Below are 115343 nucleotides of genomic sequence, written 5' to 3' on the forward strand. Positions count from 1 at the left end.
ATGCGCTTGAGCTCGATGAGCAATTCAACAATGTTGAAGCGATTCGTGCTCACTTGGTTGAAATTGGTGAAGGTACAGAAGGTAAGTGGGATCTCGCCCTTGAGCCTGGTAAATTGCTCGCTGCAGTAAACCAATCTATTGTCCCACTGGATACTGAAGTGAAAGAGGGTGATGAAGTTGCTTTCTTCCCTCCAGTGACAGGAGGTTAAGATGGATCCTCGTGTTTCTGTACAGGCTGAAGACTTTTCTGTTGATCAAGAATATCAGCGCTTGTCGGAAGGCACTGCGTCTGGAGCCGTTGTTACGTTTATCGGTAAGGTTCGTGATATGAATCTTGGTGATAATGTGATCGGTCTGCACTTAGAGCATTATCCTGGAATGACAGAAAAAAGCCTGATCGATATCTGTAATGAGGCGGAGTCACGTTGGCCATTACTTGGGGTCCGCGTGATACATCGTGTTGGTGACCTTGATACCGGCGATCAAATTGTGTTCGTAGGAGTTTCAAGCGCTCATCGAGGTGCGGCATTTGATGCTTGTGAATTCATTATGGATTACCTAAAGACTAAAGCGCCATTCTGGAAAAAAGAACGCACAACGAGCGATAACCGCTGGATTGAGTCACGAGATACTGACCATCAAGCTGCGCAGCGTTGGGAAAAGTAGAACCGTTTTTTATTCTGCGACCAAATCTACTAAAGCCAGATGTTTATCTCATCTGGCTTTTTCTTTTTTTACGATAAAAACGGAGTTTACTTCCTACTTTGACCTGCCGATAAATTCATCACCTTTCCTTCCTTTCACCTCTCGGTGACCTTGTTCACAATAAAAAATATCGAACAAGATATATGCAATTATTAATTAGACTCAATGTGTCACAAATGTTAATTTTTATACATATATCTAGCATAAGATGCTACCAAAGAGTTTGAATTTAGATTTATCGACAGTTTTGCCTGCCAAATGAACTCGCAAATCTGCATTTATCTACCCAATACAAACTATGTAGTATTTATTGCTAAATATGAGCACTAATTACAGAATTATTAGTTTTTTTGCTACATTTTTATGGCAAATTACTTCAATGATTGCTAATGTGTGCCGCAGTCTTTGTAAGGTTTTAGTGTTTTGTGCTCAGAAAGTGTACTAAAAAATTCTAAAATTCTGACCGTTCCAGTCCCTTGCAGAGAAGTCATGGATGCTAATGAAAAACTTGGAGTTTTACGCATGTATAAGAACAAAATCACCAAAGCCCTTCTTCTAGGTGCTGGTCTGGCAGTGGCTGCCTCTTCTTCTACCGCTTTCGCTGCTGACGTTCCAGCAGGCACTAAACTAGCAGATAAACAAGAACTCGTTCGTGGTAACGGTACTGAAGTTGCAACAATCGACCCGCACAAATCTCAAGGGGTTCCAGAGTCGCATGTGATTCGTGATCTTCTTGAAGGCTTAGTGAACCAAAATGCAGACGGCGACACTATCCCTGGTGTAGCTGAGAGCTGGGAAACCTCAGACAACAAAACTTTCACCTTCCATCTACGTAAAGACGCAAAATGGTCTAACGGCGATCCTGTAACAGCGCAAGATTTTGTATACAGCTGGCAGCGTGCGGTCGATCCTGCGACGGCTTCACCATATTCTTGGTACATGGAATACACCAAGATGAAGAATGCAAAAGACATCGTTGCGGGCAAAAAAGACAAGAGCGAGCTCGGTGTTAAAGCGACTGACGACCACACGCTAGTGGTTGAGCTAGATACCGCCGTTCCTTACTTTGTAATGATGGCTGGTCACACAACAATGAAACCAGTACATAAAGCGACAGTTGAGAAGTTTGGTGATCAGTGGACGAAACCAGAAAACTTCGTAGGTAACGGCGCTTATGTCGTAAACAACTGGGTTGTGAATGAGCGTCTAGAGCTTGTTCGTAACAACGAATACTGGGATAACGACAAAACGGTTATCAACAAAGTAACGTACCTTCCAATTGAGAACGGTGTTGCTGAAATGAACCGTTTCCTATCTGGTGAAATTGATTTCACGTCTAAACTGCCGACAGAGCACTTTAAGCGTCTGAAAAAAGAGCACCCAGAATCAGTATCGGTTGAAGGTAGCCTGTGTACTTACTACTACTCATTCAATACTAAGAAAGAACCATTCAACGACGTTCGCGTTCGTAAAGCGATTTCTTACGCTATCGACCGTAACATCGTAGCAAACGCAATTCTTGGTCAAGGTCAGAAGCCTGCTTACTTCCTAACGCCTGAAATTACAGCGCACTTCAACCCTGAGCTACCAGCTTACGGCAAGATGACGCAAAAAGAGCGTAATGCAGAAGCGGCACGCCTATTGGCTGAAGCGGGTTACGGCAAAGACAACCCACTTAAATTCTCTCTTCTATACAACACGGATGAGAACCACAAGAAACTAGCAGTAGCACTAGGTTCTATGTGGAAGAAAACTCTAGGTCTAGACGTAACGCTAGAAAACCAAGAGTGGAAAACTTACCTATCGACTAAAGACCAAGGTGATTTCGAAGTGGCACGCGCCGGTTGGTGTGGTGACTACAACGAAGCATCTTCATTCCTAACCCTAATGGTTAGCTCGAACACAACTGGTGGTCAGCACTGGGGTAATAAAGAGTACGATGCTCTGATTGATAAAGCGATCAAATCGACTTCTGAAGAAGAGCGTACCAAAATTTACCTAGAAGCTGAGCAACTGATGGCGAAAGATATGCCAATTGCGCCTATCTACCAGTATGTTCGTTCTCGTCTATTAAATCCGCACGTTGGTGGTTTCCCTGCAAACAACGCGGAAGAAAAGATCTACACCAAAGATCTTTACATCAAAGCTGACTAATTAAAGTCACTTCAAAACTATAAGAATAAGGCTCACACGCACCATTGAAGGAGCGTGTGCAGCCTATCATTTACATTTTAACTGTCACAGACTGAAAGAGTGAGTTTATGCTTAAATTCATCGCAAAAAGGATATTTGAGGCGATCCCAACCATGTTGGTTTTGATCACCGTATCTTTCTTTCTCATGCGTTTCGCACCGGGTAACCCATTCTCGAGCGAGCGCCCATTACCGCCAGAAGTTATGGCGAACATTGAAGCTAAATACGGTCTAGATAAGCCTGTATTTGAGCAATACACCACATATTTGACCAACGTTATCCAAGGTGATTTTGGTCCTTCATTCAAATACTTAGATTACACAGTAAATGAACTAATCTCTGTTGCGTTACCAGTATCAGCGAAGGTTGGTTTTATCGCCTTTATCTTCACTGTAATTTTGGGGGTGACGGTTGGAACCATAGCCGCACTCAAGCAGAATACTTGGGTGGACTACGCCATAATGTCAACGGCGATGCTCGGGGTAGTTATGCCGTCCTTCGTATTGGCTCCTGCTCTGATTTACTTGTTCTCTCTCCATTGGAATTTATTCCCCGCGGGTGGTTGGCATGACGGAGGGTGGCAATACATTGTGTTACCTGTGATCGGTATGTCATTGCTCTACGTGGCGACTTTCGCACGTATCACTCGTGGCTCGATGATCGAAACATTGAACAGTAACTTTATTCGTACCGCTCGCGCAAAAGGTCTAAGTTACCGTTACATCATCCTGAAACACGCACTAAAACCAGCTCTGCTTCCTGTTGTGTCATACATGGGACCAGCGTTTGTAGGTATCATCACAGGTTCGGTTGTTATCGAGACCATTTTTGGTCTGCCTGGTATCGGTAAGCTGTTTGTCAACGCTGCCTTCAACCGTGACTACTCGCTAGTAATGGGTGTGACCATTCTGATTGGTTTCCTATTCATTCTATTCAACGCTATCGTTGATATTCTGCTAGCAATGATTGACCCGAAAATTCGCTACTAACAGGGAAGTATGGTTATGTTAACGAAAAAAGAGAATCTTGAAGCGGTCGAGAAATTTGCAGAGAACCTGGAAGTTGAAGGCCGTAGTTTGTGGCAAGACGCCCGTATCCGCTTTATGCGTAACAAAGCGGCGATGGTGAGCTTGTTCATTCTTGCACTGATGACCCTAGCGGTAATCTTCTTACCGATGATTGCCCCTTACGCTTTTGATGATACTGACTGGTATGCAATGCACGTTGGTCCGAGTGCTGAGCACTGGTTTGGTACAGACAGCTTAGGTCGAGACCTTTACGTACGTACGCTGATTGGTGGTCGTATCTCTCTAATGGTTGGTGTTCTAGGTGCATTAGTTGCGGTTGTGATTGGTACACTTTACGGTGCGGCTTCTGGCTTCATTGGCGGTAAAGTTGACCGTATCATGATGCGTATTCTTGAGATCCTATATGCGGTACCGTTCATGTTCCTAGTTATCGTACTGGTAACATTCTTCGGTCGTAATATTGTTCTTATCTTCGTCGCTATCGGCGCTATCGCATGGCTAGATATGGCTCGTATCGTACGTGGTCAAACGCTAAGCCTGCGTAGTAAAGAGTTTATTGAAGCGGCACACGTTTGTGGTGTGAGCAACTGGAAGATCATCACTCGCCACATCGTTCCAAACGTATTGGGTATCGTAGCGGTTTACTCAACACTACTTATCCCAAGCATGATTCTAACGGAATCATTCCTTTCATTCCTTGGTCTTGGTGTACAGGAACCAATGACAAGTTGGGGCGCACTTCTACAAGAAGGCTCACAAACAATGGAAGTAGCAATCTGGCAGCTGGCATTCCCAGCAGCGTTTATGGTTGTGACTCTATTCTGCTTCAACTACGTTGGTGACGGTCTGCGCGATGCGCTGGATCCAAAAGACAGATAATTAAAAATAGAAAGAATAAAGGAAGCAATGATGAGTTTATTAGATGTCAAAGATCTGCGCGTCGAATTTACCACGCAAGATGGTATCGTAACCGCAGTAAACGATCTGAACTTCTCTCTGAATCAAGGCGAGACCCTAGGTATCGTAGGTGAGTCTGGTTCAGGTAAGTCACAAACTGTATTCGCAATCATGGGTCTACTGGCTAAGAACGGTATTATCTCTGGTAGCGCGAAATTTGAAGGTCGAGAAATCCTTAACCTTCCAGAAAAAGAGCTTAACAAGGTTCGAGCGGAACAGATCGCTATGATCTTCCAAGACCCGATGACCTCTCTTAACCCATACATGAAAGTCAGTGATCAGCTGATGGAAGTACTGATGCTGCACAAAGGTATGGGCAAAGCAGAAGCATTCGAAGAGTCTGTTCGTATGCTTGAAGCGGTAAAAATCCCAGAAGCTCGTAAACGTATCACTATGTACCCACACGAGTTCTCGGGCGGTATGCGTCAACGTGTAATGATCGCAATGGCGCTGTTGTGTCGTCCAAAACTGCTTATTGCGGATGAGCCAACAACGGCATTGGACGTTACGGTTCAAGCGCAGATCATGGATCTGCTGAACGAACTGAAATCTGAGTTCAACACTGCAATCATCATGATCACGCACGACCTTGGTGTTGTTGCAGGTTCATGTGACAAAGTACTGGTTATGTACGCGGGTCGTACCATGGAGTACGGCACAGTGAACGAAATCTTCTACAACCCAAGCCACCCATACGCAGAAGGTCTATTGAAGGCTATTCCTCGTCTAGATACAGAAGGCGAGATTCTGCCAACGATTCCTGGCAACCCGCCAAACTTGCTTCGTCTACCACCTGGCTGTCCTTACCAAGATCGCTGCCATCGCGTGATGGATCGTTGTAAGCGTGAAGCACCAATTCTGACGCCATTTGGTGATGGTCGTCAGCGTGCATGTTTTTCTGAATGGGAGGCTTGGAGCAAATGAGTACAGATAAAAAGCTAATTCTGGATGTATCTGATCTGAAAGTTCACTTCAGCATTGCATCAAAATCTGCGTGGCCTTGGTCAAAACCGTCAAGCCTAAAAGCGGTAGACGGCGTAAACGTTCGTTTATACGAAGGCGAGACCCTTGGTGTAGTAGGCGAGTCCGGTTGTGGTAAATCGACATTTGCTCGCGCCATCATTGGTCTGGTGGAAGCAACAGACGGTGAAGTGGTTTGGTTGGGTCAAGATCTGACAAAAATGAAAGACGTCCAACGTCGTGAAACGCGTAAAGAAATCCAAATGATTTTCCAAGATCCTCTGGCTTCTCTTAACCCACGTATGACGGTTGGTGACATCATCGCTGAACCATTAGAGACATTCTACCCAGAGCTGACTAAGCAAGAAGTGAAAGACCGCGTAAAAGAGATGATGGCGAAGGTAGGTCTTCTACCAAACGTTATCAACCGTTACCCACACGAATTCTCTGGTGGTCAGTGTCAGCGTATTGGTATCGCACGTGCTCTGATTTTAAAACCTAAGATGATTATCTGTGACGAGCCAGTATCAGCACTGGATGTATCGATTCAGGCTCAGGTAGTTAACCTATTGAAAGAGCTGCAAAAAGAGCTTGGTCTTTCATTGGTGTTCATTGCGCACGATTTATCAGTTGTGAAACACATTTCTGACCGCGTACTGGTTATGTACCTAGGTAATGCTGTGGAGCTGGGTGAAGCAGATGCGTTGTTTGCAGATCCAAAGCACCCATATACTCGTGCACTAATGTCTGCTGTGCCTATTCCAGATCCGGAAATTGAACGCAGTAAGAAGATCCAGATGTTAGAAGGTGATCTACCATCTCCGATCAGCCCACCATCGGGCTGTGTATTCCGTACTCGTTGCCCTCAAGCAACGGATGAGTGTGCAAAGACAAAGCCAAATATCCAAGGTTCTGATATTCATGCAGTTTCTTGTTTGCACGTAGCGGTGTAATTAAATTCGGCCTGTGACGGGCTTAAGCGCGGCTCCTTTTATAGGGTCGCGCTTTTTTTATGCCTACGATCTAGGCTTGATTTAGTTCATTCGAAATTCTTGAACAAGTTGAACTAAGCGGTTGGATTTTAAGCTTTGCATGATTCGCTAATATAGTGGAAAACAGAATCTGAGGAGAGCAGTCATGGGTAAGTTAGTTGAAGGTGTTTGGCACGATGTATGGTACGACACTAAATCAAGTGGCGGTAAATTCGTGCGAGAAGATGCAGGGTTTCGCAACTGGATTAAAAACAAACCGGATGCAACCTATCAACCAGAGTCTGGTCGCTATCACTTGTATGTTTCACTTGCTTGTCCTTGGGCGCACCGAACGTTGATTTTTCGCAGTCTCAAAGGGTTAGAAAAACACATCGATGTCACGGTGGTGTGTCCTGATATGCTAAACGAGGGCTGGCAGATGGGATTGCCTGAGCCATTATTTGGTCACTCCCGTATGCATCAAATTTATACTGAAGCTAAACCGGATTACACTGGTCGAGTTACAGTGCCAGTATTATGGGACAAGAAGACTAATACCATTGTGTCGAATGAATCGTCAGAAATCATCCGAATGTTTAACTCTGAGTTTAATGAGCTAACAGGCAATCATGATGATTATTACCCGGAGCAGCTTCAAAGTGTGATTGATGAATGGAATGATTACATCTATCCAAACGTGAATAACGGTGTTTATCGTTGCGGGTTTGCCACAACTCAAGAGGCGTATGAAGAAGCTTTTGATTCACTCTTTGATGCTTTGAATAAAATTGATGCCCATCTTGCGACGCATCGCTACTTAGCCGGTAATAAAATCACTGAAGCGGATTGGCGCTTGTTTACTACTCTTGTGCGTTTTGACGCGGTGTATGTTGGTCACTTCAAGTGTAATAAACAACGTATTGCTGATTACGCAAACATTCAAGGTTATTTGAAAGAGCTGTATCAAGTAGAGGGTGTGGCAGAAACCACGGACTTCTACCACATAAAGCGTCACTATTATTTTAGCCATACTGGCATCAACCCAACACAAGTGGTACCGAAAGGTCCTGAATTAGATTTGGATTCACCTCATGGTCGAGAATCTATCTAAGTTTAAAACCTCTAAGAAAAGCGCCATTTGATGTGGCGGTTTTCTTTTTTCTCAATATCTTCTTAGCATCACAGCTTCTTCCTACCAATCACATAAACTGATGATATAACAACCGATCTTTGACCGAGGTGGGGTATGGATATCAATGAGTTTGTCAGTGGCGAGCATCTAATTTGGAATCTGTTTGTTGCTCTGCTTTTAGGTGCGATTGTGGGAACACAACGTGGCTGGGTGATGCGTAATAGCGTCGAAGGCAGTCGCGTTGCAGGTATCCGCACCTTTTCTTTAGTCGGTTTGCTTGGTGGCTTGGTTGGGATTCTTGCCAATCTGTATACGCCTTTGTTACTTGGCTTTGCTCTTATTGCTTTGGTTATTCTTGCTTGCATTGCGTTTGTTATTCAGCAAAGAAAGAGTGAAGACATCAGCATTACTGGCGTCATCAGTTTAGTCATTACATTTGTTCTTGGTAGTTTGGCAGTATCCGGTGAGCCTGTTCTTGCTGCGGCAGCTGCCGTTATCACCGCAGTTGTTCTGGACAACAAGAGAGAACTTCATCAGGCGCTTCAACGCCTCCAAGAGTACGAGCTTGATGCCGCTTTGCGTCTGCTGCTCATTTCCATCGTCCTGTTGCCGCTCTTACCTAATCAAGCTTACGGTCCTTGGAATGCACTTAATCCTTATGAGATTTGGTGGATGGTGGTGTTGATTGCCAGTATTTCGTTTGTGGGCTACTTTGCGATTAAAATTGGTGGGGCGAAGCGAGGTATTTTGTTTACTTCTGTCTTCGCTGGCTTGAGCTCATCTACTGCGCTCACACTGCAGTTCTCCCATCTTTCACGCGAACAATCGAGTATCAGCCCTTTGCTAGCAAGTGGCATACTGTTGAGTTGCGGTACCATGTTTCCTAGGCTGCTAATTGTGCTGTCAGTGATTAACCCTCAGTTAGTGACATTGTTGTGGCCCATCGTCATGATTATGATGATTGCTCTTTACTTCCCTGCTTGGTGGATATGGCGTCGAAGTGAGGTAGGGAAGGTGGAACAATCAAATAAACAAACCAATCCTTTGGCATTGCAATCGGCGTTGTTCTTCGGTGTCGTATTGGCTGTGATTATGCTGTTATCGCATGCACTGTCTGATCTGTTTGGTAATGCTGGTGTTCTGATACTATCTGCGCTATCCGGCATTACAGATGTCGATGCTATTTCCCTTGCTCTTGGGCGACAAAGTACCCAAACCCTAAGTGTGGAAACCGCGGCACTGGGTATTCTGATCGCGGCATCAGTCAATACAGTGGTGAAAATGGGGATGGTTGTCGCAATAGGGGATAAGGCATTGTGGAGAAGAGTTGCGCCCGTCATGGTTGGATGCGTGCTTTCTGGCGCTATTTTGTTTTTGGCTTTGTATTGATTTATCCGAACATTAAATGAAAAAAACCTCGCCGTGGCGAGGTTTTATTATTTGGAAGAAGCGAAGTTATTAGTTAACTGCTTTTTCTTTTGCTTGGTCAGCTTGATCTGCCTGAATCGCAGTTAGAGCAACTGTGTACACGATATCGTCTACTAGTGCACCGCGAGATAGGTCGTTTACAGGCTTGCGCATACCTTGAAGCATTGGACCGATAGATACTAGGTCTGCTGAACGTTGTACCGCTTTGTAAGTCGTGTTACCAGTGTTTAGGTCTGGGAATACGAATACTGTCGCTTTACCTGCTACTGGAGAGTTAGGCGCTTTAGAAGCTGCCACGTTTTCCATGATTGCTGCGTCGTACTGTAGAGGACCGTCGATCACTAGATCTGGACGTTTCTCTTGAGCAATCTTAGTTGCTTCACGTACTTTATCTACGTCTGCACCCTTACCAGATTCACCAGTAGAGTAAGAGATCATAGCAACGCGAGGGTCGATACCGAATGCCGCTGCAGAATCAGCAGATTGGATAGCGATTTCAGCAAGCTGTTCAGCTGTTGGATCTGGGTTGATCGCACAGTCACCGTAAACCAATACTTGGTCAGGTAGCAGCATGAAGAATACAGAAGATACGATAGACGCATCAGGTGCAGTCTTGATGATTTGGAACGGAGGAACGATAGTGTTTGCTGTGGTGTGAACTGCACCAGAAACTAGACCGTCTACTTCGTCGTTCTCAAGCATCATTGTGCCTAGGAATACTGAATCTTGTAGCTTCTCACGAGCAACAACTTCAGTCATACCTTTCGCGCCACGTAGCTCAACTAGGCGAGCAACGTAGTTTTCACGAACTTCATCAGAGTTGATGATAGTTACGCCAGCACCTAGCTCAACGCCTTGTTGTGCAGCAACGCGACGGATTTCGTCTGGGTTACCTAGAAGCACACATTCAGCGATGCCGCGCTCAGCACAGATAGCCGCAGCTTTAACTGTACGTGGCTCGTCACCTTCAGGAAGAACGATACGCTTACCAGCTTTACGAGCGAACTCAGTTAGCTGGTAACGGAATGCTGGTGGGCTTAGACGACGAGACTTCTGAGTACCTTCAGTCATAGACTCGATCCAGTTACCGTCGATGTGACCAGCAACGTGCTCGTTGATGAACTCGATACGCTCTTTATCGTCTGCAGGTACTTCGATAGAGAAGCTCTGTAGGTTTAGAGAAGTCTGCCAAGTGTTACCTTGTGCTTTGAAGATCGGTAGACCAGTTTCGAACGCTGGCTTACAAAGACCAGTGATCTCTTCAGGGATGTCGTAACCACCAGTCAATAGAACTGCACCGATATCAACACCGTTCATTGCTGCAAGTGCTGCCGCAACGATTACGTCTGGACGGTCTGCAGAAGTAACAAGTAGAGAACCTGGTTTGAAGTGCTCAATCATGTTTGGCAGAGAACGTGCACAGAAAGTGATGCTCTTAATACGACGAGTCGCAATGTCACCTTCGTTAATGATGTCAGCATTTAGGTGCTGAGCCATATCGATAGCACGAGTAGCGATCAGATCGATGCTCCATGGCACGCAACCTAGTACACGAATTGGAGAAGTGTTGAAGATTTCCATCACTTTCATTTCGTTTTGCTTCGCGCTGTCTGCATCGTCAAAGATTTCAGATAGGTCAGGGCGAGTACGGCCAGCTTCGTCAACAGGTGCGTTTAGCTTGTTGATGATTACGCCTGAGATGTTCTTGTTCTTAGTACCACCGAAGTTAGAACATGCTACTTCGATGCGCTCTTTAAGTTGAGCTGGGTTATCTGTACCAGGAGTTGCAACAAGAACGATTTCCGCGCCTAGAGTCGCTGCGATTTCCGCGTTCACTTGGTTAGCGAATGGGTGCTTACGAGTTGGTACTAGACCTTCGATAAGCGTTACGTCTGCATCTTTGTTGATTTGGTTGTAACGCTCAACAACAGTTTCTAGCAGCTCGTCCATGTTGTCGTTACCGATTAGGCTTTCAGCAACAGACATCGCTAGTGGTTGACCGATCTTCATATCGCTGTTGTAACCAACGATAGTTGAAGTTAGATCAGGTTGATCACCGCCAGAACGTGGCTGTGAAATTGGTTTGTAGAAAGAAACCTTAACGCCTTTGCGCTCCATTGCGCGAAGAACACCCATGCTTACGCTAGTTAGACCAACACCAGCACTTGCAGGGATAAGCATAATAGTACGAGACATTCGTAGAGTACCTTTAGCTATTGGGGGATAAAAGCTCAACTCTTATTCCATGAATAATTCAGAGAATAGGAGTTAAGCCCCTAAGAAATTCTTTTGGAAGAAAAACTGGCTAGCCGAGTGGCTAGCCAGTTAAATCTATTAAAGACCTGCTAGGCGTGCAGTGTCTTCAGCAATTACTAGCTCTTCGTTAGTAGAGATAACCATTGCTGGGATACGGCTGTTAGCTGTAGTGATAGTACCTTCACCGCCGAAACGTGCTTTAAGGTTAGCTTCACCATCAACTTCGATACCGAAGATACCTAGACGGTTTAGAACCATTTCACGGATAGGACCAGAGTTTTCGCCGATACCGCCAGTGAACGTGATTGCGTCTAGACGACCTTCCATAGAAGCAGTGTAACCAGCTACGTACTTAGCTAGACGGTGACAGAACACGTCCATTGCACGAGTTGCTTCTTCTTTCTCACCGTAGTTGTCTTCAACGAAACGACAGTCAGAAGTCACTTCAGTTAGACCAGCAAGACCAGACTCTTTAGTTAGCATGTTGTTGATTTCTTCAACAGAGTAACCTAGAGCGTCGTGTAGGTGGAATACGATAGCTGGGTCGATATCACCACAACGAGTACCCATTACTAGACCTTCAAGAGGAGTAAGACCCATAGAAGTGTCTACAGATTGACCGTTCTTGATTGCACAAACAGAAGCACCGTTACCTAGGTGACAGTTGATGATGTTTACTTCTTCAACTGGCTTGTTTAGTAGGCCTGCAACTTCACGAGTGATGAATAGGTGTGAAGTACCGTGCATGCCGTAACGACGGATACCGTGCTCTTTGTATAGTTTGTATGGAAGAGCGTATAGGAAAGACTCTTCAGGCATAGTTTGGTGGAACGCAGTGTCGAATACAGCAACGTTTTGAAGCTCTGGGAAGTTGTGTTTAGCAGCTTCGATACCGATGATGTGCGCTGGGTTGTGAAGCGGTGCGAAAGTCGCAGCGTCTTGAATACCTTTTAGTACGTCATCAGTGATTAGTGCAGATTGAGTGAACTGCTCACCACCGTGTACGATACGGTGACCGATAGCGCCTAGGTTAGCTTTAAGCTCTGGCTTAGAAGCAAGAATAGTTTCAACCATGAACGCTAGTGCTTCTTCGTGTGCTGCACCGTTGCCTAGTTGAGCTTCGTGTTTACCGTCAAGTTTCCACTTGATACGTGCTTCAGGAAGGTGAAGACATTCAGCAAGACCTGATAGGTGCTCTGCACCTGTTTCTGCATCAACAACAGCAAATTTAAGAGAAGAACTACCGCAGTTTAAAACTAAAACTAGCTTAGACATGTGTGACTACCTGTTATTCGTCTGATCAAAATCAGTTAAAGGATGAAAAATTAATCACAAGAATAGACGATACCGCCAAGGGTGCGTACTAATCTTGGTCAAAAATTGTTCTAATTCCGTATAAATGAATAGTGATGAACCCATCCACCACTATGAAGCGATCCGTGCAGAATAAAATCTCGGAGTTGCTTAAATTGTAAATAACAGCAACAATGAGATTGAGGGTCTGCAAAGGATAGCGATAATAGGCAATGATAACAAAAAAATTTTGAAAGAATATTAACTTTCATCAATTTTTTGCGCCTTCAGTTGAAATGTTCAACTATTTTTTAGTGAGAGAGCGGTATGAGCAAACAAGTCGGATTGATCCATAGCCTGAAAGACGGCCAGAGTTACATGGAGATCTGGCCGGTTCGTAAAGAGCTGAACGCCATTTTTCCCGAACAACGCATTATTAAAGCAACACGCTTTGGCATTAAAGTGATGCCAGCGGTTGCAGCAATCAGTGTGCTCACTCAAATGGCTTTTAACAATTATGATGCGCTTCCTCAAGCCATTGTGGTTGCACTGTTCGCAATCAGCATGCCACTGCAAGGCATGTGGTGGTTGGGCAGCCGTTCCAATACTAAGTTGCCACCTGCCTTAGCATCGTGGTATCGAGAGCTGCACCAAAAAATTACCGAAACAGGATTTGCTTTAGAGCCTGCTAAAGCGCGTCCAAGATATAAAGAGCTCGCAGTAATTTTAAACCGAGCTTTTCGCCAACTGGATAAGACTTCATTAGAGCGTTGGTTCTAATCTTCTTGTTCGGTCATCAACTCATTGAAATGGAGTGTGCTTTTAGCCACTCCGTTTTTTATGCCCGCAACATGGTTTTTTACTCTTTGCTTATTTGTAATCACCGCCTCTCGTGCCGATTGTGAGATCACAAATGTTACTTTGTTGTTAAATCTTACTTTTCTTTCCTGAGACTTAGCGTTAATAATGATAATTAGATGCACAAAAAGTGCGCAGCTATAAACACAACATCCCATCTTCTACTTCAAAGACTCGTGAGTACGTCAGCAACATTGTGCTTGCAGTTCAAGGACGAAGAAACATCAAGGAGTCATGATGAAAACAAAACGTTTACTCGCCATTGCTATTCTTGCTACGATCACGGCTTTTTCTTCCACTAGCGTTCTGGCTAAAACCGCGACAGTCGCGGTATCACAGATTGTTGAACACCCTGCTTTGGATGCAACTCGTCAAGGGTTGTTAGACGGTCTGAAAGCCAAAGGGTATGAACAAGGGAAGAACTTAGAGTTTGACTACAAGACAGCGCAAGGTAATCCAGCAATCGCCGTTCAGATCGCACGCCAGTATGTAGGAGAAAGCCCAGACGTCCTCGTTGGTATAGCAACGCCATCAGCACAAGCTTTGGTCTCTGCGACTCGCTCTATTCCTGTTGTGTTTACTGCAGTGACGGACCCTGTTGGTGCCAAGTTGGTCAAATCGATGAGTCAACCAGGAAAGAATGTCACAGGACTCTCTGATTTATCTCCGGTCGCACAGCACGTTGCGTTGATTCAGGAAATCTTACCTTCGGTGAAATCCATTGGCGTGGTTTACAACCCAGGGGAAGCAAATGCCGTCACCTTGGTACAGTTATTGAAAGAGAGCGCTGAGTCAAAAGGATTAAAAGTTGTGGAAGCGACGGCACTGAAAAGCGCAGATGTACAATCTGCAACTCAAGCTATTGCAGCGAAATCGGACATCATTTACGCACCAACAGATAACACGGTTGCAAGCGCGATTGAAGGAATGATCGTTGCCGCAAACCAAGCGAAGAAACCGGTATTTGGAGGCGCGACGTCATATGTTGAGAAAGGGGCTATCGCAAGCTTAGGTTTTGACTACTACCAAGTCGGTGTTCAAACAGCCGATTACGTGGCAGCTATTCTTGAAGGGCAAGATCCGGGTAAGTTAGATGTAAAAGTGGCGACGGGCTCCGATCTTGTCGTGAATGAAGGCGCGGCAAGTAAGCTTGGTATTCAATTGCCAGGTTCTGTTGTGAAACGTGCAACTAGTATGCAGTAAGCGTTGTTTTTAGGTCGGTGTTCTGCCGACCTGATTTATGCAGAAAGGAGCAGTTATGTCTGCATTTGCTTTTTTTGGTGCGCTCGAGATAGGGCTTATCTACGGCTTGGTCGCTTTGGGCGTTTACCTTACGTTTCGTGTCCTTGACTTTCCGGACCTAAGCGTTGACGGTAGTTTCCCTATGGGGGCGGCTGTTGCAGCAACAGCCATCGTTGCGGGCATCAACCCTTGGTTAGCAACGGGACTGGCGATAATCGCTGGTGGCATGACCGGGTGGGTCACCGCTTTTCTTGCCGTTCGTTGCGGCATCCTTCATCTTCTTGCCTCAATCCTGACCATGATTGCGGCATTTTCCATCAACATCCGCATCATGGGAAAACCGAATATGGCGCTACTAGGCGAAGATACGATTCTGACGCCTTTTGAAGCCATGGGAGATGCAATGTACATCCGACCATTGGTCGTGGGCGTATTGGTTTTACTCTCTGCGTTATTTGTTGTGCGCCTTCTAAATAGTGATTTTGGTTTAGGGTTAAGAGCAACAGGCGTAAACGCTCGAATGGTCGCGGCACAAGGAGCCAGTACGGGATTCTACACGTATTTTGGTTTGGCATTATCCAACGGGTTTGTGGGTTTTGCTGGGGCTCTGTTTGCTCAAACAAATAGCTTTGCCGATGTCACGTCTGGTGTAGGGACGATTGTGGTTGGTTTAGCGGCGGTGATCCTTGGTCAGACTTTGATTCCAGGACGCAAAATCTGGGTTGCTGTTTGCGCGGTAATTATTGGTTCGGTGCTGTACCGTCTGGCGGTTGCTTTTGCGCTGAGTTCCGGCATGTTTGGTTTGCAAGCATCGGATTTAAATCTGGTGACAGCGGTGCTGGTGGCGGTCGCTCTAATTGCACCGAAACTTAAACAGAGGATGAAAGCAAAGCAGCGAGTGAGTAATGCCAAACAAGCGGCATCCAAAAACGGCTCAGGGGAGGCGCTATGATTGAACTTAATGACATTCAGGTGACGTTTAACCCTGGTACGATTTTAGAAAATCGAGCCTTAAAGAGCGTGTCCCTAGAGGTTCCTGAGCATCAATTTCTTACGGTGATTGGCTCTAACGGTGCGGGGAAATCAACTCTACTCGGAGCCGTGACGGGGGAAACGCCAATGATTGGCGGAAAGGTGATCATTGATGGGAAAGACGTGACACGGAAAACCGTTGCTCAACGTGCTACTCAATGTGCGAGGGTGTTCCAAGACCCATTGGCTGGTACATGTGGCGAGCTTTCCATCGAAGAAAATATGGCGCTTGCTTACATGCGAGGTAAACGTCGTGGTTGGGGAATGGCTCTTTCTACTAAACGCCGTAAGCTGTTTCAGGAACGTATCAGCATTCTTGGCTTGGGGTTAGAAGATCGCTTAGGTGACAGCATTGGTCTACTCTCAGGAGGACAGCGACAGGCTGTCAGCCTTGTAATGGCAACACTTTCAGACAGTAAGCTGTTGTTGCTTGATGAGCATACCGCCGCGTTGGACCCTCGTATGGCAGCGTTTGTTATTGATTTAACTAAACGCATTGTTACTGAGTTCGATCTTACTGTTATGATGGTGACGCATTCCATGAAAGACGCGTTAGCGTGTGGTGACAGAACCGTCATGCTTCACCAAGGTGAAATAGTGCTAGATGTGGCAGGGGAGCAACGTAAAAATATGCAAGTTCCCGACTTGCTTGAAATGTTCTCTAAAGTGCGCGGAGAAGAGCTGGCTGACGATAGTCTCCTACTAAACTAGCATTGACTGCTCATCGACTACGCCTACTAAACTAGCATTGACTGCTCATCGACTACGCCTACCAAACGTGATCCTCCTTAAGAAAATGACCCATACGGTATTTTTAAAAGGAGGATTTTTAGGCAGAAGCTCTTTATTAAAATAGTGGAATATTCCAACACAAAGAGCACTTGCCATGTCCCTTCCATTTATCTTCCATAGCCAAACGAAAGATGGTCTTGAATTCGATGGTGAACGGCTGACCGTCGTTCTCAAAACGGATGACACCCAATTCGATCGCATCCACGTAAGGTGCGAGCCTGATAATGAAGAATATCTCATTGAGATGCAGCCTCATGGTAAAGCTGGTGAGTTGCAGTTGTGGAAAGGTCAGTTTGCTCCAAACAAAGATCGAGACGTGACACATTACGTGTTTAAACTTGTTAAGGGGGCGAGCCAGTTCTGGTTAGACGCGAGAGGTGTGCATAAGCGCGTTCCGCCCAAAGAGTTTCACTTTAAGTTAAACGTACAATCTCAGCCGCCAAGCTGGGTTCAAGAGCAAGTCTTCTATCAGATCTTCCCAGATCGTTTTGCTGCTAGTCAGGAGCATACCGCTATAAAAAATGCTTATGCACATCACGATTCAAGTGCCATGGTGAAGGCGTGGGGAGATGCCGTTGGAACGCACCAAAATACGGGGGCTCGCGAGTTCTTTGGTGGGGATCTAAAAGGCATTGAACAAAAGCTGGATTATCTATCCGGTCTGGGTGTCACAGCACTTTACTTTAACCCAGTTTTTACAGCGCCAAGTAATCATAAATATGACACAACGGATTACTTCCAGATTGACCCTATGTTTGGCACGAATGAGCAGTTTGCGCAGTTGTGTGAACAAATTCGTGGCAAACAAATGAAGATTGTTTTGGATGCTGTGTTTAACCACACGTCTGTTCATCATCCTTGGTTTGATATCAAGCAAGAAGGTCAGGGCGCTTATGGAAATCCCAATTCAGATTTCCGTGATTATTACTTCTTCGAAGGTCAAACCAACAACTATATTGGCTGGAAAGGGATTGGTAACCTCCCTGTTCTCAATTTCGAAAATGAACAGGTACGTGATTACATCTACCAAAGTGAAGAAGCTGTGATCAAACATTGGCTCAAACCTCCGTATTGTGTAGATGGTTGGCGCTTCGACGTTATCCATATGCTAGGCGAGGGCGATGGTGCGAAGAATAATGCCCACTATGTGGAAGCTTTCCGTCAAGCTGCTAAGTCCACCAATCCGAATGCATATGTGTTAGGTGAACACTTCTTTGAGGCAACGCAGTGGCTACAAGGTGGACAAGAAGATGGAGCGATGAACTATTATGGCTTTGCCCACCCTGTACGTGCGTTATTTGCCAAACAAGACATTATGTATGATCCGATTGATATCAATGCGTTGGATTTCAAAGAATGGGTAGATGAAGCTCGTGCCAAAGTACCGTTTGCAAATCAGCTGCCGCAGCTTAATCAATTAGACAGTCATGATACCGCCCGTTTTCTGACGCTATTAAATGGAAATGAAGAAAAAATGCAAATGGCGCTTGCATTATTGATGACTTACGTTGGAACACCTTGTCTTTATTATGGCAGTGAAGTTGGACTAGAGGGAGGGCTCGACCCAGACAATCGACGTTGTTTCCCTTGGGACCAAATAACGACTTCTAAATGGTTACCGTTGTATAAGAAATGGATAGAAATCCGTAAGAAATACAAGGCACTACAATGTGGTAGCTTACAATGGCTTCATTGTGGTGAACAAGCCATGGCATATGTGCGTCAATGGCAAGATGAAGCAATAGTTGTGGCATTTAACCTTAGCAGCAGTGACCAAGATGTTAACCTACCATTGTGGCAACTTGGCTTAAATGCTAAACACCTGCATCAATTATTAGACAAAGGTGAACTAATGCCTGTTGAACGTCATTTTTCTGTCAATATCCCAGCAATGAACTGCAAAGTATGGCAGATGGAGTGACTTCGAGCGCCTTCTTTATTAAAATTTATGAATACATAAGTGAAAAACTATAAATAGCCCTTCGATAGCCTAAGCTTTCGAAGGGCTGATATTATTATAATCAATGGTGTTCAATGGGTACTAAAAGGCGATTTAGCCTCAAGTTTGTCATCTTCTTCCCCCTACTATTATTCCTTGCCGTCATGGTGGTGACTGCAAAGAACTACTACGACGCGATGAATCGCTACATTACATTAGAGTACGCGCAAGTTGATCGTGCTATTAATCGTGCTATCAAAGTATTAACGGCGCTGGATTACAGCTTTGTTAACTACTCCAACCCAGCTCACCCTCTGTTTCAAGAGCACAATCATATGATCAAAAATGATCTGTGTTTTGTTTGGCCGATTGATGTGCTGCTTTTAGAAAACAAGCACTCCGGAGGTCTGCCTGCCGTTGAGCTTGACTACATGATTGTTGGACAAAAAGAACTGTGCGAACCAGGAACTAAACTGTTTAAGTTGGCAGAACAAAAAGCAGGCTTTGCTCCGTCTTTGTCATTTCTACATGATATTGAATCACATGTGATTGGTATTCACTATATTGATCAGCGTGGGTATGTTATTTCTTCTCCAGATACTTACGCTCAGTACTTTTCCAAAGCACTTTGGGAGACTTTAAAGGCGAGACCTTTCTGGCAGAAAACAGCGCAGGAAACCGTCAAAGTAACCATGTCTGGTCCCGCACCGATGTTAGATCGGCACGATGGGCAAGTAGTGAGCCTGACTGTACCTATCTACGAAAAGGGTAAACACCAAGGCGTTTTATCCATAGATTTTGATGTGGATAACTTACTTGAAACGAATGAAAACCTAATAGGTAAGTTACATATCATCTCTGGAATGATGGACATACCTAAGCATGTAATCCGTTTACAGCCAATAGAACATGAGCGTTTGAGCTCAAATCATCGCATATTCTATGAATACAATTGGTGGGATGAATTTAAGAATTTATTAGTCTTTGAAAAGTACAGCGTGGCTGTAGCGTTTTTCATCTACGTACTGAGTACAGTGGCCTTGTTCTTAGTGAATACCCGTACAGAGCGCCGTTATTTCCAAGAACTGGCGGCAAAAGACCCAATGACGGGGCTGCTAAACCGCCGTGGCATACAAGCGGTTTGGCGCAATAAAATGACCAAAAAACATGTTGCGCTCGCAGTGTTTGATATCGATGACTTCAAAGCAATCAATGATACACATGGTCATGATGTCGGCGACGATGCTATCCGTCTGGTTGCAAAGTGCATACGCGAGAACATCCGCCACTCGGACGTCGCATCCCGTTTTGGTGGCGAAGAGTTTGTCTTAGCGATTTATGATGAAGACTTTGACAGTATGCTTCGCATCTTAGAGCGTGTGCGAAGCGCAATTGCTAAAAACTCACGAAAAGTAGTGTCTGGTGGGTTCACAGTGTCGGGAGGGGTTGAGTTTCAGTCTTCTCCTCAACTGGAAAGCTTTGATGAGCTATTCAAACTTGCCGATGAAAAGCTCTACGAGGCGAAGAGCACGGGCAAGAACAAGATTTGCTATTAAGAATAGAGAAGTACAAAAGGGCGATATCATCGCCCTTTTTTATGTACTAATGGGTTTATTCCGCGCTAAGCGACGCGAGATTGCAACTCATCTCGGTAGCGCTGAATATGTTCAACAATAGGCGCTGCCTTGTTAAACGTGCGGATTTCTCTAAATAGCTCGTTGGCTTCTGGGTAAGCTTGACGTAGATAGGAGAACCATTGTTTTACGCGGTTAGGGTAATACAGACCTTTGTCGCCCTTCATCTCAAATTGAGAGTAGTAAATCAGCAGTTCGACAACTTCTGACCAAGCCATTGGCTTATGATCGTATTTCACCATGTTACCAAGGTTTGGGATATTAAAGGCACCACGGCAAACCATCAGAGAATCAACGCCAGTCGTTTCGATGCAGCGTTGACCATCTTCGTAATTCCAAATCTCGCCATTTGCGATTAACGGGATATCAAAACGCTCGCGGATCTTTGTGATGTATTCCCATTTGATTTCAGAAGCTTTATAACCACCTTGCTTTGTACGAGCATGAACCGTTAACTCATTCGCGCCGGCAGATTGAATCGCGTCAACGATTTCAAAGCAGTCTTCAGGGTTTTCCCAACCTAAACGGATTTTTGCGGTAACAGGAATATCCGTAGGTACTGCTTCACGGCACGCTTTTACGACGTTATGGATCAACTCCGGATGCTGCAATAAAGCCGCTCCACCTTTACTTTTATTCACCAATCGAGCAGGGCATCCGAAATTAAGATCAATGCCACGAGCACCAAGTTCTGCCGCCTTGATTGCGTTTTCTGCCATCCAATTAGGCTCTTGTCCAAGTAATTGAACGTGAACAGGTACGCCAGACGCGGTTTGTGACCCTTGAAGAAGTTCTGGACACAAACGGTGGAATACGTGATCAGGTAAAAGCTGATCGATCACTCGAACAAATTCTGTCACACACAGATCATAGTCGTTAATTTCGGTCAGGATTTGGCGCATCAAATGGTCCAAAACGCCTTCCATTGGACCTAATACAACTCGCATAGTTTACCTAATACACTTTGGTGGGAAAAAAGAGGGCGATTGTAGCGATGTGAGTGAAGTTTGTCATTAAAAGACTCATCAGCATCGAGTGACATCAACGAGCAACCTATATACCCAAGCATCTCGAGGTTACTTGGGTATAAGCTCTGGGGTATAATGCCGCCAAATTTATGAGAAACCAGATGTCATGCAATACACATTAATTGAGAAAGGTGAAGTTCAGTTCGATGAGTCTTCATTGTTTTTGGAAGGGGCAGTGCTCGCTGCTAACCTAACCACAAAACCATTAGCGCCAGAAACGTGGCTAGAGCCACTGCTTGGTGAGGGCTTTAAAGCTCTTCAGCCTGTCATCGAAGAGCAAATTCACAAACAACACAATTACATCCTGAGAAATGAGTACTCGATTCTCGCGTTGACCAACGATGATTCAGATCAGTTAGCTGACTTTGCTGAAGGTTTTATGTCTGTATGGTCCATGATTGAAGAGCAATGGCATGATGTCGTGCTCAACGATGGCTTAGAGCGTATGTTGCAAGCTTTGCTTACGACAATGATGCTAGCGATTGATGAAGAGCAAACGCAACAGCAAATGCGTGATGCGGGTATTGAAACACCGCCAGCACTAATGGATTTTATTGATCAGCTTGATTTGATGATTAACGAAGTGGCGCTTGGTGCTGATGAGCTAATGGTAGGTAAAAAATCCAAGAGCTTGAATCCGTTTAAGGATGTCGGTCGTAATGACCCTTGCCCATGTGATAGTGGTAAGAAGTTCAAGCAGTGCTGTGGTAAGTAGTTGAACTAAAGATAAAAAGCCGACCATGAGGTCGGCTTTTTTGATTGGTTTAATCTGCTTTTAGTGCAATCAGTTGGAGCGTTACTGAATAGGGTTTTTACGCTTTCCGCCAAAGAACTGGGCAATCACAATCAAGGCAAGGGCGACTAAGTTACCTGCAAAGATCACCACAAGCCACTGAGGCATGGAAAGACCAAGGAACTGCCAAACGATCTTCGCACAATCGCCGTATGCTTCAAACATCCACGGAACCCATTGGTTTAATGGTGCCCAGCTAGGGAATGTGACAAACAAATCGCACGTTGCAAATGGCGATGGGTTGAACTGATAGTCCACATGTTGCATCGCTAACATCAAGCCTTTGTAAGCACTTGCTCCCCATGCGGCGAGCGCAATCCAACGTACTAATGGGTTATTGGGTGCAACAAGACCAATCATGGCAGCCACGCCAATCCCCATCATAGCGACACGTTCATAAATACACATGACACAAGGTGCCAGCATCATTACGTGTTGGAAGAAGAGGGCGCAAGCTTCAAAAAAGATGATAGCTAAAAGAAGGAGGAGCCAAGATAAGCGTCCCTTCGAAAACTGGTTTAGTGATGCAAAAATACTCACGATTACGATCCTGTTTGAAATATAAAAAAGCTCTGATTACTCAGAGCTTTTTAACTTGGATAAGTTTCCTAATCAACTCAAATTTTTAGTGTCCACCTGACACAACTGGAGCTAGATCACCACTACTAGGTACAATCCAGCCTGCATCGTAGAAGAATGCTGTCGCTGGTTCTAGGAAGAACATGATACCCATCAGACCAACAAGCGCTAATACAACCGTGTAAGGAAGCGCCATGATCACCATGCGACCGTATGATAGACGAATCAATGGTGCCAGTGCTGATGTTAGTAGGAATAGGAATGCGGCTTGACCGTTTGGTGTTGCAACTGACGGTAGGTTAGTACCTGTGTTGATTGCTACTGCTAGTAGGTCAAACTGCTCACGAGTGATCAAACCTTCCATCAATGCCGCTTTCACTTCATTGATGTAAACCGTACCAACAAACACGTTATCCGATACCATCGATAACAGACCATTTGCTACGTAGAATAAAGCGAGCTGTGTGCCTTTATCTTCTACTGCGAGTACAGAGTCAATCACAGGTTTAAATAGTTCTTGGTCAATAATTACCGCAACAACCGAGAAGAAAACAGCAAGTAACGCGGTGAAAGGCAGTGCCTCTTCAAACGCTTTACCCATTGAGTGTTCCTCGATAACACCAGTGAACGATGTTGCTAGAATAATCACTGAAAGACCAATCAAACCAACGGCTGCCAAGTGAAGCGCTAGCGCAACAATCAGCCAAACCGCGATTAGGCTTTGAACCCATAGTTTTGCAACGTCTTGGTTAGTACGAGTCTTGCGCTCTTCACGGTCGAAATCTACAAGGATCTGACGAACGTTATCAGGCAGCTGCGCACCGTAACCAAACACTTTAAGCTTCTCAACAACGGCACAAGTAATCAGACCGCAGAAGAATACAGGCAGCGTTACTGGAGCCATGCGGATCAAGAACTCACCAAAGAACCAACCTGCTTGGTCAGCAATAATCAAGTTTTGAGGTTCACCAACCATGGTTGTTACACCACCAAGCGCGGTACCCACACCTGCGTGCATCAATAGTGAACGCAAGAAAGCACGGTAGTTCTCAAGGTCGTCACGTGTTAGCTCAGTAATCGTGTCATCTTGAGTATGGTCATGATCACCAATTGGGTTACCAGAAGCGACTTTGTGGTAAATCGAGTAGAAACCTACCGCTACGCTGATAACCACCGCGATTACAGTCAGTGCATCTAGGAATGCTGACAAAAATGCTGCGGCGAAACAGAACGCGAGGGAGAGTAGCGTTTTCGAACGAATACCAAGCAGGATCTTTGTAAAGATGAACAGCAGAAGCTGCTTCATAAAGTAGATACCGGCAACCATGAATACCAATAGTAGAAGTACTTCGATATTCGCAACTAGCTCATGCTTCACCTGGGCAGGGCTAGTCATCCCGATAGCGACCGCTTCAATTGCAAGTAAACCACCTGGCTGAAGTGGGTAACACTTAAGCGCCATTGCTAGTGTGAAAATAAATTCCGCAACTAACAACCAACCTGCAACAAATGGGTCAATTAGGAAGAAGACAATCGGGTTAATAATTAGGAAGGCTATAATGGCAACTTTGTACCAATCAGGCGCTTTACCAAGGAAATTCTTGATAAAGGCATTTCCGAGCGACATCGGCATGATAATTCTCTTTATAACAAAATTATGAATAGACACTACAATAGTGCTTAAGTATCTGTTTGTTAGACTTATTATTTAGTCTTTTAAAACAATAACTTAGAAAAACAACAATCCATTGTTTTACTGTAGTCTTGCCAAGTTACTTCCCCTGAACTTAAGCACCGCTCACTTTCGACCGCAACTCTACACCCCGGCATTTATTAGTCAATAACAAAACGTGATGCTGCCGACTAAAACTGCTTTTTATTTGTAATAACGCGATCAAAACGGCGTTACTATACCACGAAAAGATTAAAAAAAATCACCTTGGAATTTAAAACCAAGTCAATTACTAGAAAAGATAAATTAAGAAAGAATATTAATCGTAAAACACAAATTTATTTTGCATATTTTGAGCAGAAAAGTGTGACGAGGTAGGCTTTATTTTTCCTGAGTTTGTGGTCTGTACATTTTATTCAAAATATAAATTTTGCGCGTTTGGTTCCAAGTGGTTAACGTTTTAAATTGAAAATATATGTAGAGTATTAACTCTATATTGAGATTTCGTTTCATTTATTGATCGTTAATTTTCGCAAATCGTTAAGTAGTGGTATGATGAGTCGTATCGACCCTTAGAAATCAAGATTGGATAAAAACAGAATGGTCATTAAGGCTAAAAGCCCTGCGGGTTTCGCAGAAAAATACATTATCGAGAGCATTTGGAACGGCCGTTTTCCTCCTGGCTCAATTTTACCCGCTGAACGTGAGCTATCTGAACTAATTGGTGTTACCCGTACGACTCTACGTGAAGTACTTCAACGTCTTGCTCGTGATGGCTGGTTGACTATTCAGCACGGTAAGCCAACCAAAGTGAACCAATTTATGGAGACATCTGGTCTGCATATCTTGGACACGCTGATGACTCTAGATGTTGATAACGCGACAAACATCGTCGAAGACCTGCTTGCTGCACGTACTAACATCAGTCCTATCTTCATGCGTTATGCATTCAAAGCAAACAAAGAAGCGTCTGAGCGTACTATTCAAAACGTTATCGAGTCATGTGAAGCTCTAGTAAAAGCACCTTCATGGGACGATTTTATCGCGGCATCTCCTTATGCCGATAAGATTCTGCAAAGCGTGAAAGAAGACACGGAGAAGGATGAGGCGAAACGTCAGGAAATCCTGATTGCTAAGACGTTCAACTTCTATGATTACATGTTGTTCCAACGCTTAGCGTTCCATTCTGGCAACCAAATTTACGGTTTGATCTTTAACGGTTTGAGAAAACTGTACGATCGTGTGGGCAGCTACTACTTCTCAAATCCAGCATCACGAGATCTAGCGCTGCGCTTCTACCGCCAACTTCTAGAAACGTGTGAAACCGGTCAACGTGATCAGCTTCCTGTTGTGATTCGTCACTATGGTATGGAAAGTGCTCAGATCTGGAATGAGATGAAGCAAGAACTGCCGACCAACTTCACGGAAGACGACAGTTAATCAGCGCTCTTGGCAAAAGATTCAAATACAAAACCGCAGGCATGTACCTGCGGTTTTTTATTATTAGTAGTAACTCACCGAGAGCAGTCAAACCATCATCGAATCGTTAAGCTAAGGACAGTTTGGGTAATGGTAGGTAAAGGGTCTCTATGATGTCTGAGAGCATCTGGTCATAGGTATTGAACACAGTAAGGGACAAATCAGAAGTAATGTCGTACAACTCCTCTTCGCTCAGTGACAGTATTTCACCTTCTATATATTCATTTAGAGATTGAATCGACCTAGCGGACATCGGAGAGGCAACGCTCAAGGGGCTAATTACTGCCAATTGATTGAGCCTTCTAATCATTACCGATGCGTAATTTCTCATCCTTTCAGGTCCTCCTCTGTCTTGCATGTCTTGAATGCTGATACGGAGCTGTGTCAGCGTTTCTAAGCTATCAATCACGGTTTGCCAATTCATATGGTACTCGTCATGTAACTCGTCTCTCTGGGCAATAGCGAGCCATGCGATGGTAACCTCATCCATTAAGAACAAACTATGGCGGATCAGTTTGCCATGCTCCATCTGATTCCGTGCTACTGTGTTGTCCTGCCATTGTTCCATCAACTTATCGATTTTGATTTGCAGCACGCGATACATGGGTTTGTTCTCAAAGCGAGAAGTTTCCACGAGCTGATGCAGTTTATAACCTAACTCCTGATGAATTTGCTCTATCTCTTTTTCATGATGTTGTTGGTATTGGATAGAGTAGTGGGTCACCGCTCGGTGACGGCGTAGTAGGTGAACCACATCGCGTAATAAGGTGAGTAATTGATATTTGCGAGCATGTTGTTTTTCTCGCTTCGCTGCCAAATGATAGATCCCTGCCAGAATGGCAATCGAGATCAAAGTAGAAATCAAAACAAACATAACCAACTCCTTGTTAGTGCTGTTGACCTAGCAACTAAGTAAGAGCATCTTTGATGCCAATAGTTAAGTTGTTTTAAAACAGTAGCTTAGCTTTTTTATGAATAAAGAACTGTACGATTTTGGTGCGTAATTTCACCAAAAGTGTGAATTTTGTCAAAAAAAATCCCCGCCAAATTGGGCGGGGATTTTTACGTTTGATCGTAAAGTGACGAATTACATTACACGCATGCCTGGTTGAGCACCTTCATGTGGCTCAAGGATCCATAGGTCGCTGCCACCAGGACCCGCTGCTAGGATCATGCCTTCTGACATACCAAACTTCATCTTACGAGGTTTTAGGTTCGCTACCATTACGGTTAGCTTGCCTTCTAGCTCTTCAGGTTTGTAAGCTGACTTGATGCCAGAGAATACCTGACGAGTTTCACCGCCGATGTCTAGTTGGAACTTAAGCAGTTTGTTTGCTTTTGGCACTTCTTCACACGAGATGATGCGAGCAATACGCATATCAACCGCTGCAAAAGCATCGAACTCAATCTCTTCAGCGATTGGATCTTTATCTAGCTCAGTTTGGCTAGCTTTGTTCTTTTCTGCTTCCGCTTTTTCTTTTGCTGCCATTTCTGCCGCAGCGTCTTCCTTCGATGCTTCGATCATCGCTTCGATGTTCTTAGGATCGATACGGTTAAACAACGCTTTGAACTTAGTGATCTCGTGACCAGTCAGTGGTGCAGCGATGCCTTCCCAAGTTAGCTCTTCGTTTAGGAATGCTTCAGTACGCGCTGCTAGTGCAGGCATCACTGGTTTTAGGTAAGTCATCAGCACGCGGAACAGGTTAATGCCTACAGAACAGATTTCTTGCAGTTCCTGATCTTTACCTTCTTCTTTTGCAACAACCCAAGGTGCTTTTTCGTCAACGTATTGGTTTGCTTTGTCTGCTAGTGCTGTGATTTCACGGATCGCACGACCAAACTCACGAGTTTCGTAAAGCTCTGCAATGCGGTCTGCTGCTGCAACGAATTCGTTGTATAGCTCAGGTTCTGCAAAGTTTTCAGCCAACTTGCCTTCAAAACGTTTAGAGATGAAGCCAGCGTTACGAGAAGCTAGGTTAACGATTTTGTTTACTACGTCAGCGTTAACACGTTGAGTGAAGTCTTCAAGGTTAAGGTCTAGGTCGTCGATACGGCTGTTTAGTTTTGCAGCGTAGTAGTAACGCAGACACTCTGGGTCTAGGTGGTTTAGGTAAGTGCTTGCTTTAACGAACGTACCTTTAGACTTAGACATCTTCGCACCGTTTACTGTTACGTAGCCGTGTACGAATACATTGTTTGGTTTACGGAAACCGCTGCCTTCTAGCATTGCTGGCCAGAATAGTGAGTGGAAGTAAACAATGTCTTTACCGATGAAGTGGTAAAGCTCAGTTGAGCTGTCTTTCTTCCAGTATTCGTCGAAGTCTAGACCTTCAGTCTTGTCACATAGGTTCTTGAAAGAAGCCATGTAGCCAACTGGCGCATCTAGCCATACGTAGAAGAATTTGTTCTTCTCGCCTGGGATTTCGAAGCCAAAGTAAGGCGCATCACGTGAGATGTCCCACTGTTGCAAACCAGACTCGAACCACTCTTGCATCTTGTTAGCAGTTTCAGATTGTAAAGAACCTGAACGAGTCCACTCTTTTAGCATGCTTTCGAACTGAGGTAGGTCGAAGAAGAAGTGCTCAGAGTCTTTCATGACTGGCGTTGCGCCAGATACTGCTGATTTCGGGTTAATCAGTTCAGTTGGGCTGTACGTCTCACCACAGTTATCACAGTTGTCACCGTATTGGTCTTCTGACTTACACTTAGGACAAGTACCTTTTACGAAACGATCCGGTAGGAACATTTCTTTCTCAGGGTCGAACAACTGAGAGATAGTGCGGCTAGAGATAAAGCCGTTTTTCTTCAGCTCAAGGTAGATGTGAGACGCTAGCTCGCGGTTCTCGTCTGAGTGTGTGCTGTGGTAGTTATCAAAGCTAATATCAAAGCCAGCGAAGTCTTTCTGATGCTCTTCGCTTACTGCAGCGATCATCTCTTCTGGTGTAATTCCCATCTGTTGTGCTTTTAGCATGATTGGCGTGCCGTGAGCATCGTCAGCACAGATGAAGTTTACAGTGTTGCCACGTAGGCGTTGGTAGCGAACCCAGATATCAGCTTGAATGTGCTCAAGCATGTGACCTAGGTGAATCGAACCATTAGCGTACGGAAGGGCACAAGTTACCAGCAGTTTTCTTGGATCGTTTGCCATACTTAATAATCGCTTTTTGATAGGTATAAAAAATAGAGAGTAATACTACCCCATGAGCTTCCCAACGCCAAGGCATCAAACCATGGATTGCCTTAGTTTTTTTGGGGTTCTGAATCTCGCCGCTGGGTGCTACGATTAGATGCATAAAGGAGGTCTCATGCATCAGTTCACTTCAAAACAAGATTTTTGTCATTGGCTCAACCAGTTCCAACATCCACAGTTGGTGGAAAACTGGGCGGACATTCACGGTATTGTCGTGATTCCCGCACAAGGTGGCATTCAAATCACTTTACCGTTCGCGAGTAACGAACTTCAAGTTTCGTTATCCGATTGGATACAAGAGCAACAAGCATCAGGTGACGTTCCTGCATTTGATTTCCAGATTGAGCTCAACGTTAAAGCACTTGAGACTCAAGTCACCAATGCGGTAAAGGGCGTTAAAAACATTATTGCGGTAAGTTCCGCGAAAGGTGGGGTTGGGAAATCAACCACAGCAGTAAACCTTGCCCTCGCAATTGCGCAATCCGGAGCAAAAGTAGGTTTGTTAGATGCCGATATCTATGGTCCATCGGTTCCTATGATGCTTGGTCAAGAAGACGCTAAGCCTGAAGTTCGTGATGCTAAGTGGATGGAGCCTATTTTTGCCCACGGAATCTATACTCATTCTATTGGCTACTTAGTCGATAAATCGGAAGCAGCCATTTGGCGTGGTCCCATGGCCTCTAAGGCCTTATCACAGCTACTGACAGAAACAGATTGGCCAGAGCTTGATTACTTGGTGATTGATATGCCACCGGGTACGGGGGATATCCAACTAACGCTGTCTCAGCAAATTCCAGTAACAGGTACGGTGCTTGTTACAACACCGCAAGATCTCGCATTGGCGGACGCACGTAAAGGTGCGGCGATGTTCCATAAAGTCAACGTGCCTGTTGTCGGCGTCGTTGAGAACATGAGTTACCACATTTGTAGTCAGTGTGGGGCTGTTGAGCATATTTTCGGTACTGGTGGTGCAGAGAAAATGTCACAAGAATTTGGCTTGGCGCTGCTTGTGCAAATTCCGCTTCATATCTCTATGCGAGAAGACATTGATGCTGGTATTCCGACCGTGGCGAGACGTCCGAATAGTGAACACGCTGGTTACTATAAACAACTTGCTGATCGTGTTTGTTGTACAATGTATTGGCAAGGCAAAGCCAAACCTGATGCAATCAGTTTTACTATGGTGAACTGAGTTTAATATTAGCACTGGTTGAATATTGTTCATTTAAACGTTTGCTCGGAGGTTAATCCTCTGAGCTGACAGAAACTTATAACGAAACCCTAATTCCAACTAGTAACGAACGGGTGAACTCCCTATAATCAGGCAGTTTATCTTTTTATGTGACTAGAAAATCATCATCGGGTGCAAATTAATGTCTGATAATAATCAATGCGTCATCGTAGGTATTGCTGGCGCTTCTGCTTCTGGAAAAAGTCTGATCGCGAGCACTATTTACAATGAGCTTCGCGAGAAAGTGGGCGATCATCAAATCGGTGTCATCACGGAAGATTGCTACTACAACGACCAAAGCCAACTAAGCATGGAAGAGCGTGTAAAGACTAACTACGACCACCCGAGCGCGTTAGACCACGACCTGCTGTGTGAACACTTAGAAAAATTGGTTCGTGGCGAAGCAGTAGAAGTACCAGAGTACAGCTACACTGAGCACACTCGTACAAGCAATACCACTCCAATGACCCCTAAAAAGGTCATCATTCTTGAAGGTATCTTGCTTCTGACTGATCCGCGTCTTCGCGACTTAATGCACGCGACAGTATTTATGGATACGCCATTAGATATCTGTCTATTGCGTCGTGTTAAACGTGACGTTGAAGAGCGTGGTCGTACAATGGAATCTGTTCTTAAGCAATACCAGCAGACAGTACGTCCGATGTTCATGCAATTTATCGAACCTTCTAAGCAATACGCGGACATCATCGTACCTCGCGGCGGTAAAAACCGTATCGCAATCGATGTTCTTAAAGCGCACATTGCAAAACTTCTGAAAGCTTAAGCGTTTAGACGGCTATATCGCTTTATTTTTGTATGAAGAAGTGGCACCTTAGGTGCCACTTCTTTTTTTTGTTTTTAAATTAGTCAGTTGCGCTACAAAATCGGACATTTTTCACGCTTTCGTGGAACGGTCAGCGATAAAACAAGTCTGTGCTTATAATTGTAAAAACACTCGAGCAAGGAAAAAGCGAATGAAGAAACTGCTCTTAATCATTGCCATCCCAATTGTGGCGATTTTGGCTGTCATTTTAGGGTTGGTTATTTTTGTCAATCCAAACCAATTTAAACCACTTATCGTGGAGCAAGCGCAAAAGCAAACTGGATTGGAACTCGTAATCGAAGGGGATATCAGCTGGCAGTTTTTCCCGTCGATTGGTTTCGAATTGGGTCGTACTGAACTGAGAAATCCACAAGGTTTTAGTCAACCAAACCTATTTAAAGTCGAGACAGTAGGTGTTGATGTCTCGGTTACCCCGCTATTAAGCAAACAGCTGGAAATTGGTAATGTCACCCTTGATGGTGCGGAGTTCTATCTTGAAACACTGAAAGATGGCACGAAGAACATTGATGCGTTAACCAAAGCACAAACTCAACAAGCAGAACAAACGACCGAAGCTTCGCCAGAAAAAGCGGCAGACTCACAAAGTGCTGCTTCTGATTGGACGATCAATCTCGCTGGAGTCAGCATTTCAAATGGCTATGTTGAAATCCAAGACAAGCAAACAGGTAGCTATACTAAGCTTTCTGACATTTCTTTAAACCTTTCTCAGTTTGCTTTTGATAACTGGACAACGGCTGATTTCGGCATGAAAGGTGAGATGAATGACCAAACGTTCGCAGCACAAGGCAAAGCGGACTTTAAAGTAGCAAAAGGTCTGGCGAGCTACGCACTGAAAAACATCAACTTTGATGCGACTTACGCTGATCCTGCAAACAAAATTGACTCAGTAACTATTGGCCTAGATACGTTTGAGTTCGATAAAGTGAATAACTTGAGCTATGCATTGAAAGGTGACGCTGGTGGCTTGAAACTCGATATGCAAGGTGGTGGTGAGCTAAGTATCGATAAGGCGATCAGTAAGGTACAACTGAATAAGCTGGCGTTGAATGCGACTTTTGAGGGAGATGCGCTACCGCAATCACCAATGAAAGTTGATATGGTCTCTGATCTTTCATTCGACCTCACTAAGAATCATCTGAGCTTTGTGCTCGAGAAACTTACGGCGAACGCAATTGCGCTCGATGGTAAAGCAGATGTGACTCTGGGTGATATTCCTAAAGTACGTTTTGCAGTGCATAGTCCTAATATCGATTTGGACGAATTCCTTGGCTTGAATAAGCAAGCTCCTGCGGGTGATAAACGAGCATCAGGTGGCAACAGTAATGCATCTACTGGTCCTGAAGTTGAGCCGGATTTGTCTGCACTAAAAACGCTTGATGTGAAAGGCAATATTACGATTGACAAATTTAAGGCGGCTAATGCGAAGATGGAAGCAGTGAAAGCAAGCTTCTCTGTTAATCGTGGTGTCTTTGATCTTACTTCATTCAGCTCTAAGTTGTACCAAGGCACGATCACTGCGACAGCCAAACTGGATGCGCGTAAATCACCTGCCACATACTCTGCGAAGAAATCAATCAAAGGTGTACAAGTCCAACCGTTACTTGTCGATGTAGCAAATAACGACATGCTGGAAGGTACTGGTAACATTGATGTCAATGTGAGTGGTAAGAGCCTAACGCCAACTGGCATCAAAAAGAACCTTGTTGGTACAGTGGTGATCAATTTTGCAGATGGCGCTGTGAATGACATTAACGTTGCTCAGCTAATCCGCGAAAACTACGCGCGATTTAAAGGTCAAAGCATCGAAGGCACAGATGAAGTTAAGAAAACCGACTTCAGTGCGATGACCGCGACGTTGAAGTTAAATAAAGGCACGGTCTCAACGGATAACATGAAAGCGCAGTCTCCACTTCTTCGTGTTCGTGGTAAGGGGCAGGCAAACTACTTGAATGAAACTGTTGATTTCACCATTAGTACTTCGATAGTGGGTTCATTGGAAGGTCAGGGCGGTAAGACCATTGATGAATTGAAAGACATCACTATTCCTATCAACGTTTTTGGCAAATGGGCTGATCCTAAGTTCAAGCTAGTCTTTGATGACGTGTTGAAACAAAAAGCTCAGAAAGAAATTGATCGTGGAGTAGAGAAGCTCACGGACAAGATCAAAGATGAGAAAACAAAAGAGGCGGTAGATGGTTTGTTGAAGAACTTGTTCAACTAAAGGACCAAGCTTCTTTATGAGGATATAGGTAAAGTAAAAGGGTTGGCATTGAGCCAACCCTTTTTAGTTTGTAGTCTTTTCGGAAGCAACGGCGGACGCTTACCAATCTATGCCTTTCAGAGCTTTAACTCCGGATTCAAAGGCGTGCTTAACGTTTTTCACTTCTGATACTGTATCTGCCATTTCAATCAAAGTACGGTGCGCTCCACGTCCTGTAATGACGACCGATTGCATTTTAGGGCGATTATTTAGTGCTTCGACGACTTCGTCTAAGTCTATGTACCCGTAACTCACCATATACGTTAGTTCGTCGAACAGAACCACATCAATTGATTCATCGGCAAGCATACGCTTACATTCTTGCCAAACAAGTTGGGCGGCTTCAGTATCGGCTGTTTTGTTTTGGGTTTCCCAAGTAAAGCCTGTTGCCATAACTTGGAACTCAACACCTAGCTTTTCAAGTAGGTTACGCTCGCCGTTATCCCATGTACCCTTGATAAACTGCGCTACGCTGCACTTCAAACCATGACCAACTGCACGCGCAATTGTACCAAAACCGGAAGTCGATTTGCCTTTCCCATTACCAGTGATGATCAGTAATAAACCTTTCTCCTCTTGGGCGGCTGCGATTTTCGCGTCTACCTGCTCTTTTACTTTTTGTTGGCGCGCCTTGTGGCGTGCTTCTTTGTTTTCGTCGATAGACATAATGCTTCCTCAATTCCTTTTTTGAACTGACCCAAGCCGATTTGGGTTCATTGAATTATCTCGTTATGATAGACCAACAGTTGATGAAGAAAAACCATCGATAATTCAGGGAATAAAATGAAGAAATTACTCGTTGTTTGTATGGGAAATATTTGTCGTTCGCCAACTGGTGAAGCGGTATTAAGATCTAAAGCCAAAGAACTGGGCATATCAGTGGAAGTGGACTCTGCAGGGACCATTGGTTACCACGCCGGAAATCCGCCTGATGCTCGCGCCATGCAAGCGGGAAAGCAACGCGGTTATTCGTTCAAAGGAATGCGTTCTCGCAAGGTAACAGTTGGAGACTTCGATGAATTTGATATGGTGTTAGCTGCAGACAAAGCCAATCTCGCCGATCTATTGGATATTTGCCCGGTAGAACAACGTCCTAAAGTGTCGTTGTTTTTAAGTCATGGTGACTCTGATTATGACGAGATCCCAGACCCATATTACGGTGGCGATGCTGGTTTTGAACTGGTACTGGATTTGATTGAAGAGGCGTCAGAAGCGATTTTGAAAAAAATCTGAGTATTTATTAGCTTAAATTGATAGCAAAAGGGATGAGTCATGCTCATCCCTTTTTGTTTTTATTAACCTGCAAGTACGTCGGTTGCAACCTTATAGCTTGGGTCTTCTTTTACGTTGATTTCAACCAAGCTACCTGCTTTATCTAGTAGCTTACGGCAATCTGGGCTCAAGTGACGTAGGTGAAGTGTTTTACCAAGTGCGGCGTAACGCTCAGCCAACGTTTCAATCGCTTCGATAGCAGAGTGGTCTGTTACGCGAGAGTCTGCGAAATCAACGATGATGTCTTTTGGATCTCCATGTGCGTTAAACAATTCTAGGAAGTTTGCCGCAGAACCAAAGAAGATAGGACCGTGGATCTTGTACTCTTTTGAGCCTTCTTCATTTAGACGCGTATCTGCGTAGATGTGCTTAGCATGTTGCCATGCAAACATTAGCGCAGATGCAATCACACCCACGGCTACTGCAACAGCTAGGTCAGTCAGCACCGTCACTACTGTTACAAGAACGATAACGAAGAAATCTTGCTTAGGTACGCGACGTGCAAGTTTGAAGGTTGCCCATTCGAATGTACCGATAACCACCATGAACATGACACCAACGAGTGCAGCAAGTGGAATCATCTCAATGAGTGAAGAAGCAAACAGGATGAACATTAGCAGAGCGATAGCCGCAACGATGCCTGATAGACGACCACGACCACCTGAGTTCACGTTGATCATTGACTGACCAATCATCGCACAACCACCCATTGCACCAAACACAGAACACGTCATGTTTGCCATACCTTGACCGATACATTCACGGTTAGATTGACCGCGAGTGTTAGTCATTTCATCCAGCACTGTTAGTGTCAACAGAGACTCGATCAGACCGATAGCGGCAAGGATGATTGCGTAAGGCAAAATGATTTGCAGAGTTTCTAGAGTGAAAGGTACCGCTGGAATAGAGAAGGTCGGAAGAGAACCCGCCAAAGTCGCTGCTTCATCGCCAGACATAGTACGTAGGAAGTCAACTACGGTACGTGTTTCTAGATCCAAGCCAACAACAAGTGCAGTAACGGTCACGATCGCAACCAGAGAAGAAGGCACTGCCGTTGTGATCTTTGGTAGGAAGTGAATGATAGCCATTGTTAGCGCAACCAGACCTAGCATTAGCAGCATTTGGTCTTGTGGTAGCCACGTTAGCATACCGTTAAGGTCTGGTGCTTTGAACTGACCTAGTTGTGCAAGGAAGATAACGATAGCCAGACCGTTTACGAAACCAATCATCACCGGATGAGGAACGATTCGGATAAATTTACCTAGCTTAAATAGACCGGCTGCAATTTGAAGAATACCCGCCAACATAATTGCGGCAAATAGATATTGAACACCGTGAGTTGCAACAAGCGACACCATAACAACTGCCATTGCGCCAGTCGCACCGGAAATCATACCTGGTCGACCACCGAAAATAGAGGTGATAAGACCGACAATAAAGGCTGCGTAAAGACCAACCATAGGGTCTACACCAGCAACAAATGCAAATGCTACGGCTTCAGGAACCAATGCGAGCGCAACAGTTAGACCTGATAGCACGTCGTTTTTTACGGAGTGCTTAGAAAATTGAGGAAATTCGAACATGTTTTGTATTGAGTTCTCTTGGCGATGAATTTCTCCCGACACATATTCGTATTTGCACAAGTACTGCTGGTGAAAGTGAAGTCACTTCTATCAGCACAAACCGTATTAAAAAAAGAGCCGCATCAGAATGGTGTCGAAAACTTGAGTCGGCGAATGCTACCGAAAAGTGTGATTAAGTTCAACAATGAAGGGGATATTGACGCACAAATGTGATCAGTCATTGATATTAATATAGCTAATTAGAGTTAACACTTACTTCAACAAAAAAGGCTGCCGATTGGCAGCCTTTTGTTTCGTATTTCGCTTAATGCGATGACAAAGTAAAACTTAGTTAAAGTTTGGTTTTGTCATTACTGCTGATGCACGGTTTGTTGCTACTTGGCTACCTGCGCCTTTCGGTGCGTAGCGCTCAGCTTTAAACGGTGCCGCTGTAACCGTAATTTCGCGAAGCTCTTGAGGACCTGGCGCTTTAGTCATTGGAGCACTAGCGCGTGGCTTAGCAACTACTTTGATCACTTCTGCTTTAGGTTCTTGCGTTTCTACTGGCGTTTCTGCTGTAACTTCTGTTACCGCTTCCTCTGCCACTTCAACGGCTGGTTCCTGAGCTGGAGCTGTTTCAACAGCAGATTCAGTCACTTCGACAACAGGTGCTTCAACGATTGGCTCTACTTGCGTTGTTTCAACTACTGTAGCTTCAGCTTGCTCAGCAACGGCAACCTCTACCACTGGCGCTTCCGCAACAGGCGCTTCTACTTTCGCTTCTACTGATTCTTGAACTTTCGTTTCAACTGCTGGTGCTTCAACAACTGCAGGTTGTTCACGACGGATGATAACTTTACCCATCGCCATTTCAGGGCAAGCAAAACCACCTTGAATTGCAGGAACTGCTGCTGCCGTTACCACAACTTCTTCCTTCACTCGCTCTTCCTTCTTAGGCGCTGGTTTTGGAATGTAACGTGGCATCACTTTACCCATTGCCATCTCAGGAGATGCTACACCACCTTTACGTAGGCGGAATGGGTTAGGACGACGATCGCGACCACGACGACGACGTTGACCGCTTGCACGTAGGTGACGTGGTGAACGGCGGTTACGACGCTGTTTAGACTCTGCTTTGTTGTCTTGTTGCGCTTCTGCTGCTGCCTCAACTGGCTTCTCAACAGTTGCTTCAACTGCTTCAACAGGTTGTGCTGGTACTTCCAGCTCTGCTTGTTCAGCCGCTTGCTGGTCTTTAACACGTACAGATTTGTTTAGCTTGCGACGTTGACGGCGCTCTTTCACTTTCTCTGCTTTTGCGTTTGACTTCGCTTTATTTTCTTCCGGCTTCGCTTCTGAACCAGTACGAGCTTCAGCAGCTAGCTGCAGACCTTTTTCCGCGACTTTCGCGTTAACTTTAGGCTCTTGTGCTTTTTCAGCTTGTTGAGCTCTAGGTTTACGTTTCTGGTTGCGGTTTTGCTGCTTGTTAGGCTGCTGTTGTGTTTCGTTCTGTTCAGTCGCTTGTTCTTCACGCGGTTTACGACGACGTTTGTTATCGCGGTTGTCACGACCTTCGCGGTTATCACGCTGGTTGTTGTTGCGACGACGATCGTTGCGGTCACGCTTGTTGCGCTTGTTATCGCGGTTTGGTTTTTTCTCTTCTTTCTTAGGTTCTTCTTTAACTTCTTCAGAACCACTGAATAGGAAACTACCAATTGCTTTAAACAGACGGCTGAATAGACCTGGTTTTTCTTCTTGCGGAGCTGCTTCTTTCTTCTTCGCTGCTGGAGCAGGTTTAGAAGTTGCTGCTGGCGTAGGAGCAGTTTGCGCTGGCGAAGCAAAACCTTTTAATACAGGCTCTTCGATACGCTTAGGCTTGACATCAACCTCTGCTGGCTCTTTGCCTTCTGCTTCTTTCATTGCTTCCAGTTTCTTAGGAAGTAGGTAAGAAAGCAGGTCAAACTCTTCGCCTTCTCGAACACGGATAACTTCGAAGTGAGGCGTTTCCATGTCTGAGTTTGGCACAACCGTAATCTTCACTTCTTGAATACGTTCGATGTGGTTGACCGAGCGACGTTTTTCGTTCAGAAGGTAAGATGCGATCGGCACAGGCACTACTGCTAGTACTTGGGCTGTATTGTCTTTTAGAGCTTCTTCTTCGATCAGGCGAAGTACAGAAAGTGCTAGAGATTCGTTATCACGAACAACACCTGTACCGCTACAACGAGGACAAATATGGTGGCTTGCTTCTGCTAGAGAAGGGCTCAAACGCTGACGAGACATCTCCAACAGACCAAAGCGGGAAATGCGACCGATTTGTACACGAGCACGATCTAGACGAACGGCTTCACGCAGACGGTTTTCAACTTCACGCTGGTGGCGCACCGGTGTCATATCGATAAAGTCGATAACCACCAAACCACCAAGGTCACGTAGACGCAATTGACGAGCGATTTCGTCTGCTGCTTCTAGGTTAGTATTAAGCGCTGTTTCTTCGATATCGCCGCCTTTGGTTGCGCGAGCCGAGTTGATATCGATAGATGTTAGAGCTTCCGTTGGGTCGATTACGATAGAACCACCTGATGGTAAGCGCACTTCACGTTGGAAAGCCGATTCAATTTGGCTTTCGATTTGGTAGTGGCTGAATAGTGGTACTTCGCCTTCGTATTTCTTAACGCGGCTAATGAAATCAGGACGTACCAGTTTGATGTGCTCTTTAGCACGCTCATAAATGGTGTTGCTGTCGATTAGGATTTCACCGATATCACGACGTAGGTAGTCACGGATTGCACGAACGATTACGTTACTTTCTTGGTGGATTAGGAAAGGAGCAGGGTTAGAATCTGCTGCGCCTTTAATTGCACCCCAGTGGTTAAGTAGTACGTTCAAGTCCCACTCAAGCTCTTCTGCACTCTTACCAACGCCAGCAGTACGAACAATCAGACCCATGCCCTGAGGCAGTTCTAAAGTGCTTAATGCTGCTTTTAGTTGAGTGCGCTCGTCACCTTCGATACGACGAGAAATACCGCCGGCACGAGGGTTATTAGGCATAAGAACAAGATAGCTACCCGCAAGAGAAATGAAAGTAGTTAGAGCTGCGCCTTTACTACCACGTTCTTCTTTTTCCACTTGAACGATAACTTCTTGACCTTCAGTCAGCACTTCTTTAATGCTTGGGCGACCTTGGTAAGTGTAACCTTCTGGGAAATATTCGCGGGCAATTTCTTTGAGAGGGAGGAAACCGTGACGCTCAGCACCGTAATCAACAAATGCGGCTTCTAAGCTTGGTTCGATACGTGTGATACGTCCTTTGTAGATATTCGCTTTTTTAGATTCATGACCCGGACTCTCGATATCAAGATCGAAAAGTCGCTGGCCATCAACCAGAGCGACACGCAACTCTTCTTTTTGAGTTGCGTTAATTAACATTCTTTTCATTGAAAATTTCTCGTTGTCTTTTCTTTTATCTTTCTTTTCAACTTGTCACTGGCTTTTCGCTCTTTCACGGTGCCTGATCCCATGGCTTATATTTTGCAGCCTCCCGGCTGGAAGGGGATGCTCTAGGGCACTTCAGTCATCACAAATTGCTTTGGGTTTCGTTGGAAACGTTAACTTGTGACCCGCTATTCGGGCGGTAGATACTCAACGTGAATATGCGAGGAGTAGAGTGACAAGTGTGTTGAACTCAACGTGTCTTACGCCAATGCTGCACCTGACGTTCAACAATCTACTCACATTGCTTGGGGATAAATGATTGGTAATGAACAAAATGTAACCAAACCTTCCTTAGCAGCTGTGAACTATAGCAGTGCAGGTGGATATCAGCAATCTGCTTTAGCGCAAACGATGGAAAATTTGGCGCTAAATTCAATTTTTGTAATTTATAACTGGCTGTTTCATAAGCACTTGAGTCTTGCAAACTGAGAAAGACACAAATCAAAACGAGAAGTTGATAAAGACTTTTAATAATCTAAACAAAAGCTTGGCGAGTTTTAGAACAATTTATGACAACGAGTGTTTCTTTTGCAGCAAGAATAATGTGAAGTCGCACAGATTTGGGTTTACAATACCGCGCATGAGCGAAATAAGAACAAAAGTCCAGTTCGTTGATATCGACGAAGATATGGCAGGTCAACGCATTGATAATTTTCTGCGTAACCAATTAAAAGATATCCCTAAGAGCATGATTTACCGAATCGTGCGTAAGGGGGAAGTGCGCGTTAACAAAAAGCGTATTAAAGCCGAGTACAAACTCAAGGCTGGCGATCTCGTACGTATTCCACCAGTAACGGTAGAGAAAAAAGAGGACGACGTTGCGCCAAGCACTAAGTTGAACAAAGTAGCAGAGCTAGAACATATGATCATTTTTGAAGACGATCATATGCTGATTCTAAATAAGCCCTCTGGTACAGCTGTGCATGGTGGCAGTGGTCTTAAATTTGGTGCTATCGAGGCACTTCGTGCGTTACGTCCGCAAGCTCGCTTCCTGGAACTTGTTCATCGTATCGACCGCGATACTTCTGGTATTTTATTGGTGGCTAAGAAGCGTTCAGCATTGCGCCATCTGCAAGCGCAATTTCGCGAAAAGACCGTGAAGAAGTTCTACTTTGCCCTTGTGATGGGGGAGTGGAAAAGCAGCTGTAAGGTCGTGAATGCGCCGCTACTTAAAAACGAAGTGAATAGCATCGTGCGTGTGAACCCAAATGGGAAGCCGTCAGAAACTCGATTCAAGATTCTGGAAAAGTTTGACCAAGCAACGCTTATCCAAGCTAGCCCAATTACCGGTCGTACTCACCAAATTCGTGTGCATACTCAATACACGGGTCACCCAATTGCATGGGATGATCGCTACGGCGACCGTCGCTTCGATGCTTACACTGGGCAAGTGGGCTTAGACCGTTTGTTCCTTCATGCAGCGAACATCAAGTTCCAACACCCATCGAATGATGAGTGGATGGAAATCAATGCGCCGATGGAAGCGAGATTAGAGAAAGTACTCGCGGGTCTGCGTAAGAAGTAGAGGTGAGAGCGGGCTTCACCCTATGGGATAGCAAGACTGCTTCGCTTCGAAAGATGAGAAAAGAGATCCCCAACTCGCTCGTTCCTCACTCTTGAGGATGACGCACTGCGACTTCTGAATCTAAGTGGGTAATTCTTATTTTTAGAGGAATGGGCTGACACAACGTTTTTCCCGAGAGCGACGAAAGAGCATTGTCGGGAATCTCTATCTTAGATATAGAGTGATTAGTTTGACGCTGTGATTTTAATCTTCTCGCACTGGCATTTAAAAAAGGGTTGGCGCTTTCTCATGCCAACCCTTTAACGTTTATTAACTATCAATACCTATTACACAATATCTTTTACATAGTACTTTTTACAAAACCTCAAACCCTTGCTTTTGTAGCATGTCGATCAAGTCAATGAGAGGCAGACCTACTAGCGTATTCGGATCTTTGCCGGCTAATTTGTTGAAAAGACAAATTCCCATTCCTTCGCTTTTAAAGCTGCCAGCGCAATAAAATGGTTCTTCTCTGTCGACGTATCGTTCAATCTGTTCAAGCGTCAAATCTCTAAAATGAACTTCGAAGGTGTCGAAGCCGACTTCAGTGTGATTCGTGGCAGTATTATGTACCGCAAGCCCAGTATAAAAAGTGATGGTTTTACCGCTTTGAGCCAATAATTGCTTGATGGCATTCTCTCGGTCTAATGGTTTGCCGACTATCTTGTCGTCAATAACACAAACTTGATCGCTCCCGATCACCAAGCTGTCTTGGTCGGTATCGCAAGACGTCGCTTTTCCAATCGCAAGCCTTTGCACCAAATCTAAAGGCGTTTCGTTGGGGAAGGGGGTCTCATCGCATTGCGGAGATAAACAAGTAAACGGTACTGATAGCTTTTCCAGCAGTTGTTTACGAAAAGGGGAAGTTGAGGCTAAAACCAGTTGGTAATTTTTCATTTTGAATTACAATTCACGCGAGCATTTCCAATAGGATAATCGATCAAAATTGATTCTGGCTAATGCTCTATATGTTAAGCGTAAAAAAGTACAACTTTTTTGCCTTTTTCTTTGACTAATTTTGATTTGGAAGATAATATTCGCGCCCTATGCAAAAGGTAAAAATACCGCGAACGGTTGATCCAGCAAAGTCCGCACAGAAACGATTAGATTACGATGGCATCATCCAAGCTAGTCTTTTCAAGCGCTTAGCGGAAACAACTGAAGGCGTAAAACGCGACGCAGAAGTCTCATTGTCATTTGATATTGATGAACAGCGACTTGTTGTTATCTCTGGTAAAGCTAACATCGAAGTTGATTTAGAGTGTCAGCGTTGTAATGAGGTATTCACACACATGTGTGAAGTTGAATTCCTTTACACTCCTTACTACGGTGAGAAGACGGAAGAGGAAGCACCAGAAATTTATGATTTGGTAGATCTAAATGAGTACGGTGAATTAGACCTTATACAACTGGTTGAAGACGAGTTCATCTTAACATTACCTCAAATCGCAATGCACGATGATGCGGATTGTAGCGTTGACTCAAATAACATGGTTTTTGGTGAAATTCCTGAAGAAATTGAGGAAGAAAAACCGAATCCATTCGACGTTTTGAAAAATCTGAAAAAGTAACTGGTGTGGTAGCCGCTTCTTCTTTAGGTTTTTAACCCAATAGTATAGGAGTAGGGTCAATGGCCGTACAGAAAAACCGTAAAACTCGTTCTAAGCGCGGTATGCGTCGTTCACACGATGCGCTAACTACAGCTGCACTATCTGTAGACGCGACTTCTGGTGAAACTCACCTACGCCACAACGTAACTGCTGAAGGTTACTACCGTGGTCAAAAGGTTATCAACAAGTAAGGTTGAACCTTTGCAAAGTATTACCGTTGCACTTGATGCAATGGGCGGGGATTTCGGTCCACGCGTAACAGTGCCTGCCGCCGTGCAGGCACTGTCTCATTTCCCAGAGCTAAAAGTGATTCTTATAGGTGATCAATCTCTGATCACGTCTCAATTATCTCAACTTGGTACCTCTACCAGTTCTCGTTTGAGCATTCTTCATAGCGAGAAAGTGATTTCTAATTCAGAAAAACCGTCTTTGGCCCTTCGCAATAGCCAAAATAGCTCTATGCGTATGGCGATTGACCTGGTTTCTGAAAACGAAGCTGATGCTTGTGTGAGTGGTGGTAACACCGGCGCATTGATGGCGCTGTCACGTTTTATTCTTAAGTTGCTTCCTGGTATTGAGCGTCCTGCTTTAGTTTCTGCGTTACCGACCATCAGTGGAAAACGCACCTGGATGTTAGATTTGGGAGCAAATGTGTCGTGCGATGCCGACAGTTTATTCCAGTTTGCCGTGATGGGCAGTGCATTAGCAGAAGAACACCTAGGTCGACCTCCTCGTGTTGCGGTGCTGAACATTGGCGCAGAAGAAATCAAAGGTAACGATTTAGTCAAACGCTGTGCTGAAATGCTTTCTCAAACCGACGCCATCAACTTTGTCGGTTATATTGAAGGTAATCAAATTTTGCATGACGTAGCCGATGTCATTGTTTGTGATGGCTTTGTCGGTAACGTATGCTTAAAAGCCAGCGAGGGAACAGCTCAACTCTTCATCGAAAAACTAAAAACCAGCATGATGGAATCGACGATTAAGGGTTGGATTGCTAGAAAGTTGTTTTCTCGGCTATTTAATGAACTAAAAACACTGAACCCCGACCAGTATAACGGCGCAAGTTTGCTAGGATTGCGCGGCATTGTCATAAAAAGCCATGGAAGTGCGGATGTATCTGCGATTGTCAATGCACTTGGCGAGGCAGTACACGAGGTCAAACGACAAGTACCAAGCCGTATTAGCGATCGTTTGGAAGCGGTTTTACTCGAGAGGCATTATTAGTCTTCATGTATAGCAAAATTTTAGGTACTGGCAGCTACCTGCCATCTCAGGTGCGTACTAACGCAGACCTAGAGAAAATGGTAGATACAAGTGACGAGTGGATCGTAGCTCGCACGGGTATTAAAGAGCGTCGAATTGCAGCAGAAGATGAAACTGTTGCGGACATGGCATTCTACGCAGCTGAAAACGCTATCGATATGGCCGGCATTGATAAAAATGATATCGACCTAATTATCGTTGCTACCACGAGCAGTAGCCATACTTTCCCTTCATCTGCGTGTCAGGTGCAGGCAAAGCTTGGCATTAAAGGTTGTCCTGCTTTCGACTTAGCCGCTGCTTGTTCAGGCTTTGTATACGCAATGTCTGTAGCTGACCAACACATTAAATCAGGTATGTGTAAAAACGTACTTGTGATTGGTGCTGACGCATTATCGAAAACGTGTGATCCGACTGACCGCTCAACTATCATCTTATTTGGTGATGCGGCAGGCGCGGTGGTAATTGGTGCGAGCGAAGAACCTGGCATCATTTCGACACACGTATATTCAGATGGTCAATTTGGTGATCTTCTGAGCCTTCCTGTACCTGAGCGTGGTAAAGATGCAGATAAATGGCTGCACATGGCGGGTAACGAAGTTTTCAAAGTGGCAGTAACTCAGCTTTCGAAGTTAGTGAAAGACACGCTTGAAGCAAACGATATGCACAAGTCTGAACTAGACTGGTTGGTTCCGCACCAAGCGAACTACCGCATTATTTCAGCGACAGCGAAAAAGCTTTCGATGTCACTAGACCAAGTCGTGATCACACTTGATAAACACGGCAACACATCAGCAGCAACCGTGCCAACAGCACTGGATGAGGCGGTACGTGATGGTCGTATTAAACGTGGTCAAACTCTACTTCTTGAAGCGTTTGGCGGCGGATTCACTTGGGGTTCTGCCCTGGTGAAATTCTAAGTTTCACAAGATTCAAAATTTAAGATGCGCTACGGTGCATCTTATTTCTTTTTACTTTGCTTAAAGGAAAACAACATGAGCAAGTTTGCTATCGTATTTCCAGGTCAAGGTTCACAAGCTGTAGGTATGCTTGCTGATCTAGGCGAACAATATGACGTAGTAAAACAAACATTTGCAGAAGCATCTGACGCACTAGGTTACGACCTATGGGCGCTTGTTCAAAATGGACCTGCAGAAGATCTAAACCAAACTTTCCGTACTCAACCAGCTTTGCTAGCGTCATCTGTTGCTATCTGGCGTGTATGGCAAGAGCTTGGTCTTGAGCAACCAGCAAACCTAGCGGGTCACAGCCTAGGTGAGTACTCAGCGCTTGTGTGTGCTGGCGTGATTGACTTTAAAGAAGCAATCAAACTGGTTGAGCTACGTGGTCAACTGATGCAAGAAGCGGTACCTGCGGGTACAGGTGCAATGTACGCGATCATCGGTCTAGATGACGAAGCAATTGCAAAAGCTTGTGAAGAAGCAGCACAAGGTGAAGTCGTTTCTCCAGTAAACTTCAACTCACCTGGTCAAGTTGTTATCGCAGGTAGTAAAGACGCGGTAGAACGTGCTGGTGCACTATGTAAAGAAGCAGGTGCTAAGCGTGCACTTCCTCTTCCTGTTTCAGTGCCTTCACACTGCGCACTAATGAAACCTGCAGCAGAGAAACTAGCTGTCGCGCTAGAGTCTATCGAATTCAACGCACCACAACTTCCGGTTATCAACAACGTTGATGTGGCGGCTGAAACTGATCCTGCAAAAATCAAAGACGCACTTGTTCGTCAACTTCACAGCCCAGTTCGTTGGACTGAGAGCGTGCAGCTAATGAACGAACAAGGTGTAGAAAATCTTCTTGAGCTTGGTCCTGGCAAAGTTCTGACAGGTCTGACTAAACGTATCGTGAAAACACTAAGCGCAGCAGCAGTTAACGACGTAGCGTCGCTAGAAGCCGCTAAGTAATCTGCTCACGATAAGAAAAGGAAAACACAACATGATGAATCTAGAAGGTAAGATCGCTCTAGTGACAGGCGCAAGCCGTGGCATTGGTCGTGCGATTGCTGAACTTCTTGTTGAACGCGGTGCAACGGTAATCGGTACTGCGACTTCTGAAGGCGGCGCAGCGGCGATCAGCGAGTACCTAGGTGAAAACGGTAAAGGTCTAGCACTTAACGTAACTGACGTTGAGTCTATCGAAGCAACACTAAAAACCATCAATGATGAGTTTGGTGCAATCGATATTCTAGTAAACAACGCTGGTATCACGCGCGATAACTTGCTAATGCGTATGAAAGATGACGAGTGGAACGACATCATCAATACAAACCTAACGCCAATCTACCGCATGTCTAAAGCGGTTCTACGTGGCATGATGAAAAAACGCGCTGGTCGCATCATCAACGTAGGTTCTGTTGTTGGTACTATGGGTAACGCTGGTCAAACAAACTATGCAGCAGCAAAAGCGGGTGTGATTGGTTTCACTAAATCAATGGCTCGTGAAGTGGCTTCTCGTGGTGTAACAGTGAACACGGTTGCTCCAGGTTTCATCGAAACTGACATGACTAAGGCGCTAAATGACGACCAACGTGCAGCAACGTTGTCGAACGTGCCAGCAGGTCGTCTAGGTGACCCTCGTGAAATTGCATCAGCAGTTGTATTCCTTGCTTCACCTGAAGCGGCTTACATTACTGGTGAAACTTTGCATGTAAATGGTGGCATGTACATGGTTTAATGCACAGTTCGTGCAAAATAAGCTATTTTACTTTATGAAAAATAGCCTATAGTTGCTGTTAACTGTCATTAAGTTGTCATGCTCATGCGCAAGATTTGTGCATGATTTAAGTCAAAAATGTATTGAAATTCGGTTAAATTCGCTAATTTTGTGGTTTGACCAGCAAGGACCCCCTTGCAAACTTCAATAGTTCGAATAAACTACGGAATCATCGCATTAGGCGAAATCTGTAAAGGAAAAGAAAAATGAGCAACATCGAAGAACGCGTAAAGAAAATCATTGTTGAACAGCTAGGTGTAGACGAAGCAGAAGTTAAAAACGAAGCTTCTTTCGTTGACGATCTAGGTGCTGATTCTCTAGACACTGTAGAGCTAGTAATGGCTCTAGAAGAGGAATTCGACACTGAGATTCCTGATGAAGAAGCAGAGAAAATCACTACTGTTCAAGCTGCAATCGACTACGTAAACAGCGCTCAGTAATTATCTCTCCCAGGCGGTCTCCTAGACCGCCTGTGTTCTTTCTAACTTCTTCTATCCTCTCATAGAAACATTCAATTCCCGGAGAATTATATCGTGTCCAAGCGTCGTGTAGTTGTCACTGGCATGGGTATGTTGTCACCGGTAGGCAACACAGTAGAATCATCTTGGAAAGCCCTGCTAGAAGGTCAAAGCGGTATCGTAAACATCGAGCACTTCGATGCAACGAACTTCTCGACTCGTTTTGCTGGTCTTGTAAAAGATTTTGATTGCACAGAGTACATGTCTAAGAAAGATGCTCGTAAAATGGATTTGTTTATCCAGTACGGCATTGCTGCGGGTATCCAAGCATTGGATGACTCTGGCTTAGAAATTACCGAAGAAAACGCGGCTCGAGTTGGTGTAGCAATCGGCTCAGGCATTGGCGGTCTAGACCTAATCGAAGCAGGTCACTCAGCGCTAGTTGAGAAAGGTCCTCGCAAAGTTAGCCCATTTTTTGTTCCTTCGACCATCGTAAACATGGTTGCGGGTAACCTATCTATCATGCGTGGTCTTCGTGGTCCTAACATCGCGATCTCTACTGCATGTACTACAGGTCTTCACAACATCGGTCACGCGGCTCGTATGATTGCATACGGTGATGCGGAAGCTATGGTTGCTGGTGGTGCAGAAAAAGCATCTACGCCACTTGGTATGGCAGGCTTCGGTGCTGCAAAAGCACTATCGACTCGTAACGATGAACCGCAAAAAGCATCACGTCCTTGGGATAAAGGTCGTGACGGCTTCGTTCTAGGTGACGGTGCGGGCGTGATGGTTCTTGAAGAGTACGAACACGCAAAAGCGCGCGGTGCTAAGATCTACGCAGAGCTTGTTGGCTTCGGTATGTCTGGTGACGCTTACCACATGACTTCTCCAAGTGAAGATGGCTCTGGTGGCGCACTGGCAATGGAAGCGGCGATGCGTGACGCAAACATCACAGGTACTCAAGTTGGTTACGTGAACGCTCACGGTACATCAACACCAGCAGGTGATGTGGCTGAAATCAAGGGTGTGAAACGCGCACTTGGTGAAGAAGGCTCTAAGCAGGTTCTTGTCTCTTCTACTAAATCTATGACTGGTCACCTTTTAGGTGCAGCAGGCTCAGTAGAAGCAATCATCACGGTTCTTTCATTGGTAGATCAAATTGTTCCACCAACGATTAACCTAGATGATCCAGAAGAAGGTTTAGATATCGACCTTGTGCCGCATACTGCGCGCAAAGTTGATATGGAATACGCAATCTGTAACTCGTTCGGCTTCGGCGGTACTAACGGTTCGCTTGTATTCAAAAAAATCGCTGAGTAAAAGTCTCTAACACAGTTTTAGAGTAGCGATACTTGTATTCTAACGGCTCGATGCTTAGCATTGAGCCGTTTTGTTTTATTTGTCGATCAGAAAGCAAGGGTATCTGAATGTTCTGGGTAAATGGACTGCCACAAACACATGTTCCACTCGGTGACCGCTCTTTCCAATATGGTGATGGCTGTTTCTCTACCATCAAAACCAAGAAAGGGCAGTTGGAGCATTGGCAAGCGCATGTTGAACGTATGGAAGCATGCTTAACGACATTACAAATCCCTTTTCCTGATTGGCGTACGGTCTTGGATTGGGCGATGTCGGCAACTTTAAAAGATGAATCTGCCGGAATCAAAATTCATATTAGCCGCGGTTGTGGTGGTCGAGGGTATAGTCCTAGCGGTGTCGAAGGTCCGGTTGTCACTATCTCGAATTTTACATTCCCTGCTCACTACCTTGCTTGGCAAGAGCGTGGCGTGCAATTAGGTGTTTGTGAAACCCGACTTGGAATCCAGCCATTACTTGCCGGACATAAGCACAATAACCGTATAGAGCAGGTGCTCGCAAAGGCAGAAATTGATGGTACTGAATTTGCTGATGCTGTGACGTTAAATGTGCAAAATCATGTCATTGAAACTACAATGGCAAACCTTTTTTGGGTTAAAGATGAAAATGTGTTCACACCCGGTTTGTGTTTATCCGGTGTGGCTGGCGTGATGCGCCGTAAGGTTTTGGAGTATCTCCAAAGCGAAGGTTACTCAGTGCAGGTAGCCGATTTCACACTGACAGATTTGCTCGATGCAGATGAGGTGTGGATGTGTAATTCACTATTGGGTGTAGCACCGGTTTCCGGTATTTCAGCACCAGAGAACAAGATTGACTTTCCAATTGGGAAATTGACTCGACGACTTCAAGGGAATCTAAATACGTGATTAAAAAACTGTTTGCGTTTGTTGTACTGATTGCCGTTATTGGTGCAGCAAGTGTTTTTTACGTTGTTTCACAGACTAAGCAATACGTTAACTCGCCAATTCTTATTGAGCAGCCTCAGCTGTTTACCGTTGAAAATGGCACCAGCTTTCACCGAGTAATGCGTGACTTGGCGAAAGGTAACATCATCGAAGCTTCAGACTACACTCGTTTAATGCCTCATCTCTATCCGGAGCTTCTTCAGGTGCGAGCAGGCACTTACCAACTAGAACCTAACACCTCTCTATATGACACGTTGGAACAACTAAACACAGGTAAAGAACATCAGTTTGCGATTACCTTTGTGGAAGGCAGTCGCTTTTCTGAGTGGGTTGAGCAGTTAAGTGCAGCGCCTTATGTCAAACATGATTTGACCGGATTATCGGAAAAGCAGATGGCTGAAAAGCTGGGGATAGAGCGCGAAAAGCTTGAAGGCTTATTCCTTGCCGAAACCTATCACTACACAGCTGGTACAAGTGAGAGTCAGATCTTAGAGCGTGCTCATAGTAAGCTGAACAAGATTTTGGATGCTAAGTGGGAAGAGCGCCAAGAGAAACTGCCACTAAAAGACAAATACGAAGCGCTGATTCTTGCTTCTATCATTGAAAAAGAGACGGCGATAGACTCGGAGCGTGAGCGTGTCGCATCTGTATTTGTGAATCGTCTTAATAAACGTATGCGTCTACAAACAGACCCTACAGTTATCTACGGTATGGGAGATGCCTATGATGGTAATATCCGCAAGAAAGATTTGCGTACTCCTACACCATACAACACATACACAATCAATGGTTTGCCACCAACGCCGATTGCCATGGCGGGTGAAGCTTCGATTGAAGCCGCGTTAAACCCTGAAAACAGTAACTATCTATATTTCGTAGCAAGTGGGAAGGGCGGACATGTATTTTCGAAATCCCTTGCTGAGCACAACCGTGCTGTACGTGCCTATTTAAGAGAACTAAGAAAGAACAAATGATGAAAGCAAACTTTATTGTCGTTGAGGGCCTAGAAGGCGCGGGTAAAAGTACTGCAATCAAAACGGTTTTGGATACGCTGAAAGCTGCAGGTATTGAAAATATCGTTAATACTCGTGAGCCTGGTGGAACCCCTCTCGCTGAAAAGATGCGTGCATTGGTTAAAGAAGAGCACGAAGGCGAAGATTTGAAAGATATGACGGAGCTGCTTTTACTCTACGCAGCTCGTGTCCAGCTTGTGGAAAACGTAATCAAGCCAGCACTTGCAAACAATCAATGGGTGGTGGGTGACCGCCATGACTTGTCTTCTCAAGCTTACCAAGGTGGCGGTCGTCAAATCGATGCGTCGCTGATGAAAAACTTACGCGACACTACGCTTGGTGAGTTCAAACCTGCTTTTACGTTGTACATGGATATCGATCCTCGTGTTGGTCTTGAGCGTGCTCGTGGTCGCGGTGAGCTAGATCGAATTGAGAAAATGGACATCAGCTTCTTTGAACGCACTCGTGAGCGTTACCTAGAGTTGGCTAATGCAGATGACTCTATCGTAGTTATCAATGCAGAGCAGTCGATTGACGAAGTGGCACATGATATCAGAGCTGCACTAAATGCATGGCTTGCAGCTCAGTAAGCTGAGGGTAGATTGAGGTGATTCATGTTAAATGACTTTCCATGGTTACAGCCCGTTTGGGATAACCTCAAAATCAGTTTGGATTCAGAGCGAGTTCCTGGAGCTTTGTTACTACAAAGTGAGAAAGGGTTGGCCGTTGAAAAACTGGTTGAACTCTTCAGCCACTCTCTTTTGTGCCAAAACTACACCAGTGAGGCGTGTGGTTTTTGCCACAGTTGTCAGCTAACTCAATCTAATAGTCATCCAGACTTACATTGGGTTAAGCCGGAAAAAGAAGGCAAATCAATTACGGTTGATCAAATCCGCGCTTGTAATCGTCTTGCTCATGAATCATCACAGCTAAATGGATATCGCGTGTTCATTATCGAACCTGCGGAAGCAATGAACGAGTCTGCGTCCAATGCGTTGTTGAAAACACTAGAAGAACCGGGGCAGAAGTGTTTGTTCTTGCTTGTTACACAGAACCATGACCGATTACTGCCAACGATTCAAAGTCGCTGTCAGCAATGGGTCGTGGCTACGCCTTCAACAGAGCAAGCTATGAGCTGGATGAGTGAGCAAGGGGCTTCTCAAGTGCCCCCTTATGCGCTTAAGTTGAATATGGGTTCACCAATAAATACGCTGGAAGCAGCAAAAAGTGGTGAGCTGGATGAGTATCAAGCGTTTGAGCGCTGCTTGATTGAGACTTTGTCTTCGCCTTTGTCAGATGTGTTTCAGTGCGCGACGTTAATGGCTAAGAATCCAGACAAAGCGTTAGACTGGGCGTGGTATTTGTTGACCGATGCTCAGAAAGCGCAATTTGGTGTTACGGAAGTGGATCTGCTTCCTGGCGCCGCTCAGTTTCAGCCCGGTAGATATAACGGTCTGTATCAAGCGGCCCAAAAGCTGCTTGAATTGAAAGCTCAACGACAAACCTTTCCAGGCTTAAACCTTGAGCTACTATCTATGAATTGGTTAATTGAATCACGAGAGGCATTATGTTCGTAGATTCGCACTGTCATCTAGACAAATTGAATTACGATGACCTTCATATTAATGTTGAAGACGTTATCAACAAAGCTAAGCAAGCTAATGTTACTGAGTTATTGTCCGTTGGTGTGACTTTGGACTCTTTCCCTAAAATGCTCGAAATGATCACACCTTACAATAACGTTCACGCGTCTTGTGGTGTTCATCCTCTTGATGTTGAAAGTGCCTTTTCGATGGATATCTTACGAGAGTACGCGTCCCATGAAAAAGTTGTGGCGATCGGTGAAACGGGGCTGGATTACCATTACAAACCAGAGACCGCCGCACTGCAGAAAAAGCGTTTTGAGCAGCAAGTTGACCTAGCGGTAGAATTAAACAAACCACTGATTATTCATACTCGTAATGCACGTGAAGATACATTAGAAATTCTACGCAATGGCGGAGCCGAAAAATGTGGTGGCGTCATACACTGTTTTACTGAAGATCTGCCTTTTGCAGAAGCTGCACTCGATTTAGGGTTTTACATCTCAATTTCAGGTATTGTGACTTTCCGCCAAGCGACGGAATTGAAGGATGTTGTGAAAGCCCTACCTCTTGAAAAGTTGCTTATTGAGACGGATTCTCCGTATCTTGCCCCTGTTCCACATCGTGGAAAAGAGAACCAACCAGCCTATGTTGTCGAAGTTGCTGCCTATATTGCACAGCTGAAAGAGTGTGCCTTGTCTGAAGTTGGGCAAAAAACCAGCGAAAATTTCCGAAATCTTTTTTTGCGATGAAAAATCAATAGGCAGATTAAAAAAGGGGCTTTTGCCCCTTTTTTGTTGATAAATGCACCAAAAAGATCATTTAGTTTAATGTTTACTAAATTTGTTGATTTAACCGCATCCAAATCCCTCAAATGTAATTTTGTTACTAAAAATAACATCGACCTTTATTTTATTTACGCCTTAAAATTAATTATGTAGATAATAAAATCTTTATAAAACAATAATATAAGTTTAATGCAAACCTTTTCATCGACGGTTTTTAGGTGTGATCTGCGGCTTGTTTTGAAACTAAATTTCGTAACTGTGTGGAAAGTTTGAGGGCCATCAATATATATTTAGAGCCGGAAAATATAATGCAACGTGTGGTTACATTTTCATTGGGTGCTAACATTTAGGCTACGGGGGTGTGCCGTTAGTGCCCAAATAATACTTATAATTTATCAGGAGCATAAACATGTTTAAGAACCTTTTTGCAAACCTGCAAAAAGTTGGTAAAGCTCTGATGCTACCAGTATCAGTATTACCAGTCGCAGGTATCCTACTAGGTGTTGGTGCTGCCCACCTAAGCTTTATTCCAGAAGTGGTTTCTAACCTAATGGAACAAGCTGGTGGTTCAGTATTCGGCCAAATGGCACTTCTATTTGCTGTTGGTGTAGCACTAGGCTTCACAAACAACGACGGCGTAGCTGGTCTAGCTGCTATCGTTGGTTACGGCATCATGACAGCAACGCTAGGCGTTATGGCTGGCATCATGGGCGTTGAGAAAATCGACACAGGTGTACTAGGTGGTATCCTTGTCGGTGGTGTTGCTGCTTGGGCATTCAACCGTTTCTTCAAAATCCAACTTCCAGAGTACCTTGGCTTCTTCGCTGGTAAGCGTGCTGTGCCAATCATCACTGGTTTCGCTGCGATCATCCTAGGTGTTGTACTATCTATCGTATGGCCACCAATCGGCGGTGCAATCTCTGCATTCTCTGACTGGGCTGCACACCAAAACCCACAACTTGCGTTCGGTATCTACGGCGTAGTTGAGCGTTCTCTAATCCCATTCGGTCTACACCACGTATGGAATGTACCATTCTTCTTCGAAGCAGGTACTTGTGTGAACGCTGCTGGTGAAACTCAAAACGGCGTACTAACTTGTTACCTAGTTGCAGATGATGCATCTCGTGCTGCTGGTAATGGCTTCGGTCAGCTAGCGGGTGGTTACATGTTCAAGATGTTTGGTCTACCAGCTGCAGCAATCGCTATTGCTCACTGTGCTAAACCAGAAAACCGCGCGAAAGTAATGGGTATCATGGCGTCAGCTGCATTGACTTCATTCCTAACTGGTATTACTGAGCCAATCGAATTCTCATTCCTATTCGTTGCTCCTGTACTATACGGTATCCACGCTCTACTAGCTGGTTCTGCATACGTTGTTGCTAACACTCTAGGCTTCGTACACGGTACTTCATTCTCACACGGTCTGATCGATTTCCTAGTTCTATCTGGTCACGCTCAGAAGATGGGTCTGATGGTAGCTGTTGGTCTAGTTTACGCTGTAATCTACTACGTAGTATTCCGCACAGTAATCACTGCTCTTGACCTTAAAACTCCAGGTCGTGAAGATGAATCTGAAGAAGCTGTTGCAACTTCTGGTTCTGACATGGCAGGTGAGCTTGTTGCAGCATTCGGCGGCAAAGCAAACATCACTGGTCTAGACGCATGTATCACTCGTCTACGTGTAGCGGTAGCTGATACAGCTGCTGTTGACCAAGACAAGCTAAAACAACTAGGCGCTGCTGGTGTTGTAGTTGTAGCAGGTGGTGTTCAGGCTATCTTCGGTACTAAGTCTGATAACCTAAAAACTGAAATGGATGAGTGGATTCGTAACCACGGCTAATCTCAGTCATTCATAGAAAAGAGGAGGCTTCGGTCTCCTTTTTTTGTGCCTGTTTTTCATGCTGAAACCACGACGACTAACGGCTTATCTTTAATTTAACGTCCCACATCGTGACACAATACGCAGCCTTACAGTTGTAGCGTTTTTCGTACCTCTCCCTTACTCATTGCTGACATACCAAAACTAAATCATGTTTGAATTATGCACGCCGTTTTTTTTAGAGTGATGACGTGTATGAAAAAACAAATAATGCTGGCAGCAGCACTGTTACCTAGTGTAAGTATGGCAGCAAACCAACCGACGAATTTTTCCGTTGGTATGGCAGTGGATCAGCAATTGAGTGTCGTAGTTGAAATCGATGATAAATATCGAGGTATCATCGGTAATGACGGTATGGCATTTGACTATATCGCGAAACGTGGTTCTTTTGAGCAAAATATGCCGCTGACCTGGTATGTAGGTGTTGGTGGTTGGTACGAGTGGGATGATGAATTTGGTTTTCGTGTTCCGCTTGGCGTGAATTGGGATCTTTCAAAAGGATGGGATCTCTATGCGCAAATTCATCCAGAGCTCGATCTGTATAAAGGACCCGATCTTCAAATTGGTGGAGCTCTTGGGGTTAAATACAGCTTTTGAGTTAAAGCAGATACAAAAATGCCGGCATCAACGCCGGCATTATTCTTGATAAAGGATCGGTATTATTGCTGCTTATCCATCGCTCGCTTGATGCACACAGCTGCGCCACCCCAAGTGATGCCAAGACCAATAACCATCATAATAATTGCACTTGTTGTCATTACGCTTTCTCCTTGCTTACCACGTTAATCAGTACACCAAACACAAATAGCGCGGCAATCATTGCCCAGCCAAGAGTTAGGTCGTAGCCACCGTAACCTTCTGTTAGAAGGGCATATAGCTTAGTTGCTAGGATAATTGCTAGCATGATTGGAGTAACAAAACGTAGGCAGACTACAAACCATTGACCAATAGAGAAATCTGAACGCTCATTTACATAGTCACGAACTTCTGGCACTTGTTTAAGTAGCCAAGCCATTAAGACGATTTCAACCAGACCGCCAACCATTATGCCGACGTTATTAGCAAAGTGGTCGACAAGGTCAAGTAATAATAGACCTCCGTTGGTTGCAAATGCCATTGAGACAATAAAGCCAATACCAATCACCACGTTTGCCGCTTTTTTACGGCTCCATTTCAGTTTATCGATAACTGCAGATGTTACCGCTTCCATGATTGAGATGTGCGAACTTAAGCCAGCTACAACGAGAGCAAAGAAGAACAGCGGACCAAGAATATATGGCGCTGGTAACAAATTGATAGCGGCAGGTAGCGTTACGAACGCAAGACCAACACCAGCAGAGACGACTTCAGTCAGTGGTTTACCTTGCTCTTGAGCCATGTAACCAAGCACTGAGAAGATCATGATACCGGCTAAGATGGAGAAACCACAGTTGATAAGGACAGTCATGAAGGCGTTATTCGTGATATCTGATTTCTCAGGCAGATAACTGGAGTACGCTAGCATGATGGCAAAGCCGATACTTAGGGTAAAGAAGATCTGCCCGTACGCAGCTGCCCACACTTTCACGTCCCAAATCTTACTGAAATCAGGCTCAAACATGTAGTTCACGCCATCTAGTGCTCCAGGAAGGAAAATCATACGACCAATCAAGAACACGACCATGATGAACAAGATTGGCATCATGATTTTTGATGCTCGTTCGATACCCGATTTAACACCACTCACAATGGCCGTGTAGGTGATTGCCCAAGCAATCAGCATGGATACTGCGATCTTCCATTGAATGCTGCCCAAATCCGTTGGTGAGTTATCACCAAGTTTTAGGTATTCACTAAAGAAGAAAGCATTGGTGTCAGAACCCCAACTTTGGGTAAACGACATACCAAAGTAAGAAATTGCCCAGCCAATAACAGCGACGTAGTAAACGGCGATAACCGCAGCTACACCCACTTGGAACCAGCCAAGCCACTCAAACTTGGCGTGGATTTTAGCTAATGTTTTCGGAGCAGAACCACGGTATTTTTGACCCATACTGAATTCCAGGATCATAAATGGAATACCAGCAGTAATCATGGCGAAAAGGTAAGGAATAAAAAAGGCACCACCACCGTTCTCATAAGCCATATAAGGGAAACGCCAGATGTTACCCAGACCGATGGCTGAACCGACTGCAGCTAAGATGAATCCCGCACGGGATCCCCATTGTTCTCGCTTCATATTTGACTCCTGTACAACTCCCTAAGGAATGAAGCTCTTCTTGGCAGGTGTAAATCCCAGCAGAATAAAGGGCAACTGTTATCCGTCAGTTTTCTATCCTAAATTCGGTACTATTGTTACTTTCTGGTTTTTTACTTTGTTTTGCCAATGAAGAATTAGAATTAAATGCTTTAAATTTTGATGTGTGTTTGCAAAAGCTGAAATATTCTTCTGCTTTCTGTCTTCAGACTAACTTTTTACATTATTTATCGCAATAGATTCTAAATGTTAACGGCGAGATTTTATCTGGTTTAAATATTGTTAAATCGTGATTTGCTAGGTTATCTGATCAGTGAGGTGGGGTTATTTTCAGAGTATATGACTGTCTTACTGATGTGATCTTGGTCAAATAAACTCTTTTTGATTATTAGGGCGTATCTCTGCGTTCGATACACCCTATAGACGATTTGGCGTCAAAACGATTCTTTAGAAGTGAAAGCCGTTAGAAGCGGAAGCTAAAGCCAATATTGGATTGAAATTGGTTCATCCAGTCGGTTTCAAACTTGATTACACAAGAAGAACCATCAGTAGGAAGCACGCATGCTCCTGAGGTGTCATTGTCAACAACGGTACCTAACCAACGAACTTGAGCGGTCAATGCAAAGTTTTTAGAAAATGTGTACTCAAGTCCTGCGAAAGCACTAGCTGAGAAACCGTATTTGTCATCCACCCAATCAGCATCAGCATATGAAGCACCCAATCCAAGCCCAACATAACTTTGCCAACCTGTCGCCACTGGATAGTAGATGCTGCTTTGAAACTGCAGATAATGGATGTCTGCTGAGTTGTTCACATCTTGTAGTTCAGAAGACTGATTCGAATAGAACAAACCTAAGCGACCCATTTCAAAAGGAGTCTCTACCGATAAAGCGTAGTTAATTGAAGGGTCAAGATCGTAGGTGCGATTGTTTTCATCTTCTACTTTGCCTCCTCCCGTGAAGCCAATGTAGGGAGTGACGATAACGTTTGCTTGAGCTGCCATAGAACAGCCCAATAATACACTCCCAACTAGCCAGCCAATTTTATTGTTCATTTGCTATCTCCTTATTATGACTAAGCTAATTGTGATGCCTTAGTCAAAATCGTGCGACTAAATTAGGCAATTCTTGAACATAATTCACACTGGTGTTATTAATTTGTTACAACAAAAGGAGGTGTCTATGGAACACGATCTAAAATCAGCCCTACTCATCGTCGTTACGGTATTCGCAGTTTTACTCTCTTTTGGCATCATTGCGATTACGACGGCTTAAACTAACGGCATTACGCCTATGATACGCAACAGCGGTATTATCACTGATAGCCATGCTGAGCTCGACATTCAAGTGTATGAGCAGTTTAGAAATGGCAAAACTGCCCTTGTCGCACAAGGAGGAGGGCAGAGAGGGATTTTTACCGCTGGTGTGCTAGACGCATTTCTTCTCTCTAATTTCGACCCATTCGACGAATTCTATGGCACGTCTGCCGGAGCGCTTAACCTCTGTGCTTTCCTTTGTCGTCAGCATGGTATGGGTAAAGCTTTTATAACCGATCTGACCACGGCTCCCGAATTCTTCCATCTGATCCGCTACATTCGTAAAAAACAGTACTTAGGTTTGGAGTGGGCGCTCGAACGTATTCAAGATTACCCTTATAAACTCGATCTGGATCTTGGTCGCTCTACGCTAGGCCAAAGAGGAGCGTTTGCTGCGGTCACTAATGTCGATACGCTCTCAGACCACTACTTACCAATACTCGGTGGTGATTGGCTCAATACGATGGTGGCTACATGTGCTATTCCAAAACTGTATCAAGGTGCTGTAAATGTAAACGGGCAGCATTTTGTTGATGGCGGCGTTTCTGCATCGATTCCCGTTCAAGAAGCGTGGCGTAAAAATGCACGAAATATCATAGTGATCCGCACTGAGCCTTTCTCTGAATCGGAAGCCAAAGCGCAAAGTGAGCTTGGTGAAGAAGGGATCAAATGGTACCGAGAGTCCATAAACTCGGTTCAAGAATCTTGGCAAGATAAGGTCCATCAATGGAAGGAAGATTGGAGCAATTTCTTGCAGCAAAAAATTAACGCAGCACATCAATCTAAATTGTCTGGCAGAAAGTTATTAAATGGTGGGCGCTGGCTATTTGGAGCCGATAACCTCTATCGTTTGAGCCATTTGATTGGTGAGAATTTTGATTCTGGATTAGCAGACATGTTGATGATCCATTATCAAACCTTCGAGTTGACGCAAGCTTTCCTTAGTGCACCGCCTGACGATACTTTTATTTTGCAATTGGCGCCGAAAGAGGAGCTGCAATCCTCATCTCTTTTAAGTGACCCTGAAGCTCTTGAGCATGATTATCAGCTTGGTTTGCAAACCGGTTTTAACCTGATTCAGCTTTACGACAAATTAAATATGGAAGGTCGAGAGACAGCCTAGATAATAAAAAGGGCACCATTTCGGTGCCCTTGCTTATCAAGTGTTGAACTTATGCTGACAGGATTCGCATGCAGTTGGTTGAACCAACCACGTCCATAACATCGCCTTGAGTGATGATCACCAAATCCCCTTCATCCAATAAGCCTTGTTCTTTTAACGTCACAATTGCATCGTGCGCGGTAGTTAGACCTGCGCCACCTTTTGAGTCAAAGTACACCGGAGTTACCCCACGATAAAGCGCAGCACGATTCAGTGTCGATTCGTTGCGTGATAACGCGAAAATAGGCAGACCAGAACTCAAACGAGACATCATGAGCGCAGTGCGACCAGATTCGGTCAAGGCAATCATCGCTTTTACGCCTTCCATGTGGTTAGCTGCGTACATAGTGGACATTGCGATGGTTTCTTCTGCGGTTGCAAAGGTGCGATCTAAGCGATACGTCGACAAGCTTGCTTCAGCCATCTTCTCTGCGCCCATACATACTTCTGCCATGGACTTGACAGTTTCTACTGGGAATTGACCTGCTGCCGTTTCTCCAGAAAGCATTACCGCATCTGTACCATCTAGCACGGCATTGGCAACGTCCATGACCTCTGCTCGGGTTGGCATCGGTGCCGCAATCATAGACTCCATCATTTGAGTCGCAGTAATCACGATGCGGTTTAAGCTGCGAGCACGACGGATGAGTTTTTTCTGCACGCCAACAAGCTCTGGGTCGCCAATTTCTACGCCCAAGTCGCCGCGAGCAACCATCACTACATCGGACGCAAGGATAATGTCATCAATCGACTCGCTGGTGGCTACCGTTTCTGCTCGTTCAACTTTGGCAACGAGCTTTGCTTCTAGACCTGCATCTCTTGCCAAACGGCGAGCATAGTGCATGTCTTCGCCATTACGAGGGAAAGAAATCGCAAGGTAATCGACTTTGATTTTAGCGGCAGTGAGAATGTCTGCTTTGTCTTTCTCTGTTAATGCATCGGCAGATAAACCGCCACCTTTCTTGTTGATACCTTTGTTATTAGACAGAGGGCCACCAACGGTGACGCGTGTATGAACTTTATTTCCTTCGACACTGGTGACTTGCAGTTGAACACGTCCATCGTCAAGGAGCAGGATATCGTTAGGTGAAACGTCTTGCGGTAGCTCTTTGTAATCCAAACCAACGGACTCTTGGTTTCCCTCACCTTTTGGTAAATCGCTGTCTAGTGTGAATTTGTCACCGACATCAAGATGAATTTTGCCATCTTTGAAGGTGGATACGCGGATTTTTGGACCTTGTAAATCACCAAGAATGGCAACTTGACGTCCTAGTTTTGCCGCAATAGCACGGACTTTTTGCGCGCGTTGAATATGATCGTCACTGGTACCGTGAGAGAAGTTCATACGGACGACATTTGCTCCAGCTTTGATGATCTCTTCAAGGACATTGTCTTTATCTGTTGAAGGGCCAAGCGTTGTAACAATTTTGGTTCTTCTTAATATGGAAGTCATAGATTCTCCGAAGAATGCAGGTGTAGGACTAGATAACTCGAATTCTATTCTCGCTAAGTATATGCACAGTATGCGCGGATTGTTGGCATTTAGGTCAAAGTGCTGAAAAAACATCAACACACAGGTGTTGTGACCTAATTTGATGAATAAAATAAGTTATTTTTCAAACAATTTAACAGGAGTCGATTTCTAGTTATTTGATTGAATACACAAACAAACATGTTTATACGTGATGCTTGTCACGGGGATTTATCAATTCACTTCACAATTACTTCGCAAAGTAAAAAAATTATCCCGTTATAGAATTTCGGAGTGCAAGATGTACATGGCTCAACCGGGCCATATTGATCATATCAAACAGGTCAATGCTGGTCGTGTATACAAACTAATTGACCTAAAGGGTCCAATATCTCGAATCGATTTATCCAAGCAAAGTGAGCTTGCGCCTGCGAGTATCACTAAGATCACTCGAGAATTGATTGAAGCCCACCTGATCCATGAAACAACGGTACAGGAAGCAACCAGTCGCGGTCGTCCTGCGGTGGGGTTACAGGTCAATAATGAAGGTTGGCAATTCTTGTCGATGCGTTTAGGTCGAGGCTACTTGACGATTGCACTGCACGAGCTTGGCGGTGACGTTCTTATCGATACCAAAATCGATATCCACGAACGTGACCAAGATGATGTGCTGGAACGTTTACTCTACGAAATTGATGAATTCTTCCAAACCTACGCCGATCAACTTGATCGTGTTACCAGTATTGCGATTACTCTGCCCGGTCTAGTGAACTCAGAGCAGGGTATCGTGTTGCAAATGCCGCATTACAATGTTGAGAACCTAGCGTTAGGTCCTGAAATATACAAAGCAACAGGCTTACCGGTTTTTATTGCCAACGATACGCGTGCATGGGCACTAGCAGAGAAACTGTTTGGTCATTCACAAGACAACGACAACTCGGTTCTTATCTCTATTCACCACGGCTTAGGCGCAGGTATTATCTTGGATGGTCGAGTGCTACAAGGTCGACACGGTAACATCGGTGAACTCGGTCATATCCAAATCGATCCGAATGGCAAGCGTTGCCATTGCGGCAATATTGGTTGCCTTGAAACCGTTGCCAGCTCACAAGCGATTCGAGAAGAGGTTGTGACTCGTATTGCTCAAGGTGAAGCTTCAGTTCTTGCTGAACAAGAAGAAATGAGCATTGAAAGTATCTGTGAGGCGGCTGCAAATGGCGACCCTCTGGCTGTTGATGTTATCGAGAAGCTTGGTCGTTACTTAGGCTCTGCCATTGCGATTGTTATTAACCTATTTAACCCAGAAAAGATCTTAATTGGTGGGGTGATCAACCAAGCGAAAGAGGTGCTTTATCCTGCTGTTCGTCGTTGTATTGAAGAACAAAGTTTGCCGGTTTACCACCAAGACCTTGAACTGGTGGAGTCTCGTTTCTATAAACAAGCGACCATGCCGGGAGCGGCTTTGATTAAGCAAGCACTGTACGACGGTCAGTTGTTGATGAAGGTGATTGAAGGTTAATTTTTCTGACATCAGAATAGGGCATTTACAGAGGGTGAACAGGAAGGTTCGCCCTTTTTTGATCATATGAGCAGAGAAAACTCGAATCTGAGCGCTGCTTCATTGCTATATCAATAGCATTAATGTAATTTTCGTAAGTATTGTAGAACACTCATAAAAAAGTATTACTTTGTTGTTCCAACACAGTTTTCTATAAAGAGTGAAAGGTAGTCGTTCAAAGTTAGGTAGTGGTATGTCCGGAGTGTTAAATACGGTTGATCAGCGTACAAATCTAGTAGGTGAAAACCGACTAGAGCTTTTGCTGTTCACGCTAAATAGTCGTCAGTTATTTGCGATTAACGTTTTTAAAGTGAAAGAGGTGATCAAACTGCCTCCGCTTACTAAGCTACCAGGTTCTCACTATAACATTCGTGGTGTGGCATCTTTGCGTGGCGAAGCTGTGCCTGTGATTGATTTACGTTGCTCGATCGGTTTCCCTCCATTGCGTGGTGAAGTTGAAGAAGAGAACTTGATCATCACCGAGTACAACCGTTCTATTCAAGGTTTCCTTGTAGGACCGGTTCGCAACATCATCAATACTGCATGGACTGAGATTCAGCCGCCACCATCTACATCAGGACGCTCTAACTACCTAACTGCTATCACCCAAGTGAAAGATGGGGATTCATCTCAAATCGTTGAAATTATTGATGTAGAAAAAGTACTGGCTGAAATCGTTCATTATGACGTGACCATCTCTGACGGCATACTAGATCGAGAACTGGCTCAAGCGATGATTGGACAAAATGTCCTCATTGTTGATGATTCATCAACCGCGCGTAATCAGGTAAGAGACACCTTATCTCAGCTTGGTTTGAACATCATCGAATGTCGCGACGGTTTAGAAGCATTAACGGTTCTTAAACGTTGGTGTGATGAAGGCAAAGACATCGAAAAAGAATTGCTGATGATGATTACGGATGCGGAAATGCCAGAGATGGACGGGTATAGGCTGACTCATGAAGTGCGTTCTGATTCTAGAATGTCCAAGTTGTTTATCACCTTAAACACATCTTTAAGTGGTAGCTTCAACGAAGCCATGGTGCAAAAAGTGGGGTGTGATCGCTTTATTTCTAAGTTCCAGCCTGATCTTTTGGTTGAAGTTGCACAAGACAGAATGCGTCAAGTTTTATATACGTAGAATTAATCAGTGAGCCCTAAATTAATCCATAAGGATAGGTGATTAATTGAACTGTGATTGCTAAACTGTTTTACATATTTCTGAGAATGAAATATGTAAAGTATATCGCGTCACTTTTCACCTATGAGTCTATTTAGACTTATCAATATAGGGTACTTCCGTTTAATGATATGGTTAACATCGAAAGTCATCATGACGTTATCCTTGTTACTGTATAGGAAATACAAGACTAAGCGTACGGAAACGATGACTGAAGATTAATTCAGCAGAATCAAAAAGGGAGGCTTGACCTCCCTTTACTTTTTTTGGTGCAATGCCTTTTCCTACCTCTAAAACATGATTGCTTAATGGAAGTCGCGTGATTTACTTTTCAGCTCAGCAAGATTGTGCGTGCAATCGATGAGCTTACCTGCGATCACGTGCGTGACTTCGCCTTCACGCTCTAAAATTCCTTTGACCATCAACACCTTTGAAGTGAGATAAGCTTGCTTTTGGGCGCGTGCTGTTGCTCGCCATACCACCACATTGATGTTGCCTGTATCGTCTTCCAAAGTGAAAAAGGTCACGCCAGCAGCGGTGCCGGGAGATTGTCTGCCTGTGACAACACCGACAACCGTCACTAAAGATTTATGCTCTTTTTCGACTAACTGCTTCATCCGAGTAAAACGCGGTAACTTACCAGCTTCTTCCAGCAACGTAATCGGATGGCGACTTAGTGATAGTCCGGTACTGGCATAATCTTCAACTAAGTTCTCGTATTCAGAAGGCTGAGCCTGGTAACTTACCATTGGCTCTTCCATGTGATGGAATAAAGGTAAGTCTGATAGTGAATCCATCGCTGCCCAGCGAGCGTTATAGCGATTACCTGAAAGGATTTGAAACGCATTAGCAGAAGCGAGTAACTCAATATCGCGGCGGTTTCTTAAGATTTGCTTTACCTCTTGGATAGCGCGATAGCCGGAGCTTGGTCGTCGTTCAACTAGCCGAAAGGCGCTTTCCTGATTAAAGCCCTTTACTAAGCGAAAACCCAGTTGCACACCAAGGCGACCATTCGGACGTGTGACCAAATGGTGCTGATAGGAGGAATGATTGATGCAAACAGGCAGCACTTCAACACCGTGTCGGCGCGCATCTTGAATCAATTGTGAAGGGCTATAAAAGCCCATCGGTTGGCTATTGAGTAGGGCAGTATAGAACTCAGCAGGGTAGTAATATTTCAACCATGCAGAGCAGTAAGCTAGCACAGCAAAAGAGGCTGAGTGACTTTCCGGGAAGCCATATTCACCAAAGCCGCAGATTTGGTCGAAGATGCGCTCAGCAAACTCCAAGTCATAGCCTCGCTCACGCATTCCGTCGATCAGCTTAGGTTTGAACTTGGCAAGATCGCCGTTTTTCTTCCATGCCGCCATTGCACGGCGTAATTGATCGGCTTCACCACCACTAAATCCTGCCGCTACCATCGCCAGTTTGATTACTTGTTCTTGGAAAATCGGCACGCCCATAGTGCGCTCTAGTACGCTTTTCACTTCTTCTGATGGATAGCTGATTGGCTCTTCACCATTTCGTCGTTTTAAAAACGGATGCACCATATCGCCTTGAATTGGACCCGGGCGAACAATGGCAATTTGCACCACCAAGTCATAGTAACGCGCGGGTTTTAAACGCGGCAGCATGCTCATTTGCGCGCGAGACTCAATTTGGAACACACCAACGGTATCGGCTTTTTGGATCATACGATACACGTACGGATCGTCTTGCAATCGCGTGATCTCGGCAATCGACAGTGATCGCTGATGGTGTTTCTCGACCAATTGAAAGCATTTACGGATCGCGTTTAACATGCCGAGCGCGAGGACGTCGACTTTCAGTAGTTTTAAACTTTCTAAATCATCTTTATCCCATTGAATAATGGTGCGATCTTCCATCGAAGCGTTCTCAACAGGCACTAGTTCGTACAAAGGACCAGAAGAAATCACAAAGCCGCCAACGTGTTGGGATAAATGGCGCGGAAAGCCAATGATCTCGTTCACCAACTGGATAAACTGCTGACCTTTTAACGACTCTGGCTGCAATCCTAATTCGATGATTTGCGCTTGCCAACCTTGGCTGCGATCACGTCGATTAACGTTTTTGATGAAGAAATCCAATTGAGTTTCTTCAATCCCCAACGCTTTGCCCACTTCACGCACGGCACTTTTAAAGCGATAGCTGATAACGGTGGCTGCCAGAGCAGCACGCTCGCGCCCGTACTTTTTGTAAATATATTGAATGACTTCTTCACGGCGCTCGTGTTCAAAGTCGACATCAATGTCTGGCGGTTCTTTTCTTTCTCGGCTAATAAAGCGTTCGAACAGGACCGAGATTTGCCTAGGATCGACGGCAGTGATTTCTAAGCAGTAGCACACCACCGAGTTCGCTGCGGAACCTCGCCCTTGATAGAGAATGCCTTGTTGTTTAGCAAACATCACAATGTCGTGAATGGTGAGAAAGTAATAGTGATATTGCAGCTCTTCAATGAGTGTTAATTCATTCTCAATGGTTTGATGAATGTCTGAGGGTACGCCCTCAGGAAAACGTCGCTTTTTACCACGCTCGACCAACATACGTAGATAAGTAGTAGGAGTGTAACCGTCCGGAATCAGTTCTGTTGGGTATTCGTATTTCAGCTCTGAAAGCTTAAATGCGCACAAGCTCGCAATATGAGTGCTTTCTGCTAGCCATTCGGATTTGTAAATTCGAGACAGTTTGTTCAATGGACGCAGTGCTCGCTCGGCATTGGATAAACGACCAAAGCCAAGCTTGTCGACGCTACAACTATCTTTTACGGCGGTTAAGACATGTTGCAATGGTAAGCGCTCAACCGCATGCATTAAGACGCCACCACAAGCGGTAATTGGTAATTCGAACTCGCTTGCCAGTAACTCACAGTGTGTGGTGTAGGCATTATCGTCGCTGTCTAAATGACGTTGAATCGCGACCCATAATCGATGAGCGTGGTGTTGTTGGAGCCAACGCCCCCAATAATGGTCGCTTTCTTGATGAGTAGGGAGCCACAGTACTAAACAGTGACGAATCGACATCAAGTCCCATTCAGACAATTGATAACTGCCTTTTTCGCTACGTCGCCTTGCATTAGTGATGATCCGGCACAGCTCTGCATAAGCTTTACGACAAGGACAAAGCAGCACCACTTGGCACTCATCATTGAGCCAAAACATGCTGCCGACAATTTGCTTGATGTCGAGTTTATGCTGCTCGATGGTCGTATGGGCTTTCACAATGCCTGCGACGGAGCACTCATCGGTGATTGCAATGGCTTGATAGCGATAAAACGCCGCCTGCAACACTAATTCTTCTGCATGAGAAGCGCCAGTGAGAAAGGAGAAGTTGGACTGACAAAACAGTTCTGCGTAACTCATAACGATCTAATAAAAATAACTGTCGATTTAACAAAAATAGCCATGGAGAAACCAATGTTTGTGCTGATCGCGAAATACCCATAACCAGCGACCTTGCTTGGTGTGCGCAATGTAATAATCACGCATGATCTCATCACCATCCCACCATCCAGAGACAATACGCTCAGGTCCATGTACTAGAGATATTTGCTCTTGTAGCGCGATAGGTGCGGGCAATTGCATCGCGGGGCGCAGTAGAGCAGGAACGGTGTTAACTGAGACATCTGGCTCATCGGCTGGGCGATATTGGCTGGCTTTCTCTGGTCTTGGATCGCAGGCAATATTGGGTTTGAGTATTGCGCTTTTGCCCAATTTAGCTTGCAGTAAAGAGAGCAGCTCTAATGTGTTCATTTGCCCTTTTTGCCCAGCAAAAAAATCGCGTGCAGAACTTAAAGGCTCACCTTGGCGTTCTACTTTTAACGTCAGACCGATAACAGGCCCGTTTAACGTGACGGATTCCAAACTCAAACTCGCGAGCTGTTGCCAACGTTGGCACAAGTAATCACCTTGTGCGGATGTGAGCGGAAGGTGCTGTGCTTGCTTGTCTCGCTGGTGGAGGGTTAAACAGAGTTCAAACGCGACTTTATCACGCAGCTTGAGAAAGGTTTCGAGCTGACGAAGCAACTTAGCTAGTGGCTTTTCAATCCATTGGACGTTTTCAATCTCAAACAGCAGTTCTAAATAAACTTGGAAGGATTCGGTAGGGTGATAAAAGTCGACAGGGTGTTTAAACTGTCCAGTCAGTCGGCCAACGTAGTTCACCAAATCAATATCGAATCGGCGTGCAATGTCTTGTAGTGGCAGTTCAAGTAAGCCTTGCAGTGTGGTGACGCCTACACGTTGTAACTTCTCTACAGTAGCGCTTGATAAATCTGTCAGTGTTAACGGTAGTGGCGATAAGGCTTGTTGTATGGCAGATTTGTCTTCGTTGATGACGTTCGTCCCTGCTAATGCCATCAATTTGGCAGAAAAAGGCGAAAAGCCACATCCGAATTGAAAACTCAGTTTCAGCTCCGATAAGTGAGCTCTGACTTTATTCCAATAGTTTTGGAGCCCTTCATACAGATTAAGCATTGGAGTTGCGCGCAGTAAAATACCTTGGTTTGGCATCAATACGACGTCAGATGTGATCAAATACAGCCATTGCGCAATTTCTTGTAACTTGCTCAATTCGGTTTGCGGATGATAAGGATGCACTTGCAAATCTCGGCACAAAGAAACCGCGCTACCCAAGCCCATATTTGGTTTAATGCCTTGTTGCTCGGCAATCTCGTTGTATTGAATGATCCGACAACGTTGGCTTTCTACAATCACCACGGGTTGCTCTTGGTTATCGCCAAAGAGTGCGTCTAGCTGCAGGCGAGGGAAGTGCAAATAAATCCACAAAGCCATACCACTAACCTTGATTCGCCAATGGGAAATTGACCACAGTTGATGGAATGTGAGTCGTGGTTGGCATCACCAATTGTGGGTAGTGGTGTTGGAAATTGATGTCGACACTACCTTTGCTCCAACCGCCTTTTCGTTTGAGAACTTCCACGCTAACGCCTTGTTCATGACCTTGCAATTTCAGACTCAACGAAACAGGTAAAGACAAGCGGTTTGTCATATTAGGTTTGAGCATAAACAGAGGGCAAGATCCTTGCTCGCTCGCCACTTGCAGACGTTTTACTTGGTGGATCTCTAGTTCATCTTGCCATAGCAAAACGTTGGTACAAACACCGCTCTTGAGGCACTGCTCCGCTGCCCATAATGCATCGCGCTGATGTTCAGGCGTGACCACCCACACCTGGTTGATATCTAGCCCAATGCCGTGTAGGAACAATGAATTCATCAATGCTGGTGGCTGAATGAATGCCGTGACTCCTCTCGAAAGGGATGCTTTTAAGTAAGGCGCAAGCAAACGCAGCTCGCCAATGCTGCCTATGGATTCCATTTCCACCACTCCGTGAGGAGGAAAGCCGCCACCAAGCAGAGCATCTAGCTCCGGAAAACCAGAACTATTAAGGAACTGATGATCGTCAGCTTTGGTTAGATTTGCTTGCCAAACAAGATGCTGGCTTTTTAAGTGTTGGATGATGTCTTGCATAAATAAAATACCTGTATATACATACAGTATATTTCTGTGATGGAAAGTCGCAAGATTTTTATAGGCAGAAATACGAAAAAAGCAGATTTAAGTGATGAAGATCATCGTGGTCGATAGAAAAGTTGCAAAAAAAAGTAAAGTAATAGTCTCTTTAACTCACTGAAAAGTAAGTAAAGAGACAGTGTTTTTATCAGAAGGTGTATTTTGTTAATTGGTAAGTATGAATGTGGGAGTGCCTTTAGGACCTAGTGCTTAAAAGCTACCTTAAACCTCGCTCGATGAGAACTTGCTCTATTTCTTCAAGTTCTTCTGTCGAAATTGCTTTTTTCCATGGGTAACTGTTGGTCATCCGAACGGCTGCCCTAACTAATGGATGAGTGAGAGTCAAAGGGACATTGACGTTGGTTCTTGCCTCGTTGATATAGGTATCGTAAGGATGATTAAGAATTTGTGGAAAACCTATATTTAGTGCCCAATGCAACAGCATAAACTCTTCGATCAGTGATTCTTTTTCTTCGTCACTGCACAATAATTCTTCTTCTTCAACGGCTGCACGCAATGACTCTTGAAATAAGCAACGGATCTCTTTAGACACTAACGCCAGTTTCATTAACCACTTTTCTGAAGATTTGGCTAATAAATCCTTACTGTTTAACATGGTAAGTAGTTGATAACTAAAAGAGTATGTATACATTGCCTCTTGCGAGACCAGATGAATTGCGACGATCTTGGTTGGAAGTGAATAGGGCAGCTCAAGTACCTCACGAATAACGTTGGATGCTTGTTTGTCAATCCGAACAGAAAGCGCGACCAGCACATCTTCTTTAGATTGAATATGCTTGTAGACTGAGCCCATCGATAGACCTGCATTTTTTGCGATATCCGACATTTTAAAGTCGATTAATGAACTATCGAGAACGCATTGCACTGCGGCATCTAGGATAAGTTGCTCTTGTTCCGCGATAGTGTATTTAGGTGCTGGCATAGAGTATCTTCATTCGAACCATATTCGTATAAATGCTAATGAATCCACCTTCTTGAGTCAATCAATACCATTTAGCTGTTACGAATTAGTCGTAGTAGTCAATAAATTTAATGTCCCCTTCTTAATATTGCCAATACCTTGTTGATTTTAAATATAAAAAATCAATATTTGTAGCGCTTTTGTATCAAAAGGATCATTGGATCCAATTGACAAATTATTCTAGATATTTAGGATCGATTTTCATTCGAATGATATTCGAATGGCGTTTTTCTTTTGAGGTCATGAGGAAATTATGAAAACGATACGGTCTTCTTACACTGCTTGGATAGCTATGATTTCAGGTCTAGCTGTGCTAATCGGTGGTCTGGGTTACTACAAATTTAATCAAATCACATCGGCTATAGAGATGGCTGAATCATTTCCGGAACATTATGAAGTGGTGGATATCGCTTACGTTAAAACTGCGGAACATACACCCACAGTGAGTGTGCTAGGGAGCGCACAATCACCACTACAAGCAGAGTTGTTTACCGAGCTTTCCGGCAAAGTCGCTTTTATTGGTGTGTTGGCAGGTGAAGAAGCAGAGAAGGGGGAAATACTGTTTCAGCTTGATATTGCAGAAGAGGAAGCTCGAATTAAATCTGCTAAAGCGCGCGAAAAATATGCTCAGTCTGTCTTACGTCGTTTAAAAGCATTGTTAGCAAAAAATGTCACTAGCCAAGAAAAGTATGATCAAGCCTATGCTGATTTGGTCGTTATTCAATCTGAAATTGAAGTATTGGAATCGACCATCAGTCAGAAGACAGTTGTAGCGCCATTTAAAGGTATTATGGGGTTGCATGATATTAAGCTTGGTGACTATGTTTCAGCCAATCAGATGCTTTCCAATTTTGTCGGCGAGACAGACAATATTTGGGTCGAGTTTAGCGTGCCACAATTTTATCCAGAGCTACCTATCGCCTCTCAAGTAAAAGTTAGAGAGGTTGATGCTTTGGGAACTTCATTATTTCAATTCGCTAACGTTATCGCAAAAGACACGCAGATCTCCAATACCACTCGTAGCTTAAAATACCGTGCCGAAATCAGTCGTAAACAAGCTCAATATACGCCAAATATGCCTTTGGAAGTACTAGTACCGATCAGCGATAACAAACACGTTTTTCAAGTTCCAGCCACTTCTGTTAATCAGGATCTTTATGGGTCATATGTCATGAAGCTGGTTGCCAACGAGGATAACTCTGGGGCGTATCGTGCAAAGCGCTTATCTGTTCAAGTGGTCTCTCAATCTGGTGGAGAGAGGTTAATTACCCAAGGTGTTCAAGAAGGTGAAAAAATCGCAGCGGCTGGAGCATTTAAACTTTACGAAGGGGTACTTGTTAGAACAAGGGAAAGTCACCCAATGCCTCTATCTTCTCTGGTCTCTGTTACAGGAGAACAGTAATGGACATTTTCGTTAAAAAGCCAGTCTTAGCTATTGTTGTTTCATTGGTTATTACAATTGCTGGGGTAATGGCAGCATTGCGTTTGCCTATCTCTCAATTTCCTCAGATCGAGAGTTCATCTTTGGTGATCACAACTGAGTATGTTGGTGTATCTGCGGACGTCGTGAAGGGGTTTGTCACCGAGCCAATTGAAAGGGTCGCTATGAGTGTTCCTGGTGTTGATTATATTGATTCATCAACAACTGCGGGAATGAGCAAAGTAACGGTTTGGCTTAAGCTTAACCAAAACAGCACCAATGCACTTGCTGAGCTAAATTCGCGCCTTAGTCAAATTGCTTATGAGCTACCAGAAGGCGTACAAGACCCGAGTGTCTCGGTGATGCGTGTTGATCGACCGGGGGCGACATTCTATCTCAATGTTTCTAGTGGCACTATGGATAGGGCTGAGTTAACAGATTACCTTGAACGTGAAGTCACACCCTGGCTTGCATCAGTGGAAGGTGTTCAAAATGCTGATGTTCTTGGTGGAAGAAAGCCAGCGATTCGTGTTTGGTTAGACCCGGTTAAGATGGCAAGCTTAAACATAGGTGCCAGTGAGGTTTACCAAGCTCTTAATGATAACAACGTTATTGCTTCTTTGGGTAATGTTGAAAATGCTACCCAAAGCATTAGCATTATGAGTAATGCACTTCAGCAAAGCAGTGATGACTTTCGTCAATTGATTATTAAAAAAAGCGCAGATACTTTTATTTATCTTGGGGATATTGCCCGCATTGAACAAGGAGAGGATCGCGGTGCGGATTCAGCAAGGCATGACCTTCGAGAATCTGTCTTTATTGGATTGATAACATCTCCAGGTTCCAATGAAATTTCCATTGGTGATGCACTTTACAAACAACTGGCGACGATCAATGCACGTTTACCAGAAGGGACATCAATCACGATTGGTTATGATGGCACCCAGTACATGCGTGATGCACTAAAAGAGATTTTTACCACACTGATAGAGACGGTGCTGCTAGTCGGTATTGTAATTCTGCTTTTGATGGGCTCTTTCAGAACGGCACTTGTCCCTTTGATTACGATCCCAATTTCCATTTTAGGCAGTACAGCAGCAATGCTAATAGTTGGCTTTTCTCTCAACTTATTAACCATTCTTGCGATTGTTTTATCTGTGGGACTAGTGGTTGATGATGCGATTGTCGTTGTAGAGAACGTTGCACGTCATATGCGAAATGGCAAAGGGCGAATTGAAGCCGCCTTGGTTAGTTCGAGAGAGTTATTGCGTCCAATCTTTTCAATGACGATCACTCTAGCGCTTGTGTTTGCTCCGATTGGCTTTGTCAGCGGGCTATCTGGTGCGCTATTCAAAGAGTTTGCCTTTACGTTAGCCATAGCAGTGCTTTTCTCAGGCGTTGTTGCTATTACATTGTCACCGATTATGAGTGCTTATGTTTCACCACAAAAAGGAAAAGAAAACCGTTTTACGAAATGGGTAAATAGTGCCTTTGATCGACTTTCAAACCGCTATGAAAATAGTCTAAAACGCGTATTTGCTTATCGTCGAGTGGTGCTGACCGGGGCATTCGTTTTGTCTTTATTAACGGTACCGTTTTATCTGTTCTCGCAAAAAGAGCTCGCTCCGGTTGAAGACCAAAGTCTGTTGTTTGTGATATCCGAAGCCCCATCGGGTGGTTCTCTAGATTACAGCAATCAGTTTATGCGACAGGCCGTCGGTTCTCTTCAGCAAAAAGAGGGCATAGATATGGTATGGCAAACGATAGCGGAGTCAGGAGGCTTTAGCGGGATTAACTTTGTGCCTTATGATGAACGTGATTATTCGACTTCTGATGTACTTCAAGAGATTTATTTCACGCTCAAGGACGTCACTGGCCTTCGTGTTTATCCAACAGCGCCAATGCCATTGCCTACTGCTGGTCAATTTGATGTGGAGATGGTGGTTCAGTCGCAAGACTCATATGTCAATATGTCTCAATATGCTTACCAGTTGTTAGATGCCGCGCATCAAAGTGGCATGTTCATGTTTGTCGATACGGATTTAAAAGTGGATATGCCACATGCAAAACTCAATTTCGACAACAAGAAAATGATGGATTTGGGTCTCACAACGAAAGCGGTAACTGATCAGGTCTCTTTATTAGTCTCTGAACAAGACGTGACTCGCTACGATAGTAATGGCAAAGCTTATCGCGTGATACCTATGGTGGATCAACATTTACTCACTAATAGTGAAGCGTTGCTTACTTTACAGATCAAAACGCCTAATGGTGATTTTATTCCATTAAGTAGCATTGCCAATCTTGAAAATACGGTGAGCGTTCGAAGCGCCAATCGTTTTAATCAGCTCAATTCTTTTCGTATTTTAGGTGGTTTAGTTCCAGGCACGACTCCTGATCAGGCACTGTCGGCTTTAGAGCTCGCTGCACAAGAGATCCTACCGCAAGGTTATCAAATTAATTATGCAGGCAGTTCACGCCAATTAAGACAAGAGGGCAACAGCTTGTTCTCGGTATTAGCTATGGCTCTATTTGTGGTTTATATGGTTTTATCGGTCCAGTTTAACAGTTTCCGTTCGCCATTAGTCGTATTGCTTGGCTCGGTTCCACTAGCTCTAGCTGGAGGCATGATGTTCTCGTTTCTGGGTATGACAACCATGAACATCTACGCACAAATTGGCTTTATAACTCTTGTTGGGTTGGTGGCTAAGAACGGCATTCTAATTACGGAGTTTGCCAACGAGTTACAACATCAAGGCGTTAAAAAGCTTGATGCCATCATACAAAGTGCAAAATTGAGATTACGTCCAATAATGATGACCACTGCCGCTACGGTTTTGGGGCACTTTCCGCTTGTCTTAGTAACAGGACCGGGTGCTGAAGCACGAAATAGCATTGGTATCATTTTAGTTGCAGGAATGATTATTGGGACGATCTTCACCCTTTTCGTATTACCTGCTGTATATCTAACCCTCTCTAAAGAAGCAGCAAAGAAGGCTCAACAGCCACGAAGAGAGCTCATCGTTGGGTAGAAGCGAGCATGGTGAGTGTTTTTATTCACCATGCTTTTTTTCAATCCGGGGTCATGGTGAACAGTTGAGGTAAGGTGAAGGATGAAATTTAAGAAATGCCCATTTTGTGGCAGCGCACATTTATCCGTCGAGGAGAAAGCGAGTGCGTGGAACAACGAGGATTTAGAAGAGCATGTCATATGTAATGACTGCGCGAGTGCAGCGCCAGTGTATATATGGAATATCAGGAAGTTAGAGCAAGAGAGTGGTAGTACATCGGAATGATTAATATGAAGCGCGCCGTTGCTTCCTTATCTAATTTACATGTCATCAAAATGATATGTTTGAAAGAATTGAAAAGGCACTGAACTCATTCTCTTTGATACAAACGCCCTTTGAAGAGATATAGGCTCTTGCCTTTTCAATCAATTATGTGAGGTAACCTAAGTGGGTTATTTACGCTTTGGTTGAGCGTCGATGCACTGACCGTTTACATCAGTGACTGCTGGGTCCATCAAGTGAAGGTAAAGCGGCATGATGTCCAGCGGTGTTTTTAACGTGTTTGCATCTTCACCTGGGTAGGCTTTTTCACGCATACGAGTACGAGTTGCACCAGGGTTAATAGCATTCACACGTATTGGCGTATCACTCAATTCATCAGCCAAGACTTGCATCATACCTTCTACAGCAAACTTAGAAATAGCGTATGGACCCCAGAAAGCACGACCAGAGTGACCAACGGTTGAAGAGGTAAAGACAATACGACCCGCTTCTGATTTACGCATGATCGGTAGTAGCGCCTGAGTCATCAGTACTTCCGCTTTCACGTTGATCTGCATGATGTCGTCGAAGTCTTCTTCATTGATTTGCTCAAACGGACACAGCGTGCTGAGAACACCGGCGTTGTGCAATAGACCATCCAAACGACCAAATTGACCTTCGATGGTTTCTGCCATGTCGATGTAGTGTTGCTTTGTTGCACCTTTTAGATCGAGTGGGATGATCGCTGGTTGAGGGTAGCCCGCAGACTCGATTTCATCGTAAATGGATTCAAGGTTTTGAACGTTTCGACCCAGTAGAATCACAGTCGCACCGTGCTGAGCGTAAGAAAGGGCGGCTTGGCGACCGATACCATTGCCTGCGCCAGTGACAAGAATGACTTTACCTTTTAGGGCATCTGCTGAAACGGAGTAGTTCACGGTAGTAAATCCTTATTATTGTATCTAGTTCCGACGTACAGGCTTCATGTTCGTTTGTGTAGAAATGCGCCTGTTTCTCAATGGAAAATCTTGGTAATCGTGACAAGTTGGTTACAATACACCAATTCATGTGTTATACCAATTCCAGAACGGTTGTCCGGTATGTTATTTGAACGCTATCAATCAGAACAAGAGGTTGCTGATTTTCTTGCCTTCTCTCTGATTTTTCTACGTAACATATTGATGACTATCACTGGTATGAGATAGAGGAACTCTCATTGGAATTTTTATTAGATTACGGTCTGTTTTTGGCTAAGATTGTTACCGTTGTTGCAGCAGTAATTGTGCTGTTGATTATCGCAAAATCAGCGAGTGGTAAGTCGGGTGCAGCAAAAGGCGAATTGGAAGTTACCAACCTTTCTGAACGTCATAAAGATGCGGTAGAGCAGTTGGAGCATCACCTGCACGATGACGCTTTCATCAAAGCTCGTGATAAAGCAGTCAAGAAAGAAGAGAAAGAGAAGAACAAATTTCGCGAGAAAGAAATCAAACAAGCGAGCAAAGAAGGTTCTCTCGATAGCAAGCGCGAACCGCATCTGTTCGTGTTGGACTTCAACGGCAGCATTGATGCAAAAGAAGTAGGCTCGCTACGTGAAGAGATCACTGCAGTATTAGCTGTCGCTCGTGAAGGCGATGAGGTTTTGCTGCGTCTAGAGTCTGGCGGTGGCATGGTTCATGGTTATGGCTTGGCATCTTCTCAACTTGACCGAATCAAAGCAGCGGGTCTGCCTCTGACGATTTCTGTCGACAAAGTTGCAGCAAGTGGCGGTTACATGATGGCGTGTGTGGCAGACAAGATTGTCTCAGCTCCGTTTGCGATTGTGGGTTCTATCGGTGTTATCGCACAGATCCCTAACTTCAACAAACTGTTGAAAAAGCACGATATCGAGTACGAACAGCTAACGGCTGGTGAGTACAAACGCACACTGACTATGTTTGGTGAGAACACTGACAAAGCGCGCGATAAGTTCAAGCAAGAACTTGAAGAAACACACGTACTATTTAAAGACTTCATCCGTGAGCGTCGCCCAGATCTAGAGCTTGAAAAAGTGGCAACGGGTGAGCACTGGTTTGGTACGCAAGCGAAAGAGCTAGGGCTGGTGGATGAAATCAGCACTTCCGACGATCTGGTTGTCGCTGCATGCAAAGAGAAAACGGTACTAGCAGTGCATTACGTGCAGAAGAAGAAACTGGCAGACAAGCTCGCTGGTGTTGCAGGTAAAGTGGCAGACAGTGTCGTGCTTAAACTTGCAGAGCGGGGTCAAAAACCGATTGTCTAATCGATAAGATAACGAGTGAAACTTAAAACGGCGAGAGTGAAAATTCTCGCCGTTTTTTATTGGAACTTTTCTCAATAGCGTGAATCCAAGTGCGTGTTGGGTGTAATGCTTTACACGACATTTTTACTCGCTCCAAAAGGCAATTACCCGTATAATACGCGCCTCGAAAACCGAGCAAATTGCTGAAAAAGAAATTATAGGTGGAGAAGAACATGTCCTCTCAAACTCCGGTTGTTACCGTAGATGGACCTAGTGGTGCAGGTAAAGGCACTTTATGTATGTTGCTGGCGAAGAAGTTGGGCTTTCATCTTCTTGATTCTGGCGCAATTTATCGTGTACTTGCACTCGCAGCGATTCACCACGGCGTAGACACTGAGTCAGAAGATGCGCTTGTTCCACTTGCTACTCATCTAGACGTGCAGTTTGTTGCTGAAGGTGACCTAGTAAAAGTGATTCTAGAAGGCGAAGACGTCTCTGGTGAACTTCGTAAAGAAGAAACTGGGATGGCGGCGTCTAAAGTGGCAGCTTTGCCACGCGTTCGTGAAGCATTATTGCGTCGTCAGCGTGCATTTGAGGCTGCTCCGGGTCTTGTTGCTGATGGTCGTGACATGGGTACGGTTGTATTCACGGGTGCACAAGCGAAAATTTTCCTTGATGCGAGCGCAGAAGAGCGTGCAAATCGACGCCTTAAACAGTTGCAAGATAAAGGGTTAGATGTTAGATTTGCTGACCTTTTGAGCGAGATCCAAGAGCGTGACGATCGAGATCGTAACCGCCCAGTGGCGCCACTACGCCCTGCAGAGGATGCGCTTGTGCTAGATTCTACGTCGATGACTATCGACGAAGTGGTAGAAAAGGCACTACAATATATCGAATCGAAGCTAGCTGAGTAATTACGCTCGGCTAGGCTAAGAGCGTCGGTCGCAAGGATGATGATTGGCGAATTTAATAACCCCATGCGGTAGGATACCCGTGGACGTTTAATTTATTGAAGATTAAATAAATGACTGAATCTTTTGCTCAACTCTTTGAAGAGTTTCTAAACGAAACAGAATTCCAACAAGGCAGCATCGTTAAAGGTACTGTAGTAGCTATCGAGAACGGTTTCGTTCTTGTTGACGCTGGTCTTAAGTCTGAATCTGCTATCCCTGCTGAACAGTTCAAGAACGCTGCTGGCGAACTTGAAGTTGAAGTTGGCGCTGAAGTAGACGTAGCTCTAGACGCTGTTGAAGATGGTTTCGGTGAAACTCAACTTTCTCGTGAGAAAGCTAAGCGTCACGAAGCTTGGATCGTTCTTGAGAAAGCTTACGAAGAAGCTGAAACTGTTGTTGGTATCATCAACGGTAAAGTTAAAGGCGGTTTCACTGTTGAACTAAACGGTATCCGTGCTTTCCTTCCTGGCTCTCTAGTAGACGTACGTCCAATCCGCGACACTGCTCACCTAGAAAACAAAGAGCTAGAGTTCAAAGTTATCAAACTTGACCAAAAACGTAACAACGTAGTTGTTTCACGTCGTGCAGTTATCGAATCTGAGAACAGCGTTGAACGTGACGAGCTTCTAGAAACTCTACAAGAAGGTTCTGAAGTTAAAGGTATCGTTAAGAACCTTACTGACTACGGTGCGTTCGTTGACCTAGGTGGCGTTGACGGTCTTCTACATATCACTGATATGGCTTGGAAGCGTGTTAAGCACCCATCTGAAATCGTTAACGTTGGTGACGAGATCCAAGTTAAAGTTCTTAAGTTCGACCGTGAGCGTACTCGCGTATCACTAGGTCTTAAGCAACTAGGCGAAGATCCATGGGTAGCAATCGCTAAGCGTTACCCAGAAGGTCACAAACTAACTGGTCGCGTAACTAACCTAACTGACTACGGCTGCTTCGTTGAAATCGAAGAAGGCGTTGAAGGTCTAGTACACGTTTCTGAAATGGATTGGACTAACAAGAACATCCACCCTTCTAAAGTTGTTAATGTTGGCGACGAAGTTGAGGTTATGGTTCTTGAAATCGACGAAGAACGTCGTCGTATCTCTCTAGGTCTGAAACAGTGTAAAGCTAACCCATGGCAGTCATTCGCTGAAGCACAAGCTAAAGGCGACAAAGTTACTGGTAAGATCAAGTCTATCACTGACTTCGGTATCTTCATCGGTCTAGAAGGCGGCATCGACGGTCTAGTTCACCTATCTGACATTTCTTGGAATGTTGCTGGCGAAGAAGCTGTACGTGAGTACAAGAAAGGCGACGAGATCTCTGCAGTTGTTCTAGCAGTAGACGCTGAGCGTGAGCGCATCTCTCTAGGCATCAAGCAAATGGAAAACGACCCATTCAATGCTTACGTTGCTGACAACAAGAAAGGTGTTCTAGTTAACGCTACTGTAACTGCTGTTGACGCTAAAGGCGCTACAGTTGAAATCGCAGAAGGCGTTGAAGGCTACATCCGTGCTTCTGAAGTATCTCGCGATCGCGTAGAAGATGCTTCTCTAATCCTAAGCGCTGGTGATGTTGTTGAAGCGAAGTTCACAGGTGTTGACCGTAAGAACCGCGTAATCAACCTATCTATCAAAGCTAAAGATGAAGCTGAAGAGCAAGAAGCAATGGCATCTATCAACAAGCAAGACGAAGCTGCTTTTGGTAATGCAATGGCTGACGCTTTCAAAGCTGCTAAAGGCGAATAATTTACTCGCTTAAGCTAAAAAGGAGCCGCAAGGCTCCTTTTTTATGCTTGCTACTTTGCGAGTAGTAATACTAATGTTGATAAACTATGCTAAAAAAAGACATTTTTTGATTGCGCATTTTGTGTAAAATTTGTCTAGAATTGATAGCAAGTGTTTGTTGGAATTAGTATTACTTACTATAATGAGTGATAAAGATACTCAAAGAGGGCAACTATGACTAAGTCTGAACTGATTGAAAGACTCTGCGCTGAGCAAACACATTTATCAGCGAAAGAGGTAGAAGATGCTGTAAAAGATATTTTAGAGCACATGGCTTCTACACTAGAGAGCGGTGACCGTATCGAGATCCGTGGCTTTGGTAGTTTTTCTCTTCATTACCGCGAGCCTCGCGTAGGTCGTAACCCTAAAACGGGCGATAAAGTGGAGTTGGAAGGTAAATACGTTCCTCACTTCAAACCTGGTAAAGAGCTTCGTGAACGTGTAAATATGGTTGGCTAAGGCTCTCTTATTAGTTTGAAAAAGCGGCATACTCTCGTGTATGCCGCTTTTTTATAACTAGATTATTGGTAATATACATGGTCTGAAGAAACATTTTACTGCATAATCTTACCTACTTACTCCTCGAAGGGTGATGTAACATGAAAATTATAAAAATCGTTGCTGTTTTAGCTCTCTTTTTAATTGCACTGGCTTTAGGTTCTCAAAACCAAGAGATCGTGACTTTCAATTACCTTTTAGCGAAGGGTGAATTCCACTTATCAACGCTACTAGGTGTGGTCTTTGTGGTTGGCTTTGCTCTGGCATGGGTTATCTTTGCTAGCATCCAATTCAAGACTCAACTTCAGGTTCGTCGTCTGAAAAAGAAACTTAAAAAGTATGAGCCCGCTGAAGCAGAGAAACCTGCTAAACCAGCAGTAGCAAAACAGGCATAAGGATAAGGCTTAACTTTAATGCTTGAACTACTCTTCTTGTTATTGCCGATAGCCGCCGCCTATGGTTGGTACATGGGGCATCGCAGCGCTCAGCAAGACAAGCAGAAGCAATCTCATCAGATATCCCGTCAGTACGTGACGGGTCTTAACCTGCTTTTATCTGATCAGTCAGATAAGGCGGTTGACCACTTTATTGAATTGCTCCAAGTTGATAACGAAACGATAGATACACACCTAGCGTTAGGTAATCTTTTCCGTTCTCGTGGTGAAGTCGACCGTGCAATTCGTATCCACCAAAACCTGATTTCCCGTTCTGGTCTGACTCTGGATCAGAAAAATCTTGCTCTCCAGCAACTGGCGAAAGACTACATGGCTTCCGGCTTTTTAGACCGTGCCGAGAAGATCTTTGAGCAGCTAGTTGATGAGCCAGACCATCGTGAAAGTGCCCTTCAACAGTTGGTGACTATTTACCAACAAACCCGTGAGTGGGAAAAAGCGATTCACTACGCAAATCAGTTAGCGAAGATGGGCAAAAAACGCACTCGTATTCGCGCTAACATTGCGCACTTCTGGTGTGAGCTGGCGATGCTTGACCAAGCGGATGGCAATACCAATAAAGCCATTCAACATTTCAAGAAAGCACTTTCAGAAGATCCTAAATGTGTCCGTGCGAGTATTGCTCTTGGTCGCGTGTACTTGGAATCAGAAGACTACAAACACACCATCAAATACCTGACTGGCGTGCTTGAGCAAGATAAAGACTTTATTAGTGATGTACTGCCAACAATTGCCGAGTGTTATCACCACCTTGGTCAAGAAGATGAGCTGGTGGAATTTTTACGAGCATGTATCGATAAGAAAGCCGGTGTATCGTCTGAATTGATGTTGGCACAGTTAGTTGCGCACCATGAGAGTGTGGGAGCCGCACAAGAACTACTAACCAAACAACTATTGAAAAACCCAACTATGAAGGGCTTCTACCGCCTTATTGACTACCATATTGCAGAAGCAGAAGATGGTCGTGCAAAAGACAGCCTTTCTACACTACAAGCGATGGTTGGTGAGCAATTAAAAGTTAAACCGCACTACCGATGCAGGAAATGTGGTTTCTCCACTCATTCCCTTTACTGGCACTGTCCATCGTGTAAAGGGTGGGGGACGATCAAGCCAATCCGAGGATTGGACGGTGAATAATTTTAATGCAGCTGGCAGAGTTTCTGTCCGCTGCATTTTTTTGACCTTTATTTAATAAGAACCAAAAACAGTTAGGAGATGAAATGATCGACCAAAAAGTTATTGTCGCACTGGATTATGATAACCAAGCTGATGCGCTTGCGTTTGTAGACAGAATTGATCCTGCGTCATGTCGCCTTAAAGTAGGCAAAGAAATGTTTACGCTATTTGGTCCTGATTTCGTACGTGAGCTTCATAAACGCGGTTTCTCTGTATTCCTAGATCTGAAGTTTCACGATATCCCGAATACGTGTTCAAAAGCGGTTCGCGCAGCAGCTGAACTGGGCGTATGGATGGTGAACGTACACGCAAGTGGTGGCGAGCGCATGATGACAGCATCGCGTGAAATTCTTGAACCTTACGGTAAAGACCGCCCGCTACTTATTGGTGTGACAGTGTTAACAAGCATGGAGCAGAGCGATCTTGCTGGAATCGGTCTGAACGTCGCTCCTCAAGAGCAGGTTATTCGCCTAGCAACTCTGACAAAGAACGCTGGTCTTGATGGCGTAGTGTGCTCTGCGCAAGAGTCATCTCTACTTAAAAATGAACTTGGAAAAGAATTTAAGCTAATCACTCCAGGTATCCGCCCAGCAGGCTCTGAGCAAGGTGATCAACGCCGCATCATGACGCCAGTAGATGCAATCCAAGCGGGTTCTGACTACCTTGTAATTGGTCGTCCGATTACTCAGGCTGTGGATCCTGCATCGGTCCTTAAGTCAATCAACGATAGCTTAGCAAATATGTAATGTTGATTTGAACCGAACGAAAAAGGTGAAGTGGGAACGCTTCGCCTTTTTTGTTTTTGCTGCACTGAAAAAATAGAGGTAGCTGTAATTGATATCGTTTTGCCTTGACTGTATGGCTAATGGCACTGCTAGGTTCACACTTTGCTAACATAAACCGCTGTGATACTCGGAAAGTGCAACCATGTGTTATGGATGGGTTGCGTTACAAATGTGTAACGAATACTATGGAGTGGATGCATTCACTGCGTTGTAAGGTCAGGATGACCTAGTGAAACTCTCTGATATTTATACGGAAGTGAACAGGACTTCACTTTGTATTCGCTCCCATTATTTCCTTTACTGTGTATTAAACACAGTCGCTTCGAGATTCACTTGTTGTCGTTCTTCTGGTCTTACTGCGCAAACACGACAAGGAAGAAAACAATGATAAAAACTCTGCCATTCTCGGCATTGGCAATGTTAGTGGCGAGCAGCTTTCAGTTAAATGCTGCGGAGCTACCTGCTGACATCGAATGGATTTCGAATAATAACGAGCCTCTTTTCGCTTCTGATGAAGCTGTACGAGGCGGCACTCTGCGCACATATATGATGAGCTTTCCACAGACTCTTCGTAGCGTTGGTCCTGATGCTAACTCAGGTCTACGTCACTACTTTATGGATGGCGCACCTAAATTGGCACAGCGCCATCCAAACACCGGTAAATGGATCCCACAATTAGCCAAAGAGTGGGCGTTCGGTGAAGATAATAAAACAGTTTACTTTAAGCTGGATGAAACCGCTAAATGGTCAGATGGTGAGAAGATCACCGCAGACGACTACGTATTTATGATGAAGTATTACACTTCAGAAGACATCATCGATCCTTGGTACAACGACTTCTTTAAAAACAGTATTGTGAGTGTAGAGAAGATTGATGAATACACAATTCGCGTTAATCTTTCTGTTGCGCAAAGCCACGACTCTCTCATGGTTTTGATCAATATGCCAAGTAACGGCTTCCAACCTCGTCCAGAACACTTCTTTGAGGGTGAAAAGGACGAAAACAAAGACGGTATGCCAGATAACTTCGTCCGCAAGTTCAACTTCAAGGCAGAACCGACCGCCGCCCCTTACTACCTTGATAAGATCAAAAAGGGTAAGAGTGTTACCTTTAAGCACGTTGGTGAAGATTGGTGGGGCTATAACAACCGTTATTACAAAAACCGTTACAACGTAGACAAAGTACGTATCACTGTAATTCGTGACCAAGACATCGCGATGAAGCACTTCGAAAAAGGCAAGCTTGATTACTTTGATATGGTGCTACCTAACCTTTGGCACGACAAAACAAACAGCGATGGCTACACCAAGGGGTATATCCAAAAGTATTGGGGCTTCAACCAATCACCTCAAGGTGCAGGTGGTCTGTGGATGAACACAGCAATGCCGATGCTAGGCAATATAGAAGTACGTAAAGGCATCATGGCTGCAACAGACTACGATGGCATGATTGAAAACATCATGCGTGGTGACTATTCACGTAAGCCACACGGTTTAGGCTTTGGTCATGGTGAGTATGATGATCCAAACAATACACCACCAAAATTTGATCCAGCAGAAGCGGTTAAGCATTTCGAGAAAGCGGGTTTCGATAAAATAGGGGCGGATGGTATTCGTGTTAATGACAAAGGCGAGCGCCTAAGTTTTGCGATTACTTACGGTTACAATTCTCATACTCCTAGAATTGCTTATCTAAAAGAACAAGCGAAATTAGCGGGTCTTGAGTTTACCCTTAACCTTGTTGATGGCTCCTCTGCGTTTAAATACATCCTAGAGAAAAAGCACCAACTGGCATTCCTAAATATGGGCTCAGGTGAAATCCCAGCATATTGGGAGTACTTCCACTCAGCGAATGCGAACAAGCCGCAAACGAATGCACATACGAACTACAGTAGCCCTGAGCTAGATAAGTTAATTGAAGCGTATGACAACGAGTTTGAACAACAAAAGCGTTATGACTTGTCACGTCAGATCCAGAAGTATGTTGGTGATGCAAACGTGATCGTCCCAGGTTACATGGTACCTTATACTCGTGTTGCACATTGGCGCTGGCTGATTACACCAAAGGATGCAATGACCAAATCCACCGAGAGCATGTTCCATCCAATGGATATTGGTAACTTCTGGATTGATAAGTCTGTGAAGAAAGAAACAGAGAAAGCGATGAAGAGTGGCAAAGCGTTCCCAGAAGTGACAGTCATTGATGATCGTTACAAGCTTTCATCAAACTAATGCTCTCCCTTAGATAATAAAAAGCCCCGATACTCGATTGAGTCGGGGCTTTTCTCATCGCTTTCAGGAGTCTTTTCTTAAAGCGTGCATTTATCCATGTCTAAGTGCTGCAGAGCGACCAAGGATAGATAATGTTGTGCCGTTATGGAGTAGAGCACTCATCGTTGGATTGAGCCAACCTAACGCAGCAGCAAGCATGATTCCGCTATTCACGTATTCTGCGATCTTGATGTTAGAGTTGATCACATGCATGGCGATATTGGCAAGCTCACGCGCTTCTGCCAGTCCGTATAGCTGATCACGAAGAAGCACGACATCGGCAACTTGGCGGGCAAGTTCAGTACCTCGACCCATTGCGACACCGACATCAGCTGCGGTTAAAGCCGGCGCATCATTTACGCCGTCACCAACAAACATGACAGTGCGTCCTTCAGCCTGAAGCGCTTCAACGATAGTTGATTTCTCTGAAGGGACTGCTTCAGCGAAGACTCGATCTAGTTTCAGTTCATCAGCAAGAATGCTGGCTTTGAATTGGCTGTCACCAGTAATCATGATCAGCTCTTTGACACCAAACTGGTGCAGTGCATTTAGCGTGTCTAATGCATCTTCACGCAAGTGATCGCGTAAGCCAATCATGCCGATCAACACATTTTGATGCGAGATGAAGATAAGGTGACGACCTTGCGCTTCATACTTTTTGATCACATCTTCAAATGGTGTGAAGTCAACACTCTCATGCACTTCTAAGAAGTGGCGACTGCCCATTACCAACTCATGATCATTCATGGTGCTCTTGAGACCATGGGCAATCACGTATTCCACTTCACCGTGCTCGATGTGTGGTAGTTGATTGTGTTTTGCCGCGTTTACCACAGCCTGAGAAAGTGGGTGGTTGCTGTGTTCTTCGACAGACGCTGCAATAGCGAGTAAATCACGAGCCGTGTTGGAATCGCATAATGGAATCACATCCGTTACCTGCATATCACCATGAGTGAGCGTGCCCGTTTTATCAAACACACAGGTGTCTATTTTTACCAATTTTTCAATTGCGCTGCCGCCTTTGAACAAGATCCCTTGTTGTGCCGCACGGTACATGATGGATTTGAAGGTTACTGGCGTACTGAGTTTGAGCGCACAGGAGTAATCTACAAGGAATACAGACGCGACGCGGTTAATATCCTGAGTTAGCGCAAAGACTGCGGCTCCGATACCCAAGGTAATTTTCACGCGGCGGTTTGCCATGTCTTGTGTAACCTGCTGAATTTCGCTCTTTTCACTCAGCGAGTCATAAATCAGTTTGGCAATTTTTGCGGTGGTCGCTTCGCTACCGACCTTGTCGACGCGAACTTGAATTGTACCTTCGTGCACGCTAGTTCCAGAGTAGACGACAGCACTTTCCTCACGACGAACTGGCACATTTTCACCAGTCAAAGAGGATTGGTTAATCAGTGCTGCCCCTTTGATGATAGTGCCATCAACAGGAATAGACACACCAGGAGCCAGCTCAATGACATCACCAACGTCAAGCTCCGTTGAGTTCACTTGTGTGCGTTGTGTTCCGTCTACGCGCCAAACAATCGATTCCTGAGGACGCATCAAATCAGCCAGTAGTTGATCACTGTTGCGACTGGTCTTTTGCTCCATGTATTCGCCAAGACTGATTAAGCTTTGCGTCATCATCGCAGTACGGTAATCACCGCGCCAAGCCGATAAACCAACAGCAATTGCATCTAAGACTTCAACAGAAATGTTCTTGTCTTTTAGATCGCTGACCCCTTCAAATAAGGTTGGAGCAATCAATGTTGCGGTTGATAGTGCTCCCCATTTGTTGGGCAGTAAAGCCGCCGCGATAGTGCCAATCACGTTCATGGCAATGTCGCCACGCGTAAACTTGTGTTCTGCTTCTTCTTGAGTGGCTTCTGCTAAATCAAGTTGGCTTAGACGTTCTTCAACCGTTTTTGCTTGTAGCAGTTGTGTGTCATATTCGACAACAACAGATTGAGCAGACTCATTGACCCGCACAGCACTGATGCCTTGGATTGCCATTAAACTGGTTTCAATCCAAGTGCCGACATCTTTGTGATGCCTTAATGCTGATGCTTTAAAGCGGATCCGACCGGGAAAGTGATGCTTTACCTGAATCGAGATCATTCTTCGCCTTTGTATAGGTTACGGTAGTATTCCAGCTCTGCTTGTGTGTCTTCTAAGCGTTCTTTAAGCTCTTCTACTTCACCACGGACTGCGGACCAAGCTTTCTCACCAGTAGTCGTAACACCTTGCTGAAACTTTTTGTTTGTCAATAGGTAAGCAACTGCTGCCCCGGCTGCCATACCCATCATAAAATGCGTTTTTGTGTTTTGCTTTTTATATGGTTGCTCTGCAGCCTGCTGTTGTGGATCCACTGCTTGGTTTTGTTGCTGTGGGTAGCCGTAGTAAGGGTAACCGTAGTATGGGTTGTTATTGTTCATCTTTAGATTCCGAAACTTGATCCATTAAGTAAAGACCCGCTGCACCTACGCTGAGAATTGTCAGCATAGAGAGTGCAGGGCGACCGGCCATTTTTTCTGCCACATACGTTGTCGCACCAGCGATTGCCGCAGTCTTAAGTGCAGATTTTGCGGCGCTGGTAGCCATTTCATTAGTGTCGATATTGCCCGCTTTATGCTCTTTCCACTGGCTGGCAATCGTCGCGCTGCCACCTGCGATAGCACCGACTAACATGGCACGATTGGCAGAACTGAGTTTATTGGCTGAATTACTCATGTTCTTTGATAACTGGTTGACCGTTTTCACCTTCGTTTTCTTCACTAGGTGCTTTTTCGGCAACTTCTTTGATTGCAGGTTCTGCTTTGTGACGCTCTACCGATTCTTGGAAGCCTTGTTTACCCGCAGCATAAGTCTCTTTAAAGATTTCACTTCCTGTCGACACGTTCTCTTTCACTGCACTTGCAGTGTTTACGGCGCCTTCTTTTACGCTTGAACCACCAGATTTCAGCATGTCGCCAGCACCTGATACCAAGCCCATTAGTTTGCCGCGCACATTTTCATTGCTTAATAGAAGTGCTGCTGCAGCGCCTACCATAGCGCCTTTCCAAAACTCTTTATCGTTCATACCGAAAGTTCCTAATATCTCTTTAAACATGCCTGCTTCTTCACCGAGAGCGCCTTCTAGCATCGCCTGAGCTTGCTCGAATAATGGATCGCTTTCTGGTGTTTCAGAGGTTTGAGGTGGTTGTTGAGGTTGCTGTGGGTGTTGCATCATCCCCGCATGCGGCCAGTGTGGGGGCGGTGGCATCATTCCCGGATGGAATTGTGCGCCCATGCTCGGCGGCATTTGGTGAGGATGATAAAATGCAGGATGTGGGAAATGCGGCATCATACCCATTTGATGAGGCATCATCATTGGTGGCATTTCACCGTTTTGCATGCTTGCCATGTAAGCATTCGCCATTTCCTTTTGCATTTCCATCATGGCCTTGAAGTAGGCTTCGTATGGATTTGCGTTGTTCAATGAGTCACTCATGAACGTTCTCCATCTAAGTCTAGTTGCTCAGCTATCGCGTAGCATGCTCGTTCAGCAACTTCTTTTGATTCCGAAAACAACGCGTCAATTGCTTTGGGGTTGACTGTTGTTGGGTCGTATTCAATGACGATACTGCCCGTCGCATTATTTAACTTATAGTTTTTGAATGCCGGAATTGAAGAAATGGCTTTCTCGATGTCGTCACTTCGAAAACTGGCAAGATGCGCTACGATGCCGAGCTTGTATTTGAGTCTTACTCTTCCCGGGATATGGTGGCCAATCGATACCCACTTTCTTAGTTTTAAGGCCTGGTCGACGTACTGTTTCATAAAAAAATTATACGGTAAGCGAGGTCAGATTCATTGAGAAAAAGGATCATGTGACGAACTAATTACAAATGCTTTGCGCTTAATCAATTTCAATGCTACTGTTGAAAACAGTAATGTTTATCATTTGGATTAGCGCTAGCATGAATACTTACATTCACAAGACAAATCATAGGCTTAGGGTTCGTTCTGACTATATTAAAGATCACCCTAAAGAGGTCGAAGAATTGATTTGTCAGTTGGAAGGGATTGATGCTGTACGTGAAGTAAAGCATAAGAAATATGCAGGATCTGTAGCGATCAGCTTCGATAGTCGTGAGCTAGATTGTGACAGTTTGATGGAAATTCTAGAAAGTCATCATTGGACGCAAAGCAGCGAAAAGCCTTCTTTTGTTGAGAAAGCAATGGTGAGCGGAACAAAGAGTCTAGTGAAAGGATTAACAGGGGTCGCATTGACTCGTATCGTTGGTCCATCAGTCAGCCGAGTTATCATGAATTTGGCATAAGCGGTTGAGAAAAAGAACATTAAAAAGCCCGGCATCAAGTCGGGCTTTTTTGATCAAGTACGTTTGGCTATCGCTTTACTTGTGACGTTAAGCACTAAGCTTAAACTTCTTCGCTGCGCACTTACAAATGCCATTCGAGAGAGCTGGGCAACGCTTGCAAGGTGGTGATTTCAAGGGTAAATGACCGACTGATTTAACTGAAAATGCAGGTGTTGAATCGTTCGCTGACTGTTTTGATAACGGTACTGGTTTTTTTTTAGGCGCAGTGGTGAAATCAACGACACCGCCAGCATCGTTAAACCAAGATAATAGTGGATTGAGAGGCGCGGCGAGCTCATACGCTGCACTCATTACAGCTTGGTTTGCGACGCTTTTCAGCTCATTAACGAGTTCACTTTGTGAAGAGAAAGTGTGAGATTTTGATGTGGCAGGGCTGCCTAATGCGTTGTTCTTTAAAGCACTAAGCTGTTTATGTGAAGAAGAAGCCATTTTTTTTACGGTTTTCTTCTTCAATTTTTTTAGCGCTTTCTTCGCGTTCATTGCAAAACCTCATACGATAACTGCCGATAATTTAACAGTAATGCGATTAAAAATAAATCTCATTTAAGGTTTGCAAGCGCAATTTTTTACTTTAGCTGGCTTGGTTTCTAAGCAACTAAGTAAGAAGCCTCTAGTAGGTAAGTTTTAGCATCGCCCAACAAAGCAAATTCTTTGTCGATAGCTTTAAAACGTTCATCAATAGAGTCCGTTGCCACAATTTGGCTAAAGGCTTGTACCGAGAAAGTTTCGTTAGACTTAAAGAATTGATGCACATTTTCCAATTGGACTTTATGTATGTGCTCCACCTTGCTTAATGCGGTGGTTAGATCTGAAATGTTAATCGACATTGCTGCTCAAGCGCCTTATCTATTGATCATTAGGTCATAGGATTGGGGATTTATAGTTTTCGCTAAGGGTATCTTAAGCGACGTGCTTCAAACATGATTGAGATCAGGCTGAGCGCATTTATTGAGCATATTAAGTAGCAAGTAGAGTGTATATTTTCATTATTTCTCGCAATTGCCGTGAGATTGGCGGCACAACTCTTCTAACCATTTTAGGTGGTACTTTCTTAGCTGTTTTGGTGCAAAGTACTTTGTAAGCCAGGTCATTCCACCGCGTTGGGTACTTTCCGTTGTAATACAGCAACCTGTTTTTGTCGGCTCTAAAACCCAAGCGTGGTACATATCAACACCTCCTTTTTTGCCTTTCCATGCCAAGCGTTGATTCAAGGTGTATTCGACTACTGTGCAGTGAAAATCAACCCAAGATGTTTTCCAACGAAACATGGTGTTTTTGCATAACGTGCTATCGCCACTTAAGATCTGAACCATGGTTTTAGAGTGACGCCACGCCGGCCACTCAGGAGCACGAACCAGATGTTGCCAAACAACTTCTGGTGGTTCAGGGATCTCGATTTGGCTGCGTACGTGTATATGAGAGTGTTTAGGGTGGTAATAATCTGGCCAGATAACTTCCGATTTATTCATCATCAAGCTTTGCCTAAGTGAGAAGGTTATTACTAGCTTAGAAGATCCTGCGTTAGCGTGCTGCAGCACCTTATGTTGAGGGGACTAAAAATATAGTCCAAGACCAATAAGAAAACCATGAGAGGCAGTATCGTATTCGAAGGTTCCCTTATTGACATAGTCCACCCAAGTCGATTTGTAAGCTAGGTTAATGTCCGACCAATCGTTCATGTGATAACGCAAGCCTATTTGTGTCGCATAAGTAAAGTTCGTATCTGCTCCAAGACCAGCGTCTAAGCTTGCATGAAAACGCCAGTCTTTAGTGAGATTGTTTAACCAACGCACGCCCACTAAGAAATCAACCCAGTCCTCTTTGATGTTTAATCTGTCTACGAGAATGCGGTTATCGTTACGGTAGACTTTACCCTTGATGTCGTTATCCCACCAACGTAAGCCAAACATGTAATCAATCATGCCAAATGAATGGATTTCTCGTTGGAACACTTTTGCTTCAAGTACGCCTTGTCTGACGTCCAGATCTGCACGATAAGTAACATTAGGTAAAATGCCAGATAGATTATTCGCACTGCCATTTAGATCCATAAAGCTGTAATCGAGGTAATAACCCCATTTATTTTTGTACACTCCTTCAAGCCTTGCCATCGCACCAATATCAAGATGATCCATGATGAACTTAGGATCTACGTCAAGGTCAGTTGAGAAATTCCCCATTGTGGAATCGCCATTAATATTCAGAGCCTGCATGTAGATTTCAACACTATGCTGCCAATGGCTTGGTGACGAGTATGTATCGTCTGCCATTGCAAAAGGTGTTATCAGATAAGAAGAGAGCAGAGAAAGAACCGGCAGGATTTTCTTAACCATATCAACGTCCATATTTTAATTAAATTAGTTGCATAAAGATTAGCGTAGGGCATGGAGTGGGGTAATTCAAAAACGACGACTAACGGAAATGCTTTATTTCACTCACAGTATCGCTAGATATGGCTTAATAGTGTTTTCTCTGGATGATGTTGAGAGAAGAGGGCGATTAGAGATTTGAGGAAGAAAACGCCCACTCCTCAATTGGAGTGGGCGAGAGAGTTTTATAGTTGAGCAGCGATTTGATCAGTAAGGTTATTCAACCCAGCGGAAAGCGCGTCAACAAGCGCATCATAACCTTCGTCTTGCAAAGGCAGTTTGATTGTTACAGGTGCACTGTTTTTCACTTTGCCATTCGCATCAATGATAAGCCATTCGCCTTCAATTTCTGCGTTTCCTTCATAGCTACCATTAAACTTACTCAGCGATAACTGAAGTTTACTTTGGTCACTTTGGTCGAGTAAGTTGTTCACTTCTACCGGCCAGTATTGGCTTTGCTTAGCACGTAGATCATCAATCATGCGTTGAGTAATTTGCTCAGAGATACTGTGCGCCCACTGGTTGTGTTTTGCTTGAATGATTTTAGTCTCAGATGTTCGGTACACAATGCCACTGTCAGCAAGATAGCTTGCTAGTTGAGCTGGACGAACAACAAGCTGTGGACGTTGTGCAATCATGGTGTCGCTGATTTTCGCTGAGCTTGCTTCAGGCAATACATACAATGCCCCGGTGTTTTCTGGTGCACTGCTACAACCTGCCAATAGGGCAGAAATCAATAAAAGTCCGCGTTTCATTATTTTTGCCCTCTAACAGGAATTGGATCATTCACTTCGTCTTCACCAAAGACCAATGAGTTTGGTTTTTCATTTAGTTGCTTAAGAACGGGCTTGAACTCCGTCATTACCTGCTCCAACTCTTTCAATGTGGACTCCATCTCACTATACATAGTGGAATTCGGACCATAACCATCCAAGGTTTTCTGCAACTGTTCTAAGCTCTTGCGAATGTCTTGTGGAATGGCTTTGGTATCGTCTTGGTTAAGCAATTTGTCGACACTGCTTGCAACGCGCTCAGCAGAAGCGAGAGTGCGCTCTGATGTTTTCAGGGTTTTATTTAATGATTGAAGCGTCTCTTCCATCGGTAAGCTATTAATTTTGGTCAGGAAGTCATTTACTTGGCGTTGTACTTGAGCGAACCCACCTTGTTTGGTCGGGAATACGTCTAAGCCTTCAAACTCGCTTGGGACGTATGGGTCTTCATCAGGATAAAAATCGGTATCAATGTACAATGCGCCAGTCAGCAGGTTGCCGGTTTTTAGTGTTCCACGAAGCCCTTTAGCAAACTCTTCTTTCAGTTTCTGTTTGAAAAGAGGTAGCTTGTCGGCAGGCAAGTCGTTGTACACGCGTCCAAGTTCAATACGAACTAAGACAGGAATTTTTTTCGCAGAGAAATCTTCGTCTGGCGTTGGCATACGCATTGGCACTTTCATTACAGTACCGATACGTAGACCGCGATATTCCACGGGTGCTTTACGTTTAAGACCACGTACTGATTCTTCAAACATCATGACAAACTGGATGTAGTCGTCGTACATGCCTTCACGCACTTGCTTTACGTCATCGAATAAACGGAAGTGCGTCATATCCTCTTTGACTTCATCTCCCGCTCCTAAGCCAGGTAAGGTATCAAAGACAACCCCTCCAGTGATTAAGCTTTCAAGAGAGCCAAACTTCACCTCAAAACCTTCGGCGTTCAGTTGTAAGTCAACACCTGAACTTAACCAAAAATGAGTCTTAGTGCGCACAAGGCTGTCGTATGGTTTGAAGATAAACAGTTGGTACAGTGCTCGGCGAGTATCCACGTCAAAGCTAGTGGTTTCTACACGCCCAACGGTGAAGCCTTTGTAAATCACCGGATCGCCAACGCCGAGTTTGCCTGCTTCGCGGTGGGTCAAGACAATGCGTAGACCCTCTGCATCAGGGGAGGCAACGGGTGGAACGTCAAGTACGTTAAAGTGTTCCTTTTCAACTTTGGAGTTGCCTGGTTGCAGCTGGATATAGGCACCGGAAAGTAGCGTTTCTAAACCAGAAACTCCCTCCCGACCAATACGCGGTTTGACGACCCAAAACATCGAATCTTCACGCAGCATACGATCGGCATCTTTGTTCATTTGTGCCGTGGCAATAATGTGGTCGTAATCTTTGCTGAGCTTAACATCTGTGATCACTCCCACTTTTACATTGAGTGCCTTGATTTCAGTCTTGCCGACTTCAATGCCTTCTGCTGTTGGTAGCTTCAGAGTGATCTCGGGACCAGTACTGTTGATGTATTGAAACAACATCCACGCTCCCATCGCCAGTGCAAGGATCGGGATGATCCAAATTGCAGAGACCTGCTTTTGCGGTTTTATTTGAGCGGTTGCTTTGTTCTCATCACTCATATTTAGCTTTCTCAGTTAAGTTGTTCGTCATTGGCTTCTGCGCTTCGTTTTGTGGTAATTGCCATAACAAACGCGAGTCAAAAATCATGGCAGAGAGCATGGTGAAAATGACCACTGCCGCAAATGAAAGGGCAGCAGGACCAGGGTAGATCGCCATTAGGTTTTGCAGTTGTACTAACGCAACCAAAATCGCGACCACAAAAATATCAATCATTGACCAGCGCCCAATAAACTCGGTCATTCGGTACACTTTTAAACGCGAGATACTTTCCTCTGGTGGCAAGTATTGAGCTTTCTGCGCGTTGTAATAAAGCCATGCTAAGGCGAGCATTTTTGCCATAGGAATAAAGACACTAGCAAAGAAAATAACGGCAGCGATTGGGTAGGAGCCTAGTTGCCACAGCAGCACCACACCCTCCATGATGGTTGAACCTTCGGAATGACCAAGGCTAACGGTATACATCATTGGATAAAGGTTGGCTGGAATGTAAAAGATAATAGAGGCAAACAACAGTGCCCATGCTTTCTGTAAGTTATTCGCAGGATTGTATTTATGAACTGGGCTATGGCAACGAAGGCACTTTTGATGTTTAGTATCTTCGATAGGGTTAAGCTGATGGCACGTGTGGCAACCAATGTGATTATTGTCATGGTGCGTATCACCTTCTTTCACATTTGGTAGTTCGATAGATGGGATGAAATGCCCCCATAGCCAGCTCTTATCTACCATAGAAATACACTTCACCACCAAAACTGTGTATACACAGAATGCCCAGAATGAACTGCCCATGCCTATCTCAGCCAGCGAAGCAATCTTAATTAGGCTCACTAATACGCCAATTAAAAAGACATCGACCATCAACCAAGGTTCGACTCTAAACAGAATTCGACACAGAGTCTTCGCCATGCGAATTTGTTTTTTACTCAATGGATGCTTGAGCGACTTCAAGGCTTCAAGATGAAGGAAAAGAATCAAACCGACGTAGATCGCGGGAAGGATGACAACGGTCGCAAGTAATAAAGCACCAAGGAGCGCATTATGAAATTCCGCTAGCATCTTCGCTGCGTGCATTAGAGTGATTTCTTGAGATAAACCTTGAACGCTGAACGACATGAATGGGAAAGAGACACTCAAAACTAGCATGATCAAACAAGCGACCGAGACAGCAAGAACGCTTTGATACGGTTTCGCGTTGATTTTAGTTAGCGAATGCTCACAGCGAGGACACTGTGCTTTTTGACCTTGTTCGATATCAGGAATACGAACGACCAAGCCGCACTCTTCGCAGGAGATCAATTGACGTGAATTAGGTTGGGTGCTCATTCATTAATTATTTTGTACTTTTAATAACTAAGAATAACCCTTTTTCACGTTATGCGCTTGTTTTTGCGGGATTGTTTACACGTTTCTTACCTGTTTAATGCAAAAACCAGCCTTAGAGACTGGTTGTTGCGTTATCCAGAGAGGGTGAGGAGCGACGAGACACTCTAATGTTCGTTTTAAGCTTTCGCGTCTTGTTCAAACTTGGCTTTTATGAAATCAATGAAGGTTCGCAGACGTTTAGGCTGGTAGCGGTCACGATGGAAAATTGCTGACAGAGGTACCGATGGGATTTCCCATTCTGGCATCACTTTGACCAGCTTGCCTTGCTCTACTTCTTTGTCACAGTAACTTAAGGGTACGCGAATAATGCCGTTACCGTAGAGTGCGCCCATCACAAGAGCGCGACCATTCTTACAACGTAAATTACCTTTCACTATCACGTCACTGTGTTCAGTTGGTGTAGCAACGTTACGGTAGCTCCAACGCGTAACTGAGCCTGTGAGAGTACGGTGTTTCGCCAGCTCTTTGGGGGCGACTGGTTCGCCATGTATTTTAAGGTAACGTGGACTCGCGAGTGTGACCATGTCGATCATCATCAACTTACGCGCAACGAATCCCGCGTCTTCCAGTTCCCCCATACGAATCGCAACGTCGAACTGGTCTTCGATCAAATCAATTCGAGGCGAAGAGAAGTCCAAATCCACAAATACATCTGGGTATTCCAACATGAATTCATTGACGTATTTAGCGACGATGTCTTCGCCGATATAACCGCCGACGCAGTTCACTCGGATCAACCCTCGAACTTCTTGAGTATCGTCGACAGCGGCAATTAATGCTTGGTCGATATCATGCAGTGCTTTTTCGCATTCTTGGTAAAAACGTTCACCGGCATGAGTCAAACGCAATGTTCGCGTAGTTCGAGTGAGTAGAGTCACGCCCATTTGCGCTTCGAGCCCACTGATTTGGCGAGATACATGGGAACGCGATACTGAAAGGGCTTCTGCCGCTTTGGTGAAGTTGCCCAGTTGAGCAATCAAAACAAAGGAGCGAATATCAGCAAGATTAACTTTATTGAGCATGTTGAATTATTTACGGAAATGGTAGTCATAAGACTATCATAATTAGCTACCAATGAGAGCGGCGCAGAAAATTCATACCACTTGAGGTTTATATAAACTTGCGTATGATTCCCGCCAACGATTGACAATCAAAATGAATATGCTTGCATCCACTTCACAATCTGCTACATCCCAACATCAAGGGAAATGGCTCCTAGCTTTGATTGGCTGGGTGATTGTGGTGTGCCTGTTGAAAAACTCCGGCTTGATGTTCAGTTGCGCCATGCAATATGACTCGAACACGACCTCGGTGTTGGTTGATGGGGGGCGAGTTAATAATGTCACAAAGATTGAGAGAGCCGACAGTGGGCACGATACGGGGAAATGTGAGTTATCTGAAAAACTGATTCAATTTGCTCAACAGCAACTGGAAACCATGGTTGTTGTACTGTTTATTGGTCTCTTCGTATTAGCCGTGTGGCGCTGCTGCGCATTTGCTAACCAAAGGCAATGGACAGAACCGATAATCCATAAGTATCGGGTCCATCTCACCCTATGTGTATTCCGTGAATAACAAGTGATTTCTGACGAGTATTTTTCCGTCAGTATTTTCTACACTTGTTTTTAACTAGGAATCACTATGAACCACATTAAAAAAACAACTCAAGCTGCGGTTATGATCTTCATGACGTTAGCGCTGAGCTTATTCTCGTTATTTGCCCAAGCACAGACGACAGACACCGGGTGGCTGACCAACCCTCAACATCCACCTGTACAGACGCGCTTTGTACTTACCGGACAACAAGATCCCAATACCAACACACTTACTGGTTATCTTGATGTCAAACTCACCGGCGATTGGAAAACCTACTGGCGTTCACCGGGTGAAGGTGGCGTCGCGCCTTCTATTGATTGGGAAAAATCACAAAACCTAACCAAAGTGGATTGGCAATGGCCGTACCCGCAGAAATACGAACTGCTTGGTATTGAAACGCTGGGTTATAAAGGTGACACCGTTTTCCCAATGACGTTGCACGTCGAAGACATGAATAAACCAGTGACGATTGATGCGACGCTGACACTGTCTTCGTGCACGACCATTTGTGTCCTGACGGATTATCACATTCAACTGTCTTTCCTACCTTCCGACTTACAAGTTGATGAAGGAGTGATGTTTACTTACGCGCAAGCAGTGAGCAGTGTGCCTCAGCCTTCTCCTTTTGTTGAAGTTACGCAAGCAAACTGGGATGCGAGCCAATCTAAGTTGCAAATCAAACTGACCAACTCACAAGGATGGCAGAAGCCAGAAGTGTTAGTCGATGGTGTCGATGAAACAACGAGCGATTACAGCTTCAAGTTGGAAGGGCTGCATCAAGAGGGCAATACGCTTACCGCAAACTATTTAGTGAATACTTGGTTGGGTGACGTAGAACTGGATAACCAATCGCTTTACGTCTCAATCAAAGATAACAACCTACTGGCGCAAGAAACCGCGCAAGCAAAAGCGGGTGTTATCATGCAAGCTTTGCCAACCACTTCACTGGTGAACATATTCTTGTTTGCGCTACTAGGCGGCTTGATTCTGAATATCATGCCTTGCGTACTACCAGTACTAGGTATGAAGTTAAGCAGCATTGTGGCCGCACAAGGTGTTGAACGTCGCCAAATTCGCACTCAATTCATCGCTTCTTCGTTAGGTATTCTGACTTCGTTCTGGCTTTTGGCTGGGTTTATCTTAGTGTTGAAGCTGACAGGTAATGCTATCGGCTGGGGTGTGCAATTCCAAAGCCCTTGGTTCTTAGGCTTAATGCTGCTGGTGACCGGATTATTTGGCGCCAACATGCTTGGTTTGTTTGAAATTCGCCTGTCTTCAGGTACGAATACTTGGCTAGCGTCGAAGGGCGATAACTCGCTATTTGGACACTACGTGCAAGGAATGTTCGCGACTCTGCTTGCAACGCCTTGTTCTGCGCCTTTCTTAGGTACCGCCGTTGCGTTTGCACTGGGTGCGGACGTAGCAACGTTGTTTGCTATTTTCACCGCACTGGCATTAGGCATGGCGCTGCCTTGGATCTTAGTCGCTATCTTCCCGGGTATCGCGTTGAAGTTACCAAAGCCAGGGCAGTGGATGAATGTCGTGAAAATCGTATTCGGCATCATGATGCTGGCAACCAGTGCATGGTTGTTGTCATTGATGGCGAATCACTTACCAGTATTTTGGGTCATCTTAATCGGCTTGGTTGCATTCATCGTTATTATGGCGCGTGTCAAGCGAGTCTACGGTAACAAAGCGCTGGCAATGTCAGGTACGGCATCGCTCATCTTAATCGCTGGTGGACTGATGCTAGGCAGCATGACAGCGAATCATTGGGCAACCCCATTGCCTGAAGACTTGGCTTGGGAAAAGTTATCGAATGAAGCGATTGCGGAACACGTGAAAAATGGTCGCGTAGTATTTGTGGATGTGACTGCTGATTGGTGTGTCACTTGTAAAGCCAACAAGATCGGTGTGATCTGGCAAGATCCAGTTTACTCATTGCTGCAAAGCCCTAATGTTGCGACGTTAAAAGGCGACTGGACGCATCCCAATAGTTCAGTTACCGATTTCTTAAGAGCACATGGTCGTTTTGGTGTGCCATTCAACATAGTTTATGGTCCTGCTGCACCAGAAGGTATTCCTTTACCAGTGATTTTGACTGACGATGTTGTGGTGAAAGCCATTGAGCAAGCAAGCGGAGGTGTGATTAAGTGAACACCGTAAAAAAGCGCAAGTCGCTGAAATATTGGCTTGGTCAAGCGCTACAAATCATCCTCATGGTGACTGTTATATCGGTCGCGATGGATTGGTACCGCACCAAAGACATTCCCAAAGAGCATGCGCCGCCTCTTAGTGCAATCATGGCGGACGGTGAGTTCGTCGATGTGATTGCCAAAAGCCATGACGAGCCTGTTGTCGTGTATTTTTGGGCAACGTGGTGTCCTGCGTGTAAGTTTGTTAGCCCTAGCGTGAGTTGGTTGAGCAACTATTATGAAGTCGTTGCTGTTTCTGGTGCCTCTGGTCCAGAAGAACGTGTACAAAAATTCATGCAGGCAAAAGGCTACCAGTTCGATAATGTCAATGATCCCAAAAGCACCATCATGCAAGAATGGAGCATTAGCGTAACTCCGACTATCTATGTTGTAAAAGATGGGAAGGTAAGTTCAATTACAACGGGTGTTACCACACCAGTAGGTATTTTAGCGAGGATCTGGATGGCTTAAATCAATGCGTAGCACGTCGACTTTTTTCACGCTTTTACAAGGACATAAGTGTATAGGTGAGTAGGGCGTGCTACATTGGCAAGCGTTCAAGAATTCAAGGAGGAATCATGGACGTTGCCAAAATGTATGATGAAGTATCTGAGCGCTACCAAAAGTTAATTGAAGACAGCCAATATGTTGGTCCACGTTGGGTCGACGGGAAGCTAAAAACACTCAATCTAAAGCAAGGCTCAGCCCTTGATTTGGCTTGCGCCACAGGCAGCATCGGGAAAGTCATAAAATCTCATTACCCTGATGCCGTTCTACATGGCTTGGATATCTCCTCCAATATGGTGAACAAAGCGCGCGAAACCAACTTATATCAAAGCGTCAATGTTCATGATCTTGACCAACCTTTTTCCCCACTTTTCAATCAAACCTTCGACATCATTACCGCTCTCGGATTCACGGAATTTCTCGTCGATCCCCAGTCGCTACTTCAATGTATTGCTGAGCTGCTAAATGCTGATGGGCGTTGCTTTATCAGTTTCCAATGTCACGACCCAGATGGAAAAGATCTGCCGAGAAACACCTACAGTGGCACAGTCGTACACACCGCTTACACCGAGAACGAAGTTCGCGAGTTCAGCCAAAACACAGGGCTTAAAGTCGTATCGCTTGAAAATCTTGTCGGTTATACATCAGGTGCAGGTTATATATGCCGTTACCTGCTCTTAGAGCTACGAAAGCCAAGTTAATCACTTAAATAAACAAGGACTGTTTTTGAAGACACAAGATCTCAGTGAGTTTGCATCAGGCATGGAATACGATACTCAGTATGATAAACATTACGAAGATGATATCGCTCTGATACAAAAGCACATTACCGCGATGTGTGCTCGAAGCTTGCTGGATGTGTGCTGTGGTACGGGTATTGTCACCATACCAGTCGCAAAGCCACTCGATAACGCTGTTGGTATTGATATTGCCGAGGGGATGTTAATACATGCTAAACACAAAGCGCAGGGATTGGATAACGTTTCTTTTTTGCATCAGGATGCCACTCAATTCTCTCTCGATAAATGCTTTGATATGGCGATCATGACGGGCAATGCTTTCCAAGCTTTCCTCTCCGATAAGATGCTAGTTGGTGTCCTTAATTCGATTTCCAATCACCTCAATAGAAGTGGGCGTTTCATCTTTGATACCCGTTTACCAACGCCCGATAACTTGGAAATTGATGCTGAAATGTCGTTGTGGCAAACCTATGAATTGCCCGACAAAGGCGAAGTAAAGTACATGGGAATGAGCGAACGTTATGACGCTAAAAGTGCAATCCTTTATTTGAAGAAAGAACGTCACTACCAAGATGGTTCAACAACTCACTCAAGCATTGATTTGAAGTATCGAAAGTTATCTGAAATTGAAGTGTTTCTTGCTCAGGCGGGTTTATGTATTACCGAAAAATACAGCTCTTGGACAGAAGATAAGTTTTCTGAAAACTCAAACAACCTAATTTGCGTCGCAGAGAAGCTTTGATTTATTGGGAGAACACCATGCAAGGATATCGCATTAGCACTGCCTTTGAAGAGATGGATCTGGATTGCATCCATCACTTCATTTCACAGAGCTATTGGGCGAAAGGAGTGCCGAGAGACACGCTAGATAAAGCGGTGCGAAACTCCTTTTGTTTCGGCGTGTTTACTGAGTCCAATCAACAAATCGCGTTTGCTCGCCTTATTACTGACAAAGCCACCTTCGCTTATCTTGCCGATGTTTTCGTACTCCCGGAATACCGTGGGCAAGGCATTAGTAAATGGTTGGTTTCTGAAATCGTGTCCCATCCAAATCTTCAAGGTTTGCGCAGAATGATGCTTGCGACGCGTGATGCTCATGGTCTGTATAAACAGTTTGGCTTTAAGCCTATCGAGTCCGTCGAGAACTTTATGCAGATATGGAACCCAGGCGTGTATCAAGGTGAGAGCCAATGAGGCGAGAAGCGCAAGATGTGGCAATCAGATACCTTGAAGAAATAGATGCCGTTCCTTTGTTTGAAAACTACTTTGGCGATGAGCAAACGTGTTTGTACCTCAATCGACAAGCCCATCAAAGCCCAAACCAAACGTTACAAGCGATCAGTCGATGGCGAGCTCAATATGAGTTGGTTCACCCTAATATCTTGGTGTTCGCAATTGAAGAAAACGCGACCCACGTTCCCATTGGTTGCTTAGTCTTAATCCCTGAAAAAAGTCGTAGCGAAATTCACTTTGGGATTTCTAGGAATTATCAAGGTAAAGGGTATACGACTCAGGCGTGTAAGCTTGGTATCGAGCATCTGAAAAGCATCGGAGTCGAGGAGATTTACACAACCCCACATATCGACCATCAAGCCAGTATTCGCGTGCTGGAAAAATGTGGATTTAAGAAACAAGACGTGCTGAAGGAATACACGGTATTTCCTGCGTTAAGTATGTTTCCGCAGGGCTGTTTAAGTATGCGGTTTAAAAGGGGATAAGCATGAAGTGGACGCTATGGTTTATTACTTTTATCGCGGTAGAAGTTATGGCAAAAGAGCCACTTAGAGTTGCGATCAATCAAACACCGTATTCCGCCGTTTTACGGCTCACGAGTTTTGAAGAAATAAAGCAAGGTGTTGATGCATACTACGAAATTCAAGCTGACGTACTCGAAGAGATTCGAGGGAATTTTTCGTCTCACATATCTTTCAAAATGTATGCAGCGAAGGGAGATGAGGCAAATTTAGGAGCTGCAGCATCGATTATTGTGCTCTGTCATGATGACCAAGGGTATTTTTGGCCCGGCACTGGTTCTGAGTTTAAGGCGAGTAAGCAAAATATCGCTATCGCTAAAGAGGCGGCTGAATATCAAACTGAAGAACAAGAGTTGTTTTCTCTATGCCCGCAATAGTGGATATTGAACCACGGAGACGGCAGGGGTTTGTCCTCAAGTTGATCACTTAACTTATTGAAAATTAAGAACTGTCATACCATTGTCGCCATAGTGTCACATGACAAAAAGGCGACTGTCGTCTGTGCGTCGTTTTTATAGTGTCGATCTTGCGGCACGATGTGAACATCATTGAATGAATAGGGATATGTGATGCAAACAGGGAAAACAATTTTAACCAGCTACTTTGAATGGAAAGGACATGACATTACTGTCCAAATCTCAATGTTAAGTGGCAAAGAGTGGGTTTACGTCGATGGTGAACTCGTATCCCAAAAGTCCAATTGGTACTTTAAATCCAGTCATATGATTGAGATTGAAGGAGAGAAATTAGAAGTCCAAATTTGCCTAAACGGTAAGTGGATGATAACGGTCTTCCTAAAAAAGGGTTATCGAAGTATTGATGAGTATGAATTTGGGCTAACTCATCTCCAAATTCTCAAAGGCATTGGTGTTGCTTTTGCATGTGGTTTGCTTGTTGGTTTTGTCACTATCGCTGTGTTTTTTGGTGGGAAAGGGTGAATGGATGCAATTAGATACCTCAAAAATTCGCCACCTAAGGCAGCACAAAGCATGGACCCAACAACAACTCGCCGATATCTGTGGGTTAAGTTTACGCACCATACAACGTGTTGAGCTTCACGGAAGTGCTTCTTTGGAGACGGGGCGTTCTCTGGCGGCTGCATTTGATACCGAATACACGGCACTTTTGGTCAATGCTAAACCTGATAACTATGGGAGTAACGAACCTTCATCTTTTAGCAATTCTCCTAACCTTATATTAATTAGTGTAGGAATGTTTGTATTCGGTGTATTGGTCGGTGCACTTGCAATGCTCCTATTAAGATAGATTGGGTTACACCGCATGCCCAAAGCAATGTGCTCTGGGCATAACAGATTGATTTTGATATTAGACGACTTGCTCGTCTGGATGACTCCACATCAATGGATCAGAAAAAGGTCCCTTGATGGATGAAGTGGACTCACCAACCCCAGTTAACGCGCCTGGTGTTAACTCTCGTGCAAACCAGCAATCTAAAGGCGCATTGGACGGTACAGGTAGTAATACGCTGTGAGTCGTGTTGTAACGATTCGCATAATGCATCGGATCGCCCATTACAAAGATAACGTCAGCGTTTAACTGCTTTTCTGCTTCTTCCATCAATCTTGTCGCATAACCTTTGCCTTGGAACTCAGGTAGTACCGCAAGTGGTGCAAGTACATAGCATTTTAGGTGTGGTGCTGCGTCAATCACGATAGGGGTATAGCAGGCGTGTGCTACGCTTTCATAGACGATTGAAAAGCTGCCATCTGCAATAAGATTGTCGGCAAATTCTGCATAGAGTTTGGCGTGTCTCTCATCATATAGCCCACCGGCTTTCGCGAACGCTTCGTATTGAATTTGATAAGGTGTATTCATTGGTTTCTCCTTCGTTTTTTAAATTTAATAAATGAGCTGACTGACCGTGCAGTCAGTTAGTTTAACTAAAAAAATCACGCAACGAGATGTGCATGATTTTTTGGTTGGTTTAGCAGTACTTTTTGATGAACTCTTGCCTGATTTCTTCGATAGGGAAGTCCTCATTGAGTAAATAGTTCATGGCAATACCATCGATCTCCGCGATGAACATTTTTGTCACGACACCAGGGTTCGGGTGCCCCAGTGAGCGAAAAACTTCTTCAGTGGATACCTGTAAACCTTGGTAGCGTTCGTCTATCAGATCGACAACAATCGCTCTGGTGGCCGGGTGAACCATCACACTAAAATTGAACTGATAAATCTTGCGGTGTTCAGGAACGGTCATACCATCGAAGATCGAGTGGATCATTGCTTCTAAGCGATCGTCATTCTCTGATACGTGTTCATCACTCTTATCTGTTTTTTCGATAATCTGAGTGATATGAACAAAAACTTCTCTTAACAGTTCGTTTTTATTTTTGAAGTGGTGAAACACCAAGCCTTTTGAAATTTCAGCCTTCTCACAAATGGTGGAGACGGGCGTTTTCTCAAAACCATGTTCCGCAAATAACTGCGTTGCAACTTCAATTATCTGTTGTCTTTTGTCCATAGTACTCGCTCTAAATACCGACTGACCAATTGGTCAGTTTTGCGAATGATAGTGTGTTTTTTGATCTTCCGTCAAGTCTTAACAGGATCAAAACAGCAGTGTTGGTGCTTTCGAAGTGAAGTAAAAAGCATTGAGTCATTTCCAAACTGCAAAATCAAAGCGGTAGTGGGTGGCTTTCATCTCGTGGGCTTGCCCGTATTTAATAGTATTGGTGGTACTAAAGACGACATCAAAACATTAGGTAAAGTCTTGTCAGAATATCCTGTTGAGAAGTTTTACACGGGTCATTGTACGGGGATGAAGGCGTATCATTTACTGAAAGAAGTGCTTGGTGATCGTCTAGAGCATTTACCAACTGGTCGCCGTGTTGACATTTAACCAATGATCATTTTACGCCAAGTTCAGCGATTCACTCCGGCTATTGTCTTTTAGTGGTTACATAGCCATACCAAATATGACAAATATCCTACATTAAAGCCGATATTATCCTAGAACTTTGTGTTCACGAGATGGTCACAAGACTACACAACAATAACTGGTATCAATGATGGCAAAAACTTGGCTTGTCTCTGCTGTGAGCGTTGCGCTGCTCGGTGGCGGTGCGTATTACTATCTGCAATCTTCGGCTCAGCCGGAAGCGTTTCCAACTCTAGCGGTGGAAAAAGGAACCATTGAAAAACAAGCGGTCGCTGTTGGTAATATTGTTCCAGCGCACTCGGTTTCTATTAAGTCACAAATTGACGGTATCGTTGGTGAAATCTATGTCAACGTCGGCGAAAAAGTAAAGCAAGGGCAACCCTTGATTAAGGTGCGTCCTAACCCGACACCTCAAGCACTGACGGATGCGTCTACCGATTTGATGCGCAGTGAAGCGGATCTTGAATCAGCCAAACAAAAGCTTGCTAACCTAGAGAGCTTGGTCAAGCAGGACATCATTCCTAAAAACTATGACGAGTATGTGAGTGCGCGATCAGCGGTTAAGTCTGCTCAAGCGAATGTATTGCAAAAACGTCAGAACCTTGAGTTGATTCGTAGCGGCGAAGCCTCTATCGGGAATGCACGTTTGACATCGACCATTTATGCGCCGATTGATGGCACTGTTCTTAACCGTAAAGTGGAAGTCGGTGAGCCGATTATTTCTACACAATCAAGCCAAGAAGCAACGGCAATGATGTCACTGGCTGATATGAATAGCCTGATTTTCAAAGGCAGCGTGAGTGAACATGATGCTGCTCAGCTTTCCCCGGGCATGCCAGTTGTGATCACTGTCGCTCCTTATCCAGATGTTGAGATCTCTGGAGTGCTGACTAAAGTGGCCATTCAGTCTGAAAACTTAAACTCACCTGCTGGAAACGCATCCGCGAAAAGTTTCGATAATGGCTTTGGCGTTGAAGTGGGCGAACTAAGTATTTCGAAAGAAGTGCGTTTGCGCTCGGGTTTTTCGTCGACGGCAAAAATCACGCTAAAGAAATCAGAAAATGTTTTAACACTGCCAGAGCGTGCGCTTCAGTTTAATGGCGATACACCAAGCGTTTTGATCCCAGACACTTCTGAACAAGGTTTCCACTCACAACCAGTCAAACTCGGACTATCGGATGGAATTAATGTGGAAGTGCTTGATGGTGTCGAACTGAATGAAGAAATCATCGACAACAGCATGATGATGGGAGCCGCTCATGGCTAAGTTAACTTTGTCCAAATTAGGCTGCGCGATATTAGCTGCCACGTTAAGTTTGCCTAGCTATGCGATTTCTATCGAGCAAGCGTGGCAACAGGCAAAACAAAACGACCCAAATTATGAAAAAGCTAAGATTGGCGTGCAACTTGGCGAGGTCGGTGTTGATGCGAGTCGCAGTTCACTTTTGCCCGGTTTGACTGCCACGGCGTCTTCAAACTGGAGTGAGTCAGCAGACAATATCAACCGCTACGGGGCATCCCTCTCTCAAACCATTTGGGACAGCAGTTTGTGGTCAGACTTAGACCGAGCAAATGCAAACTACCTTAAAGCGCAGTTGGAGTTGACTCAATCACATAACGAATTGGCGCAAAGGCTCCTATCGTCTTACCTGGATGTTGCGAGTGCGCAAGGCGATTTGCAACTGGCGCAATCTAAGCTAGAAGAAGGCAATAAGTTACTGAAAATAATCGAGAAGCGGTATCGTGCAGGTAAAGTGAAATCGGTTGATGTAGAAGAGATTCGTGCGACACAGGTTTCTGAACAAGCGGGTATTTTAAGTGCTCAAGCTGACTTAGAAGTGAAAAGAGCGACACTGGCAGCTTTAATCAACCAAACGCCACAAAATGTCGATCAAATTCGTACTGATTCGCTCATCCAGCCACCAATGTTGGTGAACTCCCAAGAGCAATGGTTGAAACTGGCAAAAGACAGCAGTCCTGAGCTATTAGTCGCTGCGCAAAATGTCAAAGCCAGTGAGTTTGCCAAAGATTCAGCGAAAGGTGGTTACTACCCCACGTTGAAAGGTGACATTGGTTACAACGATGATGATCGACGCAAAGACGGTGAGTTCAACGCTGGCATCACCTTGAGCGTGCCAATTGACCTCAACGGTGCAACGCGCGCTAAAGTTGATGAAGCGTCACTTAATATCCTCAGTGCGAAACAAGATTTGCGTAAAGTTGAAATCGATATTCATAAGCGCGTTATCCAGCAGTTTACTCAGGTCGAGATCAACTGGAACCAAGTGCTGATGGCAAACGAGCTTGTGCTTTCTCGCGAGAAAGTCTTACGCAGTAAAGAGAAGCTTTACGACGCAGGATTGTTGGAAGTCTCAGAGGTGATCAGTGCGCACAACAGTTTGTTTGAAGCCAAAAATAGCCTAAAAACCAACTTGTACAGCTATTGGCGTCAGCGCATTGGTTTGCTTCAAACCGCAGGAAAGCTGGATGATGACACGATGGCGTTGATTTCTCGAGCTTTTAACTCATGACCAATCTATTACAGCAAACCTGGCAAACTTTAATGGCGCATCGTATGAAAAGTGCGTTGGCGATCATTGCTATTGCTTGGGGTGTCATTTCAGTGGTGGTGTTGATTGCGTTGGGAGAGGGTTTCTATCGTCATCAAACTCAACAGCTTTCTTTTTTGATGAACAACGTCCAAGTGGCATTTCCCTCAAGCACAAGTAAGGCTTGGCAAGGCTTACCGGCTAGGCGTCAAATCAGTATTTCACAAGAGCAAGTTGAGATGATCAAGAGCGCGGGTTTTGTCGAGGATGTTTCCAGTGTGTATGCCAAGTGGGATGGCAGCGTTACCAATGAAAAAGGACAACGTTTATCGAGTAATGTGAGTGGCATAGATTCGACGTATTTTTCACTAATGCAAAGCAAGTTTGAAACTGGCTCGCGCCATATCTCACCGAGTGATATCCACAATCACACACGCGTCGCAGTATTAGGTGAGCAAATCGCGAAGATGGGGGCACTTACCATCGGTAATACAGTGAAAGTTAATGGCATTCCTTTTCTGGTAATTGGCGTACTCAAAAATGAGGACTCTGGTATTTCTTTTGGTGATAACCGTACCGTCTTTATCCCTCAAACGACCTATCGAGATCTGTGGAACACCAAGCCATGGATGTTGTTGATGAAGCCTGCCGCGGGTATGGATGCCTATTCATTTAGGAAAAACGTTGCTGACTTTTATGCGAAATTGCTTCATTTTGACCCTAACGATAGAGATGCGATTGATATGCCAGATTTTAGTGAAGGAGCCTCATTGATTAAGGGGATCTTCCGTGGCATTCAGGTGTTCTTGGGCGCAAGTGGTGCTATGACCATGGCTGTTGGTGCACTTGGTGTTGCCAATATTATGTTTCTGTCGGTGACTGAGAGAACAAGAGAGATTGGGGTTCGCTTGGCGATAGGCGCTACTCAAAAATCGATACTGAATCAGTTTATTTTAGAAGGGCTCATTCTTGTTGCTGTTGGAACCGGAGTTGGGCTGATGTTTGCTTATAGTATTGTGACCTTACTTAGCTCAATCACCCTTCCTGAATGGGTTGGTATACCGGTGATAACACTCGGCTCTATTGTATGGTCACTCTTAGTCACGCTGATTTTGGCACTGATGGCGTCATACTTTCCTGCAAGACGAGCCTCTCGTCTCACACCAGTAATTGCTTTGAGTGCGAGGGCATAATCATGCTGTTACCAATGAGACAAATCTTCCAAGAGATGTCAGCAGAAAAGTTGCGTTTAGGCTTAACGATTTTGGCGGTGGCATGGGCAACGCTTTGTATCGCTGCCATGCTGGCTGTTGGTGAGGGAATTCGACAGGGCGTGCTGAAAACGGCGCAAAATGGCAATGGTAATCTGATCTATCTGACTGGGGGGATTGCGACGGTTGATCATGGCGCTTTTCATCAAGGTAAATTTCTTACGCTTAAGATAGATGACGCTAAAGTCATCAAGGCATTACCTGAAGTAGCCAGTGTAGCACCCAGCGCGAAATGGAATGAAAACATCACGGCAGGAAACCGAGGATCATGGCAAAAGCCGCTCGCGGTTCCAACGGATTACGCATCAATGACTAATCTGAAGCCTTTACCCGGCGGGCGATGGTTGAATCCACTTGATCAAAAACAGATGCGCAAAGTGGTTGTGCTCGGTTATTCATTAGCTGCGGATTTGTTCAACCCAGTTGATGATTTTAATTGGTTTGCTGCTGTTACCTTGCAAGCCGATCCGGTTGGTAAAAAGGTTAAAATTGGTAGCGAAGAGTTTACTGTGGTCGGGGTACTTGCCAAAAACAGTGGACGCGTTGAGCAAGGCGATGACATCAATTATTCGAGCTTTGTTCCGCTTGCGACTTGGCAACGTTTTCATGCAAATGGTGATATTGGTGGTATTAATGTTGAGCCAAAATCGGAGACCGACCGCAAGAGGTTGGCTGAAACCATTCGCCAAGTGATTGCGCGTAAACATGGAGCCAGTGTCAGTGATGAACAAGTCGTACAAGTGGAAGATATGTTCATGCAACAAAAGAGCATGCAGCAGTTCCTGATTGGTTTGCAAAGCTTTCTTGGCATTATTGGTTTTGTCACGCTAGCTGTGGCTGGTGTTGGGATCGCGAACGTGATGTACGCGACTGTAAAACGCTCTACCCGAGATATTGGAGTTCGTATGGCGGTAGGGGCAACGCCAACGGCGATCCGTCTGCATTACTTAGTTCAATCGTTAATGACCATGATGATGGGAGGTGCGTTGGGGCTCGGTGTTACCTACAGTCTCATTTCCGCAATCAGTGCCATCAATCTAGAAGGGAATGTCTTCTATGAGGATCTCGGTAAACCGGTTCCAGAACTTTCGTGGACTGTGGTTGCGATAGTGATCTCTACCTTGGTGTTTATCGGCGTCGCGTCAGCTTGGTTACCTGCCAATCGGGCAGCCAAAGTGAGTCCGCTGGAGGCACTACAAAGTGAATAATAATAATTCTGGAGAAAGAATGGTGAACAAGCCGCTTGTCGAGCTGACTAATATTTGTAAGTACTACGCGAGTGGTGAGGTCGAAGTACGTGCACTAGACGGCGTTGACTTAGCCATCAACCAAGGAGAGTTTCTTTCTATTCTTGGACCATCTGGCTCTGGCAAATCGACGCTGATGAATATGCTTGGTTGCCTGGACAAACCGACGGATGGTGAATACGTTTTGGGTGGTCAAAATGTTGCAAGCTTAACTGCTAATGCTCTAGCAGGGATTCGCAATCAAAAGATTGGTTTTGTGTTTCAGAGCTTTAATTTGCTTGAATACGCAACGGCTCTAGATAATGTCGCATTACCGCTTGTGTATTCGGGTATCAAAGCTAAAGAGCGTCGCCAACGTGCCGCAAAATTGTTAGAACAAGTGGGGCTAGGGGATCGACTCGATCACAAGCCGAACCAGCTTTCAGGTGGTCAAAAACAAAGGGTTGCGATTGCACGAGCTTTGGTTAATGACCCGCAAATTATCCTTGCCGATGAACCAACTGGTGCTTTGGATTCCAAATCAGGTGCAGAGATTGAAGCCTTGTTCAACCAACTTCATGCAGAAGGTCGAACCCTCATCATCGTCACACACGACAACGCTTTGGCAGAGCGTACTAAACGCATCATTACGATTAAAGATGGTAAGGTGATTTCAGACCGCAAACCGGATTAGAGATTGTCCTTCGGTGTCTATCGTTCACTTAAGCGTTGATACTTGACTGTTGTTGATGAAAGCGCACTTGGATGTTTGTCTGAGATGCGCTTTTTTATTGAATATTGAGCGAAAAAAAGCGTGAGCTAGGTTTTTAAATAAGCTTATCAATCTGTTAGTTAAACTCTTCTAGTTGCTGAGATTGCGCTAATGTGCCATTGTCGAATCTACGTTTCATGCTAGCGTGATATGACATTCATAGCGGATAAACTTATGCCAAACCCAACGCCAAGAAAAAGTGGAGATCTCCACGTTCAAGCGGTTACTTCTGAAATCCAGCACTATTTACAGGCGAAAACGCTTCCGAAAGCAGATGGGATTGCTTCGGGGACTGCGCGATTTATCATTGAGCAGCAAAGTAACATCTCTCAAGTCACGAACAAATTTGAGGCTGACAACTCAAATGTCGCTCCTGATCTAACCTTGCATCTAGCTAATGGAGACGTTGTTTGTGTCAACCTGTTCAAAATAAGGCCTAAAAGAGTGATACAGCCAAAGAATTTAGGAGCAAAAAGCTTTATTGCAAAATACTTTGGATCAGCTTCCCTTCAGAGTGAATTCAATGATTACTTTGCTAAGGTTTACCGTCAGTTTTTACTCGATAGTGCCAATCGCATAGTGGGTGATGTATCTAATGAGGCGACAGAACGTGAATTGAAGCGTTTACTAAAAGAGTCTTGTCCTAAGTTCACGCAAGAACTTGAAGAGTTTCGCAGTAAGCTTCTTTATGAGCTGAGAGAGAAATGCTTTGGCTTGTTTCTGGATGAATATAACCAAGCGTCTGAAACCATCGAAAAGGCATTTAACTCCTTATTTATGACTGACTCCTTCAATGTTATCACTCAGTATGATGGCGAAAGGCTAAAGGATGTTGAAGAATTTAAAATTGATGTTCACGAGATAAAAAACGTCAGCATATCCAAGGTTGGCTCGAATTCCGTTGGCATTACTGCCGACAATATTACGCTGTTGATCCGATTTAAGTTTGAAAGTGGTCCTGACTCTGCGATCAAGCTAGCGACCAGCTACGCAACACCTAAAGCTGAGAATAAGATCGCTCAGGATAATGCGCGATCTTTGCAGCAGTTTAACGATGCTTTGTCTGTTACACATAAACCTGAAGGTGGGAAAGCGAATTCCAACGCAATCGGCAAGTGCTCCGAAGCTATTTTTTATGCTCAGCTTCTCAAGGTAAACCCAAATGTCATCCAGCTTGATAACCATGCGTTTATTGAGATGTTCGCGAAATATTCACCGGATATTACTGCTACAGAGTTCGAAGGGATACGAGCGACTTCTGTTGGTGCAGTGGATGGTTTAAGCGCGTTTTTGAAAGAAAAGCATGGTGACTTTAAGATCGATTCTATCGAGCTAGTGCCTGATGCGTATTTGGACAACCGCCTAAACACTGCCGATATTGAGTTAGTGCTACGAGTAGGAGATAAGTACGTAACGGAACCTATCTCTCTGAAGGCAATTGCTAAGGCGACCAATACCATTAACTGTAAAAACCCGGGTATTGGGCAAATTTTGGGGAACACTTATTTCGACCTCAGACAAGAAGAGCTCAACGGCACGCTTGAGGTGCTTAAAGAAACGTTCATTAATGATGATGCAGGACGAAGTAGGACGTTGGAATGCCTCTCGGGCAATATTGGTAAACAACTCGCTAACGCGGTAGAAAATGAGCCACAAAAGCTCATTAAAGGCACTAAAGCGTTGTTGGGTAGTGCGCTGGTGGTTGTGGTCTATTATGCGGACAACAAGTATGCAGTGCTAGAACATGACTTTTCGATTACCAAAGTTCAGGTGCATCGAGATACTCCTTCTTTAATTCAAAACACCTTGTCTTGGTCTCATGGTGGGGATCAAGTGAGATTACGGGTCAAATTCAGTGGGGGTCAATCTCACGGCTGGACATCAATCAAGTTGGCATGCGCTTATACCTTTGCCAAAGAAAGAATCCGCAGTAATGTGTGATTGATATATACCCAAGTGACCTCAAGGCGCAGGATTCAGTGAGATTGGTTTAGGTATATGGATCGAATGTTTTCTGTTCAGCCCTTTGTTTGAAGGGCTTTCTACGGTTGAGAAGTTAAGTAGGTCGTATTTCTGCAACCTTTGTTTGGTCATATAAAACTTGCTTGTAAATGAGAATTACTTTCAATAGCATGAAAGGTCTCAGTTAAATGGACATCAGTATCTGGAATGCAGTCAGAATCAGTGACCAAAGTAAAGAATGCGTTTCTTTCTGGAATATGGGCGACCTTAGTCAGTATAGGCATTGGATTTACATTCAAAATCTGGCTTGCTGCTTGGGTGCCGAAAACCGACCTAGCCCTATTTCACAGTGTGGTTGATATCATCTCGCTTTCTATGATTCTAATGACTGGGTTTCGATCTTCTATGGTCGTTACTTATTCTCAAACTCAGAATGACACGGATATTATCAATATCTTTCGATTCACTCTGATTTTGGTTGTTTTGATTACTTGGGGAGGTGTGATTCCCTATATCAAACACAGCCTTAGTATCGGAGTGGAGTATCTTCAGTTAGTCGGGATAATCTTTGGTCTTGGACTTAAACTGTACTTTACGAACCTCGTCGCGATGTACCGCCTGTACGATATTACTAACCGTACGACTTGGCTTGACCCTTCACTCAATGTTCTTCTGTTTTTGTTCGCCTATTATGTTGCTGGATACAGCGCACTAACGGCATTGTTTTATGGGTTGACCATTTCTTCACTCATTACCGCTTTGTACATGTACATCAGCCGCCGCAAAGTGATTTCTACTCTCCCAATTAAACCGGTACGTTTAGATCCGGACATGTTTGGTTATGTGAAGAAGAGTTTTACAGCTACGCTTGAGGCGGGTGCCAGCATTCTGATGATCTACATCGCGGTGTTACTGACGATTCGTTACTTTAGTGTCGATGAGCTGGGGGACTTTCAGGTGGTAGTTCGCCCAGTATTTACGTATATGACCATGTTGTTTGTTTTCCCTATCTACCGGTTCGTATTGCCAGAGCTGTCGGTCAAAATCCGTAACGGGGAATACCAAGAGATTCAGTTGATACGACGTTGGGTGTTTAAACTGTCGTTTATTGTCAGCGCTGTTTTCTTCACGACGATGCTGCTGTTTGGTTCAAACATTGTCGCAGGGCTTTTCCCGCCGGAATATATGGGTGCAGTACCAGTGCTGTTTCATTTTTCTATCTTCTTTATTTTCATGATGCTCAACGCTTATCAACTTGCGTATATCAAAGCGAATGGTTATTTCAAAACCAGCTTGTTTATTCGCTTGTCAGGTATCGTGACCTTAGTTGTTATGTTCTACGTGATATCCGCATTTACCCACAATGTCGTCGCCATCATTGTCGCTTTGTGTCTTGGTTATCTGATGATGTTTATCTTATCGAGTTTCAAAGAAAAGCAGATTCGTGAATCACTATTGCTCGATCCGGTTCAACCGTAGAAAGCCGCAGTTAATCGGTCTTGCGGGGAAGTGGGAGGCGGGATTGGCTCTGTCCTAAAACGCAAAAAGGTGACCTTACGATCACCTTTTGTATTCATCATTCCTATTCATCTAGATAGATTCACAAATAGGTATTCTGGTTACGTCTGTCTTAAAGGTTAGCAACGAACTGCTGGTTAAACTGAGCGTTTACTTTGTCACTTAGCTGTTCGTATTTCTCGCTCAATGCAATTTGTTGAGTCTGTAGTTGACCTGTGGTCAGGTTAGCTGTGTGAAGCTGACCCATCTCTTCCATAAAGCCACTTGTTAGCTGGCTAAAGATGGCATCTTTGCCGATGATAAAGCTAGCGAAGTTCTCTTTTACAAACGCTTGTTCATCACTACTCAAGTTTTCTAAACCAAGACGAGCTTGGTTCGCTGAGGTCACATCATCAAACGTCGCTTTTGCCGGATCAGTACCAGGCTTTAGGTACGCTGCTTCATTTTTGAAGTCTGCTGCTGTATGTGTTTGTGCGTTTTCAATCAGCTTTTGAGAAAAGCCTCTTACTT

General features: G+C 44.6%; 106 protein-coding genes and 1 pseudogene (2 of these 107 only partly in view). 71 read left to right on the forward strand and 36 right to left on the reverse strand.

The window, feature by feature from the left end; all coding sequences use genetic code 11:
• The 9 genes from moaD to NL647_RS19525 form a co-directional block, all read left to right on the forward strand.
• Window positions 1-209, forward strand: the 3' portion of a protein-coding gene (gene moaD / locus NL647_RS19485) for a molybdopterin synthase sulfur carrier subunit (protein ID WP_253650576.1). 49 nt of this gene lie to the left of the window's left edge; the window shows 209 of its 258 coding nt (coding positions 50-258); the start codon falls outside the window, past its left edge; its stop codon occupies window positions 207-209.
• Window position 210: 1 nt separating this feature from the next.
• The gene (gene moaE, locus NL647_RS19490) at window positions 211-666 is read left to right on the forward strand and encodes a molybdopterin synthase catalytic subunit MoaE (RefSeq protein WP_009702831.1); all 456 of its coding nucleotides are present in this window, start codon (window positions 211-213) and stop codon (window positions 664-666) included.
• A 561-nt stretch (window positions 667-1227) separates the two neighbouring features.
• Window positions 1228-2859, forward strand: coding sequence for an ABC transporter substrate-binding protein (locus tag NL647_RS19495; protein WP_009702147.1), 1632 nt, complete (start codon window positions 1228-1230; stop codon window positions 2857-2859).
• A gap of 107 nt (window positions 2860-2966) precedes the next feature.
• A complete protein-coding gene (oppB, locus tag NL647_RS19500; RefSeq protein ID WP_005444724.1) occupies window positions 2967-3887 on the forward strand; it encodes an oligopeptide ABC transporter permease OppB in 921 nt (306 codons plus the stop codon).
• Between the two features lie 15 nt (window positions 3888-3902).
• Complete coding sequence (gene oppC / locus NL647_RS19505; RefSeq protein ID WP_005444726.1) at window positions 3903-4805, forward strand: oligopeptide ABC transporter permease OppC; 903 nt, start codon at window positions 3903-3905, stop codon at window positions 4803-4805.
• 30 nt (window positions 4806-4835) lie between these two features.
• A complete protein-coding gene (locus NL647_RS19510; RefSeq protein ID WP_005444728.1) occupies window positions 4836-5807 on the forward strand; it encodes an ABC transporter ATP-binding protein in 972 nt (323 codons plus the stop codon).
• Window positions 5804-6796 carry a murein tripeptide/oligopeptide ABC transporter ATP binding protein OppF gene (oppF, locus tag NL647_RS19515; RefSeq protein ID WP_009698507.1) on the forward strand — a complete coding sequence of 331 codons (993 nt, stop codon included), beginning with the start codon at window positions 5804-5806 and terminating at the stop codon, window positions 6794-6796. The genes NL647_RS19510 and oppF overlap by 4 nt, the downstream gene beginning before the upstream one ends.
• 184 nt (window positions 6797-6980) lie before the next feature.
• Window positions 6981-7925, forward strand: a complete 945-nt coding sequence (locus tag NL647_RS19520; protein WP_253650577.1) for a glutathione S-transferase family protein — start codon at window positions 6981-6983, stop codon at window positions 7923-7925.
• Between the two features lie 135 nt (window positions 7926-8060).
• Complete coding sequence (locus NL647_RS19525; RefSeq protein WP_253650578.1) at window positions 8061-9335, forward strand: MgtC/SapB family protein; 1275 nt, start codon at window positions 8061-8063, stop codon at window positions 9333-9335.
• Window positions 9336-9404: 69 nt separating this feature from the next.
• Here the strand turns inward: NL647_RS19525 and pta are convergent, their stop codons facing one another.
• On the reverse strand, window positions 9405-11570 hold the full coding sequence (pta, locus tag NL647_RS19530; protein WP_005439640.1) for a phosphate acetyltransferase: 2166 nt from the start codon (window positions 11568-11570) through the stop codon (window positions 9405-9407).
• Window positions 11571-11708: 138 nt separating this feature from the next.
• Window positions 11709-12905, reverse strand: a complete 1197-nt coding sequence (locus NL647_RS19535; protein WP_005444740.1) for an acetate kinase — start codon at window positions 12903-12905, stop codon at window positions 11709-11711.
• Window positions 12906-13250: 345 nt separating this feature from the next.
• Here NL647_RS19535 and yfbV point away from each other — a divergent pair, with 345 nt between their 5' ends.
• From yfbV to NL647_RS19565, 6 genes are all read left to right on the forward strand, one after another.
• Window positions 13251-13703: a terminus macrodomain insulation protein YfbV gene (gene yfbV / locus NL647_RS19540; protein WP_005444743.1), complete on the forward strand. Its 453-nt coding sequence runs from the start codon at window positions 13251-13253 to the stop codon at window positions 13701-13703.
• A 315-nt stretch (window positions 13704-14018) separates the two neighbouring features.
• Window positions 14019-14984 carry an ABC transporter substrate-binding protein gene (locus tag NL647_RS19545; RefSeq protein ID WP_253650636.1) on the forward strand — a complete coding sequence of 322 codons (966 nt, stop codon included), beginning with the start codon at window positions 14019-14021 and terminating at the stop codon, window positions 14982-14984.
• Window positions 14985-15039: 55 nt separating this feature from the next.
• Window positions 15040-15975 (forward strand): ABC transporter permease, encoded by a 936-nt coding sequence (locus NL647_RS19550; protein WP_005444749.1) that lies wholly within the window; start codon window positions 15040-15042, stop codon window positions 15973-15975.
• On the forward strand, window positions 15972-16766 hold the full coding sequence (locus NL647_RS19555) for an ABC transporter ATP-binding protein (protein ID WP_005444750.1): 795 nt from the start codon (window positions 15972-15974) through the stop codon (window positions 16764-16766). The genes NL647_RS19550 and NL647_RS19555 overlap by 4 nt, the downstream gene beginning before the upstream one ends.
• 175 nt (window positions 16767-16941) lie before the next feature.
• Complete coding sequence (gene malZ, locus NL647_RS19560) at window positions 16942-18768, forward strand: maltodextrin glucosidase (RefSeq protein ID WP_253650579.1); 1827 nt, start codon at window positions 16942-16944, stop codon at window positions 18766-18768.
• Between the two features lie 113 nt (window positions 18769-18881).
• Window positions 18882-20342 carry a sensor domain-containing diguanylate cyclase gene (locus tag NL647_RS19565; RefSeq protein WP_017189371.1) on the forward strand — a complete coding sequence of 487 codons (1461 nt, stop codon included), beginning with the start codon at window positions 18882-18884 and terminating at the stop codon, window positions 20340-20342.
• A gap of 65 nt (window positions 20343-20407) precedes the next feature.
• Here NL647_RS19565 and dusC read toward each other — a convergent pair whose 3' ends face one another.
• A complete protein-coding gene (gene dusC, locus NL647_RS19570) occupies window positions 20408-21367 on the reverse strand; it encodes a tRNA dihydrouridine(16) synthase DusC (protein ID WP_045489607.1) in 960 nt (319 codons plus the stop codon).
• A 187-nt stretch (window positions 21368-21554) separates the two neighbouring features.
• On the opposite strand from dusC, the gene NL647_RS19575 reads away from it, so the two are divergent.
• On the forward strand, window positions 21555-22163 hold the full coding sequence (locus NL647_RS19575; protein WP_005444758.1) for an SEC-C metal-binding domain-containing protein: 609 nt from the start codon (window positions 21555-21557) through the stop codon (window positions 22161-22163).
• Between the two features lie 81 nt (window positions 22164-22244).
• Here NL647_RS19575 and dsbB read toward each other — a convergent pair whose 3' ends face one another.
• Together dsbB and nhaB are read right to left on the reverse strand one after the other, a co-directional pair.
• Window positions 22245-22781, reverse strand: coding sequence for a disulfide bond formation protein DsbB (gene dsbB / locus NL647_RS19580; RefSeq protein ID WP_110414861.1), 537 nt, complete (start codon window positions 22779-22781; stop codon window positions 22245-22247).
• An 85-nt stretch (window positions 22782-22866) separates the two neighbouring features.
• Window positions 22867-24453 (reverse strand): Na(+)/H(+) antiporter NhaB, encoded by a 1587-nt coding sequence (nhaB, locus tag NL647_RS19585; protein ID WP_009698498.1) that lies wholly within the window; start codon window positions 24451-24453, stop codon window positions 22867-22869.
• Between the two features lie 639 nt (window positions 24454-25092).
• On the opposite strand from nhaB, the gene fadR reads away from it, so the two are divergent.
• Window positions 25093-25932 (forward strand): fatty acid metabolism transcriptional regulator FadR, encoded by an 840-nt coding sequence (gene fadR / locus NL647_RS19590; protein ID WP_005444763.1) that lies wholly within the window; start codon window positions 25093-25095, stop codon window positions 25930-25932.
• Window positions 25933-26038: 106 nt separating this feature from the next.
• Here the strand turns inward: fadR and NL647_RS19595 are convergent, their stop codons facing one another.
• On the reverse strand, window positions 26039-26845 hold the full coding sequence (locus tag NL647_RS19595; protein WP_017189375.1) for a hypothetical protein: 807 nt from the start codon (window positions 26843-26845) through the stop codon (window positions 26039-26041).
• A gap of 213 nt (window positions 26846-27058) precedes the next feature.
• Window positions 27059-29119 (reverse strand): methionine--tRNA ligase, encoded by a 2061-nt coding sequence (gene metG, locus NL647_RS19600; protein ID WP_017817847.1) that lies wholly within the window; start codon window positions 29117-29119, stop codon window positions 27059-27061.
• 157 nt (window positions 29120-29276) lie between these two features.
• Between metG and apbC the strand changes: the two genes are divergently transcribed.
• The 3 genes from apbC to NL647_RS19615 all read left to right on the forward strand — a co-directional run bounded on the left by apbC (window position 29277) and on the right by NL647_RS19615 (window position 33457).
• On the forward strand, window positions 29277-30353 hold the full coding sequence (gene apbC, locus NL647_RS19605) for an iron-sulfur cluster carrier protein ApbC (RefSeq protein WP_253650580.1): 1077 nt from the start codon (window positions 29277-29279) through the stop codon (window positions 30351-30353).
• Between the two features lie 181 nt (window positions 30354-30534).
• Entirely contained in the window at window positions 30535-31176 is a 642-nt protein-coding gene (gene udk / locus NL647_RS19610) for a uridine kinase (RefSeq protein WP_005433235.1), read from the forward strand.
• Window positions 31177-31366: 190 nt separating this feature from the next.
• Window positions 31367-33457 (forward strand): AsmA family protein, encoded by a 2091-nt coding sequence (locus NL647_RS19615; protein ID WP_253650581.1) that lies wholly within the window; start codon window positions 31367-31369, stop codon window positions 33455-33457.
• 99 nt (window positions 33458-33556) lie between these two features.
• Here the strand turns inward: NL647_RS19615 and cobO are convergent, their stop codons facing one another.
• The gene (cobO, locus tag NL647_RS19620; protein WP_005444774.1) at window positions 33557-34162 is read right to left on the reverse strand and encodes a cob(I)yrinic acid a,c-diamide adenosyltransferase; all 606 of its coding nucleotides are present in this window, start codon (window positions 34160-34162) and stop codon (window positions 33557-33559) included.
• Between the two features lie 117 nt (window positions 34163-34279).
• Between cobO and NL647_RS19625 the strand changes: the two genes are divergently transcribed.
• Window positions 34280-34729: a low molecular weight protein-tyrosine-phosphatase gene (locus NL647_RS19625; RefSeq protein WP_253650582.1), complete on the forward strand. Its 450-nt coding sequence runs from the start codon at window positions 34280-34282 to the stop codon at window positions 34727-34729.
• A 62-nt stretch (window positions 34730-34791) separates the two neighbouring features.
• On the opposite strand, the gene NL647_RS19630 is transcribed toward NL647_RS19625, so the two are convergent.
• Both NL647_RS19630 and rne read right to left on the reverse strand, forming a co-directional pair.
• Complete coding sequence (locus tag NL647_RS19630) at window positions 34792-36351, reverse strand: SulP family inorganic anion transporter (protein ID WP_005444782.1); 1560 nt, start codon at window positions 36349-36351, stop codon at window positions 34792-34794.
• Between the two features lie 327 nt (window positions 36352-36678).
• On the reverse strand, window positions 36679-39765 hold the full coding sequence (rne, locus tag NL647_RS19635) for a ribonuclease E (protein WP_253650583.1): 3087 nt from the start codon (window positions 39763-39765) through the stop codon (window positions 36679-36681).
• A gap of 312 nt (window positions 39766-40077) precedes the next feature.
• Here rne and NL647_RS19640 point away from each other — a divergent pair, with 312 nt between their 5' ends.
• Both NL647_RS19640 and rluC read left to right on the forward strand, forming a co-directional pair.
• Window positions 40078-40251 carry a hypothetical protein gene (locus tag NL647_RS19640; protein WP_017189381.1) on the forward strand — a complete coding sequence of 58 codons (174 nt, stop codon included), beginning with the start codon at window positions 40078-40080 and terminating at the stop codon, window positions 40249-40251.
• Window positions 40252-40402: 151 nt separating this feature from the next.
• Window positions 40403-41347: a 23S rRNA pseudouridine(955/2504/2580) synthase RluC gene (rluC, locus tag NL647_RS19645; RefSeq protein ID WP_005444789.1), complete on the forward strand. Its 945-nt coding sequence runs from the start codon at window positions 40403-40405 to the stop codon at window positions 41345-41347.
• 354 nt (window positions 41348-41701) lie between these two features.
• Here rluC and NL647_RS19650 read toward each other — a convergent pair whose 3' ends face one another.
• The gene (locus tag NL647_RS19650) at window positions 41702-42283 is read right to left on the reverse strand and encodes a nucleoside triphosphate pyrophosphatase (protein ID WP_005444793.1); all 582 of its coding nucleotides are present in this window, start codon (window positions 42281-42283) and stop codon (window positions 41702-41704) included.
• A gap of 149 nt (window positions 42284-42432) precedes the next feature.
• Here NL647_RS19650 and yceD point away from each other — a divergent pair, with 149 nt between their 5' ends.
• The 15 genes from yceD to NL647_RS19725 all read left to right on the forward strand — a co-directional run bounded on the left by yceD (window position 42433) and on the right by NL647_RS19725 (window position 55589).
• A complete protein-coding gene (yceD, locus tag NL647_RS19655; RefSeq protein WP_005444794.1) occupies window positions 42433-42957 on the forward strand; it encodes a 23S rRNA accumulation protein YceD in 525 nt (174 codons plus the stop codon).
• 59 nt (window positions 42958-43016) lie between these two features.
• The gene (rpmF, locus tag NL647_RS19660) at window positions 43017-43187 is read left to right on the forward strand and encodes a 50S ribosomal protein L32 (protein ID WP_005396978.1); all 171 of its coding nucleotides are present in this window, start codon (window positions 43017-43019) and stop codon (window positions 43185-43187) included.
• A 10-nt stretch (window positions 43188-43197) separates the two neighbouring features.
• Window positions 43198-44223, forward strand: a complete 1026-nt coding sequence (gene plsX / locus NL647_RS19665) for a phosphate acyltransferase PlsX (RefSeq protein WP_005444797.1) — start codon at window positions 43198-43200, stop codon at window positions 44221-44223.
• A gap of 5 nt (window positions 44224-44228) precedes the next feature.
• Window positions 44229-45179, forward strand: coding sequence for a beta-ketoacyl-ACP synthase III (locus NL647_RS19670; RefSeq protein ID WP_005444799.1), 951 nt, complete (start codon window positions 44229-44231; stop codon window positions 45177-45179).
• Between the two features lie 75 nt (window positions 45180-45254).
• On the forward strand, window positions 45255-46178 hold the full coding sequence (gene fabD / locus NL647_RS19675) for an ACP S-malonyltransferase (protein WP_005444801.1): 924 nt from the start codon (window positions 45255-45257) through the stop codon (window positions 46176-46178).
• Window positions 46179-46212: 34 nt separating this feature from the next.
• Complete coding sequence (gene fabG / locus NL647_RS19680; RefSeq protein ID WP_005444803.1) at window positions 46213-46947, forward strand: 3-oxoacyl-ACP reductase FabG; 735 nt, start codon at window positions 46213-46215, stop codon at window positions 46945-46947.
• A gap of 245 nt (window positions 46948-47192) precedes the next feature.
• Window positions 47193-47426 (forward strand): acyl carrier protein, encoded by a 234-nt coding sequence (gene acpP, locus NL647_RS19685; RefSeq protein WP_004406112.1) that lies wholly within the window; start codon window positions 47193-47195, stop codon window positions 47424-47426.
• Between the two features lie 93 nt (window positions 47427-47519).
• A complete protein-coding gene (gene fabF / locus NL647_RS19690) occupies window positions 47520-48767 on the forward strand; it encodes a beta-ketoacyl-ACP synthase II (RefSeq protein ID WP_005444811.1) in 1248 nt (415 codons plus the stop codon).
• A gap of 107 nt (window positions 48768-48874) precedes the next feature.
• A complete protein-coding gene (gene pabC, locus NL647_RS19695; RefSeq protein WP_253650584.1) occupies window positions 48875-49690 on the forward strand; it encodes an aminodeoxychorismate lyase in 816 nt (271 codons plus the stop codon).
• The gene (mltG, locus tag NL647_RS19700) at window positions 49687-50703 is read left to right on the forward strand and encodes an endolytic transglycosylase MltG (RefSeq protein ID WP_101960416.1); all 1017 of its coding nucleotides are present in this window, start codon (window positions 49687-49689) and stop codon (window positions 50701-50703) included. Before pabC ends, mltG begins: the two co-directional genes overlap by 4 nt.
• Window positions 50700-51332: a dTMP kinase gene (gene tmk / locus NL647_RS19705; protein WP_033001763.1), complete on the forward strand. Its 633-nt coding sequence runs from the start codon at window positions 50700-50702 to the stop codon at window positions 51330-51332. Before mltG ends, tmk begins: the two co-directional genes overlap by 4 nt.
• Before the next feature lie 24 nt (window positions 51333-51356).
• Window positions 51357-52319 (forward strand): DNA polymerase III subunit delta', encoded by a 963-nt coding sequence (locus NL647_RS19710; protein WP_253650585.1) that lies wholly within the window; start codon window positions 51357-51359, stop codon window positions 52317-52319.
• Complete coding sequence (locus NL647_RS19715) at window positions 52310-53077, forward strand: TatD family hydrolase (protein ID WP_069219092.1); 768 nt, start codon at window positions 52310-52312, stop codon at window positions 53075-53077. The genes NL647_RS19710 and NL647_RS19715 overlap by 10 nt, the downstream gene beginning before the upstream one ends.
• Before the next feature lie 445 nt (window positions 53078-53522).
• A complete protein-coding gene (gene ptsG, locus NL647_RS19720) occupies window positions 53523-54953 on the forward strand; it encodes a PTS glucose transporter subunit IIBC (protein WP_005439576.1) in 1431 nt (476 codons plus the stop codon).
• Between the two features lie 234 nt (window positions 54954-55187).
• On the forward strand, window positions 55188-55589 hold the full coding sequence (locus NL647_RS19725; protein ID WP_005444828.1) for a hypothetical protein: 402 nt from the start codon (window positions 55188-55190) through the stop codon (window positions 55587-55589).
• Between the two features lie 62 nt (window positions 55590-55651).
• On the opposite strand, the gene NL647_RS19730 is transcribed toward NL647_RS19725, so the two are convergent.
• From NL647_RS19730 to NL647_RS19740, 3 genes are all read right to left on the reverse strand, one after another.
• On the reverse strand, window positions 55652-55750 hold the full coding sequence (locus NL647_RS19730; protein ID WP_005444829.1) for a MetS family NSS transporter small subunit: 99 nt from the start codon (window positions 55748-55750) through the stop codon (window positions 55652-55654).
• The gene (locus tag NL647_RS19735; RefSeq protein ID WP_009699396.1) at window positions 55750-57210 is read right to left on the reverse strand and encodes a sodium-dependent transporter; all 1461 of its coding nucleotides are present in this window, start codon (window positions 57208-57210) and stop codon (window positions 55750-55752) included. Before NL647_RS19735 ends, NL647_RS19730 begins: the two co-directional genes overlap by 1 nt.
• Window positions 57211-57691: 481 nt before the next feature.
• Window positions 57692-58282, reverse strand: coding sequence for an outer membrane protein (locus NL647_RS19740; RefSeq protein WP_017817853.1), 591 nt, complete (start codon window positions 58280-58282; stop codon window positions 57692-57694).
• A gap of 127 nt (window positions 58283-58409) precedes the next feature.
• Between NL647_RS19740 and NL647_RS19745 the strand changes: the two genes are divergently transcribed.
• Both NL647_RS19745 and NL647_RS19750 read left to right on the forward strand, forming a co-directional pair.
• Window positions 58410-58502, forward strand: a complete 93-nt coding sequence (locus NL647_RS19745; RefSeq protein WP_005444835.1) for a YnhF family membrane protein — start codon at window positions 58410-58412, stop codon at window positions 58500-58502.
• 18 nt (window positions 58503-58520) lie between these two features.
• Window positions 58521-59666 carry a patatin family protein gene (locus NL647_RS19750; protein ID WP_050934180.1) on the forward strand — a complete coding sequence of 382 codons (1146 nt, stop codon included), beginning with the start codon at window positions 58521-58523 and terminating at the stop codon, window positions 59664-59666.
• 49 nt (window positions 59667-59715) lie between these two features.
• Here NL647_RS19750 and pyk read toward each other — a convergent pair whose 3' ends face one another.
• A complete protein-coding gene (gene pyk / locus NL647_RS19755; protein ID WP_005444839.1) occupies window positions 59716-61158 on the reverse strand; it encodes a pyruvate kinase in 1443 nt (480 codons plus the stop codon).
• 319 nt (window positions 61159-61477) lie between these two features.
• Between pyk and NL647_RS19760 the strand changes: the two genes are divergently transcribed.
• On the forward strand, window positions 61478-62695 hold the full coding sequence (locus tag NL647_RS19760; RefSeq protein WP_005444840.1) for an ROK family protein: 1218 nt from the start codon (window positions 61478-61480) through the stop codon (window positions 62693-62695).
• Window positions 62696-62927: 232 nt separating this feature from the next.
• The gene (locus NL647_RS19765) at window positions 62928-63875 is read left to right on the forward strand and encodes a chemotaxis protein CheV (RefSeq protein ID WP_005444843.1); all 948 of its coding nucleotides are present in this window, start codon (window positions 62928-62930) and stop codon (window positions 63873-63875) included.
• A gap of 344 nt (window positions 63876-64219) precedes the next feature.
• On the opposite strand, the gene NL647_RS19770 is transcribed toward NL647_RS19765, so the two are convergent.
• The 4 genes from NL647_RS19770 to NL647_RS19785 all read right to left on the reverse strand — a co-directional run bounded on the left by NL647_RS19770 (window position 64220) and on the right by NL647_RS19785 (window position 70407).
• Window positions 64220-67294 carry an error-prone DNA polymerase gene (locus NL647_RS19770; RefSeq protein WP_253650586.1) on the reverse strand — a complete coding sequence of 1025 codons (3075 nt, stop codon included), beginning with the start codon at window positions 67292-67294 and terminating at the stop codon, window positions 64220-64222.
• A gap of 27 nt (window positions 67295-67321) precedes the next feature.
• Complete coding sequence (locus tag NL647_RS19775; protein ID WP_253650587.1) at window positions 67322-68725, reverse strand: DNA polymerase Y family protein; 1404 nt, start codon at window positions 68723-68725, stop codon at window positions 67322-67324.
• Between the two features lie 4 nt (window positions 68726-68729).
• Window positions 68730-69422 (reverse strand): translesion DNA synthesis-associated protein ImuA, encoded by a 693-nt coding sequence (imuA, locus tag NL647_RS19780; RefSeq protein ID WP_253650588.1) that lies wholly within the window; start codon window positions 69420-69422, stop codon window positions 68730-68732.
• 259 nt (window positions 69423-69681) lie between these two features.
• Window positions 69682-70407, reverse strand: coding sequence for a TetR/AcrR family transcriptional regulator (locus NL647_RS19785; protein WP_009698476.1), 726 nt, complete (start codon window positions 70405-70407; stop codon window positions 69682-69684).
• 331 nt (window positions 70408-70738) lie between these two features.
• On the opposite strand from NL647_RS19785, the gene NL647_RS19790 reads away from it, so the two are divergent.
• The gene (locus NL647_RS19790) at window positions 70739-71848 is read left to right on the forward strand and encodes an efflux RND transporter periplasmic adaptor subunit (protein WP_253650589.1); all 1110 of its coding nucleotides are present in this window, start codon (window positions 70739-70741) and stop codon (window positions 71846-71848) included.
• Window positions 71848-74898 carry an efflux RND transporter permease subunit gene (locus tag NL647_RS19795; RefSeq protein WP_253650590.1) on the forward strand — a complete coding sequence of 1017 codons (3051 nt, stop codon included), beginning with the start codon at window positions 71848-71850 and terminating at the stop codon, window positions 74896-74898. The genes NL647_RS19790 and NL647_RS19795 overlap by 1 nt, the downstream gene beginning before the upstream one ends.
• A 431-nt stretch (window positions 74899-75329) precedes the next feature.
• Here NL647_RS19795 and NL647_RS19800 read toward each other — a convergent pair whose 3' ends face one another.
• Entirely contained in the window at window positions 75330-76076 is a 747-nt protein-coding gene (locus NL647_RS19800) for a YciK family oxidoreductase (protein WP_005444850.1), read from the reverse strand.
• A 278-nt stretch (window positions 76077-76354) separates the two neighbouring features.
• Here NL647_RS19800 and sohB point away from each other — a divergent pair, with 278 nt between their 5' ends.
• The 8 genes from sohB (at window position 76355) to NL647_RS19840 (ending at window position 85272) form a co-directional block, all read left to right on the forward strand.
• Window positions 76355-77416 carry a protease SohB gene (gene sohB / locus NL647_RS19805; RefSeq protein ID WP_253650591.1) on the forward strand — a complete coding sequence of 354 codons (1062 nt, stop codon included), beginning with the start codon at window positions 76355-76357 and terminating at the stop codon, window positions 77414-77416.
• Between the two features lie 212 nt (window positions 77417-77628).
• Window positions 77629-78309, forward strand: coding sequence for a (d)CMP kinase (gene cmk, locus NL647_RS19810; RefSeq protein WP_005444854.1), 681 nt, complete (start codon window positions 77629-77631; stop codon window positions 78307-78309).
• Window positions 78310-78419: 110 nt separating this feature from the next.
• Entirely contained in the window at window positions 78420-80090 is a 1671-nt protein-coding gene (gene rpsA / locus NL647_RS19815; RefSeq protein ID WP_005444855.1) for a 30S ribosomal protein S1, read from the forward strand.
• Between the two features lie 213 nt (window positions 80091-80303).
• A complete protein-coding gene (gene ihfB, locus NL647_RS19820; RefSeq protein ID WP_005444856.1) occupies window positions 80304-80588 on the forward strand; it encodes an integration host factor subunit beta in 285 nt (94 codons plus the stop codon).
• A gap of 140 nt (window positions 80589-80728) precedes the next feature.
• On the forward strand, window positions 80729-81022 hold the full coding sequence (locus NL647_RS19825) for a lipopolysaccharide assembly protein LapA domain-containing protein (protein WP_005444857.1): 294 nt from the start codon (window positions 80729-80731) through the stop codon (window positions 81020-81022).
• A gap of 18 nt (window positions 81023-81040) precedes the next feature.
• Window positions 81041-82216, forward strand: a complete 1176-nt coding sequence (gene lapB, locus NL647_RS19830) for a lipopolysaccharide assembly protein LapB (RefSeq protein ID WP_005444858.1) — start codon at window positions 81041-81043, stop codon at window positions 82214-82216.
• Window positions 82217-82299: 83 nt separating this feature from the next.
• Window positions 82300-83001 carry an orotidine-5'-phosphate decarboxylase gene (gene pyrF / locus NL647_RS19835; RefSeq protein ID WP_005444860.1) on the forward strand — a complete coding sequence of 234 codons (702 nt, stop codon included), beginning with the start codon at window positions 82300-82302 and terminating at the stop codon, window positions 82999-83001.
• A gap of 423 nt (window positions 83002-83424) precedes the next feature.
• Window positions 83425-85272, forward strand: coding sequence for an extracellular solute-binding protein (locus tag NL647_RS19840; RefSeq protein WP_069219087.1), 1848 nt, complete (start codon window positions 83425-83427; stop codon window positions 85270-85272).
• A 90-nt stretch (window positions 85273-85362) separates the two neighbouring features.
• On the opposite strand, the gene NL647_RS19845 is transcribed toward NL647_RS19840, so the two are convergent.
• The 5 genes from NL647_RS19845 to NL647_RS19865 are packed head-to-tail and all read right to left on the reverse strand — an operon-like array spanning window position 85363 to window position 89124.
• On the reverse strand, window positions 85363-87423 hold the full coding sequence (locus NL647_RS19845; RefSeq protein WP_009698469.1) for a heavy metal translocating P-type ATPase: 2061 nt from the start codon (window positions 87421-87423) through the stop codon (window positions 85363-85365).
• Window positions 87420-87740, reverse strand: a complete 321-nt coding sequence (locus tag NL647_RS19850; RefSeq protein WP_005444865.1) for a hypothetical protein — start codon at window positions 87738-87740, stop codon at window positions 87420-87422. The genes NL647_RS19845 and NL647_RS19850 overlap by 4 nt, the downstream gene beginning before the upstream one ends.
• On the reverse strand, window positions 87730-88035 hold the full coding sequence (locus NL647_RS19855) for a hypothetical protein (RefSeq protein WP_005444866.1): 306 nt from the start codon (window positions 88033-88035) through the stop codon (window positions 87730-87732). The genes NL647_RS19850 and NL647_RS19855 overlap by 11 nt, the downstream gene beginning before the upstream one ends.
• A complete protein-coding gene (locus NL647_RS19860) occupies window positions 88028-88795 on the reverse strand; it encodes a YtxH domain-containing protein (protein WP_050922831.1) in 768 nt (255 codons plus the stop codon). The genes NL647_RS19855 and NL647_RS19860 overlap by 8 nt, the downstream gene beginning before the upstream one ends.
• Window positions 88792-89124 carry an HMA2 domain-containing protein gene (locus NL647_RS19865; RefSeq protein ID WP_005444868.1) on the reverse strand — a complete coding sequence of 111 codons (333 nt, stop codon included), beginning with the start codon at window positions 89122-89124 and terminating at the stop codon, window positions 88792-88794. The genes NL647_RS19860 and NL647_RS19865 overlap by 4 nt, the downstream gene beginning before the upstream one ends.
• A 140-nt stretch (window positions 89125-89264) precedes the next feature.
• On the opposite strand from NL647_RS19865, the gene NL647_RS19870 reads away from it, so the two are divergent.
• The gene (locus NL647_RS19870) at window positions 89265-89627 is read left to right on the forward strand and encodes an HMA2 domain-containing protein (RefSeq protein WP_223295770.1); all 363 of its coding nucleotides are present in this window, start codon (window positions 89265-89267) and stop codon (window positions 89625-89627) included.
• An 87-nt stretch (window positions 89628-89714) separates the two neighbouring features.
• On the opposite strand, the gene NL647_RS19875 is transcribed toward NL647_RS19870, so the two are convergent.
• The 8 genes from NL647_RS19875 to NL647_RS19910 all read right to left on the reverse strand — a co-directional run bounded on the left by NL647_RS19875 (window position 89715) and on the right by NL647_RS19910 (window position 96863).
• Window positions 89715-90167, reverse strand: coding sequence for a hypothetical protein (locus NL647_RS19875; RefSeq protein ID WP_101904656.1), 453 nt, complete (start codon window positions 90165-90167; stop codon window positions 89715-89717).
• A 107-nt stretch (window positions 90168-90274) separates the two neighbouring features.
• Entirely contained in the window at window positions 90275-90514 is a 240-nt protein-coding gene (locus NL647_RS19880) for a hypothetical protein (protein WP_005444872.1), read from the reverse strand.
• Window positions 90515-90673: 159 nt separating this feature from the next.
• Complete coding sequence (locus tag NL647_RS19885; RefSeq protein ID WP_009698463.1) at window positions 90674-91156, reverse strand: SRPBCC domain-containing protein; 483 nt, start codon at window positions 91154-91156, stop codon at window positions 90674-90676.
• An 84-nt stretch (window positions 91157-91240) separates the two neighbouring features.
• Entirely contained in the window at window positions 91241-92020 is a 780-nt protein-coding gene (locus NL647_RS19890; RefSeq protein ID WP_005444876.1) for a hypothetical protein, read from the reverse strand.
• A gap of 221 nt (window positions 92021-92241) precedes the next feature.
• Window positions 92242-92811, reverse strand: a complete 570-nt coding sequence (locus tag NL647_RS19895; RefSeq protein ID WP_005444878.1) for a membrane integrity-associated transporter subunit PqiC — start codon at window positions 92809-92811, stop codon at window positions 92242-92244.
• On the reverse strand, window positions 92811-94457 hold the full coding sequence (gene pqiB, locus NL647_RS19900; RefSeq protein WP_009702050.1) for an intermembrane transport protein PqiB: 1647 nt from the start codon (window positions 94455-94457) through the stop codon (window positions 92811-92813). The genes NL647_RS19895 and pqiB overlap by 1 nt, the downstream gene beginning before the upstream one ends.
• On the reverse strand, window positions 94450-95781 hold the full coding sequence (locus tag NL647_RS19905; protein ID WP_005444882.1) for a paraquat-inducible protein A: 1332 nt from the start codon (window positions 95779-95781) through the stop codon (window positions 94450-94452). Before NL647_RS19905 ends, pqiB begins: the two co-directional genes overlap by 8 nt.
• A 176-nt stretch (window positions 95782-95957) precedes the next feature.
• Window positions 95958-96863: a LysR family transcriptional regulator gene (locus NL647_RS19910; protein WP_005444884.1), complete on the reverse strand. Its 906-nt coding sequence runs from the start codon at window positions 96861-96863 to the stop codon at window positions 95958-95960.
• Between the two features lie 139 nt (window positions 96864-97002).
• Here NL647_RS19910 and NL647_RS19915 point away from each other — a divergent pair, with 139 nt between their 5' ends.
• The 10 genes from NL647_RS19915 to NL647_RS19960 all read left to right on the forward strand — a co-directional run bounded on the left by NL647_RS19915 (window position 97003) and on the right by NL647_RS19960 (window position 103899).
• A complete protein-coding gene (locus tag NL647_RS19915) occupies window positions 97003-97416 on the forward strand; it encodes a hypothetical protein (RefSeq protein WP_253650637.1) in 414 nt (137 codons plus the stop codon).
• 66 nt (window positions 97417-97482) lie between these two features.
• Window positions 97483-99594, forward strand: coding sequence for a protein-disulfide reductase DsbD (locus NL647_RS19920; RefSeq protein ID WP_253650592.1), 2112 nt, complete (start codon window positions 97483-97485; stop codon window positions 99592-99594).
• Window positions 99591-100103: a protein disulfide oxidoreductase gene (locus NL647_RS19925; protein WP_053049702.1), complete on the forward strand. Its 513-nt coding sequence runs from the start codon at window positions 99591-99593 to the stop codon at window positions 100101-100103. The genes NL647_RS19920 and NL647_RS19925 overlap by 4 nt, the downstream gene beginning before the upstream one ends.
• A 107-nt stretch (window positions 100104-100210) precedes the next feature.
• Window positions 100211-100840, forward strand: a complete 630-nt coding sequence (locus NL647_RS19930; protein WP_253650593.1) for a class I SAM-dependent methyltransferase — start codon at window positions 100211-100213, stop codon at window positions 100838-100840.
• 25 nt (window positions 100841-100865) lie between these two features.
• The gene (locus tag NL647_RS19935; RefSeq protein WP_009698455.1) at window positions 100866-101621 is read left to right on the forward strand and encodes a class I SAM-dependent methyltransferase; all 756 of its coding nucleotides are present in this window, start codon (window positions 100866-100868) and stop codon (window positions 101619-101621) included.
• 17 nt (window positions 101622-101638) lie between these two features.
• Entirely contained in the window at window positions 101639-102073 is a 435-nt protein-coding gene (locus NL647_RS19940) for a GNAT family N-acetyltransferase (RefSeq protein WP_253650594.1), read from the forward strand.
• The gene (locus NL647_RS19945; RefSeq protein WP_253650595.1) at window positions 102070-102597 is read left to right on the forward strand and encodes a GNAT family N-acetyltransferase; all 528 of its coding nucleotides are present in this window, start codon (window positions 102070-102072) and stop codon (window positions 102595-102597) included. The genes NL647_RS19940 and NL647_RS19945 overlap by 4 nt, the downstream gene beginning before the upstream one ends.
• A gap of 2 nt (window positions 102598-102599) precedes the next feature.
• Window positions 102600-103010 carry a hypothetical protein gene (locus NL647_RS19950; protein ID WP_253650596.1) on the forward strand — a complete coding sequence of 137 codons (411 nt, stop codon included), beginning with the start codon at window positions 102600-102602 and terminating at the stop codon, window positions 103008-103010.
• A gap of 192 nt (window positions 103011-103202) precedes the next feature.
• On the forward strand, window positions 103203-103571 hold the full coding sequence (locus NL647_RS19955; protein ID WP_009698451.1) for a hypothetical protein: 369 nt from the start codon (window positions 103203-103205) through the stop codon (window positions 103569-103571).
• A gap of 4 nt (window positions 103572-103575) precedes the next feature.
• Entirely contained in the window at window positions 103576-103899 is a 324-nt protein-coding gene (locus NL647_RS19960; protein ID WP_009698450.1) for a helix-turn-helix domain-containing protein, read from the forward strand.
• A gap of 60 nt (window positions 103900-103959) precedes the next feature.
• On the opposite strand, the gene NL647_RS19965 is transcribed toward NL647_RS19960, so the two are convergent.
• Together NL647_RS19965 and NL647_RS19970 are read right to left on the reverse strand one after the other, a co-directional pair.
• Complete coding sequence (locus tag NL647_RS19965) at window positions 103960-104469, reverse strand: GNAT family N-acetyltransferase (protein ID WP_253650597.1); 510 nt, start codon at window positions 104467-104469, stop codon at window positions 103960-103962.
• Window positions 104470-104578: 109 nt separating this feature from the next.
• Window positions 104579-105118 (reverse strand): TetR/AcrR family transcriptional regulator, encoded by a 540-nt coding sequence (locus tag NL647_RS19970; protein WP_253650598.1) that lies wholly within the window; start codon window positions 105116-105118, stop codon window positions 104579-104581.
• A gap of 126 nt (window positions 105119-105244) precedes the next feature.
• Between NL647_RS19970 and NL647_RS19975 the strand changes: the two are divergent.
• The 8 genes and pseudogenes from NL647_RS19975 to NL647_RS20010 all read left to right on the forward strand — a co-directional run.
• A pseudogene (locus NL647_RS19975) lies at window positions 105245-105496 on the forward strand (hypothetical protein); the annotation flags it as partial.
• Window positions 105497-105665: 169 nt separating this feature from the next.
• A complete protein-coding gene (locus NL647_RS19980; RefSeq protein WP_253650638.1) occupies window positions 105666-106802 on the forward strand; it encodes an efflux RND transporter periplasmic adaptor subunit in 1137 nt (378 codons plus the stop codon).
• Window positions 106795-108066, forward strand: coding sequence for a TolC family protein (locus tag NL647_RS19985; RefSeq protein ID WP_005444929.1), 1272 nt, complete (start codon window positions 106795-106797; stop codon window positions 108064-108066). Before NL647_RS19980 ends, NL647_RS19985 begins: the two co-directional genes overlap by 8 nt.
• The gene (locus NL647_RS19990; protein WP_005444932.1) at window positions 108063-109277 is read left to right on the forward strand and encodes an ABC transporter permease; all 1215 of its coding nucleotides are present in this window, start codon (window positions 108063-108065) and stop codon (window positions 109275-109277) included. The genes NL647_RS19985 and NL647_RS19990 overlap by 4 nt, the downstream gene beginning before the upstream one ends.
• A 2-nt stretch (window positions 109278-109279) precedes the next feature.
• On the forward strand, window positions 109280-110563 hold the full coding sequence (locus NL647_RS19995; RefSeq protein WP_038898646.1) for an ABC transporter permease: 1284 nt from the start codon (window positions 109280-109282) through the stop codon (window positions 110561-110563).
• A 19-nt stretch (window positions 110564-110582) separates the two neighbouring features.
• The gene (locus tag NL647_RS20000; protein ID WP_045489523.1) at window positions 110583-111275 is read left to right on the forward strand and encodes an ABC transporter ATP-binding protein; all 693 of its coding nucleotides are present in this window, start codon (window positions 110583-110585) and stop codon (window positions 111273-111275) included.
• Window positions 111276-111527: 252 nt separating this feature from the next.
• Window positions 111528-113294, forward strand: a complete 1767-nt coding sequence (locus tag NL647_RS20005; protein WP_253650599.1) for a hypothetical protein — start codon at window positions 111528-111530, stop codon at window positions 113292-113294.
• Window positions 113295-113522: 228 nt separating this feature from the next.
• Window positions 113523-114794, forward strand: a complete 1272-nt coding sequence (locus NL647_RS20010) for a membrane protein (RefSeq protein ID WP_038898644.1) — start codon at window positions 113523-113525, stop codon at window positions 114792-114794.
• A gap of 151 nt (window positions 114795-114945) precedes the next feature.
• Here the strand turns inward: NL647_RS20010 and ati2 are convergent, their stop codons facing one another.
• Window positions 114946-115343, reverse strand: the end of a protein-coding gene (ati2, locus tag NL647_RS20015; RefSeq protein ID WP_253650600.1) for a T3SS effector inositol phosphatase Ati2. The gene runs 1090 nt beyond the window's last position; the window shows 398 of its 1488 coding nt (coding positions 1091-1488); its start codon lies off the right edge, out of view; its stop codon occupies window positions 114946-114948.

Origin of the sequence: Vibrio sp. Y29_XK_CS5 (genome assembly GCF_024181835.1) — a bacterium.
GTDB lineage: Bacteria > Pseudomonadota > Gammaproteobacteria > Enterobacterales > Vibrionaceae > Vibrio > Vibrio harveyi.

What these genes read in the sequence shown, in the direction of transcription:
- tmk (WP_033001763.1), top strand. Translation starts at nt 50,700, where the DNA reads ATGATGAAAGCAAACTTTATTGTCGTTGAGGGCCTAGAAGGCGCGGGT.
- NL647_RS19735 (WP_009699396.1), bottom strand. Translation starts at nt 57,210, where the DNA reads ATGAAGCGAGAACAATGGGGATCCCGTGCGGGATTCATCTTAGCTGCA.
- NL647_RS19730 (WP_005444829.1), bottom strand. Translation starts at nt 55,750, where the DNA reads ATGACAACAAGTGCAATTATTATGATGGTTATTGGTCTTGGCATCACT.
- NL647_RS19920 (WP_253650592.1), top strand. Translation starts at nt 97,483, where the DNA reads ATGAACCACATTAAAAAAACAACTCAAGCTGCGGTTATGATCTTCATG.
- pyrF (WP_005444860.1), top strand. Translation starts at nt 82,300, where the DNA reads ATGATCGACCAAAAAGTTATTGTCGCACTGGATTATGATAACCAAGCT.
- NL647_RS19510 (WP_005444728.1), top strand. Translation starts at nt 4,836, where the DNA reads ATGAGTTTATTAGATGTCAAAGATCTGCGCGTCGAATTTACCACGCAA.
- NL647_RS19555 (WP_005444750.1), top strand. Translation starts at nt 15,972, where the DNA reads ATGATTGAACTTAATGACATTCAGGTGACGTTTAACCCTGGTACGATT.
- NL647_RS19795 (WP_253650590.1), top strand. Translation starts at nt 71,848, where the DNA reads ATGGACATTTTCGTTAAAAAGCCAGTCTTAGCTATTGTTGTTTCATTG.
- NL647_RS20005 (WP_253650599.1), top strand. Translation starts at nt 111,528, where the DNA reads ATGCCAAACCCAACGCCAAGAAAAAGTGGAGATCTCCACGTTCAAGCG.
- fadR (WP_005444763.1), top strand. Translation starts at nt 25,093, where the DNA reads ATGGTCATTAAGGCTAAAAGCCCTGCGGGTTTCGCAGAAAAATACATT.
- NL647_RS19640 (WP_017189381.1), top strand. Translation starts at nt 40,078, where the DNA reads ATGATTGGTAATGAACAAAATGTAACCAAACCTTCCTTAGCAGCTGTG.
- NL647_RS19980 (WP_253650638.1), top strand. Translation starts at nt 105,666, where the DNA reads ATGGCAAAAACTTGGCTTGTCTCTGCTGTGAGCGTTGCGCTGCTCGGT.
- NL647_RS19945 (WP_253650595.1), top strand. Translation starts at nt 102,070, where the DNA reads ATGAGGCGAGAAGCGCAAGATGTGGCAATCAGATACCTTGAAGAAATA.
- NL647_RS19870 (WP_223295770.1), top strand. Translation starts at nt 89,265, where the DNA reads ATGAATACTTACATTCACAAGACAAATCATAGGCTTAGGGTTCGTTCT.
- lapB (WP_005444858.1), top strand. Translation starts at nt 81,041, where the DNA reads ATGCTTGAACTACTCTTCTTGTTATTGCCGATAGCCGCCGCCTATGGT.
- fabG (WP_005444803.1), top strand. Translation starts at nt 46,213, where the DNA reads ATGAATCTAGAAGGTAAGATCGCTCTAGTGACAGGCGCAAGCCGTGGC.
- yceD (WP_005444794.1), top strand. Translation starts at nt 42,433, where the DNA reads ATGCAAAAGGTAAAAATACCGCGAACGGTTGATCCAGCAAAGTCCGCA.
- NL647_RS19860 (WP_050922831.1), bottom strand. Translation starts at nt 88,795, where the DNA reads ATGAGTGACTCATTGAACAACGCAAATCCATACGAAGCCTACTTCAAG.
- NL647_RS19545 (WP_253650636.1), top strand. Translation starts at nt 14,019, where the DNA reads ATGAAAACAAAACGTTTACTCGCCATTGCTATTCTTGCTACGATCACG.
- NL647_RS20010 (WP_038898644.1), top strand. Translation starts at nt 113,523, where the DNA reads ATGCAGTCAGAATCAGTGACCAAAGTAAAGAATGCGTTTCTTTCTGGA.
- rluC (WP_005444789.1), top strand. Translation starts at nt 40,403, where the DNA reads ATGAGCGAAATAAGAACAAAAGTCCAGTTCGTTGATATCGACGAAGAT.
- NL647_RS19670 (WP_005444799.1), top strand. Translation starts at nt 44,229, where the DNA reads ATGTATAGCAAAATTTTAGGTACTGGCAGCTACCTGCCATCTCAGGTG.
- NL647_RS19750 (WP_050934180.1), top strand. Translation starts at nt 58,521, where the DNA reads ATGATACGCAACAGCGGTATTATCACTGATAGCCATGCTGAGCTCGAC.
- NL647_RS19880 (WP_005444872.1), bottom strand. Translation starts at nt 90,514, where the DNA reads ATGTCGATTAACATTTCAGATCTAACCACCGCATTAAGCAAGGTGGAG.
- NL647_RS19940 (WP_253650594.1), top strand. Translation starts at nt 101,639, where the DNA reads ATGCAAGGATATCGCATTAGCACTGCCTTTGAAGAGATGGATCTGGAT.
- NL647_RS19615 (WP_253650581.1), top strand. Translation starts at nt 31,367, where the DNA reads ATGAAGAAACTGCTCTTAATCATTGCCATCCCAATTGTGGCGATTTTG.
- NL647_RS19535 (WP_005444740.1), bottom strand. Translation starts at nt 12,905, where the DNA reads ATGTCTAAGCTAGTTTTAGTTTTAAACTGCGGTAGTTCTTCTCTTAAA.
- pta (WP_005439640.1), bottom strand. Translation starts at nt 11,570, where the DNA reads ATGTCTCGTACTATTATGCTTATCCCTGCAAGTGCTGGTGTTGGTCTA.
- rne (WP_253650583.1), bottom strand. Translation starts at nt 39,765, where the DNA reads ATGAAAAGAATGTTAATTAACGCAACTCAAAAAGAAGAGTTGCGTGTC.
- pabC (WP_253650584.1), top strand. Translation starts at nt 48,875, where the DNA reads ATGTTCTGGGTAAATGGACTGCCACAAACACATGTTCCACTCGGTGAC.
- moaE (WP_009702831.1), top strand. Translation starts at nt 211, where the DNA reads ATGGATCCTCGTGTTTCTGTACAGGCTGAAGACTTTTCTGTTGATCAA.
- apbC (WP_253650580.1), top strand. Translation starts at nt 29,277, where the DNA reads ATGCATCAGTTCACTTCAAAACAAGATTTTTGTCATTGGCTCAACCAG.
- NL647_RS19650 (WP_005444793.1), bottom strand. Translation starts at nt 42,283, where the DNA reads ATGAAAAATTACCAACTGGTTTTAGCCTCAACTTCCCCTTTTCGTAAA.
- NL647_RS19960 (WP_009698450.1), top strand. Translation starts at nt 103,576, where the DNA reads ATGCAATTAGATACCTCAAAAATTCGCCACCTAAGGCAGCACAAAGCA.
- NL647_RS19905 (WP_005444882.1), bottom strand. Translation starts at nt 95,781, where the DNA reads ATGAGCACCCAACCTAATTCACGTCAATTGATCTCCTGCGAAGAGTGC.
- NL647_RS19625 (WP_253650582.1), top strand. Translation starts at nt 34,280, where the DNA reads ATGAAGAAATTACTCGTTGTTTGTATGGGAAATATTTGTCGTTCGCCA.
- NL647_RS19910 (WP_005444884.1), bottom strand. Translation starts at nt 96,863, where the DNA reads ATGCTCAATAAAGTTAATCTTGCTGATATTCGCTCCTTTGTTTTGATT.
- metG (WP_017817847.1), bottom strand. Translation starts at nt 29,119, where the DNA reads ATGGCAAACGATCCAAGAAAACTGCTGGTAACTTGTGCCCTTCCGTAC.
- nhaB (WP_009698498.1), bottom strand. Translation starts at nt 24,453, where the DNA reads ATGCCGATGTCGCTCGGAAATGCCTTTATCAAGAATTTCCTTGGTAAA.
- NL647_RS20000 (WP_045489523.1), top strand. Translation starts at nt 110,583, where the DNA reads ATGGTGAACAAGCCGCTTGTCGAGCTGACTAATATTTGTAAGTACTAC.
- NL647_RS19855 (WP_005444866.1), bottom strand. Translation starts at nt 88,035, where the DNA reads ATGAGTAATTCAGCCAATAAACTCAGTTCTGCCAATCGTGCCATGTTA.
- NL647_RS19895 (WP_005444878.1), bottom strand. Translation starts at nt 92,811, where the DNA reads ATGAAACGCGGACTTTTATTGATTTCTGCCCTATTGGCAGGTTGTAGC.
- NL647_RS19725 (WP_005444828.1), top strand. Translation starts at nt 55,188, where the DNA reads ATGAAAAAACAAATAATGCTGGCAGCAGCACTGTTACCTAGTGTAAGT.
- acpP (WP_004406112.1), top strand. Translation starts at nt 47,193, where the DNA reads ATGAGCAACATCGAAGAACGCGTAAAGAAAATCATTGTTGAACAGCTA.
- NL647_RS19825 (WP_005444857.1), top strand. Translation starts at nt 80,729, where the DNA reads ATGAAAATTATAAAAATCGTTGCTGTTTTAGCTCTCTTTTTAATTGCA.
- malZ (WP_253650579.1), top strand. Translation starts at nt 16,942, where the DNA reads ATGTCCCTTCCATTTATCTTCCATAGCCAAACGAAAGATGGTCTTGAA.
- cobO (WP_005444774.1), bottom strand. Translation starts at nt 34,162, where the DNA reads ATGTCTATCGACGAAAACAAAGAAGCACGCCACAAGGCGCGCCAACAA.
- pyk (WP_005444839.1), bottom strand. Translation starts at nt 61,158, where the DNA reads ATGACTTCCATATTAAGAAGAACCAAAATTGTTACAACGCTTGGCCCT.
- NL647_RS19915 (WP_253650637.1), top strand. Translation starts at nt 97,003, where the DNA reads ATGCTTGCATCCACTTCACAATCTGCTACATCCCAACATCAAGGGAAA.
- NL647_RS19575 (WP_005444758.1), top strand. Translation starts at nt 21,555, where the DNA reads ATGCAATACACATTAATTGAGAAAGGTGAAGTTCAGTTCGATGAGTCT.
- NL647_RS19930 (WP_253650593.1), top strand. Translation starts at nt 100,211, where the DNA reads ATGGACGTTGCCAAAATGTATGATGAAGTATCTGAGCGCTACCAAAAG.
- NL647_RS19630 (WP_005444782.1), bottom strand. Translation starts at nt 36,351, where the DNA reads ATGTTCGAATTTCCTCAATTTTCTAAGCACTCCGTAAAAAACGACGTG.
- oppF (WP_009698507.1), top strand. Translation starts at nt 5,804, where the DNA reads ATGAGTACAGATAAAAAGCTAATTCTGGATGTATCTGATCTGAAAGTT.
- NL647_RS19845 (WP_009698469.1), bottom strand. Translation starts at nt 87,423, where the DNA reads ATGATCTCGATTCAGGTAAAGCATCACTTTCCCGGTCGGATCCGCTTT.
- NL647_RS19765 (WP_005444843.1), top strand. Translation starts at nt 62,928, where the DNA reads ATGTCCGGAGTGTTAAATACGGTTGATCAGCGTACAAATCTAGTAGGT.
- NL647_RS19775 (WP_253650587.1), bottom strand. Translation starts at nt 68,725, where the DNA reads ATGGCTTTGTGGATTTATTTGCACTTCCCTCGCCTGCAGCTAGACGCA.
- oppB (WP_005444724.1), top strand. Translation starts at nt 2,967, where the DNA reads ATGCTTAAATTCATCGCAAAAAGGATATTTGAGGCGATCCCAACCATG.
- NL647_RS19865 (WP_005444868.1), bottom strand. Translation starts at nt 89,124, where the DNA reads ATGAAACAGTACGTCGACCAGGCCTTAAAACTAAGAAAGTGGGTATCG.
- rpsA (WP_005444855.1), top strand. Translation starts at nt 78,420, where the DNA reads ATGACTGAATCTTTTGCTCAACTCTTTGAAGAGTTTCTAAACGAAACA.
- NL647_RS19770 (WP_253650586.1), bottom strand. Translation starts at nt 67,294, where the DNA reads ATGAGTTACGCAGAACTGTTTTGTCAGTCCAACTTCTCCTTTCTCACT.
- NL647_RS19785 (WP_009698476.1), bottom strand. Translation starts at nt 70,407, where the DNA reads ATGCCAGCACCTAAATACACTATCGCGGAACAAGAGCAACTTATCCTA.
- NL647_RS19890 (WP_005444876.1), bottom strand. Translation starts at nt 92,020, where the DNA reads ATGGTTAAGAAAATCCTGCCGGTTCTTTCTCTGCTCTCTTCTTATCTG.
- NL647_RS19525 (WP_253650578.1), top strand. Translation starts at nt 8,061, where the DNA reads ATGGATATCAATGAGTTTGTCAGTGGCGAGCATCTAATTTGGAATCTG.
- fabD (WP_005444801.1), top strand. Translation starts at nt 45,255, where the DNA reads ATGAGCAAGTTTGCTATCGTATTTCCAGGTCAAGGTTCACAAGCTGTA.
- NL647_RS19990 (WP_005444932.1), top strand. Translation starts at nt 108,063, where the DNA reads ATGACCAATCTATTACAGCAAACCTGGCAAACTTTAATGGCGCATCGT.
- NL647_RS19950 (WP_253650596.1), top strand. Translation starts at nt 102,600, where the DNA reads ATGAAGTGGACGCTATGGTTTATTACTTTTATCGCGGTAGAAGTTATG.
- NL647_RS19970 (WP_253650598.1), bottom strand. Translation starts at nt 105,118, where the DNA reads ATGGACAAAAGACAACAGATAATTGAAGTTGCAACGCAGTTATTTGCG.
- NL647_RS19745 (WP_005444835.1), top strand. Translation starts at nt 58,410, where the DNA reads ATGGAACACGATCTAAAATCAGCCCTACTCATCGTCGTTACGGTATTC.
- oppC (WP_005444726.1), top strand. Translation starts at nt 3,903, where the DNA reads ATGTTAACGAAAAAAGAGAATCTTGAAGCGGTCGAGAAATTTGCAGAG.
- yfbV (WP_005444743.1), top strand. Translation starts at nt 13,251, where the DNA reads ATGAGCAAACAAGTCGGATTGATCCATAGCCTGAAAGACGGCCAGAGT.
- ptsG (WP_005439576.1), top strand. Translation starts at nt 53,523, where the DNA reads ATGTTTAAGAACCTTTTTGCAAACCTGCAAAAAGTTGGTAAAGCTCTG.
- NL647_RS19965 (WP_253650597.1), bottom strand. Translation starts at nt 104,469, where the DNA reads ATGAATACACCTTATCAAATTCAATACGAAGCGTTCGCGAAAGCCGGT.
- ihfB (WP_005444856.1), top strand. Translation starts at nt 80,304, where the DNA reads ATGACTAAGTCTGAACTGATTGAAAGACTCTGCGCTGAGCAAACACAT.
- NL647_RS19715 (WP_069219092.1), top strand. Translation starts at nt 52,310, where the DNA reads ATGTTCGTAGATTCGCACTGTCATCTAGACAAATTGAATTACGATGAC.
- NL647_RS19840 (WP_069219087.1), top strand. Translation starts at nt 83,425, where the DNA reads ATGATAAAAACTCTGCCATTCTCGGCATTGGCAATGTTAGTGGCGAGC.
- NL647_RS19760 (WP_005444840.1), top strand. Translation starts at nt 61,478, where the DNA reads ATGTACATGGCTCAACCGGGCCATATTGATCATATCAAACAGGTCAAT.
- udk (WP_005433235.1), top strand. Translation starts at nt 30,535, where the DNA reads ATGTCTGATAATAATCAATGCGTCATCGTAGGTATTGCTGGCGCTTCT.
- NL647_RS19875 (WP_101904656.1), bottom strand. Translation starts at nt 90,167, where the DNA reads ATGAACGCGAAGAAAGCGCTAAAAAAATTGAAGAAGAAAACCGTAAAA.
- imuA (WP_253650588.1), bottom strand. Translation starts at nt 69,422, where the DNA reads ATGCAAGACATCATCCAACACTTAAAAAGCCAGCATCTTGTTTGGCAA.
- NL647_RS19885 (WP_009698463.1), bottom strand. Translation starts at nt 91,156, where the DNA reads ATGAATAAATCGGAAGTTATCTGGCCAGATTATTACCACCCTAAACAC.
- NL647_RS19595 (WP_017189375.1), bottom strand. Translation starts at nt 26,845, where the DNA reads ATGTTTGTTTTGATTTCTACTTTGATCTCGATTGCCATTCTGGCAGGG.
- NL647_RS19850 (WP_005444865.1), bottom strand. Translation starts at nt 87,740, where the DNA reads ATGAACAATAACAACCCATACTACGGTTACCCTTACTACGGCTACCCA.
- NL647_RS19985 (WP_005444929.1), top strand. Translation starts at nt 106,795, where the DNA reads ATGGCTAAGTTAACTTTGTCCAAATTAGGCTGCGCGATATTAGCTGCC.
- NL647_RS19550 (WP_005444749.1), top strand. Translation starts at nt 15,040, where the DNA reads ATGTCTGCATTTGCTTTTTTTGGTGCGCTCGAGATAGGGCTTATCTAC.
- NL647_RS19740 (WP_017817853.1), bottom strand. Translation starts at nt 58,282, where the DNA reads ATGAACAATAAAATTGGCTGGCTAGTTGGGAGTGTATTATTGGGCTGT.
- NL647_RS19520 (WP_253650577.1), top strand. Translation starts at nt 6,981, where the DNA reads ATGGGTAAGTTAGTTGAAGGTGTTTGGCACGATGTATGGTACGACACT.
- NL647_RS19955 (WP_009698451.1), top strand. Translation starts at nt 103,203, where the DNA reads ATGCAAACAGGGAAAACAATTTTAACCAGCTACTTTGAATGGAAAGGA.
- NL647_RS19495 (WP_009702147.1), top strand. Translation starts at nt 1,228, where the DNA reads ATGTATAAGAACAAAATCACCAAAGCCCTTCTTCTAGGTGCTGGTCTG.
- pqiB (WP_009702050.1), bottom strand. Translation starts at nt 94,457, where the DNA reads ATGAGTGATGAGAACAAAGCAACCGCTCAAATAAAACCGCAAAAGCAG.
- NL647_RS19790 (WP_253650589.1), top strand. Translation starts at nt 70,739, where the DNA reads ATGATTTCAGGTCTAGCTGTGCTAATCGGTGGTCTGGGTTACTACAAA.
- NL647_RS19995 (WP_038898646.1), top strand. Translation starts at nt 109,280, where the DNA reads ATGCTGTTACCAATGAGACAAATCTTCCAAGAGATGTCAGCAGAAAAG.
- NL647_RS19565 (WP_017189371.1), top strand. Translation starts at nt 18,882, where the DNA reads ATGGGTACTAAAAGGCGATTTAGCCTCAAGTTTGTCATCTTCTTCCCC.
- dusC (WP_045489607.1), bottom strand. Translation starts at nt 21,367, where the DNA reads ATGCGAGTTGTATTAGGTCCAATGGAAGGCGTTTTGGACCATTTGATG.
- rpmF (WP_005396978.1), top strand. Translation starts at nt 43,017, where the DNA reads ATGGCCGTACAGAAAAACCGTAAAACTCGTTCTAAGCGCGGTATGCGT.
- NL647_RS19710 (WP_253650585.1), top strand. Translation starts at nt 51,357, where the DNA reads ATGTTAAATGACTTTCCATGGTTACAGCCCGTTTGGGATAACCTCAAA.
- cmk (WP_005444854.1), top strand. Translation starts at nt 77,629, where the DNA reads ATGTCCTCTCAAACTCCGGTTGTTACCGTAGATGGACCTAGTGGTGCA.